The organism is Labrys sp. E2SS-1L (assembly GCF_057073705.1).
Genome location: NZ_CP172712.1, coordinates 3,334,592 through 3,448,388, shown reverse-complemented (window position 1 = coordinate 3,448,388; position 113,797 = coordinate 3,334,592). Strand labels below are relative to the sequence as shown.

Sequence of the window (113,797 nt, the reverse complement as noted above, 5' to 3'; positions counted from 1 at the left end):
CATAGGCAGCCCAGGCCGCCTCGATGATGCCGTCCTTGGAATTGAAGCCGGCGAAGCCGATCTGGGTGAAGGGAACGCCGAAGCCGGTGAGCGCCAAGGTGCCGATGATCATAGCCCAATAGGTCAGCGGGATCTTCGACTTCAGGCCGCCCATGTGCCGCATGTCCTGCTCATGATGCATGGCATGGATGACCGAGCCGGCACCGAGGAACAGCAGCGCCTTGAAAAAGGCGTGGGTGAACAGGTGGAACACGCCGACATTGTAGGCGCCGACGCCCAGCGCCACGAACATGTAGCCGAGCTGCGAACAGGTCGAGTAGGCGATGACACGCTTGATGTCGTTCTGGACTAGGCCAACCGTGGCGGCGAAGAAGGCCGTGGTGGCACCGATGAAGGTGACGAAGGCCAGCGCATTCGGGGCGTGCTGGAACAGCGGCGACAGGCGCGCCACCATCACGATGCCCGCCGTGACCATGGTAGCGGCATGGATGAGCGCGGAGACCGGCGTCGGGCCTTCCATCGCATCCGGCAGCCAGGTGTGCAGCAGGAACTGCGCAGACTTGCCCATGGCTCCTATGAACAGCAGCACGCAGGCCACCTCAAGCGCCGGCAGCGTATAACCGAGGAAGTGGATGCTGGTCTCGGCCTTGCTGGCGGCTTCCTTGAAGATGCCCTCGAAACCGACCTGACCGAAGATCACGAACACCGCGAAGATGCCGAGCTGGAAACCGAAATCGCCGACGCGGTTGACCACGAAGGCCTTGATCGCCGCCGCATTGGCCGAGGGCTTCTTGTACCAGAATCCGATCAGGAGATACGAGGCCAGGCCCACGCCTTCCCAGCCGAAGAACATCTGCACCAGATTGTCGGAGGTCACCAGCATCAGCATGGCGAAGGTGAACAGCGACAGATAGGCGAAGAATCGCGGCCGTGCAGGATCCTCTTCCATGTAGCCGACGGAATAGAGGTGGACGAGCGAAGACACGGTGGTGACCACCACCAGCATCACGGCCGTCAGCGTATCGACGCGCAGGGCCCAGTCGATCTGCAGCTTGCCGACATGGATCCAGTCGAGCACCGGAACCGAGGCGGTAGCGCCGTTGAAGCCGACATTGATGAAGGCAACCCAGGACAGCAGGCAGGACACGAACAGCAGGCCGGTCGTGACATATTCGGCAAAATGGATCTTGCCGGGCGAATGCGGGGATTCCTCGACGGCGTGATGATCGTCGTGACCATGGGAGTCATGGCCGTGATCGTCATGACCATGCGCGTCGTGCCCGTGGGCACCATGGCCATGGTCGCCGTGGCCATGCCCGGAGGTCTCGGCAGCATCGGCCGGCGCCAGGCGCCAGGTCAGCATGTTGGCGATGCCGGCAATCAGGAAGCCGAGGAGCGGCAGGAAGACAATTGCGTTATACACGCCCTCAGCCCTTCATCACGTTGATATCTTCGACGGCGATCGAACCGCGATTACGGTAGAACGCCACCAGAATGGCCAGACCGATCGCGGCCTCGGCGGCGGCGACCGTCAGGATCAGCAGGGTGAAGACCTGGCCCGTAATGTCGTGCAGCGCCGCGGAGAAGGCGACCATATTGATGTTCACCGCAAGCAGGATGAGTTCCACCGACATCAGGATGACGATGACGTTCTTGCGGTTGATGAAAATCCCGAGCACGCCGATGGTGAAGAGAACGGCGGCGACGGCGAGAAAATGGGAAAGATCGACGGCCATGTGTCAGATCCCCTGCCCTGGCTGAACTTTGATGACCTCGACCGACTGCGCCTTGGTGCGCGCCGACTGCAGGGCCGGATTCTGGCGCTTGACGCCTTCCTTGTGGCGCAGTGTCAGCACGATGGCGCCGATCATAGCCACCAGCAGCACCAGGCCGGCGCCCTGGAAGAAGAAGGCATATTGCGTGTAGAGCACGCGGCCGAGCGCCTCGGTGTTGGTGACGGAAGTATCGATCTGCGTCTGCGGGTTGACGACGATGCCGGGAGAGATCGCCCAGCCGACCACCACCATCAGCAGTTCGATCAGCACGATCAGGCCGACCAGGAAACCGATGGGCAGATATTGCAAGAAGCCCTGGCGCAGCTCGGTGAAATCGACGTCGAGCATCATCACCACGAAGAGGAAGAGCACGGCGACGGCGCCGACATAGACCACGATCAGGATCAACGCGAGGAACTCGGCCCCGGTGAGCATGAACAGGCCGGCCGCATTGACGAAGGCCAGGATCAGATAGAGCACCGAATGCACAGGGTTGCGCGACAGGATGACCATCAAGGCCGATGCCACGCAAACAAAGGCGAACAGGTAGAAGAAGGCTGTCGCCACATTCATGTTCAAACCCCTCTCCGGCCCGTTTCCGTGCCGTCTAGTCTCAAACCGCTTCAGCCTGGCTGAAGCACATACAAACAAACTCGGTCCGTCAGGTCCGCTCGGCGCCTAGCGATAAGGTGCGTCCTTGGCAATGTTCTTGGCGATTTCCCGCTCCCAGCGGTCGCCATTGCTCAGAAGACGGTCCTTGTCGTAGAATAGCTCTTCTCGCGTCTCGACGGCGAACTCGAAGTTCGGCCCCTCGACGATGGCATCCACCGGGCAGGCTTCCTGGCAGAAGCCGCAATAGATGCACTTGACCATGTCGATGTCGTAGCGGGTCGTCCGCCGCGTGCCGTCATTGCCGCGCGGGCCGGCCTCAATGGTGATGGCCTGGGCCGGGCAGATCGCTTCGCACAATTTGCAGGCGATGCAGCGCTCTTCACCGTTGGGATAGCGACGCAAGGCGTGCTCGCCCCGGAAACGCGGCGACAGCCGGCCCTTTTCGAAGGGATAGTTCAACGTTGCCTTCGGCTTGAAGAAATAGCGCATCGACAGGAAGAAGGCCGAAACGAATTCCTTCAGGAACAGCGCCTTGGCGGCCTGATCGAGACCGACGCGCGGCCGGCTGGGATTGGCGGCGGTCATGGTGCCCATCCGGTGATCTGGAGGAAGCCTGCGACGATCACGACCATGGCGATCGACAGCGGCAGGAAAACTTTCCAGCCGAGACGCATCAGCTGGTCATAGCGGTAGCGCGGCACGAAGGCCTTCACCATCGCGAACATGAAGAAGACGAAGGTCACCTTGACCAGGAACCAGATGAACCCCGGGATCCAGGTGAAGGGCGGCAGATCGATCGGCGCGCTCCAGCCTCCCATGAACAGGATGGTGGTCAGGGCGCACATGGTCATGATCGCCACATACTCGCCCAGCATGAATAGCAGGTAGGGCGTGGAGGCGTATTCGACCATGAAGCCGGCCACGAGCTCGGACTCGGCTTCGGCCAGATCGAAGGGCGGCCGGTTCGTCTCGGCCAGGGCCGAGATGAAGAAGATGATGAACATCGGGAAGAGCGGCAGCCAGTACCAGTTCAGGAAGGTCAGCCAGGGCAGACCGATCAGGCTGGCAAGACCGCGGCTGTGCTGAGCGTCGACGATGGCCGTCAGGTTCAGCGAGCCGGCGCAGAGCAGCACGGTGATGATGACGAAGCCGATCGAGACTTCATAGGACACCATCTGGGCCGCGGCGCGCAGGGCCGACAGGAAGGGATATTTCGAGTTCGAGGCCCAGCCCGCCATGATGGTGCCGTAGACACCAAGAGAGGAGATGGCGAAGACATAGAGGATGCCGACATTGATGTCGGCGATCATCGTGCCGGCCGCCACCGGCAGCACGGCCCAACCGGCCAGCGCCAGCACACAGGTGACGAAGGGAGCGAGCAGGAAGACGCCCTTGTTCGCGCCCGCCGGGATCACCGGCTCCTTGAGCACGAACTTGAGCAGGTCGGCGAAGGACTGGAACAGCCCGAACGGCCCGACGACGTTGGGACCGCGGCGCAGCTGTACGGCTGCCCAGACCTTGCGGTCGGCCAGCAGGTAATAGGCGATGAAGACAAGCAGGCAGACCAGCAGAACCACGCTTTGCAGCGCCGGCAGGCCTACCTTCCACAGGAGTGTTTCCCAGATCGTCATGGCCCGTCCTTACTCCGCCGCCAGCGGCAGCGCGCCCGAGGCGAGCTGCGAACACTGCGCCATCACGGCCGAAGCGCGCGCGATGGGGTTGGTCAAATAGAAATCGCTGATCGCAGCCGCGAAAGCCGCCCTGTCGAAGTCGCCACCGACATTCGCCAGAACCGAGATGCCGGCGACATCGGCCGCGGCAACCTGGCCGATCTGGCCGAGATGGGGAATGGCGGCAAACAGGGCCTTGCGCAAGGCAGCGAGCGAGTCATAGCCGAGCTTGGCTCCGACGGCTTCCGACAGGGCTCGCAGGATCGCCCAATCCTCACGTGCCTCGCCGGGCGGGAACGCGGCGCGGTTGGCGAGCTGGACCCGGCCTTCGGTGTTGACGAACAGGCCCGAACGCTCGGGATAGGCGGCGGCCGGCAGGATGACGTCGGCACGATGCGCGCCGCGGTCGCCATGGCTGCCCTGATAGACCACGAAGGCACCCGGCTCGATGGTGATCTCGTCGGCGCCCAGCAGGAAGAGCACGTCGAGCGCGCCGGCCTTGGCCATGCCGGCGGCATCGAGGCCGCCCTCGCCCGGCACGAAACCGACATCGAGCGCACCGACACGCGAGGCCGCATTGTGCAGCACGCCGAAGCCGTTCCAGCCCTCCTTGACCACGCCGAGGGCCTGGGCGGCCTTGGCGGCCAGCGACAGCAGGGCTGCGCCGTCCGGACGAGCATAGACACCGCCACCCACGATGATGACGGGCTTGGCCGCCCCCTTCAGCAGATCGGCGAAGGCGCCCTTGCCGGCGGCGAGATCGGCCAGGGTATCGGGTCCGGCGCCGAGATAATCATAGGTGTAGGTCAGATCGGCCTGCTCGCCGATCAGGCCGACCTTGGCGCCGCGCAACCAACGCTTGCGGATGCGGGCATTGAGCACCGAGGCTTCCTTGCGCGGATTGGTGCCGACCAGCAGGATCGCATCCGCCTCTTCGAGGCCGGCGATGGTCGGGTTGAACAGGTAGCCGGCGCGGCCCAGGGCAGGATCGATCTTGGCGCCGTCCTGCCGGGCGTCGAGGTTCTTGGAGCCGAGCTTGCCGATGAGATCCTTCAGCGCGAACAGTTCCTCCACCGCCGCGAGATCGCCGGCGATGGCGCCGATGCGTTCCGGCTTGGCAGCCTTCACCTTGGTCGCGATGGCGGCAAAAGCCTCCTGCCAGGTGACCGGCTTGAGGCGGCCATCGACACGCAGATAGGGTCGGTCGAGACGCTGGGTCCGCAGGCCGTCCCAGATGAAGCGGGTCTTGTCGGAGATCCACTCCTCGTTCACCAGCTCATTGGTGCGCGGCACGATGCGCAGCACTTCCCGGCCGCGCGCATCGATGCGGATGGCTGAGCCCACCGCATCCATCACGTCGACGGATTCAGTCTTGGAGAGCTCCCAGGGACGGGCATGGAATTCGTAGGGCTTGGAGGTCAGGGCGCCGACCGGGCAGAGGTCGATGACATTGCCCTGCAGTTCGGAGCTCATCGCCTTTTCGAGATAGGTGGTGATCTCCATGTCCTCGCCACGCCCGATGGCGCCGAGCTCGGAGACGCCGGCGACTTCCGTGGTGAAGCGGACGCAGCGCGTGCAATGGATGCAGCGGTTCATCACCGTCTTGACCAGCGGACCGATATATTTGTCTTCGACCGCGCGCTTGTTCTCGGCATAGCGGTTCTTGTCGACGCCGTAGGCCATGGCCTGGTCCTGCAGGTCGCACTCGCCGCCCTGGTCGCAGATCGGGCAGTCCAGCGGATGGTTGATGAGCAGGAACTCCATCACCCCTTCACGCGCCTTCTTGACCATCGGGCTCTTGGTGAGCACCACCGGCGGCTCGCCGTTCGGGCCTGGACGCAGGTCGCGTACCGCCATGGCGCAGGAAGCCGTGGGCTTGGGCGGACCGCCCTTCACCTCGACCAGACACATGCGGCAATTGCCGGCAATCGACAGGCGCTCGTGGAAGCAGAAACGCGGGATCTCAGCACCCGCGACCTCACAGGCCTGGAGGAGTGTGTACTCCGCCGGGACCTCGATTTCCTGTCCGTCGACGATCAACTTGGCCATGGATAACCTTGACGATCAGGCCTGGACTGCAAGACGCAATCCAGACTCTTTCCAAACTCGACTTCGCAAAATTCCGTGCCGCGATCAACATCGCGAAGCGAAAATTCAGCGCTCTGAAAGGCCGGAAACGGGAGGCGATCCCGGCCCTGATAAGTTGCAACCGGCGGGAGCCGGCCTGCTATTCCGCCGCCTGCAGGACAGGGGTGGAATGGGGGTTGGCGGCATATTGATCGATGCGCGCTTCGATCTCATGACGGAAATGGGTGATCAGGCCCTGGATCGGCCAGGCCGCTGCGTCACCCAGAGCACAGATCGTATGCCCTTCGACCTGCTTGGTGACGTCGAGCAGCATGTCGATCTCGCGCTTCTGGGCACGTCCTTCCGCCATGCGGGTGAGCACGCGCCACATCCAGCCCGTACCTTCGCGGCAGGGCGTGCACTGGCCGCAGCTCTCATGCTTGTAGAAATAGGCAAGCCGGGCGATGGTGCGCACCACGTCGGTGGACTTGTCCATCACGATGACGGCGGCAGTGCCCAGGCCCGAGCGCAGCTTCGACAGCGAGTCGAAATCCATCGGCGTGTCGATGATCTGCTCGGCCGGCACCATGCGAACTGAGGAGCCGCCGGGGATCACGGCCTTCAGATTGTCCCAGCCGCCGCGGATGCCGCCGCAATGGCGCTCGATCAGTTCGCGGAAGGGAATGCCCATCGCCTCTTCGACGTTGCAGGGCTTGTTCACATGCCCCGACACGCAGAAGAGCTTGGTGCCGACATTATTGGGATTGCCGATGCCGGCGAACCAGCCGGCCCCGCGCCGCAGAATGGTGGGGGCAACGGCGATCGACTCGACATTGTTGACCGTGGTCGGGCAGCCATACAGACCCATATTCGCCGGGAAGGGCGGCTTCATGCGCGGCATGCCCTTCTTGCCCTCGAGGCTTTCGAGCAGCGCGGTCTCCTCGCCGCAGATATAGGCACCGGCGCCATGGTGGACGTAGAGATCGAAATCCCAGCCGTGCTTATTGTTCTTGCCGATCAGGCCGGCTTCGTAGGCCTCGTCGACGGCGCGCTGCAGGGCCTCGCGCTCACGGATATATTCGCCGCGGATATAGATATAGCAGGCATGCGCATTCATGGCGAAGGAGGCGATCAGGCAGCCTTCGACCAGATGCTGCGGATCATGCCGCATGATCTCGCGATCCTTGCAGGTGCCCGGCTCGGACTCGTCGGCATTGACGACGAGATAACTCGGCCGGCCATCCGATTTCTTCGGCATGAAGGACCATTTCAGGCCGGTGGGGAAGCCGGCGCCGCCGCGTCCCCGCAGGCCCGAAGCCTTCATCTCGTTGATGATCCAGTCCTGGCCCATCTCGAGGATCTGCTTGGTACCGTCCCACGAGCCACGCTTGATGGCCGCCTGCAGTCCGGGTGACTGGAGGCCGTAGAGATTGGTGAAGATGCGGTCGCGATCAGCAAGCATGGCGAACCTGTCAATAATGAAACTTCTTAAAACGCTCAGGTGGGAAGGATGGCGTCATGCCCCTTCCCGCCCACTTCAATCCAACTTCTCGCCGGCCGGGTTTTCGGGACGCCAGCCGGTAGCCAGTTTCTTGGCCTGCTCGATCCAGCCGTCCCGCAGGGCCCTACCCTTGAAAGCCCCGAGATTCTGGTCGACCCAGGCAAGGTTGCTGTCGTTCCAGGCGGCGATCTGATCGAAGTGATAGACACCCATCTGGTGCAGCATTTCCTCGAGCTTGGGACCAACGCCGTGGATCAGCTTGAGATCGTCAGGCCCGCCCTCGCGAGCGGCCTTCAGCAGGACCGGCTTGTGATCATCGGAAACAGGAGCGGGCACCGGTGCGGCGGGGGCTGGCGCTGCCGCCGGAGCTGCAGCTACAGGTGCCGCCGTCGTAGCGGGAGCAGGAGGAGGAGGTGTACCGGCAGCCTTTGCAGCTTCCGCCTTGGCTGCCTCGGCCTTCGCGGCTTCCAGCTTGGCCTTTTCTTCCTCGAAGCGCTTTTTCCAGGAGCCGATGACCGAGCCGTCATAGAGCGCCGGGTCGTTCAGGGTCTGGGCGCCTCCTTCCGGCTCGGACGAGAAGCGGCCGTTCTGTGGCCCCGGCTTCACTTCCTTGCCGGCAGCGAGATCGTCGATGATGCGTTCCATGATCTCGGGCGTGAGATCTTCATAGAAATCGGCGTTGATCTGCACCATCGGCGCATTGCAGCAAGCCCCGAGGCACTCGACCTCCAGCCATGAGAAATTGCCATCGGCGGTCACATGACGTTCCGGACCGACGCGTTTCTTGACCACGTCGCGGATCGCCTCGGCGCCGCGCAGCTGGCAGGGCGTGGTACCGCAGAGCTGTATGAAATATTTGCCCACCGGCTCCAGGTTGAACATGGTGTAGAAGGTCGCGATCTCCAGAACGCGGATCTTCGCCATGCCCAGACGCGCCGCGATCACCTCGATCGCTGCCTGGGACACCCAGCCACCGGCCTGTTCCTGCGCCTTCCACAACAGCGGTATCACCGCCGAGGCCTGGCGGCCGGGCGGGTATTTGGCAATCTGCTTTTCCACCCACGCCTCGTTTTCGGACGTGAAGGCAAAGCTTGCCGGCTGGAGTTCCTGGGGCGCGAGCCTGCGGACGGACATGCGCATTCCTCTTTAACTGCTAGAGCAAAGTGCGTCTTGGCAAACGCACTGTTGCTCTCACTCCTGGTTTCGACGCGTCTTTGCGATTCGTGGTGATCCCCTCAAATCGCAAGACGCTTTTGCAACCGGTTCAACGCCGGCTGCGACCCAAATCAACGATCGACTTCGCCGAACACGATGTCGAGAGAACCGAGAATGGCGGAAACGTCGGCCAGCATGTAGCCGCGGCACAGCCAATCCATCGACTGCAGATGTGCAAAACCCGGCGCGCGGATCTTGCAGCGATAGGGCTTGTTGCCGCCATCCGAGACCAGATAGACGCCGAATTCGCCCTTTGGCGCCTCGACCGCCGCATAGACCTCGCCGGCGGGCACATGATAGCCCTCGGTGTAGAGCTTGAAATGGTGGATGAGCGCTTCCATCGAACGCTTCATCTCGCCGCGCTTGGGTGGCACGACCTTGTTGTCGGCGGCCGAAACCGGCCCACTCGTTGCACGCAGCAGCGCGCAGCACTGCTTCATGATGCGGATCGACTGGCGCATCTCTTCCATGCGGATGCAGTAGCGGTCGTAATTGTCACCGTTCTTGCCGATCGGAATGTCGAAATCGAGCTCGGCATAGCATTCATAGGGCTGCGACTTGCGCAGGTCCCAGGCGGCCCCCGAGCCACGCACCATCACGCCCGAATAGCCCCAGGCCCAGGCATCGTCGAGCGACACGATGCCGATATCGACATTGCGCTGCTTGAAGATGCGGTTGTCGGTGAGCAGGCCTTCCAGATCGTCGCAGACCTTGAGGAAGGGATCGCAGAAGGCTTCGATATCGTCGATCAGTTCAGGCGGCAGGTCCTGGTGAACACCGCCGGTGCGGAAATAGGCGGCATGCATGCGGCTGCCCGAAGCACGCTCGTAGAAGATCATCAGCTTCTCGCGCTCTTCGAAGCCCCACAGCGGCGGGGTCAGCGCGCCGACGTCCATGGCCTGGGTGGTGACGTTGAGCAGATGCGAAAGCAGGCGTCCGATCTCGGAATAGAGCACGCGGATGAGCTGCCCGCGCTTGGGTACCTCGATACCGAGCAGACGCTCGATGGCCAGGCAATAGGCATGCTCCTGGTTCATCGGCGCGACGTAATCGAGCCGATCGAAATAGGGAATGGCCTGCATGAAGGTCTTGGCTTCGATCAGCTTCTCGGTACCGCGATGCAGCAAGCCGATATGGGGATCGACACGCTCGACCACTTCGCCGTCGAGCTCCATGACCAGACGCAACACGCCGTGGGCCGCCGGATGCTGCGGGCCGAAATTGATCGCAAAATTGCGTAGATGCGGTTGGTCGTTCATGTCGTTTCCAAACTTTCCGAGTTGGCCAGCTGGTTCGGAGCCATTTCGAGAGTCTTGCTAGTCCTGATCCGGCGCGCGGGAGCGCGTCAGCTCGCCTTCGCCTTCTCGTCGCCGGGCAGGACATAATCCGTCCCTTCCCATGGCGACAGGAAATCGAAGTTGCGGAATTCCTGATTGAGCCTGACAGGTTCGTAGACCACGCGCTTGGCCTCGTCGTCCCAGCGCACCTCGACGAACCCGGTCATCGGGAAGTCCTTGCGCAAGGGATGGCCGTCGAAGCCGTAGTCGGTCAGCAACCGGCGCAGGTCCGGATGGCCGGTGAACAGGATGCCGTAGAGATCGTAGGCTTCGCGCTCGAACCAGAGCACGCCGGGGAACAGTGCGACAGCCGAGGGAACCGGGGTCGCCTCGTCGGTTTCCACCTTCACGCGGATGCGCGCGTTCTTGGTCGGCGACAGCAGGTGATAGACCACGTCGAAGCGCTTTTCACGCGCCGGATAATCGGCCCCGCAGACATCGATGATCGAAACGAAGCGCGTGCCGGCATCGTCCCTGAGGTGCTTGAGCACCGCCAGGATATTGTCGGGATCGGTGGTGACGGTCAGTTCGCCAAAAGCATGCACGACATTGGAGACGGCCTGCGGAAAGGCAGCCTGAAGCGCCTCGCCGATCCCCTGCAGAGTTTCAGAGTTTGCCATGTCAGCTCCGCTCAACGCTCGATGGTGCCGGTACGGCGAATCTTCTTCTGCAGCAGCAGCACGCCATAGAGCAGCGCTTCGGCCGTGGGCGGGCAGCCGGGCACGTAGATGTCGACCGGCACGATGCGGTCGCAGCCACGCACGACCGCATAGGAATAGTGGTAATAGCCGCCGCCATTGGCGCAGGAGCCCATCGAGATGACGTAGCGCGGCTCGGGCATCTGGTCGTAGACCTTGCGCAGGGCCGGCGCCATCTTGTTGGTCAGCGTGCCCGCGACGATCATCACGTCCGATTGACGCGGGGAAGCGCGCGGGGCGAAGCCGAAGCGCTCGACGTCGTAGCGCGGCATCGAGACCTGCATCATCTCGACCGCACAGCAGGCGAGGCCGAAGGTCATCCACATCAGCGAGCCAGTGCGAGCCCAGTTGATCAGATTGTCGGCGGAAGTGACGAGGAAGCCGCGATCAGCCAGCTCGGCATTGATGTCGACGAAAAACGGATCGGTCGACCCGACCGGCTTGCCGGTATTCGGATCGATGATGCCCTTGGGTGCCGGCGCCACCAGCGTGCCGCCTGATGTCTCCAGGTTCAATCCCATTCGAGCGCGCCCTTCTTCCACTCATAAACGAAGCCGATGGTCAGCACGGCCAGGAAAATCATCATCGAGGTGAAGCCGAACAGGCCGACTTCCTTGAACGTGATCGCCCAGGGGAACAGGAATGCCACTTCGAGATCGAAGATGATGAACAGGATCGACACCAGATAGAAGCGCACGTCGAACTTCATGCGCGCGTCGTCGAAGGCGTTGAACCCGCATTCATAGGCGGAGAGTTTTTCCGGATCCGGGCGCTGATACGCCACGAGGAAGGGCGCCACCAGAAGCGCCAGGCCGATGACGGCCGAGACCCCGATGAAGATGATAAGCGGCAGATAGCCGGCGAGAAGGTTGTCCATCAGCACGAACCCTATAGCGTTTTGCGATCCGGTGGGCTCACCGAGAATCGCAAAGACGCGTCGAGACAAAGAGTTGGAACATTGCGGCGTTGTCGCTGAAACGCGCTTTGCTCCAGCTGTGATCGACCGGGAGCGCTTGAACTCGGGGTCGCCACGTTTGGACGATACGGGCATGGGCGCGCTTCGACAGCGGCGCTCACGCCGGTCATCCCTCTACAGCGCTTTGGAAAACCACCTTCACGCTGCGTCGTGGACGACCTGCAGCGAGCCTTAAACCACGGCTATGGGAGGCGCAAGCTTGGAAGCGTTCCAGCCAAGAGATTCCTACCGCACTGCGGCAGAATATCGGGCGATTCTGGCATGATCTTGGCGCATAGCCGTTATGAGTTGCAAGACACTGCCTGCTTGCAACCGAACGCATCGGCAAATGATCGGGCTGAAAATGCAAAAGCCAGCCCGAAGGCTGGCTTTTTGTCACAAAATGGCGAGAGTGACGGGACTTGAACCCGCGACCTTCGGCGTGACAGGCCGACGCTCTAACCAACTGAGCTACACCCCCGTCTCTCGCCAGCGGCGGCGAACCGTGCTGGCGTGGCGCGGTGATTAGAGGGCCTCCCGCACAGTGTCAAGCGTCAATTCGCAACGCACTCGAAATTCAGTTCGCGATGCGGGCCAGCCGAAAGCGTTTGATGTCCTCGGGCGTCAGAATTCGGATGCTTCCGACCCCATATTGCTCGGCTAGATCGATCAAAGCGGGGTTCACGCCCATCTTTTTCGAATAGGTGCGCAGCATTTGGGTCACTTCGGGGAATCGCCGCGTGCTGCGCAGAACCGAGAGCGGATCACTGCCGGAACTGTTGGGCAGATATTCGCGATGAACGCCGACTCGCGATCCCGCGGGGACGAATCGCTTGTTGCCCCCCATCAGCGCATAGACGCAGGCCGACATGCAGGAGCCGTTGACGGCAACCGGCTGCCCGCCCAGCGTGATAACCCGCCCGACGAAGACGCTCGTGCGCAATTTGCGCAGCACATGGCCCAGATTGACCCCCTCGACCAGATGGCCACCGGGCGAATCAATGATCAGCACATTGCTGGTGCCGAGTTTCGAGGCCTGCTGAGCGAAGGCAATGAAACGTTCCACCGTGCCGCTCGTCATCTCGCCATTGGCAACCATCAGGCTGGGGCAGCGCTTGCCGCATCTGGTGCCGAGGGACAGGCTCACCACCTTGAAATCCATGGCGGCAGCTAGGGCTTGCTGCGGCAAGGCGCTCCAGCACAACCCTACCGCAAGCGCCCCCAGCCCGATGGCACGCAACAAAGAACTCACCATTATGTCTGCTTTTCCTTCGAGCAAAGCGCGTTTGGCGTTTGCCTACTCTCACTCTTTGGTTCCACGGGGCATTGCGTTCCTGGCGATCGCACCAAATCGCAAAAGGCTGTTGCCCGGCGGACCGGGCATCATTCGATATCGGCAACCGGTGCCCGCACCACTCCCGCCGTTTCCAGCGCCCAGGCGGCCCGCAAGGCCAGATCCTCCCGCCAGGCGGGGGCGATGATCTGTACGCCGATGGGGAGCCTCTCGCCCTCGTTCCAGAGCGGTACCGTGACCACAGGCAGTCCAATAAAGGAAATCGGCTGGGTGAACAGCCCCAGATTCGCGCGAACAGGCACGGCCTGACCGCCGACCTCGATGGTGGTCGCGTCGATTCCGGGGGCACGACAAGGTGTCGCCGGCGCCAGAATCAGATCGATTCGCTCGAAGATGCGATGCATCTCCGCCTGGAACCAATGACGAAAGCGATGCGCCGCGCTTACCCAGGTCGCCGGCACCATGTTGCCCGCTATCAACCGGTCCCGGACACCTGGCGCGAAATCCTTGGCACGGGCGCGCAACCGGTCGCGGTGCAGCGCCCCAGCTTCGGTTATGGTGATCAGGAAGGCCGCTGCCCGGGCGACGGCCGCCTGGGGGATCTCCACGACCTCGCTGGCGTCGAGCGCCTTGGCGCAGCGCCGTACGGCCTCCAAAGCGTCGCGATTGCCCTCCGGGCGGAAGTAACCATCCGCCACGGCGATGCGCAGCCCCTCGATGCCACGGCCGAGTTCGAACAGAGCCGGCTGCACCGGTCGCTGAGCACAACTCGGATCGTCGGGATCGGGCCCCTGCATGGCATCATAGGCGAAAGCCAGGTCACGCGCCGAACGGGCCAGCGGCCCCATGTGATCGAGACTGGCGACGAATGGAAAACTTCGTGCGCGGCTGAGCCGCCCGAAGGTCGGCTTCAAGCCGAACAATCCGCACAGCGAGGCTGGCACGCGGATGGCGCCATTGGTGTCGCTGCCGAGGGCCAGGGGCACGAAGCCCGCTGCCACCGCACTTGCCGGACCGCTGGAAGATCCTCCCGCCAGGTGGTCGAGGGCATGGGGGTTTCGCGAGGGAGCCTCGTGCGGATTCTGCCCGGTGAAATCATAGGCGTATTCGCTCATATTGAGCGCCCCCACGCAGATCGCCCCCTGCCCTTCCAGGCGCTCGATCAACGTCGCGTCCCGCGTGGCGGGCGGATTGTCCCGATTGATCCGGGAGCCGGCAAGGGTGACGAGACCGGCGATATCGTAGAGGTTCTTCACGGCGAAGGGCACGCCGGCCAGGGCCCCGACCGGTTTGCCGGCGGCATGGCGGGCATCGATGGCGTCGGCCCGTGCCAGTGCGCGCTCGGTGAGCAGCGCCGTAAAGGCCCCGACTTTGCCGTCCAGCCGCTCGATGCGCGCAAGCGTGTGCTCGATCGCCGCGCGGGCCGTGAAGCGGCCGCTGCGGATGCCGGTGGAGATTTCCAGAATGCCCAGTTGCGGCGAGCAGCCCTGATCGAGCAGGCTGGTCATGCTTCGAAGACCGCAGCGGGCTGATTGCCATCCTCGATCGGGAAGGACAGCACCAGCTGTGCCAGATCGGCGGTCAGTTTCAGATTGGCGGCGACGCCCTCGCGAAAATCGGGATCCACTTCGATTCCGATCATCGGTGCCATCGCATCGATGACCGCCTGCGCATCGAATTCGGGTTTGCCGCTCATCGCATCGCCCCTCGAGAATGATGTAGGCGGACTGTCCCTCCTTCGCCTCCCGAAGACAAGCCAAATGATATGGCATCACCGAAGTTTGCGCAGGCGACGTCGCTCCATATGCTTGGCCAGGCGAAGAAAACGGAAATAGGCATAGTTCGTCGCCGTCGCGATGCCGTAGAGGCCGCGTACGAAATGACGACGCCCAATATAGGCCTTCAGGAAGTTGAGGGGGAATTCGGTCAGAATTCGCCAGCTGCTGAGTGTCTTGCCTCTCTTGTCGAGATCTTCGGCCTGCTGCTCGGTATAGGCGTTCAACTTGGCAATTTCATCGCCGAGCGAACGGATTGAATAATGATGAATGCGTCCCTTCAGCCGTGCGATCCGCGGTTGAGCGTTGAAATGCACCCGGTCATGCACGGTCGAATCGGCATAACGGCCGCGATCGAATCGATAGAGCCGCACCGGTGCCAGCGTGTATCCCCAGGGATGGGGCTCCCTTTCCCCCGGAAAGATCTCGGCGATGTCGATCTCGTAGCCATCGGCCTGAGGCCCGTCTCCCGAGAACAGGCCGCGGATCTCGGCCGCCAGCTGCGGCGATATCACCTCGTCGGCATCGATATTGAGAATCCAGTTGTGCCGGCACTGCGTCTCGGCAAAGCGCTTTTGCGGACCATAACCGGGCCAGGGATTGTGGATCACCCTGGCGCCGAGCTTTTCGGCGATCGCCTGCGTGCCGTCGGTGGAGCCTGAATCGACCACGATCAGGTCATCCGTCAGGCCACGTGCGGCCTCGATCGTCGCACCGATGCGATCGGCCTCGTTGAAGGCGATGATGAAGACGGACAAGGGCTGCGGGCCGGGTTGTCCGGATGCTGGTACGGGTGGCGACATGCCGGTGATCTAATCGAAGCCTCGAAAAATGGCCAGCCCATCGGCCGCAAGCCGGAGATTTTGTCCGTCACGACGCTGCGGCATCCGCCTAAAGGCCAAGAGCAGTGCCCATCCTGCTGTGGTAGTATTCGCTGTGCACAAATCAGGGTTGTAACGAAAGATCCAGCAAGGACGAAGATGTCATCGTTGCCGGCATGGGTTCCCGGCGCGGGCGTCATGCAAGCCTTCCGCTTTCGTCTCGTGATCGAGCCAGTTCAAGCGTCGTCAATTTTCACGGTTCAAGTTGCGGATCGCTGTCATCAGACAGCGTTACCTCACGCGTGTCTCGAAACGAAGGACGCAAGGATCGCATCGCCAAGGGAGTCCGGTGCCGGCGGCGGCAGGCCGCATTCGACGACAGGAGAACAGCGATGGCCTTACAGAATGCAACGATAGACCCGGACAAACTCAACGCCTTCATGGGCAAGATGCTCAGCGATGTCGGGGCCGCGATGAACGCATCGCTGCTCCTCATCGGGGACAAGCTCGGCCTCTACAAGGCCCTCGCCGAGGCCGGGCCGATGACCTCCCAGCAACTCGCCGAGAAGACCGGGACATCCGAGCGCTACATCCGCGAATGGCTCGCCGCGCAGGCAGCATCGGACTATGTGGTCTATGATCCGGGGACGGGTCACTTTTCCATGCAACCGGAACAGGCGGCGGTCTTCGCCGACGAGGACAGCCCGGTCTTCCTGGGCGCCGTGGGCGATCTCGTCGCCGCGACCCTGCGAGACGAACCCGCCATCTCCGATGCGTTCCGCACCGGCAAGGGGGTCGGTTGGGACAAGCGCGACAAATGCCTGTTCTGCGGTACGGCCCGTTTCTTCCGCACCGCCTATCGCCATCATCTCGTGCAGGAATGGCTGCCTGCCCTCGAGGGCGTGATGGAGAAATTGGAGCAAGGCACAACCGTTGCCGATATCGGCTGTGGGCATGGCGTCTCGACCATGATCATGGCCCGGGCGTTCCCCAATTCGCGCTTCTACGGCTTCGACTATCACCCGGGTTCGATCGACGACGCCAGAAGCGCCGCCGAGGCCGCGGGAATGGCCGGCCGCGTCACCTTCGAGGTCAGCACCGCCAAGACGGTGCCGGCGCGCGGCTACGATCTCGTCTGCTTCTTCGATTGCCTGCACGATATGGGCGACCCCGTCGGGGCCATGCGCCATGTCAGGTCCACGATGGCGCCCGAAGGAACCTGCATGCTGGTCGAGCCCTTCGCCAATGACCGGCTCGAGGATAATTTCAACCCGGTCGGACGCGTCTATTACGCCGCCTCGACCGTGATCTGCACGCCAGCCTCGCTCGATCAGGAGGTCGGTCTGGCCCTCGGCGCACAGGCCGGAGAGGCCCGCCTGCGCAAGGTGGCCAATGAAGCGGGTTTCACCCGGTTCCGCCGTGCGACAGAGACACCGTTCAATCTCATCCTCGAAGCGAGGCCGTGACGAGACGACGTCCCTGCCGGCCGTTCAGGCCGGCAGCATCTTGCGATATTGGATGAAGCCCGAACGGGATGCCACCTGGTCGTAGACGGCCTGGGCCTCGACATTGCTCTCGTGGGTCAGCCAGTAGATGCGGCTGGCTCCCCAGCGCGTGGCCTCCTGATAGGACCATTCGATCAGGGCGCGGGCGACACCTCGGCGGCGGGCCCATTCGGCGGTGAACAGGTCCTGCAGATAACAATAAGGGCCCGGCGTCCAGGTCGAGCGATGCAGGATCAGGTGCACGATGCCGGCAAGCCGGCCATCGATGAAGGCGCCATAGGCGGACATCGGCTCGGCAGGATCGTGGAACCGCGCCCAGGTCAGCGCCGTCGTCTCCTCCGGCACCGATGCCTTGTAAAAAGTGAGGTAGCCCTGCCAGAGCGGTTCCCAGGCAGGGCGATCCTCGGCCGTGAGCGCACGGATCTCCATCAGTCGAGATTGAACTTCGACATCTGGCGATGCTCGCCGTGGATACGGCGCACCGTGCCGTTGAGCGAACGATAGATCACCGTCTCGGTGGTGATCACGGGCCCGCGGAACTTCACGCCCTGGAGCAAAGCCCCGTCGGTGACACCGGTCGCCGCGACGATCACGTCGCCGGAAGCGAGCTCTTCCATCTTGTATTTGCGGGTCGGATCGGTGACGCCCATCTTCAGCGCGCGTTCGCGCTTGGCCTCGGTGTCGAGGATGAGGCGTCCCTGCATCTGGCCGCCGACGCAGCGCAGAGCCGCAGCCGCCAGCACGCCCTCCGGAGCGCCGCCAATGCCCAGATAGATGTCGATGCCGGTCTCATGGGCATTGGTGGTGAAGATCACGCCCGCGACGTCGCCGTCGGTGATGACGCGGATCGAAGCGCCGACCTTGCGGATCGCCTCGATGATCGGGGCGTGGCGTGGACGATCGAGCACCAGGGCGGTCAGTTCGCGCGGCTTGACGCCCTTGGCCCTGGCCAGGGCATGCAGGTTGTCTTCGACACTGGCGTCGAGATCCACGACCCCCTCGGCGTAACCAGGTCCGATGGCAATCTTGTCCATGTAGACGTCCGGGGCGTTGAGGAGCGAGCCGGCCGAAGCCATCGCCATCACGGCGATCGAACCCGGCATGTCCTTGGCACAGAGCGTGGTGCCTTCCAGCGGGTCAACGGCGATGTCGACCTTGGGACCCAGGCCGTTGCCGACCTTCTCACCGATGAACAGCATCGGCGCCTCGTCGCGCTCGCCCTCGCCGATCACCACGGTGCCGTCGATCGGCATCTTGTTGAGCTCGCGCCGCATGGCGTCGACCGCCGCCTTGTCGGCGGCCTTTTCATCCCCTCGTCCACGCAGCAATGCCGAGGCAACGGCGGCGCGTTCGGTCACACGGACCAGTTCAAGGGAAAGGATGCGCTCGATGACATCCGTCGGCTTGACCTGAATAATCTCCGACATGGCTTCCTCCGTTGTTAGAGTGTGTCGTCAGTTACGGCTTGGCGTTCGAGGCAGCAAACCTGCCCCGCGACACGCCCTGAGATGCTGCTTACTCGCGCTCGATGCGGATCAATTGCGGCGTTTCCACGATGTAGCCATCGGCAACCATGGCATCGACGGCCCCTCGAATATCGGCCTCGGTGGTGGCATAGGTGATGAGGATGACGGGCACGGCGCCGGCGACCTTGCTCGGATCGTCGCCGCCATAGACCTTGCCGCCCCGATGCTTCTGCACGATCGATTCCAGCGAGATCCCCCGCTCGGCCATACGCGTGGCGATGCCTGCTGCGGCGCCCGGCCTGTCCGCCACCGAAAGGCGGACATAATACCCGCCCTTATGGGCCTGCATGGCGGCGGCCGGCAGGGGCTCGAGATCGCCGGTCTTGCGCCCGAACGGCGCTCCGGCCTGGCCGCGCGCGATATCGGCGATATCGCCGATCACGGCGGAGGCCGTAGCTTCTCCACCGGCGCCCGGGCCGACCAGGGTCAGTTCCGGCACGGCATCGGCATCGACCGCCACCGCGTTGGTGACGCCGTTGACCTGAGCGATCGGGGTCGATTTCGGCACCATGGTCGGGTGGACGCGCTGCTCCACGCCGGCTTCGGAGCGCGTAGCGACGCCCAGAAGCTTGACGCGGTAGCCGAGCTCGTCGGCGGCCAGCAGATCCTCGGTGGTGATGCGCTCGATGCCCTCGACGTGGATGGCATCCGCGTTCACCTGCGTGCCGAAGGCGAGGCTGGTAAGCAAAGCAAGCTTATGGGCGGTATCGAAGCCGCCAATGTCGAAAGTGGGATCGGCTTCGGCATAACCCAGGCGCTGCGCCTCCTTCAGGCAGGCATCGAAGGACAGGCCCTCGGCCTCCATCTTGGTCAGGATGTAGTTGCAGGTACCGTTCAGGATGCCATAGACGCGATCGATATTGTTGCCGATCAGAGCTTCGCGCAGCGTCTTGATGATCGGCACGCCGCCGGCGACGGCCGCCTCGAAATTGAGCGCGACGCCGGCCTTCTCGGCCCGCCTGGCGAGATCGACGCCGTGGCGCGCCAGCAGAGCCTTGTTGGCGGTGACCACCGGCTTGCCGGCATCGAGGGCCGCCTTCACCGCCTCGTGCGCCGCCCCCTCCTCACCGCCCATCAATTCGACGAAGACGTCGATCCCGGGATCACGGGCCAGTTCGACGGGGTCATCGAACCAGCGGAAACGCTCCATCGGCAGGCCGCGGTCGCGCGTTCGCGAGCGGGCGGAAACGGCGGTCACCGTCACGGCCCGGCTGCAACTGGCGGCAAGCGCATTGGCACGACGATCGAGAAGGCGAATGGTGGAGGCACCGACGGTGCCAAGGCCGGCAATACCGATTTTAAGAGGATCAGCCATCATCAGTCCGAACTTGAGATTGCGCACTTGTGCAATGGCGCGCTGCCGGGATCAAGTCATCCGGACAGGGATTTCTCGCGATGAACTTTCCAACTTTGGTGGATAGAGCGCGTTTCCAGGGCGCCGCAAGGCATCCCGCCTGCTCCCGGAAGCGGTGCGAAGAGAAGCGAAAAAGGCGGGCCGGATGCCCGCACTTGCGGGAATCGAGCTTCAATCGGCGGAATCGGTTTCCTTCCGGCCCCGGAATCCCGTGGCAAGCACATACATTTCGCTGGAACCTGCGCGGCTCGCCGCCGGCTTCAAGTGCTTCACCACAGCGAAGTCACGCTTGAGCAAGGTGAGGACATCGCCTTCGGTGCCCCCCTGGAAGACCTTGGCGAGAAAGGCTCCGCCCGGAGCCAGCACTTCCACAGCGAAATAGGCCGCGGCCTCGACCAGCGCGATGATGCGCAGATGGTCAGTGGCACGATGGCCCACCGTGTTGGCGGCCATGTCGGACAGCACGAGATCGGCGGGGCCGCCGAGCATCGCCTTCAACCGGTCGGGCGCCGCATCGTCCATGAAGTCCATCTGCTCGAAATCGACACCGGGAATGGGATCGATGGGCAGGAGGTCGATTGCCACCACCTTGCCGCGGCCGTTGACGGAATCGGTGATCTCAGCCGCCAATTGCGACCAGCCACCGGGGGCCGCGCCGAGGTCGAGCACGCGCTGGCCGGGCTTGAGCAGCTTGGCCTTGTCGTTGATCTCGATCAGCTTGTAGATCGCGCGCGAACGCCGTCCCTCGCGCTTGGCGCGGGCGACATAGGGATCGTTGAGCTGGCGCTCGAGCCAGAGCTGCGAGGAATGGGTCCGCCCCCGCGCCGTCTTCAGCCGCACACCCAGTTCGCGCGCACCGCTGCCCCGGCCCGAACTGTTCTTGCCCTTGCCTGAACCACCCTTGCCTGCTCCGCCACTCACGGGTTGCGCCCCGCACCATTGTGACGCCAGACGCGATCCTCCTGCATCATCTGCACCAATAATCCTTCGCGCAGGCCCCTATCGGCCACGCGCAATCGTTCACAGGGAAAAGCCCGCCGTATGGCTTCGAAAATGGCACATCCGGCCATCACCAGATCAGCCCGCTCCGGGCCGATACAGGCATTGGCGACGCGTTCCTCATAGGTCATGTCCAGCAAGCGTTCGAGCACGTTGTCGATCTCGCCGCGCGACATCCACAAGCCGTCCACCCGGCGCCGGTCATAGCGGGGAAGATCGAGATGAATACCGGCCATGGTGGTCACCGTGCCGGAAGTGCCCAGCAGATGCAGGCGCTTGACACGCTTGGCGATCGCTTCGCGGTGCGCGAACGAGGCCAGCATGCCCGATACATCGTCCACCATGCGCTCGAAACTCTCGCGCGTCACCCTGACGCCGCCATGGCGTTCGGAGAGTGTCACCACCCCGACGGGAAGCGACGTCCAGCCGCGCACCCTGGGCTGTCGGTTCCGGTCGGCCGGATCGATGTCGAGCCAGACGATCTCCGAAGACCCACCGCCGATGTCGAAAAGCACCACGCCGTCGAGATTGCGGTCGATCAGCGGGATGCAGCCGGCAGCGGCTAGCCGGGCCTCTGTCTCGCGGTCGACGATCTCGAGATCGAGCCCGGTTTCCTTCAGCACGCGCTCGACGAAGAGCAATCCGTTATCGGCCGCGCGGCAGGCCTCCGTGGCGATCAGCCGCGCCCGATCGACGCGCCGGTCCCGCATCTTCTGCGCACAGACAGCCAGGGCGTCGACAGCCCGCCCCATGGCATTGATATGCAGGCTGCCGCTGGCACCCAGTCCCTCGCCGAGCCGAACGATGCGCGAAAAGGCGTCGATGACGCGAAATCCCTCTCCCGTCGGGCGCGCAACCAGAAGGCGGCAATTATTCGTGCCGAGATCAAGCGCCGCATAGGTGTGGTGACGGCGCGCCTGCTCTCCTTGCCGTAATTGCGGCACGGATAGATGTGCACCATCACTCGACCGAGGCGCTTGTGCCTCCAAACTTCGATCCACCAAAATACTACCTTGACCGTGCCCGGTCGCAATTTTCCTGCGCCACAGGCATTTCGCCACTTCGTCTGCGAGTGTAACAAGTTCCGCGCCGGTGGCGAGAAAGAATTCCATCTATGTTCGTGTTATCAAGATCATGAAGGCTCCAGCCAAATTGCGTGTGGCGGCGCTGATCGTCGCGGCGGGACGCGGATCGCGGGTCGGTGGCGCCGTTCCCAAGCAGTATCGACTTCTGGGAGGGCAAAGCGTCCTCGCCCGCACCCTCGCCCTTTTCGAGCAGCATCCCGCCATCGACAGCATCGTCACGGTGATCGGCGCGGGAGACGAGGACCTGTTTGCCGCATGCTCGGCGGGAATCAGCAAGCAGGCGGGCTCCGTTCCCGGCGGCAGCACCCGGCAGGCGTCCTGCCTCGCCGGGCTGAAGGCGCTGAATGGCGACAGGCCCGATATCGTGCTGCTGCATGACGCCGCACGCCCCTTCGCGAGCCCCGCTTTGATCGACCGGGCGATCGAGGCGGCGCGTGCGCACGGGGCGGCCGTGCCAGGGTTGGCGGTTACCGATACCATCAAGCAGATCGACATGGACGGCCGGGTCAAGGCGACCCCGGAACGCAGCCTCCTGCGCGCCGTCCAGACGCCGCAGGCCTTCGGCTTCGACCTGATCCTGTCCTCCCATCTCGCGGCAGCCGAAGCCGGCATCGAGACCCTGACCGACGATGGCGCCGTCGCCGAATGGGCCGGCCATCCTCTCCACATCTTCGAAGGCGAAGCGACCAACATGAAACTGACGACGGAAAGCGACTTCCAGCGGGCGGAACAGGCGGCCAACGACCTGGCGGCCCTCGGCGACATCCGAACCGGAACCGGCTTCGACGTCCATGCCTTCGACGAAGGCGACCATGTCTGGCTCAACGGCGTGAAGATCCCGCATGAGCGCGCGCTGAAGGGACATTCGGATGCCGATGTCGGTCTTCATGCCCTGACGGACGCCATTCTCGGTGCGATCGGCGACGGTGACATCGGTTCGCATTTTCCGCCTTCCGACCCGCAATGGAAGGGCGCCTCGTCCGATCGCTTCCTGGCGCACGCCGTCGGCCTGGTGCGAGCGCGAGGCGGCGCGATCGCCCATCTCGACGTCACGCTGCTGTGCGAAGCGCCCAAGGTCGGCCCGCATCGGGACGCCATGCGGGCGCGCATCGCCGAGATCGCCGGAATTGCCGTCGACCGGGTGGGCGTCAAAGCGACCACCACCGAAGGCCTGGGCTTTACCGGCCGGCGCGAAGGCATCGCCGCCATGGCATCGGCGACCGTAAGGCTGCCCTGGGGCTGATCGGAGCGCGGACATCTCAGCGACATGGAGGCATGTCGCGATCTCCGCCTCTTTGCCTCCAACTTTATGCTTTCAAGAGCGGACAGGATGTCCGCGCTCCGAGTGAGGATACCGGCCATGAATGACGAGATCTTCTTCGAACAAGCCACCAAGGTGCTCGCGGCTTGCCGAGCCAAGGGCCTCATGGCCGCAACGGCGGAATCATGCACCGGCGGGCTGGTCGCCGGCGCCCTCACCGCTATTCCGGGCTCGTCCGACGTGGTCGATCGCGGCTTCGTCACCTATTCCAACGAGGCGAAAGCGCAGATGCTCGGCGTCTCGCCGGACCTGATCGAACGCGACGGCGCGGTGAGCGAAAGCGTCGCCTTCGCCATGGCGGAAGGAGCGGTGCTCCATTCGCGCGCCGGTCTGGCCGTGGCGATCACGGGCGTTGCCGGCCCTGGCGGCGGCACGGCCGCCAAGCCCGTCGGCCTCGTGCATTTTGCGGCCTGGAGCCGTCAAGGGCCGCGCCTGCATGTCGAGCGCCGCTTTGGCGACCTGTCGCGCTCACAGATCCGCAGGCACGCGGTCGAGCAGGCTCTCGACCTCCTGCTGAGACTTGCCGGCGAGATCAGGGTGACCGTCTAACATTACAGTTGTGTTTTCATGCGAAGGGGACCCGGAGTGTCGGCCTCCCGGCTGACGTCGTGAAAGGAAGCGCTTGCCGGCAAGCGGGCTGTCAGCCGGGAGGTTGACACTCCCCTCAACCGATGCTCCTGCTCCCTCACGCGAACGCAACCATAGCGCTAAGACGCCGCGATCGCCTTGCGGCCATAGACGACATCCGCCCTTTTCTCGAAGGCCTCGGCGAAACGACGGAAGGCGGCCTCGAACATCGCCCCCATCAGCATGCCGAGCGTGCGGGAGCGGAAACTATAGTCGATGAAGAACTCGACGACGCAGCCCCCTGCCCCGTCATCCTTGAAGGACCAACGATTCTCCAGATGGCTGAAGGGGCCATCGAGATATTCGACCAGGATCTGCAGCTTGTCCCTGTCTATGGTCACGCGGCTGGCAAAGGTTTCTCGGATCAGCTTGTAGGCCACGGTCATGTTGGCGACCATGACCAGCCGTCCATCGTCCTGCGGCTGGCGGCTGCGCACCCGCAGCGCCGAGCAGAGCGGCACGAAGAGCGGGTATTTTTCGACATCGGCCACCAGATCGAACATGTCGGCAGGCGAATGCTTCACGCGGCGCGTGGTACGGAAAGAAGGCATGATCAAACTCCGATGCCTTCATATAGGGATCGGCCAGCAGGCAAAACAGTTTAATCGCCGGGTCCGGACGGCAAAGAGCGGAGTCGGCCCACGATTTCGTTTGACAAATCGACACTTGATTCAAATGTTGACTAAGTCAACATTCAATGGCTCCTCCCATGTCCGTCATCGACGATATCCGTGACTTCAACCGCTTCTACACCCATAAACTGCGCCTGCTCGATCGGCACATGCCTGCCAGCCCCTTCCCTTTGCCGGAAGCGCGCGTGCTCTACGAGCTCGCCACTGCCGGGGAACAGACGGCCGCCGACATCGGCCGGCGCCTCGACATGGACAAGGCACATCTCAGCCGGATCGTCGCGCGCCTGAAGGCCCACCGGCTGGTGGAAAGCCGCACCGACCCTGCTCATGCCCGCCGCGATCTGCTGTCGCTGTCGCCTGCGGGACGCCATGCCTTTGCCGAGCTCGAAGCCGGTACCACCGCGCAGCTCGACACCCTGCTCTCCCCTCTCGGGGACGGAGATCGCGGCCAACTCGTCGGCGCGATGCAGGAGATCAAGAAGCTGCTCGACGTAAAGGAGCCTTCGCCACAGCCTATCATTCTCCGCAAGCCCCGGCCCGGGGATCTTGGCTGGGTCATCCATCGCCAGGCCCAGCTCTACCACCAGGAATATGATTGGGACTGGACCTATGAAGGGCTGGTCGCCACCATCCTGGGTGATTTTGCCGCCAACTTCGATCCGGCGCGCGAGGATGCCTGGATTGCCGAACTCGACGGACGTATCGTCGGCTCGATCTTCCTGATGAAGAGCGATGCCCCCTCCATTGCCAAGCTGCGCCTGCTGTATGTCGATCCCAGCGCCCGCGGACATGGACTGGGCAAGAGGTTGGTGCGCGCCTGCATCGAGCGCGCCCGAGCCCTCGGCTATGCCTCCCTCACGCTATGGACCAACGACGTCCTGGCGGCGGCAAGGAAGATCTATCAGGCCGAAGGCTTCCAGCTGGTGGCGGAAAACCGCCACCATTCCTTCGGCAAGGACCTCGTTGGCCAGACCTGGACGCTGGATCTCGAACGAGCTTGCTAGAGCATCGTGCCGAAAAATAGACACCGGTTTTCGGCAAAAGCGATGACAACAACAACCTACAGCATCGGACTCGAGTCCGATGCTGCCCTCGCCGGAAGGCAGAGCCAGGTTTGGCAAAGCGACGGCAGCAGGAGGATTGCTCCTCCGGCTGCACTTGCAGGGGACGACTGTCGCCAGCCTCGTTATTGCTGGCTCTTGGCCTTCAGCCTTTCGCCGATCTTCGAGGCGAAGTTCATGACGTGGAAGGTGTAGTTCTCTTCCACCGTGCCCTGGAACAGGTGCGCCCAGGGCCCGATGGCATAGATGCCCAGATCTTCGCCGCCATGGGTTTCGCTCGACAGCGGCACCAGCGAGTGCTGCACGAAGTCGGGCTTGGTGGCTTCCTCCGTTGTCAGCATCGGCCGTTCCTTGGGCTGCTTGTAGCCGCCTGGACCGTTGGCGAAGCCGATGGTGGTATAGGTCTTGCCGTCGGTGCCGTAGATCGGTTCGTCGTCGACCCCGACGGAAATGCCGAGGATCGGGTTGCCGCGCTTGGCATAGCCGGCCATCGTCAGGGTATGGCTGTGGTCGCCGGTGACCACGATCAGGGTCTCGTCGAGGTTGACCTTGCGCAGAACCGCCTTGACGGCTTCGTTCATCGCCGCGGCATCGGAGAGCGTGCGATAGGCATTGGACTCATGGCTGGCATGGTCGATCCGCCCGCCCTCGACCAGGAGGACATAGCCTTCGGGATTGCGCGAGAGGATATCGATGCTCTTTTCCGCCATCTCCGCGAGGGAAGGTTCGCCTGCCTTGTCCTTGGGGCGGTCATGCTCGTACTGCATGTGCGAAGGCTCGAACAGGCCGAGCAGATGATCGGTCTTGGCCGGATCGATGGCCGCGAACTGCTCCTTGTTCCAGACATAGGCCCCCTTCTCGCCATAGCGATCGAGCCAGGCCTTGGTGAGGTCCTTGCCGTCCTTGCGTCGGCCCTGTTTCTTGGCGGCGTCGCCATATTCGAAATCGGGTGTTCCGATCGGCATGAAATTGGCGCGGCCGCCGCCCATGGCGACTTCCAGCCCGTCGCCATACCGCATTTCCACCAATTGGCGCGCAATGTCGGCGCAGCCGGCCGCCACCGCCTCGGCCGGCATCAGGCCATCATCCTCCCAATCGCGATTGGCGATATGCGCATAGGTCGCCCCGGGGGTGGCGTGAGTCAGGCGCGCCGTGGTGACGGCGCCGGTCGACATGCCCAGCGTCTCCGCCATTTCCCACAGGGTCGTGACCTGCTTGGTCTTCTGGTCCTCGCAGGAATCGAGCTTGGCGGTGTGGTTGAGGCCCATCACGTCGTTGATGGTCTTGACGCCCGCGGTCATCGCCACCGCGCTCGGGGCGGAATCGGTGATCTGGGCGTCGGACGAATAGGTCTTGGAGGCCGCGAGATAAGGAAAGCCTTCCCAGGCAAGCACATTGGATTCGCCATCGACCCCGCGCTGCTGCCCTTCGAAGATGCGCGCGGCCGTCACGGTCGAAAAGCCCATGCCGTCGCCGACGAAGAGGATGACGTTCTTGGCCCGGTTGGTGTTCTTCTGCAGCTTGAGGATGGTTTGGAGCGTGGCGTCCGCCTGCTTGAAATAGGGATCGTCCGCCTGGACCACCTTGGCATCCTCGGCCCAGGCGCTCGTCGTTGCCATGAACAGCAAGGCAGCGCCAAGCGAAGCACCGGAAGTCATTCTTCGTTTCAGTGATGTCTTCATTTTTCCTCCCCCAGCATTGGCAACGCGCCTGTGAAGCCGGCGCGCCAGGGGAAAGACTAAGGCATTTCCAAGGGAACGTGACAGATTTTTGACAGACAAAATCCATCAAAAACAATACATTACATAAAATACACAATTCGCCAGTGCGCACATCAACGAAGCGCGCGCTCCGCATGACGGCCTGTAGACCAACCAATAGGCTGAAGGACCGGCCTCGGCATAGCCCGAAGCCGCAAGGCCGGATCCCCTTGCTGACGACCTAGGCCCGGCCGAGCTTGGCTGCCCGATTGGCTTTCAGCCGGGCAAAGTCGTCGCCAGCATGGTGAGACGAGCGTGTCAGCGGCGAGGAGGAAACCATCAGGAAGCCCTTGGTGTAGGCCACCGTCTCATAGCTCTTGAACTCGTCCGGCGTGATGTAGGCGACCACCGGATGGTGCTTGCGCGAGGGCGCCAGATACTGGCCGATGGTGATGAAATCGACATTGGCCGAGCGCAGATCGTCCATCAGCTGCAGGACCTCGTTCCGCTTCTCGCCGAGCCCGACCATGATGCCGGACTTGGTGAAGATGGAGGGGTCGAGCTCCTTCACCCGCTGCAGCAGCCGCATCGAATGGAAGTAACGCGCGCCGGGGCGGACGGTGAGGTAATTGGAAGCAACCGTTTCCATATTGTGATTGAACACGTCCGGCTTGGCCGCCACCACGATCTCGAGGGCGCCTTCCTTGCGCAAGAAGTCCGGCGTCAGGATCTCGATGGTGGTGCCGGGCGAATGGTGGCGGATCGCCTTGATCACTTCGGCGAAATGCTGGGCGCCGCCATCCTTGAGGTCGTCGCGGTCGACCGAGGTGATCACCACATGGCTGAGGCCGAGCTTGGCCACGGCGATGCCGGTGTGCTCGGGCTCCTTGGGATCGAGCGGGCCGGGCATGCCGGTCTTGACGTTGCAGAAGGCGCAGGCCCGCGTGCAGGTGTCGCCCATGATCATGAAGGTGGCGTGCTTCTTGTCCCAGCACTCACCGATATTGGGGCAACCCGCCTCCTCGCAGACGGTGACGAGCTTGTTCTCCTTGACGATCGCCTGGGTGTCACGCCAGCCCGGCGAGCCCGGCGCCTTCACGCGGATCCAGTCCGGCTTGCGCAGCATGGGCTGATCCGGCCGGTGCGCCTTCTCGGGATGGCGCGGCCGATTGTCGTTGTTGAGGAGATCGAGGACGACAGCCATGACAAGCCTTTCGCTTCATTGAGGCCGATATATCAGGAAAGCCTGCGCTTCACCATTGCCGGGCAAGCCCGGCTAGCCTCTCCCACACGCATGCCTGTTTTTCGCCGGCATGCGTGCAGGTCGTGCGCTCAATTTACATATGGATGGCGCGACCATAGGCGTCCAGGACGCTCTCATGCATCATTTCCGACAGGGTCGGATGCGGGAACACCGCATGCATCAGATCTTCCTCGGTGGTCTCCAGGTTCATGGCGATCACGAAGCCCTGGATCAGTTCGGTCACCTCGGCACCGACCATATGGGCGCCCAGCAGCCGGCCGGTCTTGGCGTCGAACACCGTCTTGACCAGGCCTTCGGGTTCGCCGAGAGCGATGGCCTTGCCATTGCCGATGAAGGGGAAGCGGCCGACCTTGACGGTATAGCCCGCCTCCTTGGCCTTCTTCTCGGTCAGGCCGACGCTGGCGATCTGCGGCGTGCAATAGGTGCAGCCGGGGATCTTGTCCTTCTCGAAGGCGTGCGGGTTCTTGCCGGCGATCGCCTCGACGCAGACCACGCCCTCATGCTCGGCCTTGTGCGCCAGCATCGGCGGGCCGGCAACGTCGCCGATGGCGAAGATACCGGGCACATTGGTCTTGCCGAAACCGTCGACCACCACGCAGCCGCGATCGGTCTTCACGCCGAGCTTCTCCAGGCCGAGATTCTCGATATTGCCGACCACGCCGACAGCCGAGATCATGCGGTCGGCCTCGATCACCTGGGACTTGCCGTCGGCCGTCTCCACCGTCGCCTTGACCGAATTGGCGGTCTTTTCGACCTTGGTCACTTTGGCGTTGGAGAGGATCTTCATGCCGGCCTTCTCGAAGCGCTTGCGCGCATGGGCGGCGATTTCCTCGTCCTCGACCGGCAGGATCTGCGGCAGCACCTCGACCACCGTGACTTCGGCGCCGAGGGTGCGATAGAAGGAAGCGAACTCGATGCCGATGGCGCCCGAGCCGACCACGATCAGCGACTTGGGCATGTCCGGCGGCACCATGGCATCGAAATAGGTCCAGATCAGCTTCTTGTCCGGTTCGAGGCCCGGCAGAACACGCGGACGCGCCCCGGTGGCCACGATGATGTTCTTGGCTTGATAGGTTCCCGGTCCCTGAGCGCCCTTGGGCGCCGGGATCGCTGGCCCTTGCACCGACTTGGTCGAGGCCTTGACCACGATCTCACCGGGCTTGGTGATCTCGGCTTCGCCCCAGATCACGTCGACCTTGTTCTTCTTCAACAGGAAGCCGACGCCGGTGGCCAGCTGGGCAGAAACGCCGCGCGAGCGCTTGACCACCGCGCCGACATCGGCGCTGATCGAGCCGCTGAGCACCAGGCCGAAATCCTTGGCGTGCTGGGAATTGTGCAGCACCTCGGCCGAGCGCAGCAGCGCCTTGGTTGGGATGCAGCCCCAATTGAGACAGATACCGCCCAGATGCTCGCGCTCGATCACGGCCGTCTTCAGGCCGAGCTGCGCGGAACGAATGGCGGTGACGTAACCGCCGGGGCCTGAGCCGATCACGATGACGTCGTAGGAACTCATTTGGGGTCTCCTCTTGGGCCTGGCGCCGGAAACGCTCGTCGTCTCGGCACCGGGTCGGAAATCAGGTCTCAGATCGTCCGATTGCTAGCCTGCATTGGCGGCAGGCGCCGCCGTTGGGGTCGTCGCGGCCGGGGCTGCCCCCGCCGGCGAGGTCCGGGGCTGGGTCTTCCAATCGCGGGCGAAGGCGCATTTGTAATACCCCGTCGCGATATTGAGGGTCCGCGGCAGCTCCACGCAGATCACGGGCTTGCCCGTCCCCTGCTGGGGGAGCGGCTGTCCGGTGGCCGGATCGATCGCCGGCGCGGCGGCAGGCTGGCCGGGAGCCGACGGGCGATCAAGCGTGGTCTTGCTCGAATCCAGCACGCTCCAGGCCACCGGGACCACGCCGGGAACCCCGTCCCGCCAAGCCCGGCCCGAGCCGTCCGCGTCAAGCGTGACGCGATAGCCCTCACCGATGGAAGCGATGCCGGACATGGCGATTTCGCGTGCCTGATCCATGGTTGGTTCAGGCTTGGGCGGGGCTGCAACGATGGGCTTGCCGGCAAGGCCGGGGGTATTGCAGCCCCCGAGGCCTGCCGCCAGCACCAGGATTGCGATACCTGGCGCCCAAGCTCGTCCTGCGGTCCTGCCGTTCAAACCAGCATCCCCATGGGCTTTTCGATATAGCCCTTGAAGGCTTGCATCAGTTCGGCGCCCAGTGCGCCGTCGACGGCGCGATGATCGGTGGAAAGCGTCAGCGACATGATGGTCGCCACCTTGACCTCACCGCCCTGCACCACCGGCTGCTTGATGCCAGCGCCAACCGCCAGGATGGTGGCGTGCGGCGGATTGACGATGGCCGCAAACGACTTCACCCCGAACATGCCGAGATTGGAGACCGAGCCGGTGCCGCCCTGATATTCCTCGGGCTTGAGCTTGCGGCTCTTGGCCCGCGCTGCAAGGTCCTTCATCTCGTTGGAGATGGCCGACAGCGTCTTGCTTTCCGCCGCGCGGATGATCGGCGTGATCAGGCCGCCCGGGATGGAGACGGCGACGCCGACATCGGCATGCTTGTGCTTGAGCATGGCGCCGTCGGTCCAGGAGACATTGGCATCCGGCACGGCCTTGAGCGCCAGCGCATAGGCCTTGATCACCATGTCGTTGACCGAGACCTTGAAGGCGGGCTTGCCTTCCTTGGTCAGCGGCGCACCGTGGTTGATCTGTTCGCGCAGGGCCAGCAGGGCATCGATCTCGACTTCCACCGTCAGGTAGAAATGCGGGATGGTCGACTTGGCCTCGGTCAGGCGGCGCGCAATGGTCTTGCGCATGCCGTCATGCGGAATTTCTTCGAAGGAACCGGGAGCGAACAGCTTCTTGGTGGTCTCGTCGGAGGTGCCGGCCGGCGCAGCCGGAGCAGGCGCGGCCTGGGGAGCCGCCGCGGCCTGGGCCGGTGCCGCAGCGGGAGCCGCCTTGGCGCCGCCGCCGGCGATGGCCGCCTTCACGTCCTTCTCGACGATGCGGCCATGCGGCCCGGAGCCCTGGATGGCACCGAGGTCGAGGCCGGCCTCCTTGGCGAGGCGCTTGGCCAGAGGCGAAGCGAAGATCCGCGCACCGGCCTGGGCCGGAGCCGTTACAGGCGCCGAAGCAGGAGCGGCGGCTGGCGCAGGAGCACTCGAAGCGGCAGGAACCGGAGCAGCAGATGCCTCAGCAGCAGGAGCCTGAGCAGTCGCCTTGGGAGCCGGGGCACCGCCGGCGGCAGCAACCGCCTTGGCGTCCTCGCCCTCGCCGGCAATCACCGCGATGAGTTCGTTGACCGGCACGTCGGCGGTACCCTCCGGCACCACGATCTTGGCCAGCACGCCCTCGTCGACGGCCTCGACTTCCATCGTCGCCTTATCGGTCTCGATTTCGGCCAGCACGTCACCGGACTTGATGGTGTCGCCTTCCTTCTTCAACCATTTGGCCAGGTTGCCCTTCTCCATCGTGGGAGACAGAGCCGGCATCAATACATTCACGGGCATCGGCAACTCCTCAGCGATAGAGAACGGCTTTGGCCGCTCCGACGACTTCGGCCACGCTCGGCAGAGCCAGCTTTTCGAGGTTGGCGGCATAAGGCATCGGCACGTCCTTGCCCGAGACGCGCAGGACCGGCGCGTCGAGATAGTCGAAGGCCTGCTCGTTGACGCGGGCCGCGATCTCCGACCCCACGCCCGACTGCTGCCAGCCCTCCTCGACCACCACGCAGCGGCCCGTCTTCTGCACCGAGGCGATCACCGTGGCGGTGTCGAGCGGGCGCAGCGAGCGCATGTCGATGATCTCGGCATCGATCCCCTCGCCTGCCAGCGCCTCGGCCGCCTTCAGCACATAGGTCATGCCGATCGACCAGGCGACCAGGGTGATGTCCTTGCCCGGCTTGACCACCTTGGCCTTGCCGATCGGCAGGACGAAGTCGTCGAGCTTGGGCACGGGATGGCTGTGGCCGTAGAGGATCTCGTTCTCGAGGAAGATCACCGGATTGGGATCGCGGATGGCGGCCTTGAGCAGGCCCTTGGCATCGGCGGCCGAATAGGGCGCCACCACCTTCAGGCCGGGCACATGCGAATACCACGAACCGTAGTCCTGGCTGTGCTGGGCACCCACGCGCGCCGCGGCGCCGTTGGGGCCGCGGAACACGATCGGGCAGCCCATCTGGCCGCCGGACATATAGAGCGTCTTGGCGGCGGAATTGATGAGGTGGTCGATCGCCTGCATGGCGAAGTTGAAGGTCATGAACTCCACGATCGGCCGCAGGCCCGTCATGGCCGCGCCGACGGCAATGCCGGCGAAGCCATGTTCGGTGATCGGCGTATCGACCACGCGGCGGGCGCTGAACTCCTGCAGCAACCCTTGCGTGATCTTGTAGGCGCCCTGATATTCGGCGACTTCCTCGCCGATCACGAACACGTTCTCGTCGCGACGCATTTCCTCGGCCATCGCGTCGCGCAACGCTTCGCGCACGGTCTGGGTGACGAATTCGGTGCCGGCCGGAACCTCCCCGGAAGCGTCGTGGGCATCCACCGGTGCCGGAGCCGACTGCGCCACGGCGGGTGCAGCGACGGCGGGAGCCGCCACGGGCGCGGCGGCCGGCTGGGCCGGTGCCGAGGCTGCCGGGGCGGCGGCTTCGCCTTCACCCTGGATGAAGGCGATCTTGGTGTTCACGGCGACATTGTCGGTGCCTTCGGGCACCAGGATCTGGGTGAGCACGCCCTCATCGACGGCTTCGACTTCCATCGTCGCCTTGTCCGTCTCGATCTCGGCGATCACGTCGCCGGACTTGATGGTATCGCCTTCCTTTTTGAGCCATTTGGAGAGCTTGCCCTGCTCCATGGTGGGAGAGAGGGCCGGCATCAGGATATCAGGCATGGGTGCCTCGAAGTCTGGAGAATGGGATTTACGCGAGCAGGCCGGGACGGCCGACCGTCACTTCAGGACGTCGGTCCACAGCTCCGAGGGATCGGGCTCGGGATCGTTGGTGGCGAAATCGGCGGAATCGTTGACGATGTCGCGGATCTCGGAATCGATCTTCTTCAATTCTTCCTCGCTGATGCCATGCTCGCCGAGCAGGCGTGCGCGGCTCTGCTCGATCGGATCATGCTCGGTCCGCATCTTCTGGACTTCGTCCTTCGTGCGGTACTTCGCCGGGTCCGACATCGAGTGGCCGCGATAGCGGTAGGTCAGCATCTCCAGGATATAGGGGCCCTTGCCGGAGCGGGCATATTCGATCGCCTTCTGGCCCGCCGCATAGATGGCGCGCACATCCATGCCGTCGACCTGCTCGCCGGGGATGTTGAAGGACAGGCCGCGACGGGAGAAATCGGTCTGGGCCGAGGCGCGGTTGACCGAGGTGCCCATGGCATATTTGTTGTTCTCGATCACATAGACGACCGGCAGCTTCCACAGGGCCGCCATGTTGAAGCTCTCATAGACCTGGCCCTGATTGGCGGCGCCGTCGCCGAAATAGGTCAGGCTCACCTTGCCGTCGGAGCGATAGGCATTGGCAAAGGCCAGGCCCGTGCCAAGCGACACCTGGCCGCCGACGATGCCATGCCCGCCATAGAAGGCCTTCTCCACCGAGAACATGTGCATGGAGCCGCCCTTGCCGTGCGAATAGCCGCCCCGGCGTCCCGTCAGCTCGGCCATGACGCCGCGGGGAGCCATGCCGGCCGCGATCATGTGCCCATGGTCACGATAGCCGGTAATGACCTGGTCGCCTTCGCGCGAAGCCATCTGCAGCCCGACCACGACGGCCTCCTGCCCGATATAGAGATGGCAGAAACCACCGATCAGGCCCATGCCGTACATCTGCCCCGCCTTCTCCTCGAAGCGGCGGATCAGCAGCATCTCGCGATAAGCGTTGAGCTCCTGTTCGCGGGAGAACGACGATGCCGTCTTGGTTGCCCCCGCTGCCTTGCCCGAGCGGGCGGCAGTCTTCGAAGCCTTGCTAGCGGTAGCAGCGGCCTTTGCGGCTGTAGCGGCCATGAACCCTCCGATTATTGGTGGCTAAGCTGAGGAAGTGCTAGCGCATCCAATATCAAAAAGCGAGAGCCACACCCAAATGCTGCAGTGCAACATATTGAACATGCAACACAATTATGAATTAACTTAAATTCAGTTCATTCAATAATGAACTCAATTCCTGTTATTCTTTTACACATTTTCGTCAAACTTCGGGACGGGCAAACAGCCGCCGCGAAACAGAAATCGATTTAGCGGCGGGAGGCCGCAACAAGTGGAAAGCCGCCCCTACTTGGTCAGCAAGACTACTTCGTCATTGGGGTGAACGAGGCCCAGCACGTCACGCGCTTTCTCGTCCAGCATGTCCGGATCGATCGCCTGCGACCTGAGCAGGTTCACACGCCGATCGAGAGCAGCATGTTCCTTCTGCAACAGAACCAGTTCGTTGCCCAGATCCTGCTTCTGCTGGTCGAATTGGTGCTGTGCCTGGATGCCATGCTCGCCATTGAAGGCCTGATAGGAGAAATAAGCGATAGCTGCGGCCGCTCCCGCCAGGAGCGCGAGCTGGTTCAGGATGGCGCGGATGCGTGTGCGAATGACCATGAGGGCATGGTTAAGTCCGGATGGTTGATATTCCGTTGACGCCGCTTGCTGCAGCGCAAAATCTACGGTGTTTCGTCCCCTTCCGCATGCTGGGCCGGCAGGACCGCCATGCAAAAATGCGGCCCAAATAAAAAGCCGGGGAGCAGAAGCCCCCCGGCTTTCGTTTTTACATCGCGTGAATCGGCCTCAGGCGAGTGCCTTCAGGGCAGCGCGGCCGCCATAGAGCGCCTGGGTGCCAAGGGCCTCTTCGATGCGCAGGAGCTGGTTGTACTTGGCCGTACGATCCGAGCGGGCCAGCGAGCCCGTCTTGATCTGCCCGCAATTGGTGGCGACGGCGAGGTCGGCGATGGTGGAATCCTCGGTCTCGCCGGAGCGGTGGGACATCACGGCGCGATAGCCGGCCTTGTGGGCCATTTCCACGGCGGCGAGCGTCTCGGTCAGGGTGCCGATCTGGTTGACCTTGACCAGGATCGCATTGCCCAGGCCCTTCTTGATGCCCATGGACAGGCGCTCGGTGTTGGTCACGAACAAGTCGTCGCCGACGAGCTGCACCTTGGAGCCTACCTTGTCGGTGAGCAGCTTCCAGCCCTCGAAATCGTCCTCGGACAGCCCGTCTTCGATCGACACGATCGGATAGTCCGCCGTCAGCTGGGCGAGATAGTCCGCCTGTTCTGCGATGGAGCGCTTCACGCCCTCGCCGCTGTAATCATAGACGCCGTCCTTGAAGAACTCGGTGGCGGCGCAGTCGAGGGCGAGCATCACGTCCTCGCCCGGCTTGTAGCCGGCCTTCTCGATGGCGCTCATCACGAAATCGAGCGCAGCCTTGGCCGACGGCAGGTTGGGGGCGAAACCGCCCTCATCGCCGACATTGGTGTTGTGGCCGGCATCCTTCAGGCCCTTCTTCAGGGTGTGGAAGATCTCGGCACCCATGCGCAGGCCTTCGGCGAAGGTCGGAGCACCGACCGGCATCACCATGAATTCCTGGAAGTCGATGGGATTGTCGGCATGCACGCCGCCATTGACGATGTTCATCATCGGCACCGGCAGGACGCGCGCGGCGGGACCGCCGACATAGCGCCACAGCGGCAGGCCAGCCGACTGGGCCGCCGCCTTGGCGACGGCGAGGGAGACGCCGAGAATGGCGTTAGCGCCGAGACGCGACTTGTTCGGCGTGCCGTCGAGATCGATCATGGCCTGGTCGATCTGGATCTGGTCTTCGGCGTCCAGACCGCCGAGCGCCTCATAGATTTCGCCATTCACGGCTTCGACCGCCTTTTCGACGCCCTTGCCGCCATAGCGCTTGCCGCCATCGCGCAACTCGACCGCCTCATGTGCACCGGTCGAGGCACCGGAAGGCACGGCCGCACGGCCCGTCGAACCGTCCTCCAGCAAGACATCGACCTCGACCGTCGGATTGCCACGGCTGTCCAGAATTTCGCGGGCGATGATGTCGCTGATGGCGGTCATGGGGCTGCTCCTGTTTGCGATGACGGATTGTTCGTCGCGCTCATAGCGGATGAACGGCCATGGCGAAAGAGCAAAACAACGTCACCAAACTGCCATCTCAGACACGCGCGGCCTTGGACGGCAATAGACGGGCCTGTACTTCGTCGAGCATTTCCTGCCGCGTCGGTGTCATACCGCCTGCAGCTTCGGCTACCTTATGCATGAGATCGATCAGATCCTTGCGCTCGTCTGCCGCAAGCTGTTTGTCGAAGAGCGGCGCCAATTCACGGAACAGCACCGAGAAGCTCGGGGTGTTGCGGGCGACATATTCCGCAAAGGTGCGATGTTCGACCAGCTTATCGCCATAACCGAACACAGTGCGGGCGGCTTCGTCGATCAGCTTTTCCGCAGCTGGCAGCACAGCGTGATCGACGCTGCCCAGCTTGATCAGCAGGGCGAGAGCGCCATCGCGCGCTTCCGTTACGGAGCGCACCGCCGCCTTTGCTTCCGCATCCCGAGCCCGCTGCAAGCGTCGCTGGCGCGCCGCCGCGCTGAAATAGGAGGCGATGACTTCATGCCCGTCAAAGCGGATCAGCCAAAAGACGAACCAGCCCATGAAGGCACTCAGGATCAAAGCAATGACCGGCATAGTATTCCCCAGCGTTAGTATGAAGGTCTTGCCACGAAATAGTCACATTGTCACGACAGCCGACATTGAGCCGCGCAAAGCATGTTCGCGCAGGAACACCTGTTTGCGCTCACAGCCTGTTTCGGCCTGCCTTCATGATCCTTGTCGATGACGGCAAATCGCAAAATGCCCTGGGAAACAGCTTGCATGGCTGTTGAAAATCGCCGATTGGCGAGCCGATTATCCGCGCATGGGAGACAGACATGCCCAGTTTCGACCCTTCCACGCTGCAGCTTGGCAGCGAAAGCAAGATCCCCGCCTCGCCCGAGGAAGCCCGGCTCGACAGAGTTCCCAATCCGCAGGCCGATACGCTCTATCTCGCCCGCTTCACTTGTCCTGAATTCACCTCGTTGTGCCCGGTGACGGGGCAGCCCGATTTCGCCCATCTCGTCATCGACTATGCGCCGAAGGACTGGCTGGTCGAGTCCAAGTCGCTCAAGCTCTATCTCACCAGCTTCCGCAATCACGGAGCCTTCCACGAGGATTGCACCGTGGCCGTCGGCCGCCGCCTCGTCGAACTGTTGGAGCCGCGCTGGCTGCGCATAGGCGGTTATTGGTATCCGCGCGGCGGCATTCCCATCGACGTGTTCTGGCAGACCGGCAAGCCGCCCGAAGAACTCTGGCTGCCCGACCAGGGCGTACCGACCTATCGCGGCCGGGGCTGAATCCGGGGCCGCCGGCCCGTCGGCCGGCTCTTCCTCGCAGGCAAGCGCCGCGTTTCCAAGAGCCGACCGGGAGGCCGGAGGCCCGGCCCCTCAGCCCTTGGCGATCGCGTCGAACTGCTTCAGGCGTGCCAGCAGCGCCTCGAGCTGGTCGAGCGGCACCATGTTGGGACCGTCGGACGGCGCGTGATCGGGATCCTGGTGGGTCTCGATGAAGACAGCGGCCACACCGACTGCCACGGCGGCGCGGGCGAGCACCGGCACGAATTCGCGCTGGCCACCGGTCGAGGTCCCCTGCCCGCCCGGCTGCTGCACCGAATGGGTGGCATCAAACACCACCGGCGCACCGATCTGCTCGGCCATGATCGGCAGCGCGCGCATGTCGGTCACCAGCGTATTGTAGCCAAAGGAGGCGCCGCGCTCGGTCACCAGCACGTTGGGATTGCCGGCCTCGGTGATCTTGGCGACGACGTTCTTCATGTCCCACGGCGCCAGGAACTGCCCCTTCTTGACGTTGACGACCCGGCCGGTACGGGCGGCCGCCACCAGGAGATCGGTCTGGCGCGAGAGGAAGGCTGGAATCTGCAGCACGTCGACGACCTCGGCGACCTTGGCGCATTGGTCGTTCTCATGGACGTCGGTAATGACGGGCACGCCGAACTTCTCGCGGATCTCAGCAAAGATCGGCAACGCCTTGTCCAGGCCGACGCCGCGAGCCCCCTTGGCCGAGGTGCGGTTGGCCTTGTCGAAAGAGCTCTTGTAGATCAGGCCCATGCCGAGCCTGTCGGTGATCGCCTTGATGCCGGTCGCCATTTCCATGGCGTGGTCGCGGCTCTCCATCTGGCAGGGGCCTGCGATCACGGTGAGCGGCAGCGCGTTACCGATGCGGAGCTTGCCAAGGGAAACGACGGAGTGGGCGACGGTCATGGGCGATCCTGGAACTGAGAGGTCATGCCGGAGATAAGGCTGCAGGCGCGCGAAGGCAAGTTCGACTCCCCTCGTGGAGCGGTTCTCTCTCCGCTCAGGCCCTGAGCTCTTCGAAAATCAGGGCTGTGCCGAAATTGTCGGCGGCCGCTACTGCCAGGTGCTTGCGATGGCGGACGAAGGGGATGCCTGCCTGATCGAGGCGGGCAGCCATGCCATCGAGGGGCGCCGTCACCTTGAAAGCGGCAAGGCGCGGACCATCGGCCAGCGATAGCGTCGGCTCAAGGCCGAGCACGTCACGGTAGCAGTCGGGCGACATTGCCTCCACCGTCCCGCGGGGCGTGACGATCGCCATGTTCCGGGCGCTGGCGCAGACCGCCCTCGATCCGGTGAAGGCTTCGAAGAAGGGCACGGTTGCCGCCGGCTCGGCGGCCAGCATGACGATGCCGCCAAGCTTGACGGCCCCGTTTGCATGGCGCTGGAAGTCGGGATTCCAGAAATTCTGCGGCTCGTGCTGCTGCGTGGCAAAAAAGCCTGACGCCGGCATGGCTGCGTCGGCGGCGAAGGCGAGCGTGAAGGCGACGCGGACCTCCGAACCATCGGGCCGCCTCGCCTGGCGTTCGAAAAAGAACGGCTCGAAACCACCGATACCGGCCTCGTCGAAGGCCAGCCTGTCGGCAGCGGCATCCTGCGCCTCGACCACCAGCATGGCGAAGCCGTCGCCATAGCGATCAAGATAATCTCGGGAGAAGGTGGCAAAACGCGAGCGATCGGCCCAGACGGCATCGGTGATGCCTTCGCTGCCGACCGTGATCAGTTCCAGGAAGGTGCCCGGGAACTGCACCACATGGTTCTCGGTGCCCCAGGGGTGGCGGTTGCGGGCGCCGACCGTGAAGCCAAGCGCCCGGTAATGCGAGGCAGCGGCCTCGAGGTCGCGAACGGCAAGAACGAGATGGTCGAGACCGCGTGACATGACGCAACTCCGGATGGGGAGCGGGTCTTCAGACCCGCTTGGAAACGAACCGGCCCATCAGGCGGGTCTGAAGACCCGCCCCCCCGATCACACCAGGCGGCTCTGTTCGACGGCGGCCGCGATGAAGCTCGAGAACAAGGGATGCGGCTCGAAGGGACGTGACTTCAGTTCGGGATGGTACTGCACGCCGATGAACCAGGGGTGGTCGGCATATTCGATCGTCTCCGGCAGCAGGCCGTCCGGCGAGGTGCCGCAGAATACCATGCCCTTGTCTTCCAGGCGCTCGCGATAGCTCATATTCACTTCGTAGCGATGGCGATGGCGCTCGGAGATCGAGACATTGTCATAGATACCGGCGATCTTGGAGCCCGGCTTCAGCGTCGCCTGATAGGCGCCGAGCCGCATGGTGCCGCCGAGATCGCCGCCCTGAGCGCGCTGCTCGAGTTCGTTGCCCTTCATCCACTCGGTCATCAGGCCGACGACCGGCTCCTTCGTTGCGCCGAACTCGGTCGAATTGGCATTCTTGATGCCGGCGAGCGAACGGGCGCCCTCGATCACCGCCATCTGCATGCCGAAGCAGATGCCGAAATAAGGCACCTTGCGCTCGCGGGCGAAGGTCACCGCCTTGATCTTGCCCTCGGCGCCGCGCTGGCCGAAGCCACCGGGCACCAGGATGCCATGGACGTGTTCCAGATGCGGAGCCGGATCATCCTGCTCGAAGATCTCGCTCTCGATCCAGTCCAGCTTGACCTTGACGCCATTGGCGATGCCGCCATGGGTCAGCGCCTCGGTAAGCGACTTATAGGCATCCTTCAGGCCGGTATATTTGCCGACGATGGCGATGGTAACCTCGCCCTCGGGATTGTGGATGGTCTGGGAGATCTTGCGCCAGCGCGACAGGTCCGGCTTGGGCGCATCCTCGATGCCAAAGGCGGCCAGCACCTCGGTGTCCAGCCCCTGCTCGTGATAGGCGATCGGCACGTCATAGATCGACGCGACGTCGCGCGCCTCGATCACCGCGGTCTCGCGCACATTGCAAAACAGAGCAAGCTTGCGGCGCTCTTCCTTGGGGATCTCCCGGTCGGAACGGCAGAGCAGGATATCGGGCTGGATGCCGATCGAGCGCAGTTCGGCCACCGAATGCTGCGTCGGCTTGGTCTTGAGCTCGCCGGCCGAGGGAATGAAGGGCAGCAGCGTCAGATGGGTGTAGATGCAGGCGCCGCGCGGCAAGTCGGACTTGATCTGACGGATCGCCTCGAAGAAGGGCAGGCCCTCGATGTCGCCGACGGTGCCGCCGATCTCGACCAGCACGAAATCCACGCCGTCATTGCCCTTGAGGACGAAGTCCTTGATGGCATTGGTCACATGCGGGATGACCTGGATGGTGGCGCCGAGATAGTCGCCGCGCCGTTCCTTGGTGATGATGTCGAGATAGATCCGGCCTGTGGTGATGTTGTCGTCCTTGGAGGCCGGACGCCCGGTGAAGCGCTCGTAATGGCCAAGGTCGAGGTCGGTTTCGGCCCCGTCGTCGGTGACGAAGACCTCGCCATGCTCATACGGGCTCATCGTGCCCGGATCGACATTGAGATAGGGATCGAGTTTGCGAAGGCGGACTTTGTAGCCGCGCGCCTGCAAGAGGGCGCCGAGGGCGGCTGAAGCCAACCCTTTTCCAAGCGAGGAGACCACGCCGCCGGTGATGAAAATGTACCGCGTCATGGACCCCCACTTAGACAAAAACACAATGATTCGACGAGCGGGCAATCGCTGCCCGCAGGATTATTTTCAAGTGACGCAAAGCGTTTTGCGATTTGGTGGAATCACCAAGAATCGCAAAGACGCGTCGGAACAATGAGTTAGAGCAAATAAGCGTTCGAGCTTGAACGCGCTTTACTCTAGGACGCTACAGTCCCAAGCCCGACAATCACGCTGCCGGGCTGTTCATTACGGCTTGGCCGGTGCAGCCGGTTCGCCACCGCCCTGCAGCTGGTCGAACACCGATCCGCCATTGGACGGGGCCGGAGCCGCCGGTGCGGGCTGGGCAGGCGTGGCCGGCTGGCTGGTCGGCGCGGCCGGACGATATTGGTCGAGCAGCGAACCACCCGGACGGCTCTGCTGATTGGCAAGAATCGTCAAGAGCAGGCTGGTGATGAAGAAGGCAGCCGCGAGGCCCGCCGTCGTCCGCGTCAGCAGATTCGCCTGGCCGCGTCCGGTCATGAAACCGCCCGAGCCGCCGCCGATGCCGAGCCCCCCGCCTTCGGAGCGCTGCAACAGCACCACAACAACAAGGGCCAGGACCACCATCAGGTGGATCGAGATGAGAACGGTTTGCATGGACTGATCCGGAAAGAATTCGGGCGCGTTCCTACACGAAGCGAGGGCCGCTGACTACCCCTGTCATATGGGAAGCTGGCATGAGTTGCGCCAGCCCCCCGTTCTTGAAGCTCAGGCGGGCTACCTGGCGGCGACAAACGCCTCGTGCTCGCGCACGAGTTCGCCCGACAGCGCCTTGGCAATCAGGGTCCGTGTCTCCGGGATACCGTAGATCGCCGCAAAGGAGCCGAAGCGCGGACCGCGCTGCTCGCCCAGGAGAATGCGATAGAGCGTGTTGAACCACTCCAGCGAGACGCCGGGGCGCTCGGGCGTGGCGCCCTTGGCCTTGAAGTCCTGATAGGGCGGCAAGCTGCGGCCGACATCATAGACCTTGTCCTGTATCATCGCCGCATCGGCATCGGCCGGCAGCTCGCCGAGGGCGTCGGACAGCGCCATGAGGGCGGCGCGCTCGGCGTCATCAGGCACCGAATACTGCTTGGCCGGCTTCACGAAGTCCCGGAAATAGCGGATCGCGTACTCGACCAGCCTGTCGAGCTGCGGGTGGGTCTGCGGCGATGCGTCCGGCGCATGGCGGCGCAGGAAGCCCCACAGCACGTCCTTGTTCTCCGCATTGGCGACGGCAACCAGATTGAGCAGCAGCGCGAAATTGATCGTAGTCCGCGCGCCTTCCTGGCCGATCGTCTCTGGGGCCGGTGGATTTCCGCCGTGAATATGCCAGACCGGGTTGCCGAGCTGGTTCTTGGCATCCTGTCGCCCGAATCCGCCCAGAAACTGCAGATACTCGTCGACGGCTCGCGGAATGACGTCGAAATGCAGCTTCTTGGCCGAGCGTGGCGACTGGTACATGTACAATGCCAGGCTCTCCGGCGTGGCATAGGTCAGCCATTCGTCGATGGTCAGGCCGTTGCCCTTCGACTTCGAGATCTTCTGGCCGTGCTGGTCGAGGAAGAGCTCGTAGACATAGTGCTCCGGGGCGGTACCGCCGAGGATCTCGCAAATGGCGTCATAAACAGGCGCGTTGGTCTGGTGGTCCTTGCCGAACATCTCGAAGTCGACATCGAGCGCCGCCCAGCGCGCGCCGAAATCCGGCTTCCATTGCAGCTTCACCTTGCCGCCGGTGACCGGCAGCGTCTTGTCGACACCGTCCTCATCGGTGAAGGTAATGGTACCCGCCTTGGCATTCACATCCTTGAGCGGCACATAGAGCACCCGCCCGCTGCTCGGAGAGATCGGCAGGAACGGCGAATAGGTCGCCTGCCGCTCCTCGCCGAGGGTCGGCAGCATGACGGCCATGATCTCGTCGTACTTTTCGGCAGCCTTCAGCAGCACGGCATCGAGCTTGCCGGATGCGTAATATTCCGTCGCGCTGGCGAATTCGTAGTCGAACCCGAACGTATCGAGGAAGCGGCGGAGCATGGCGTTGTTGTGATCGCCGAAGCTCTTGTAGTCGCCGCCAAACGGGTTGGGAACACGGGTCAGCGGCATCTGCAAATAGGGCTTGAGCGCTTCGGGATCCGGCACATTGTCCGGGATCTTGCGCATGCCGTCCATATCGTCGGAGAAGCAGAGCAGCCGGGTCGGGACGCGATCTTCCGTCAGCAGGCGAAACGCATTGCGCACCATGGTGGTCCGCGCGACCTCGCCGAAGGTGCCGATATGCGGCAGGCCCGAGGGACCATAGCCGGTCTCGAACAGGACCTCTTTCTTGTCGCCGGACCGCTTCTGCAGACGGGCGACGAGCTTCCTCGCCTCCTCGAATGGCCAGGCGGCGGAGACATTGGCGGCCGCGACGAGCTCGGCCGGATAGAGATTTGACATGTTCGATCCGATTTTTTCTGCTGCTTGTGGAGGGGAAGCCAGGCGGCGTGCGAGACGGCTTGATTTCCCTCGACCGCAAGCGGAAGGCACAGCCATATTCAGGCTGGGCCGCAGCGTCAATCTTGGCGCGAGCAAATGATCGATCGAGGGGCTTCATGACGCCGCTTCTGGACTATCTGACAGCCGCTCTCGTCACCCTGCTCGTGGTGGTCGATCCGCCCGGCCTCGGCCCGATCTTCCTGGGTGTCACGCGCGGCATGAACAAGGAGCAGCAGCATTCGGTCGGCTGGCGCGCCAGCGTGATCGGCTTCGGCGTGCTCGCCTTCTTCGCCATTGCCGGCGAACCCTTCCTCAGGCTGCTCGGCATCACCACCCCGGCCTTCCGCATCGCCGGTGGCCTCCTGCTGTTCGCCATCGCCTATGAAATGGTGTTCGACCGCTCCAACGTTCGCAAAAACGAAACCGCGGAGACCGCCATCACCAAGGATTTCATCTCCAATGTCGCCGCCTTTCCGCTGGCGATCCCGCTGATCGCCGGCCCCGGCGCCATCACGGCTGTGATGCTGCTCTCCGCCCAGGCCCATGGCGAGCCCGCCAAATTCGCCTCGCTGTTTCTCGTCATCGCCTTCGTCACGGCCTGCTGCTACGTCTCGTTCCGGCTGGCAGGGGTGATCAACAAGCTGCTCGGGATCACCGGCAATGTCGTGCTGACACGGCTTCTCGGCATCGTGCTGTCGGCCCTGGCGGTACAGTTCATCGTCGACGGGGTCAGGGCGATCGTGGCCGGATAGCGGGCCCGCAGCGCGTTCGGCTTCTTTTCCGTCACCGGGGCGGCGTGATGATCGCGCTTCATGACGCGCCCGACAGCAAAACGCCGGCCACAGGACGTGACCGGCGCTTCGGATAGCCTGTCGATGGGCCTCGTCCGATTTCAGAACGGGATGTCGTCATCCATGTCGGCCGAGGAGAACTTGCTCGAGCCGGCCGGTGCCGGGCGACGTTCCATCGGGCTCGACGAGCCGAAATCGTTGCCCTGATAGTCCCGGCCGCCATCGCCCTGCCCGCCGCCACGCGAATCCAGGAGGGTCATCTCGCCGCGATAGCGCTGCAGCACGATCTCGGTGGAATATTTCTCCACGCCCGAGGCATCGTTGTATTTGCGGGTCTGGAGCTGGCCCTCGAGATAAACCTTGGAACCCTTCTTCAGATATTGCTCTGCGATGCGCGCCAGCCCTTCATTGAAGATGACCACGCTGTGCCACTCGGTCTTCTCCTTGCGCTCGCCGGTGGCCTTGTCACGCCAGCTCTCCGTCGTGGCGATACGCAGGTTGACGACCGGTTCGCCCGAATTGAGCCGCCGCACTTCCGGATCGCGGCCGAGATTACCGACCAGAATGACCTTGTTCACCGAGCCCGACATCGAGGCTTCCTTCCTTCGCTTCACAGCCTGCCGGCCTAACCGGCCCGCACGCCCCATGGCGCCCCGAGGGGCGCCTCCATCATTCCTGCTCTAGCATGCTCCCGGCGCCGCACCCGCAAGGGATTTGGCTTCATGCACAATTAGTTTGTTCCATATTTGTTCGCACAATGCAAGCGCCTGACCTTAACTATCCGCTTACCAAACCGCGCCAAAGGCCCTGCCATGTCGAACTTGGCCATTTCGCCTCGAATCATGTGGGAATCTGCAGTATCCGGCCAAGAAAACCTTGCCTTTGCCCGATAACTTGCCCAACAAGCAGGTCGAAAATCCGAGCCGCGCTTTCCGTCATCGCTCTTTCGCCACATTGGGCGTGCAGGGGAGCCGCACACTTCAATTCTTAGTTCCATACGAGGGCAGCAACATGGCAGGACCAGGACAACAGCGCGAAGCGAGCGACGGGGCCAACACGGTAGCGGCTCTGGGTTTGCGGCGCGCCGCTTTGCGCGGCATGCTCGCTTCCCCGATCATCGATGCCGACGACCAGAAGGGCCTGCGCGACGAACTCGTCGCCGAACTGCGCTCCATCGCCAATTCGATCTCCCGCGCTCCCGCCAAGAACGCGGTCGAGCTCTGCGCCAAGCTCGACGTGCTCGGTGAGGAATATCGTCCCGACGGCGACAGCGGTTCCATTCGCGAGCTGATCGCCTCGATCCGCCGCGACGTCGTCAGCCTGACCGGCCGCCCTGCGGCCCAGGAGCGCGCCTCCTTCCAGACGATCCGCCCGCTGCACAATGCGCGCGCCGCCGAAACGACCCAGCAGCCGGCTGCGGCCGAAGCAGCTGGCGAAGCCAAGGCTGACTAAGCCTTTCTTCGTCGCCGGAAACATCACCCCCGCGGAGCGATCCGCGGGGGTTTTTCTTTGACTTCCGCCCTCCCCCTCTGGAACTGCCGGGAGCAAGGCGCGTCCGGTCGATTTCGCCTCGTGGCGCAACGCCTCGCCCCAAACGAAAGGGGCAGGCTCGCGCCTGCCCCTTCAACACACCGGCATCCGGACCGACAAGCGCCCTTATTGAGCGTTGTCGCCCTCGCCTTCGTCGTCGCTGCTGCCGCCTTCGTCGCCACCACCGGCACCGCCGCCGCTGCCAGCGCTGAGCACCTGGCCGTTGACGCTCACCGCCTTGGTCGCCGCGTCGAAATCGACATCCCAGACAGCCTTGCCGTCAGCACCGGTCTTGGCCAGTCCCTTGATCAGGGCGATGCCCATCAGGGCCGATTCCTTGTTGGGAACCTGCGCTGCGTTCACGGCCGCGATGATCTGGTCGAGATTGGTGGCAGAAATCGTCACCTTGCCCTTCTGGCTCGGCATGACGCTCATCTTGCCTTCAGCGCTCACGGCGCCGGCCGGGGCGGTGAAGGTGCTGGGCGCCAGGGTCACATGCGGCTGTCCGGCCATGAAGAGGGCCAGGAATTGCGGCGTCAGCTCGTTGGGGATCGGCGGATCCTTGCTCGCATCGAAATTCTCGATCGCCAGCTTGGTGATGGCCTCGAGATCGACGCCCTCGAACTTCACATCGATATTGCCCTGGCCCGGAACCAGCGGAGCCACCCAGCCTGGGATGACCGGAGACTGCGGCAGCACCAGCCCATCATATTTGATGTCGATGCCGTAGGAGGCATCCTTGACCGCACCGGTCATGCCGACGCCGTAGCTGAGGCTGCCAAGCTTGACCGGACCGACAGGCGTGTCGATGGTGACTTCATTCAGCTTGGTGGTGCCGGACAGGTTGTTCCACAGCGGCAGGGCTGCAGTCAGCTTCTGCTTGATCTCGGCCTGCTTGGCGATCAGTTCCTTGGGATCCTTGGAATTGGCGGCCATGCCAATGAATTCCAGCACCGTGGAAAGCTGGAAATTGTCGATCTTGCCATCGGTGGTCAGCGACTTGGCCGCGACCTTGATGGTCAGGGGCTTGGTCTTGCCGACGATGTTCTCGACGAAATCGGTGGCCGAACCGGTGGTGCTGACGTCGACGCCCCCACTGCTGCCGGCGGCTCCGGTCAGCTTGGAGGTGATCGCGCCCATGCTCGCGGTCACGGTGCTCTCCGCATCGTCCATGTCCATCGACATCGAGGCGCAGGTCGCTTCATAGCTCGAGAAGGTCGAGATCTTGGGATCGAACACGCCCGTCGACTTGCAAGGCGCCGTAACCTTCATCGCGAAAGGCTTGTCACCCTGGGTGCCGCTGAAATTGTAGTTGATCGGCGAATCGCTGGTCACCGCATAGGTGCCGTCCGAATTGGGCGTGGCCAGATAGGTGATCGGATCGAAGCTCGCAGTGACGCCGGCTCCCTTGAGCTGGGCCAGGGTGGAGCTGAGGTCGAGCTTCACGGCATAGGCACTGCCCTGCGGGGTGATCGACAGGATGCCCTTCTCGAAAAGGCCGCTGCCGAGCGTCTTGGCGAGGCTGTCCTGCAGTTGCTTGGCGCCATCCGCCGATACGCCCTGCGCAAAGGCGGGAGCGCTCAGCAGCGTCGCGGCCAGCAGCGTGCTCCGAAAAGCCAGCCTGGCGGCGGGACTGCGGCGTTTCATGCGAAGAAGTTGCATGGAGTTTCCTTCAGTGGGTGGTAAGCCGTTTCGCGGCGCACTCTTAACGCATAATCATGAGGTGCGCACGCCTGGGTCGATGAAAGAGCGGTGGACGTTCAGAACCGGCTTTGAACCGGTACAGCAGCACTAGGCCCCGTCGCGATCGGAAACGAGGTGCCGAAACGCACATGACACATTCGATAGTCTCCGTGACGGGAGCGTTTATCACGCTGCAGGTGGATCATCCTGAGGCTGTTATGGATTATGGATGAGGCAACGGACAGTTCCGCACGTCACAAACCTTCCTCGATACAGACAACGACGCGCGAGCGCCGCCGAGTAGCCATGCGGCGGTCACCACCCAGGGTAGCATCCTAGCACCAGCCCTCAATCGATACATGACAAGAGGTCAAAAAAACGGCGAGAACCGCGATTGCCAGCATGAAACGTTTACGGTTTCGCAGCATTATGCGATGAAAACAAAAGTGCCCTCGGTAATGGTTCGGTGTTAGACCTACATCGCTGCCGTCCGAAAAAATGGAAGCGACAATGACAATTCTGAAGATCCTCACCGCCGTTTTCGTCCTGGCCGGCCTGGCAGCCTGCGCCAGCGACTATGGTCAAGCCGACCGCCGTCCGGCTTACGTCGTCGGTCCGGATACGCCGTTCCCGCGCTGAGCCCTGCGGCCGTAACAAACGCCTTGCCGGTCATTCGTACGGGTCGAGGTTGTTCATCTATGGCGCTGTAAAATTCGGGCTACAGCCCCTATCAGGTTTTTCAGCCTGCACGAACGCCCTGCCGATCCGGTAGGGTTTTCTTTTGGTAGAAGCATCAGCCCGGCACGTTTTTCCCCAACACAGTGAAGCTCATCAGCAACCGCGCCCCTTCTGATCAAGACATGGGGGTGGTGCAGCACCATGGGTACGTCCGGTGCTTGAGAGAGGCCCCCGACGGGAAGGATCCTGAGCCAAACTTGGCGCAGCCACGGCGAGGAGCTGCCCGCCAGCCTCTCAAAAGAAAAAACCCGGCGCGCATCGACGGCCGGGTATTCAGTTACATGACAATGAGTACGCCGCTCAGAAGGGGGACTGCCGACCGTCGCACTGAATTATCGGACGAGCCGGCAGGAAGCTGCAACCGGTGGACACGGGCGGCACAGGGATTGTGGAAAGACAACAAAGGACTGGCAGCACGCGATCGCCTGGCGCCCCCATACCAAGGTATGGATTGTTGGGAACCGAGCCGGTCTCTACGATCCAAGGGCTTCTTTGGAAATGGAAGCTGGAGGCCCGGGTCTTTAATCAGACAGCCCCCCAGCCCTAAGCCGGGCCTCCTATTTTACCTCCCCCTCATCAAGCCGATCCGGTCAAGCCAGCGTGCCAATTCAGCGGCGCTCGCTGCTCCGGCAGGCTGTCTAGGTCCCACGAACCAAAGGCGATCTCACCGAGCCCAACCTTGTTCCCGGTGAAGCGAATCCTTTTCGTCGGCCAAAGAAAACCCGACGCTGTCGGACGCCGGGCCAAGGTGGTTGCCTGCGGCACCTTATTGCACCGCAAGGTGAATTGTGGAGGTTCGGCATAATTCGAACGTGATATTGCACCGCACGGACAGTGGCGCCCTCGCCCCTCCGGGACCCGAGGTACCTTGGGCACCATATACCTTCGGTTGAGTGGGCGGCAAATGCCACAATCTGAACAAGAAGTGATAGCACCTGACTTCGAGGGAGGAATTGGGGGGCGCCATGGAGAACCACATGCGCTTCATTCGCAATACCTCAACCCTGACAAAGGCCCTGTCCGCCGCCCTCCTTGGGGTTTCCCTGTTCGCGACTCCCGTTCTCGCCAACAATGGCAAGGGAGGTGGTGACGGTGGTGGCAATGGCGGTGGCCACGGTAATGGGAATGGTTCGGCTCATTCCTCCAGCGCCTCTGCTGGAGACAGCGACCAGGGAAGCACATCAGACCTTTCGGCAAGCCAGCTTGGTAAGTTGAACGGCTTTCTTCATGCTTCGCCATCTGCTCTCAAGCATGCGTCGCCGAAGTCGGCTATCGGGAAGGTCGTGGCCTATGGCGGCTTGCTGGAGGGCTATCTTTCTCCCCAGCAGGGCACGACGGCTCCGACCCTCGCTCAACTGGCGGCAGCCCTTGCGGCAGCGACCAACAAGCCTCTCACTCCGGCTGTGATCGAAGCTATAAACGCCAAACTGGCCGCGACCAGTCCGACGTTGGCCACGGCAATTTCCGGATATAGCGGCGGCGCATCCGGCCTGGCCAAGGATATTTCCAGTGCGGCGTAGCACACGCCGCACTGGATAAGTCAGCGTGCCAATTCACCATCGGTCGCTGGCTCCAGCCCGGTCGGGCGCCATTCAAACACCCGATCGGGCTACCCAAAGAAAAACCGCAGCGATGACAAGCAGGCAAATTGGGCTGTCGCGCAAGGCAGTCTGAGGGGCTTCTGAAACAAAGGCCGGTTGCCAGGCCAATACAGACATGAATGCCGGGATCTTCCGTTCTTGCCCGCCAGAGGCAGCCTTCCACAATGCGGGCCGCCCATTCAACCCATCCGGGAAGATGGCGCAATATCGACGTCGATGAGGGAAGTGGCGGAGACGCAGGGATTCGAACCCTGGATACCCTTGTGGGGTATGCTCATTTAGCAAACGAGTGCCTTCAGCCTCTCGGCCACGTCTCCATTGCCACCCGGATAGACAATCCCGGTCTGGCAATCAAGGTAAAATCGCAACCACCCCCAAGCTTTGTGACGGACACCGTCACGGACGCGGCCCAGCGTCCCGCACGGCAGGGCATGGCGGGAGAACAAGCCGACCTTGGATGTCGCAGGCGATCTTGCGATGGGCGAGTTCGCGAGATTGCAAATCGGCTCGATGAAGCGCCTGGGACGAGCCAGCATTTCCACTGACACGCAGTTTGTTCTAGGAAGCGTCAAGGAGAGACAGCATGAACAGCACTGCCAAGTCCCAAGCCGCCATTCCCAGCTCCGCGATCACGCCCAGCCGAGATATCGAGCGCCTGCTCGAGATCATGGCGGCCTTGAGAACTCCCCGCACCGGCTGCCCCTGGGACCTCGAGCAGGATTTTGCCAGCATCGCCCCCTATACGATCGAAGAGGCCTATGAGGTGGCCGATGCCATCCAGCGTGGCGACATGGCCGATCTCACCGACGAGCTCGGCGACCTCCTGCTGCAGGTGGTTTTTCATGCCCAGATGGCGCGCGAAGAAGGTCTGTTCGATTTCGGCAGTGTCGTCGAGGCGATCACCACCAAGCTGATCCGCCGCCACCCGCATGTCTTCGGCGAGGCCAGGAACCTGCCGCCGGCTGAGGTGAAGAAACTCTGGGCTGAGATCAAGGCGCAGGAAAAAGCCGAACGCGCCCGCCGTCATCCCCCAGCCGGCCCGGAAAGCGCCCTCGAAGGCGTGCCTGCCGCCATGCCGGCGCTGACGCGAGCCGTCAAGCTTCAAGAGAAAGCGGGCAAGGTGGGCTTCGACTGGAACGACATCCGCATGGTGCTTGCCAAGGTACGCGAAGAAGCGGACGAGATCGAAGCCGCACTCGATGAAGGGGCCGACAAGGACGCACTGACGGCGGAAATCGGCGATCTGCTTTTCGCCGTCGCCAACATCGCCCGCCATGCCCATGTCGATGCGGAAGGCGCCCTGCGTGGTGCCAATGCCAAGTTCGAGAGGCGCTTTCACTTCATCGAAGCCCGCTTGAGCGAGAAGGGCACGACACCGGCCCAGTCGAGCCTGGACGAGATGGATGGCTTGTGGAACGAGGCCAAGCGAGCCGGGCTGTAACCCCCTCTCCTTCTCCCGTGAGCATCGCTTTCCCAGCGAGTTCGATGGCACTTCCAGCCGTCGCACAGCCTCGCTGGCCGTGCGCGGCATTCCGTGCGACAACCCCGGACGCACCCGCATTCCTCGTCCCGCGTGATCCGCCATGTCGTCCAGCCTCCCCCCTGCCGATGCATCCGCCGCCCTCAGCGTGGAGGAACGGCGCGAGGCCATCGTCAATCTGGTGCGTCAGCACGGCTTCGTCGGCGTCGAAATGCTGGCCAGTCGATTCGGCGTTACCGTCCAGACCATCCGGCGTGATCTCAACGATCTGAGCGGCGAAGGACGGCTGGCCCGCTATCGCGGCGGCGGCGGCCTGCCTTCGAGCGTCGCCAATATCGACTACAGCGCTCGCCAGATCATGAACCAGGCGGAAAAGGAGCAGATCGCCAAGCTGGTGGCGCGTCACGTCCCCGATCACGCTTCCATCTTCATGAATATCGGCACCACCACGGAGGCCGTGGCCGCCGCGTTGATCCACCATCAGGATCTGCGGGTGATCACCAACAATCTCAACGTGGCGACGATTCTCTCGCGGCACACCGATTTCGAGATCACCATCACCGGCGGCTCCGTGCGCAACCGGGATGGCGGCGTGCTCGGCCCGGCCTGCGTGGACATGATCAGCCAGTTCCGAGTCGATATCGGCATCATCGGCATCAGCGGCATCGACAGCGACGGCACACTGCTCGATTTCGACTATGACGAGATTCGCGCCGCCCAGACCATCCTGCGCAACGCCCGCAAGACCTATCTCGTCACCGACCACACCAAGTTCCAGCGCAGACCCCTGCTGCGCATGGCGTCGATCACCGAAGTGAGCGCCGTCTTCGTCGACCAGACTCCCCCTCAGGCACTTGCCGAATTGCTGGCGAGCAGCGGCACGGAGCTTCACATCGCCAACCTCTGATTGCGCAACACCGCCTCGACGAGAATTGTGACACTGTTTGTCACCTAAAATTCGCCGCCACGTCATTTTCGAATCCCTGCATTCCGAAAATGACGCATTGAAGCGCAAGCGACATTCTACATCTATGCTCGGCTCATCTTTCTCGCCGCCCCGCAAAATCGCGTTACCATGGTACCGCGATTTATAAAACCACCAAATAACCCCAGTGTTTTCGACGAACCGACGACTGGTTCATTCATGTTGCAGCGCAACCTGGGTGCCTGCAATGTCGTTTCTGAATAAATCAACCTCGACCAAAAATGTTCGTTTCTATGAAAACGAAAGAAAAAACTTTCTGTTGCGAAAACAAGAAAGCGCGACAACATTGCCGCCGAAACAAGCGCCTTCATCAATGAAGGATCGAAATACAGGGAGACGGAACGCCATGGTCCACGCCACCTCGCCATGCTCGACCGCCGTCCCCGCCACTGCCCTGCCGCGGAGTGACACCCCATGAATCAACAGGCTTCCGCAAATGAGATTTTCGACGTCTTCGTGATCGGCGGGGGCGTCAATGGATGCGGCATTGCCAGGGACGCCGTTGGTCGTGGCTATTCTGTGTATCTGGCCGAGATGAACGATCTGGCCAGCGGCACGTCGTCCAAGGCTACCAAGCTGATCCATGGCGGCCTGCGCTATCTCGAATATTACGAGTTCCGCCTGGTGCGGGAAGCCCTCACCGAACGTGAGATCGTCTGGCACAACGCACCCCATCTCGTCCACCCGCTGCGTTTCGTGCTGCCCTATTTCAAGGGCCTGCGGCCAGCCTGGATGCTGCGGATCGGCCTGTTCCTCTACGATTATATCGGCGGCCGCAAGAAGTTGCCGCCCACCCGGACGCTCGATCTGCGGCGCGACGAAGCCGGCAAATCGCTGAAGCCGATCTTCTCGAAAGCTTTCGAATATTCCGACTGCTGGGTGAACGATGCCCGCTTCGTGGCCCTCAATGCCCGCGATGCCGCCGACCGCGGCGCCATCGTCCGCACTCGCTGCAAGGTCGTCTCGGCGCGCCGCGACGCCGGCCTGTGGCACATCCGGCTGCGGGACCAGATCAATGGCACGGAAAACGAGGTCACGGCCCGTCTCCTCGTCAACGCCGCCGGTCCCTGGGTCGACACCGTGCTGGCGGATGTCGTCGCGCACAAGGAGCCGAACCAGGTGCGCCTGGTCCAGGGCAGCCACATCATCGTGCCCAAGCTCTTCGACCACGACCGCTGCTACATCTTCCAGAACCCGGACGGGCGCATCATCTTCGCCATTCCCTATGAAGATGAATTCACCCTGATCGGCACGACCGACCAGGACTACAAGGATGATCCGGCCAAGGTCGCGATCACGTCCGGCGAGACGGAGTATCTGTGCAAGGCGGCAAGCGAGTATTTCGCCAAGGAAATCAAGCCAGCCGACATCGTCTGGACCTATTCCGGCGTGCGGCCTCTCTATGACGATCACGCCACCGCCGCCCAGGCAGCCACCCGCGACTATGTCATCAAGGAAGAGTTGATCGACGGCGCGCCGCTGATCAACATCTTCGGCGGCAAGATCACCACCTATCGCCGCCTGTCGGAATCGATCCTCGAGCATATCGAGAAGACCTTGGGTGCCAAGGGCAAGCCCTGGACCGCCGATGCCCCCCTGCCGGGCGGTGACATGCCCAATGCCGATCTCGATGCCTTCATCCGCTCGCTGATGGCGCGCAAACCCTTCCTGTCCCCCGCCCTCGCCCGGCGCCTGGCCAAGGCTTACGGTACGCGCGCCTTCAAGTTCCTGGACAGCGCCAACGGCATGGCCGATCTCGGCCGGGATTTCGGCATGGGCCTCACCGCTGCCGAGATCGACTATCTCGTCGACCAGGAATGGGCCGTGACCGCCGAGGACATCCTCTGGCGCCGCTCCAAGCTTGGCCTGCATCTGCCGCCCGAGGCGGCCGGTGACATCTCCGCCTATCTCGCCGCCAGGCAGAAGGCGCCCGTTCCCCACTGAACTCGTTCCCAGATCCAACCGGACTGCAAGAACATATCGAGGAGGAAAGCATGACCAAATATGTCGGGTCCATCGACCAAGGCACGACCAGTACCCGCTTCATCATCTTCGACCGGCGCGGTGAAATCATCTCCGTCGACCAGAAGGAACACGAGCAGATCTATCCCAAGCCCGGCTGGGTCGAGCATGATCCCGCCGAGATCTGGCGCAACACCCAGAGCGTGATCGCCGGTGCCCTGAAGAAGAAGGGACTGACCACGGCCAACCTGGTCTCCGTGGGCATCACCAACCAGCGCGAGACGGCAGTCCTGTGGAACCGCAAGACCGGCGCAGCCGTGCACAACGCTCTGGTCTGGATGGACACCCGTACCGACAAGCTCGTGGCCAAATTCGCCAAGGAGGGCGGCCAGGATCGCCTGCGCGCCAAGACCGGCCTGCCGCTTGCCACCTATTTCTCCGGCCTGAAGCTGCGCTGGCTGCTCGACAACGTTCCCGGCGCCCAGAAGGCGGCCGAGGCCGGTGACCTTCTCTTCGGCAATCTCGACACCTGGCTGGTGTGGAACCTGACCGGCGGCACCAAGGGCGGCCTGCACCTGACCGACGTCACCAACGCCTCGCGTACCCAGATGATGGACCTGGAGACGCTGGACTGGGATGCCGACATTCTCAACCTGTTCGATATTCCGCGCGCCTGCCTGCCGCAGATCCGCTCTTCCAGCGAAGTCTATGGCACCTGCACGGGCGTGCTGGCTGACGTTCCGGTGGCCGGCATTCTCGGCGACCAGCAGGCAGCCCTGTTCGGCCAGGCCTGCCTGCAGCCGGGCGAAGCCAAGAACACCTACGGCACCGGTTGCTTCATGCTGATGAACACCGGCGACAAGCCCTTCCACTCCACGGCCGGCCTGCTGACCACGCTCGGCTACAAGCTCGGCGACAACAAGCCCATCTACGCCCTGGAAGGCTCGATCGCCATCGCCGGTGCGCTGGTGCAATGGCTGCGCGACAACCTCAATCTGGTGAAGACCGCGCCGGAGATCGAGGCCCTCGCCAATACCGTGAAGGACAATGGCGACGTCTATTTCGTGCCGGCCTTCTCCGGCCTCTACGCGCCGCACTGGAAGGAAAGCGCCCGCGGCGTGATCGCCGGCCTGACGCGCTTCGCCAACAAGGGCCATATCGCGCGTGCCGCCCTGGAGGCGACCGCCTATCAGACCCGCGAAGTGCTCGATGCCATGACCAAGGATTCGGGCGTGCAGATCAAGGAATTGCGGACCGACGGCGGCATGGTCGTCAACGAGCTGCTGATGCAGTTCCAGTCCGACATCCTCAACGTTCCCGTGGTGCGCCCCAAGGTCATCGAGACGACCGCCCTCGGCTCGGCCTACGCGGCCGGCCTGGCGACGGGGTACTGGAACTCCACCAAGGACATCTCGGAAAACTGGGGCGTCGACAAGCGCTGGCACCCGATGATGAAGGAAGAGCAGCGCAGCAAGCTCTTCAGCGCCTGGAACAAGGCCGTCAGCCGCTCGCTCGACTGGGCCGTCTGACCATCACGAACCAAGCAGGGCCGCACCCGGGGGGTGACGGCCCCACAACACAGGGAAGAAAAACATGGCAGTTGGGTTTGTTGGTGAGCTGATGGGCACGGCCACGCTCATCCTGTTCGGGGACGGTGTCGTGGCCAACGTATTGCTGGCCAAGAACAAGGGCCAGAATTCGGGCTGGATCGTCATCACCGCCGGCTGGGCTTTCGCGGTGCTCTGCGGCGTGCTCGTCGCCGTCGCGGCGGGTGCCCCGGGTCATCTCAATCCGGCGGTGACCCTGGCCTTCGCGACCGCGACCGGCGATTGGAGCAATGTCGTCCCGTTCATCGCGGCCCAGTTCATCGGCGCCTTCATCGGAGCCATCCTGGTGTGGCTCGCGCATCTGCTGCACTGGGGTGAGACCGAAGACCAGGGCCTCAAGCTCGCGGTGTTCTGCACCGGCCCCGCCATCCGCAACTACGGCGCCAATCTGGTGACGGAAATCATCGGCGGCTTCGCCCTGCTCTTCGTCGTCGCCGCCATCGGTTCGAAGGGCGTGGCGACGCCGGGCTATCTCGCGCCTTTCATCGTCGGCATGGTGGTCTGGGGCATCGGCGTCTCGCTCGGTGGTCCCACCGGCTATGCCATCAATCCTGCCCGTGACCTCGGCCCGCGCATTGCTCACGCCGTGCTGCCGATCGCCGGCAAGGGCGGTTCGGACTGGGGCTATTCCTGGGTGCCGGTCGTCGGCCCGGTGATCGGCGGCATCGTCGCCCTCATGCTGGCGAAGGCGACGGGCATGATGTAACGGGCATGCCCGCAAGAGACCAAGATGCCCCACTCTTGAAAATGGCCGGCTCGTCCGGCCATTTTTATTGCTGTTACCGCCGTTGTCGCGTCGAGCCCGACGTGACAGTTATACCAATGGTCATGAGCCGGCCCGTCGGATTGTTTTCGGAGCAAGACAGCGATGAAACGCATCCTGATCACCGGCATGTCCGGAACCGGCAAGACGTCCGTGATCCGCGAATTGCTCGCCCGTGGCCACCAAGCCCATGACCTCGATACGCCGGAATGGTCGCATTGGGTTCCGGCCGCCCCGGGAGATAACCTGACACCCGGCCAGGGCGAGGACTGGGTCTGGCAACTCGACAAGGTCGAGGGCCTGCTGTCGCGATCACCCCCCGGGCCTTTCTTCGTCAGCGGCTGTGCCGAGAATATGGCTGAGGTCTTTCCCTTGATCGATGCCATCGTCCTGCTCTCGGCTCCCCTTCCCACCATCATGGCGCGGCTCGCCGCCCGAACGGGTTGGGGCTATGGCCATGCCGAGGAAGAGCGTCGCAAGGTCGCCGAACTGATCATGGCGGTCGAGCCGCTCCTGCGCCGTTCGGCCGATTTCGAGATCGACACCCGTCAATCGGTGCAAGCAACCGTCGACGCGCTATTTCGGTTTATCGGATCTCGCTGACGTCTGTGCTGCCATCCGCGATAACGGCGCCATCACGCCCATCCCCGTACCGTGGAGAAACGATCGCATGCGGGGGGCTGCCATGTCACGTATGGGCGTTGTCAGGACGGAGCGATCAGGCGCGCGGCATGCCGGGAGCCGAGCAAGCCTGTGCGCCGTCGTTTTCGGCCTTGCAATGGCTGCAGGAGCGGCCGAAGCCGCACCGGCCATCCAGTGGGAAGTTGCCAATCGCTTTCCCCTGTTTCGCAATGAGGACCATTTCCGTGCCCTCGCCGGCCTCTATGCCGGCCTGCCCTTGGCCGATCGCCAGAACCAGCCCGTGATGGCGCTCGAGGTCGAACTGGAAAAGCGCGCCGATGCCAGGCAACTCGGCAAGGCTTTCGGCGATCCCGCGACGATCTGGCGTTTCGGCTGGGCCTCGGCCCTTGCCCGCAGCACTTGCTTCAGCGCCACCAATCGCGGGCATTGGGGCTGCAAGCTGGCCAATGGCGAGGACTATGTCGGCGCCCGCAAGAGCGACATCCTCGCAAGCATCACCGAAGCCCCTGCGGGTCGCCAGTGCCAATGGCTGGTCAATGGCTCGGTGGCCGCTACGGCAGCTTGCGACACTGCGCAGATACGCCTGACCGACATCCCCATCGGCACCGCCTTCACCCTGGCCGTCAAGGCCGACGGCTCGGCCCTGGCCGAAGCGCCGGACCAGACGATCCGACCGATCACCATCCTCGGCATGGGTGATTCCTTCGCCTCCGGCGAGGGGAACCCCGACAAGGCCGCGGTGCTCGGCACCGACGTCAACAATTTCCAGGAATCGTCGCATCTGCCGGGTGAATCGGGATGGCGTGGCAGGCTGCGCCTCTACCCCCTCCGCTACAAGCACAATTTCGACAAGAGCTTCGGGATCGGTGCCCTGTGGATCAACCAGCAATGCCATCGCTCGCTCTATTCGCACCAGCTCAAGGCGGCCCTGGCGCTCGCACTGGAAGCGCCACATGCGAGCGTGACCTATCTGGGCTATGGCTGCACCGGCGCCGAAGTCTTCGAGGGCCTGCTCGGCTACTGGGTCGCCCGCGACGACGTCCCCAAGGACAGGCCGGGCAAAGCCGGGCAGTACGATGCCTCGCCGCAGGTCATGCGGGCCTTGCGTGACCTCTGTCCCCTGCCCCTCACGGGCTATAATCGCTTCTCGCCGCCGGCGCATTTTTCCTGGGACATAGATCTCAAGCGCTGCGCTGCCTTCAAGCGCAAACCCGACATCCTCCTGCTCAGCATCGGCGGGAACGATATCGGCTTTTCCCGGGTCATAGCCGGCGAGGCCCTGGCCGCCAGCAGCAATTTCCTGTCGCTTCGACGAACCGCCGAAAGGCTTTGGATCAAGGGGGCTGGTCCCATCACCTTTCAGGATGCCACGGCAGCGGAGAGTTCGCTGGCCGAGCGCTATCGCGCCCTGGCCCAGGCCTTCGAACGGCTCCTGGGCCTGACGGCCTCCCAGGTCATCCAGACCGGCTACCCGCAAATGCTGCACACGGGTAGCGGCACCTGTCCGCATGCCCCCAGCGGCGAAGCCGGAACGGCCGGAATGGATCTTCACGAGATCTTCCGGATCAGCAAGCCGACCACGGGCCCGGAATCGGTCACCTTCGTCGACGGTCTCAATGCCAAGATCCCAACCCTGGTCGGATGGCAGGTGGTCAGCGACTTCGCTGCAGCCTTCAAGGGCCACGCCTTGTGCCAGCCTGGCATGGCGGACGGCAGCAATGCCCCGGACGGGCTTCGCTTTCCGATCAGCAATCCAACCGGACAACGCTGGACGCCGTTTTCGCCGCCGGCCTGGCAGGCCTATCGCCCGCGGCAACGCTGGTTTGTCACACCGAACGATGCCTTTCTCGCCGCCAATAGCATGCGTACACTGGCGGGCAGTGGCGGCGATCCGCACATGAACGGTCGCGCCCAGCCGGTGCTGGCCGCCACCCTCAGCGGCTCCTTCCATCCCAATGCGCTTGGTCAGGCGGCCATGGGGGACGGGGTACTGAAGGCTCTGCGCCAGAAGCTGGGATTGCCCGCACCCACCGCCCCGGCGCCGTAGCGACCGCCCGTGCCGAAAGGGCAATCTCGAACGGGCCCCAAGATTAACCATGTCGCGAGAATACCGGCCGCCTGGTGATCTCCCCGAAGATCAGGAAAAACGCTCGTTTTCCCCTCTATCGACGTCATTTCAGCCAGTAAAACGACCTTGAACACTATCAGAGCGAATCGCAATTAATATATTGGGCCAAATCTTGTCTGACTGGGCCTTGCTTCCGTCCGATTCAAGACCAAAAGTTAATTTTCAGTAAATGAGCCATTCATCGTAGCGTAGCGTAAGGATGCTCAACCATGAAGAGACTTCCGGGTCTGATCCTGATCACCGGCCTTGCCGTCAGCACGGCCTCCTGCAGTTCGAGCCCGGCCGGGCGAGCCTTCAACGGCGCCCTGATCGGCGGCACCAGCGGCGCCATCGTCGGCAGTCTCGTCGCTCGCCAGCCGACCACCGGCGCGCTGGTCGGTGGTGCCATCGGAGCAACCACGGGCGCTGTCGTCGGTCTCGTCACGACGCCGGAGCCCGCCCGAACCAGTTGGTTCTGAAGCCCAGCGCTCCAAGCCCCAAGGAAGCAGGGTCCGTTGCGCCAGGCGGACAGCCAGGGCAACGCCGACTGGCACCAGTTCGCCTCTCCATTTGACGCTCGACACCGCCAAGCGCCATAGTCGTGCTGTCGTCGCACGCCGTGTGTGGAGGGCCTTCGATGTCGAGACCGGTCACGGGTTCGGCGGGAGCCATCATTCTGACGATCTGCCTGGCTCTACCGGCGCTCTCGTCGGAGCTGGCGCCGTGGCCCCCTCGCGATCCCGGACAGCCCGAAGCGAAGGTCGCCATGACGAGGGGCTGGATCACCACCTTGCGAGAAATCCGTGACTTCGCCAGCCTGCAGAAGGCGGCCGGCTCCGGCGGCAAGCTTCTTGCCGTCGAAACCGATCTGGAAACACCCCGGGCAATCTATGGCTGGAAGGGACTGGACGGCCGTGGGCAGATGAAGGTCTTTCTCTATCGCACCGGAGATTTCGGTATCACCGCCACGCCTGCAGACGGGGCGGGTGACATCACCATGAACAACTCGGGGGCCTTCGTCTGCCCTTCCTGCTCGCCGCCGGTCGATGCCTGCGGGCGGCGTCCCTCATGGGTGTCGCACAGTGTGCATTGGGATGGATCCGATTGCCATTGCACTATCACCGGTCCGCAGACATTGCGGCCTGGCCCGTGTTGAAGGCAGGTTCGGACTAGGCAAAACCCGCAACCAGGATGAGCTCCCGGCTACCCGCCTCTACGGGCTGACGATCCCAATCGCCGTACCAGATCTGGCGAGAAAATCCGGCCTTCTCGGCAAGGGCAGAAATCGTCGCCTGGGACGCGAAGCGCAAGGTGCTGCGGCTGGAGACCTCCGTTCCATCCTCGAAGCGATAGATGGAACGAAAAGATACCAGCTCGCCCTGTTTCTCGATATCGACATGCGCCGTTTCGGTGGCCCCCGCCACGGAACTCCCCACCAGCGGCTTCGCCCATTCTTCCCAGATCCGCGCGTCGGGATTGCGCGTCTCGAACGCGAAGCGCCCGCCCGGCGACAGCCTTTGTTTCACGGCCCGCAGGAAGGCCAGCGTGGTCTCGTCGTCGAGCAAAACCTGGAACGCGTGCCCGGTCATCACGGCGAGGTCGAAACTTCCCTGGACCTCTCCCACCAGTCCGTGAACCCACCGCACCAGTTGCCCCTGCGGACGCGACCGTGCCACGTCCAGCATGGCTGCGGCCGGGTCGACAGCGGTGACTGCATGCCCCTGCCGGGCAAAGGCTGTCGCCATCATCCCGGTTCCGCATCCGATATCGAGGATGGCGAGCGCCGGTCTGCCTGCCAAGGCGAGGTAGAAGTCGCTGTCCGGTCCCCACGGGTTCTGCATGTCGTAGAGATCCGCCAGGCGCGGATCGGTGTAATGCGCACTCAGCTCATTCAACGGCTGCGATCCCGAACCGCCGCCTGACCTGGTCGGCGCGTTCCGGGGCCACGCGCACGGAGACATGGGTGACGCCATCCTCGTCGGTCTCGCGGGCCAGCACGTCGGTGTTGGCATGCAGCCAGGCAAGGCCTGCGCCATCCGCGGGAGGGATGTCGATGGCGAGTGTCAGCCGTCCGGCGGCAACCACCGCCTCGACCCGGTCGAGCAGTGCCGGCAGCCCTTCCCCGGTCACGGCCGAGACCACCACGGGCCGATTCCCGCCTTCGCGCCGGGAGGCCGTCAGCAACGCCTCGCGCCCCGGCTCTTCGAGGAGATCGACCTTGTTCCAGACCTCGATCACCGTCTGCCTCGTCCCCTCCTCGATGCCGAGGCTGTGCAGGATGGAGCGCACGTCGCCCGCCTGGGCTTCGGTGTCGCCATGGGAGATGTCGCGCACATGCAGGATGACATCCGCCTCCAACACCTCTTCCAGCGTAGCGCGGAAGGCCGCCACCAGCATGGTCGGCAATTCGGAGATGAACCCCACCGTATCGGACAGGATCGCCTTGGTGCCATGCGGCAGCTTGAGTGCCCGTAGCGTCGGATCCAGCGTGGCGAACAGCATGTCCTCGGCCAGCACCTCGGCGCGGGTCAGCCGGTTGAACAGGGTCGACTTGCCGGCATTGGTATAGCCGACGAGCGCCACGATCGGATAAGGCACCTTGCGCCGGCTGATGCGATGCAGGGAACGGGTGCGTTTCACCTGCTCGAGCTCGCGCTCCAGCTTCACGATGCGATCCTGCAGCAGGCGCCTGTCGGATTCGATCTGGGTTTCACCCGGACCGCCGAGGAAGCCGCCGCCGCCGCGCTGGCGTTCGAGATGGGTCCAGGATCGGACCAGGCGACCCTTCTGATAGTTGAGATGGGCGAGCTCGACCTGCAGCGTACCTTCCTTGGTGCGCGCGCGCCGGCCGAAGATTTCGAGGATGAGGCCGGTGCGGTCGATCACCTTGGCGCCCCAGGCCTTTTCCAGATTGCGCTGTTGCACGGGCGACAGGGCGCAATCCATCAGCACGAGGGTGATATCCTCAGCCTCGACGACCGCCTTGATCTCCTCGACCTTGCCTTTGCCGATATAGGTCGAGGGCCTGATTTCGCCGAGCGCGACCACGACGGCACCGACCACATTCAGATCGATGGCGCCAGCAAGGCCGACGGCCTCTTCGAGCTTGGCTTCGGGTGATCGCACCAAGTCGTTCTCGCTCCGGCGCGACAGCACCGGGGCGACGACATAAGTTCTTGTGCCGGAAGCAACTTCCAGCTCATGCGCATCGATGCGGTGCGCCGGATCCTTGAGAGTATTTGCTGTCAAACGTCAACTTTCGGGCGGGGTTGCCCCCGCCACCGCCGGTACGGCAAGAATCAAAGCTTGTCCGCGCCCTCGATCTCACCGCCTTCGAAGAGTTGGACGGGATGGCCCGGCATGATCGTCGAAATCGCGTGCTTGTAGACCAGCTGGGAATGACCGTCGCGGCGCAAAAGCACGCAAAAATTGTCAAACCAGGTCACAACGCCTTGCAACTTCACACCATTCACCAGGAAGATCGTGAGCGGGATCTTGTTCTTGCGGACATTGTTGAGAAACGTGTCCTGTAGATTTTGGGTGCGCTCCGCCGCCATAATACCCCCGAAACTCCTTGACCGCGGTTGGTCCGCGGACATTCACAAGCAAAATCAGCCAACGCTGACGCGCCTGCCTTTCATGCAATCATCCTACATAGTCGACGGGGATGCTGCGTCGCGCAAGCAAAAGTTTGCAATCGCCACGCGTCATTCCGCCCAATCTGTCGGAATGATCGCAGATGGGCCCCAAGCCATCATCTGTCAAGCAACAATGGTATACCATAAACTAAAGTGAACGCTCGGCCACCTCATGGAACCGTGCGCGCAAACGCGTGGTGAGAGCCCCCGGCTTACCGTCACCGATCACCGTATCGTCAATACGCACGACTGGCATGATCAATGCCGTCGCCGCGGTCACGAAGGCTTCCTTCGCGGCCTTGGCTTCCGCCAGCGTGAAGGACCGTTCGCTGATCAGCAGATTATCGCGCCGGGCGAGGTCCAACAGCGTGGTTCGGGTCACGCCCCGCAGAATGCCGCTCTCGGCCGGGCGGGTCAGCAGCGTATTTTCGCGGGTGATGATCCAGGCATTGCTGGCCGCCCCCTCGGTGACATAGCCGTCCTTGTCGACGAACCAGGCCTCCTTGGCGCCGCGCTCCTTGGCCCTTTGCCGTGCCAGCGCATTGGGCAAAAGGCCCGTGGACTTGATGTCGACCCGTTCCCAGCGATTATCCGGCAGGCTGATTACCGAAATGCCGTTGGTAGCACCCGCCTCGGCCTTGCTGCGGTCGACGGAGCGGGCGGTCACCACCAAAGTAGGCGGCGTATCAGCTGCCGGAAACACGAAATCGCGTCTGGCCGCTCCGCGCGTGACCTGGAGATAGACCAAGCCATCGCGGACACGGTTGCGCCGGACGGTCTCGCGCAGGATCACCTTGAGCGCCCCCTCCCCGACAGGCATGCCGATGCCCAGCTCCGAGAGGGACCGCTTGAGCCGGGCAAGATGCCGGGTCTCGTCGATGAGCCGGCCGCCGAAAACCTCGCAGACCTCATAGACCCCGTCGGCAAACTGGAAGCCACGATCCTCGACATGCACGCAGGCGTCGCGCAGCGGCACATAGACCCCGTTCACATAGGCGGTGCGGCTCATGATGGCCTCAGGCAAGCTTCGACCGGGATTGGGCGGCAAGGGCTGCCGCCAAGACTCGGCCAAGATTTGGCAACCCAGACGGTGTGCCGCAGATTGAGGCCAGTGACAACCCGCGATCAGCCGTCACGCCAGCCAGAAGGGCGCGCCCTGGGCAAAACGCTTCCAGAGCTTGTGCAGCGAACCGGCAGCGACTTCCTTGTCGCGAGCCTGCCAGCCGGTGACCAGGCCGGCGCCACGATGCAGGGCGGCATCCTGCGTTTCGTCCGTGAGCACGGCCAGCAGACCGCCCGTCGTCGCCGCATCATTGGCCAGACCGAGCCCTTCCTGGAGATCAGCCAGCCGGGCAAGATAACGCTGCGCCTCTTCCTTGGTGTCAAAGACGCCCCGGAAGAACTCGGCACCGTAACGCAGCTTCTTGAGCACGAGCCGCAACTCATGCTGAGCCACCGGCTCAAGCCGCCTGAAATGCTTTCCCCCTTTCAGGGCACGGCGATGCAGCCGTTCCAGCGCCTGGCGAGCGAATTGCTCGGCGGTCTCCGCCAGGATGCCAAGCGAGCCGCTGGCGATATCATTGCGCCAGACGCGCCTTTCGACGGTGCGCCCGAGCGTCAGCAGGAAACGGTTGTAGCGGGCACCGGCGAACAGTTCGCGCAGATGCTGATAGCCATGCAGCCGCCTCGGCTCGACATGAGCCCGCATCGCCGCAAAGGCCTTCTCGTCGGGGCAATGTGTCTCGATGCCGGGAATGGTATCCACCACCAGCACGTCCCAATTGCGCACGGGCCCGAGCGTCGACGCCAGCCACTTGGCCTCCACCGCCAGCAGCGCGAGCGTCGGTGAGCCGATCTGGCGTTGGAGAATCGAAATGGCGGTGCGCATGCGCCGCAACGCCACCCGCATCTGGTGCACACCTTCCGGCGTCCTGCCCTCCTCCACCACGGCCTGATTGGCGACCATGTGGCGCTGGCAGTCACCGAGCAGCTTAGCGACGATCTCGTCGACATTGTCGGCGGCGCCGATGCTGCCCTTGGCAGCCCGCACGCCCTCGGCCGGCGGATCATAGGCGAGCTTATAGCCACGATCGGCCTTGGCCAGCGTACCTACGCGAAGGGGCGCGACATCGAGCAGGGCCAGGGCGACGTCATAGAGGGCACCCGCGTCTCCGCCCTTGAGCTCCAGTTCGAGCTCGCTGATGGCCTCGCGGCGCTCACCGGCCCGAATCTCACCCTGATCGAAGGCAAGTTCCAGTTTGGCGGCCGGCAGGTCGAGCGCCTGGATACGCCGGCGGAACTTGGTGACGAAGACGGCCTCGAGCACGCCGTTGCCGACGCCGTCCATGCCGATCTCCAGGGCTTCGGGCGGCAAGAGGGCCAGATCCGGCTCCAGGCTCGGTACGGGCACTTCCCATTCATGGCGCGCCAGGGGATTGGTGCCGTCGGCCGGGCGTTTGAGCGTCTGGATAAAGCTCTTGCCGCTCTTGCGTACCCTGAGGGCGATCTTGTTGCGATAGAGCTGGCGATCGGGCGTATCGTAATAGGCGTTCTCGAAATTGCGAAAGACGCCGCGATTGCGGGCATGCTGGGCAATGACGGGAACCGCAGCGAGAGAATCGAAGCTGTCGGCGGGGGCCAGCAGCTTGAGTTCGATTTCCCGATTGGCAGCCGGGGCCGGCAAGGTCGGTGCGGGCACTGCCGGTGCGGGTCTACTGCCTGTTTCCACGTCTTTACTCCGAGCAATGTCGTCACCGGACCGACGCACCCGTTTTGATGACGATTTGATGACGAAGTGGAGCTATGGCAGATCAAATTGTCACATACTACCGCCCGGCAAGCCCTGAAACACGCATCACCGTGGACAAATGTGGTTCAAATCATTTCCCGCGCCAGCGATGTGAATGACCAGAGCCTGCAATGCGGGGGCTGCCGTTCGCATTCGACGGGGTACCAGGCCCCGCCCGTCAACCGGTCCAGCCGCCGTCGATGATGTGGATCTGTCCCGTCGTATAGGTAGCACCGGCGAGGTAGACGACGAGATCGGCAATCTCCTCGGGCTGACCGATTCGGCCGATCGGCTGGCGCGCGACGAAAGCGGCACGCGCCGCCTCATAGTCGCCGGTTGCCTCCAGCCTTTCGCGCAGGGAGGGGCTTTCGACTGTCCCGGGGGCGATGGCGTTGCAGCGTATGCCCTTGCTCACATAGTCCGCCGCCACCGATTTGGTGATGCCGACCACTGCGGACTTCGAGGCCTGGTAGGCAAAACGGTTGGGGATTCCCTTCACCGACGAAGCCACCGAAGACATGTTGATGATGCTGCCGTCGCCGCGCTGCAGCATATGCGGCAGGAAGGCCTTGATCATGCGGAACATCGCGGTGACGTTGAGATCGAAAGCGAAATTCCAGTCCTTCTCCGTGCAATCGAGAATGGTGCCGGCGTGGACGACGCCGGCGCAGTTGAAGAGAATGTCGGCCTGGGGTCCATGACGTTCGGCAAAGGCGGCGATCGCCTCCGGTGACAGCACGTCCATCCGTTCGACGGCGATGCCTTCAACCCCGGCGAGATCGGCCAGCTTGTCTTCGGCAATGTCGGTGGCCACCACCTGTGCGCCGGCGCGGGCCAGCGCTATCGCCGAGGCGCGGCCGATCCCCTGGGCGGCCGCGGTGACAAGGGCTGTCTTGCCCTGTAGGGGTAGCGACATTTCACTCTCCGTCGTCGATCGCCGGCGAACCGGCTCTTTTGCATGTGCTCGGCTTTGCTTGGGGACGCGCCTGCCTGAATGGACCGGCGCCCCTTCCCGATTGATAGCTGCATTTGTATGAATTATTCAAATCGAAGGTCGTCGCAAATCGTCGCGCATCGCCTTGGGAGTATAATCTGACCGGGCCCGGTTGCCCGGGCCATCCCTGTCCCATATGGTCGGCGCCGCATCGAGTTTCTGAGTCTGACAAGGCGGGATTATGTCCGGACAGCGCACTTTTCTTTATGTCGGCGGCCCCACGCGCCCAACGCCATATTACCCAACCCACAACGCCAAGGGCATTTCCGCTTTCTCCTTCGACCAGGCAACCGGTGCCATCACACCTGTCGGACTGATCGAGGGTATCGACAACCCAACCTGGATCGGCGTCGACGCCAAACGCAAGGTGCTGCATGTCAACAGCGAGGTGTTCGGCTGGAACGAGGGCACGGTTTCGGCCTATGCCATCGACCCCGCGGACGGCACGCTGAGCTATATCAACAAACAGCCGACCCTGGGCAGCATCGCCGCCTTTAACAGCCATGACCGCAACGCCAATTTCCTGCTCGTCGCCAATTACAGCCTGACCGCGGAAGGCGAACTGCCCAACAAGGCCATCGCGGTGTTGCCGATCCGCGAGGATGGCGGGCTGAAAGCAGCCGTCAGCGACGCCACCCATGCCGGCACGGGACCGGATCCGGAGCGCCAAGAGCGCCCTCACCCCCATTGCGTCCGCGTCACGCCCGATAACCGCTATATCGTGGTTGCCGATCTCGGGCTCGACCTGCTGGTGGTCTATCGCTTCGATGCCCAGACCGGTGCGATCACCCGCGCCGGAGCCGCCTCCGTCCCAGCCGGGGCCGGTCCGCGCCATTTCGTCTTCCATCCGCGCGGCAATCTGCTCTATGTCGCCAACGAGCTCGACTCCACCGTATCCTCCTTCGCCTTCGAGGCGGACCAGGCCAAGCTCACCTTGGTCAGCACGATTTCGGCACTGCCCGAATCAGCCGGATCGGGCAGCTTCTGCTCGGAAATCGCGATTTCGGCCGATGGCGCCTATCTCTATGTCGGCAATCGCGGCCACGACACGATCGGCGTCATCGCCCTCGACAGCGAAGGCGGCATGGTGCTGGAGCACAACGTACCCTGCGGCGGGCAGTTTCCCCGCCATTTCGCCATCGACCCTTCGGGCAATTTCCTGGTGGCGGCCAGCCAGAACAGCGACAAGCTCGTCGTCTTCGCCGTCAACAAGGAGAGTGGCGAGTTGACCCCGACCGGCACCGAGATCCAGACCGGCACGCCGACCTGCGTGGCCTTCCTCCAGATCGACGAAGCCTGAGGCATTTCCCAAAAGCCGGCATTACGGAGCGCATCGCCCTTTGCGATGCCTCCGCAGCCCCTGGAAGCAAGACGTGGGCGACAAGCTTCTCATTCTCGATGTGGGCTCCACCGCGCTCAAGGCGGTACTGTACGACCGCACCGGCACGGCCGTGGCCTCGGCGACACGGCCTCTGACCACGCAGACCCTCTCGGACGGGTCCGTCGAGCAGGATGCGCGCCAATGGTGGACCGCCGCTCAGGCGGCGGTGAGCGAGCTGCCTTTCCGGTCCGATGTCTGTGCGATCGGCCTGGCCGGTTCGATGCAGAACCTCATCGCCCTTTCCCCGACGGGCGAGCCCATTGGCCCGGCGATACTCTATTCCGATCGCCGGCTCGACCAGCATGAAGTGGCGGCCCTGCGCGACCGGCTTCCCGGAGATTACGGCCAGCGCACCGGCAATCATCTTGATCCTGCCCATCCTATCCTCAAGCTGATGCGGCTCGAGCGCTTCCTTCCAGGCTCGCCGCTCGACGCCGTCACCGGTTTTCTCTTCGGGGCCAAGGATGCCGTGATCAAGCGTCTCACCGGGCGTAGCGTCATCGATCCCACCACTGCGACGACGACCGGGCTCTACAACATCGTCTGCGGCGCCTGGGATGAAACCCTGCTGGCGGCAGCCGGCGTCAAAGCCGCGCAAATGCCGAAAATCCTGGCTGCAGACGCAATCGTCGGCCCGCTTGCCGCTGAAAGCGCCGTCGCCCTCGGCCTGCCACGTGACATCCCAGTCTACAATGGCGCCGGCGATGGCGCGGCCGCAACCTGGGGTGCCTTCGCCGATGCACCCAACACGGCCTATGCCTATATCGGCACGACCGGCTGGGTCGCCGGCACCATGGATATTGCCGATGCCCGCCCGCCGCGCGACAGCTATACTCTGGCCGACCCCGTCGAGGGCAGCCGCGCGATCGTCATCACGCCCTTCCTGTGCGCGGGCGCGGCGCTCGATTGGCTGAGCGAGATCACATCCCTGCCGGTGGAGACGCTGCTCGATCACGCCTCGGCTGGTGGCGCCGCCTCCCATCCGCTGTTCCTGCCTTATCTCTTCGGCGAGCGTTCGCCCTTCGAGGATCGCGCGGTTCGCGGTGCTTTCCTCGGCCTTGATCGCGGTCACGGGCCGGGTGCTCTGTGCCGGGCCGTGCTCGAAGGTATCGCCTTTGCCATCCGCCACAATCTGGAAGCCGCCGGCCTGCCGCGCCAGCCGTTGACGGTGATCGGCGGTGGCGCCCGCAGCCCGTTGCAGCAACGCTTCCTCGCCGAAGTGCTGAACCGGCCCGTGATTGCGCCGGCTGCCAGCCAGGAGATGCCGGCGCTCGGCATTTATCGCATGCTCGCCCCCAGGCTTGGCTTCGAGCCGGTGCAGCAATTGACGGGCAGTGTCACGGTCGAGCCTCATCCTTCTCGCGCGGAAGCCGCGGAACGGCGCTATCACAGCTATCGTGCCGCATCGGATTTCGCGCGCGAACTGCCGCGGACTATGCCATAGCAACGCAAAGAAACTGCCCGGGAGATCCGACCCGGGTCGAAGCTATCGGGGGATCCACGTGAAGATCGGTGTTTCAATCTTGGCCATGACCTTGGCCAGCGTCGTCGCGAACGCGGCCCAGGCCGAGGATATCGCCGTATTGACGCCCTATATCAGCTCGGTCGCGACCAACGAGATCGTCGAAACCTTCAAGAAGGATGCCGCCGGCAAGGGCTGGAACGTCAATGTCGTCGATACCCGCGGTGACCTTCAGCAGCTGGCAAGCCGGGTCGAGGACGTCACCAATGCCGGCGTGAAAGCCGTCGTCCTGGTCAGCGTCGATCCCAAGCAGATCGCCGACCAGGTCGCCGCCGCGGCGGCCAAGAAGATTCCCGTCTTCGCCCTCGACGGCGCCCTGGCGCCCGGTGTGACCGCCAGCATCGCCACCGACAATTTCGCCCTCGGCACCATCCTGTCGGACAAGCTGTTCAAGCAGCTGGGCGGCAAGGGCAATATCGTCAAGTTCTACTATTCGGCCCATCCCGGCGTGCATCAGCGCGAACTCGCCCTCGACAAGGCGCTGGCCGCCAATCCGGGCATCAAGGTGATCGCCGAGCATTATGTGAAGGTCCCCGGACCGATCGACGATTCACGCCTGGCCATGGAAACCTTCATCCGCCAGCACGGCACCAAGATCGATGGCGTCTGGGCCGCCTGGGACGAGCCGGCGATCGGGGCTCTCCTCGCCCAGCAGAGCGATGCGCCCGATTCCAGGATGGTGATCGCCGGCATCGACGGCAATCCGCAGGCCGTCGACCTGATCAAGCAATGCACCGACCTGGTCGCGACCGTGCGCCAGGACTTTCCGGGGATCGCCCATAGCGCCGTGACCGAAATCGCCAATGTGCTGGAGGGCAAGCCCATCAGCAAACAGGAAATCCAGGTCGAGGCCAAGGTCGTCGACCGGGCAAGCCTGGGCGTGACGTGTCCGCAATGAGCCAGCCCTCCGGCCGCGCTGTTCCGCGGCTCGAGATCACCGGCCTGAAGAAACATTTCGGCGGCGTACATGCCCTCGATGGCGTCGACTTCAACGTCAAGCCGGGACGCATCCATGCCCTGCTGGGCGAGAACGGCGCCGGCAAGTCGAGCCTGCTCAAATGCCTGTCGGGCGTGTATCAGCCCGATGGTGGTACGATGCAGCTCGACGGCGCGCTCCATGCTCCGCGCGATCCCAGGGCGGCGGAGGCCGCGGGTCTGCGCTTCGTGCATCAGGAACTCAACCTGGTACCGGGTTTCACCGCGGCCGAGAACGCCTTTGTCGGCCGGCGCTACCCGCGCCGTTTCGGCCTGATCGACCGGCAGGCCATGCAACGCCGCCTGGCGGCTGTCCGCGACAGGCTCGGCATCGCCCTGCCGCTGGACGTCCCGGTACGCCATTTCTCGGTGGGCCAGTGCCAGCTGGTCGAGATCTTGCGGGCCCTGATGGACGATGCGCGCATCCTGGTGCTGGACGAACCCACGGCCTCCCTGAGCGAAAGCGAAGCCGCGATCCTGAGAAAGGTGGTCGTCACTCTCGCGCAGGCGGGATGCGCCGTGATCTTCGTCTCCCATCGCATGGAGGAGGTCTTCGAGCTCGCGCAGGACTATACGGTATTGCGCAACGGCGTCACCGTCGGCCAAGGCCTGATCGCCGAAACCACGCCCGACGCCGTCGTGGCGATGATGGCCGGTGACGCCCAACTCCGCGACGCCCTTCCGCCTGCGGCCAGGCGAGCCGAAAAGCTGCTCGAGCTCGACGGCTTTTCCCCCTCGCCCCGGCACGGCTCCCTGCAATTGAGCGCCCATGGCGGCGAAATCATCGGCTTGTACGGCATCGTCGGCAGCGGGCGCTCCAGCCTGTTGAAGGCGCTCTGGGGCGCGATGCCGCGGGCGAGCGGCAGGCTATCTCTGGCCGGGCGGCCCTTGCCGCCGGCCGGCATCCCCTCCCGGCTTCGGGCAAGAGTCGCGTTTGCGCCGGAGGACCGCCGCGGCAGCGGCCTGGTGATCAACCACTCCATCCTGGACAATGCCACCCTCCCCCGTCTTTCCGATGGTCGGGCCGTGGCCGGCCTGCCCCTCCTGTCCTGGCCGACCTTGCGACGCAAGGCCCGCGCGATGCTGGATCGGCTTGCCGTCCGCTATGGCCGCCTCGCCGACCGCATCGCCACTCTCTCCGGCGGCAATCAGCAAAAGATCTTGATCGGACGATGGTTCAGGCCGGGTCTGCGCCTCTTCCTGCTGGACGAACCGACGCGGGGCGTCGACGTCCGTTCCAAGGCCGAGATCCACGCCCTTTGCCGCGAGCTCGCCGGCGACGGCACGCTGATCCTGTTCGCCACCAGCGACATCGAGGAACTGTTCGCGCTGGCCGGGCGCATCGTGGTGATGGCCAAGGGCGAGATCGCACTGGACGCTCCGGCCGCCGGCTTGACCCGCCAGCAGGTGCTCGCGGCGACCTTTCGCACGGCAAGACCGCATCGGGACTCCCGGAGGACAGCTTGAACTTTACCGCCCGCTACGGCACGCTTCTCGGCCTTTTCGTCATCGTCGGGGTTTTCTCGGCCCTTTCGCCGGGTTCCTTCGCCCAGGCCTCCAATCTGATCAACATCACCCAGCAATCCTCGCTGCTCGCCATCGTGGCTCTCGGCGCGACCTGCGTGATGGTGCTGTCGGAATTCGACCTCTCGGTCGGGGCAGTGGTGTCCTGGGCCGGAATCCTGGCCGTCAGCCTGTTCGCGCAAGGCTGGGGCATTCCGGCCACCATTCTTGCCACGCTGGTGTCGTCGGCGGTCGTCGGCTGCGTCAGCGGCTATCTCGTCTCGCGCCTGAGGGTGCCGAGCTTCATCGCCACCCTCGCCATCGGCACGGTGGTCGGCGGCTTCACCTTCTGGATCAGCGACGGCGCCACGCTGTTCGGCAATATTCCACCGACCTTCCGCGATCTCGGGCGCGGCACGCTGGCAGGCGTGCCGGTACTAACGCTGTGGGCCATCGCCATGACGGCCATCTGCGTCATCCTGCTGGATTTCACCGAGCCCGGCCGGCGCATGGCGGCCATTGGCGGCAACCGTGAAGCGGCTCGCCTCACCGGCGTTCCGATCGTGCGCAGCACGGTGCTCGGCTTTGCGATCTGCACGCTGTTCGCCGGGCTTGTCGGCCTCCTATTGGTGGCGAGGCTGGGCAGCGCCCATCCGACCGGCGGCAATGGCTTCCTGCTCCAGGCCTATGCCGCCGCCTTTCTCGGCATGACGGCTTTTCGTGGCGGCGACGCCAACGCCCTCGGCACTCTGCTGGGTGCTGTGATCATCGCCGTGGTGGCGAATGGCCTCACCATCCTCGGCGTGCCCAACTACATGCAGGATATCCTGACCGGCCTGATCATTCTGGCGGCCGTGCTGGTGCGCAATGTCGGGCGGCTGCGAGATTAGAAATAATGCAGTTCCCTGAATGGGTAACGCCCGATTTGTCATAGCCGGGCTTGACCCGGCTATCCAGAAACCGCGGCAAAAAGAAGCTGGATTGCCAGGTCAAGCCCGGCAATGACAAACCTCACCTGCGCTTGGCTGACGCTGCCGCGTTCAGGCTCCCGCATCTGCCTTGAAATGGGGGCTTTCGAAGCCGAGCTTACGCAGACCGGCCTGGATCTCCGGAACGCGCATGAACAGGTTCCAGATCAGGCCGGTGCGATAGTTCTCGATCATCACGATGATCGGGCCCTGGTCGATCGACAGGAAGGTGTCGGCGAACCAGTCCCGTTCCTCGCTGAAGGCATCGACGAAGCCGAAGCGCCCCCAGACCTTGTCGCCATATTTGGCGAGGAAGTGGCGCAGCGCCGCCATGGCTTCCCTGGGCGCATAGGGAAAGCTCGACAAGGCGGCCGTCGGGCTGATCACGCCATTGTCTTCGCTCGGCTGATGGGCGGCATAGCCGTCAGGATCATCGCTCGCCGTCAGCCCCCAGCAATCGGGGCCATAGCCCTTGTGGCCATGCGGATTGAGTACGCAATGGCGATGGTTGATCATCGTATGGGCCACGTTCTGCTGCCAGTAATCGGCGTAGCGGTCTTTCAGGCCGCGAGGATCGAGTCCCAGGAAGGAATAATGCGCCCAGAACAGCGGCCCGCCGCGATCAGGGCCCAGCGGCAGTTCGATGTCGTAATAGCTGCGCGGCGCCCCGAAATCCTTGCTGGCCGCGAAGCCGCGATGATAGGCGGCGGGATCGATGGGATAGCGCGGCGCCGATACCGCCATCACATAGGCGATCAGGCACTCGTTCCAGCCATGGATGTCATGGTCGAGCACGAAGCCGTTATTGGGGCTCCAGTGCCAATAGAGCGCGTGGCGCCCCTGCGTATACCAGTTCCATTCGATCTCGCCCCATAGCCCGGTGATGCGCTGGCGCAATCTGGCCTCGGTGGGGGTGTCGGCATCGAAATATTCGCGGGCGCAGAGCAGGCCTTGGAACAGGAAAGCGGTTTCGACCAGGTCGCCGCCATCATCCTTGCGGCTGAAGGGCCAGACCTTGCCGGTCTCGCCATGCATGAAATGCGAATAGGCGCCATGGAAACAGGTGGTCGGCTCGATGACGTCGATGATCCTGGTCAGCCGTTCCAGGCCCTCGGCGCGGGTGATCCAGCCTCGTTCCATCGCCACGATCATGGCCATGATGCCGAAACCCGTCCCGCCGATCGCCACCAGGTCGTTGGGCGTATCCATCGTGCGGGTGGTACGGTCGCGGGCCATGCCGCTCACCGGCTCCGCTCCCTCCCAGAAGAAACGGAAGGTCTGGCGCTGCACGGCTTCCAGCAGTTCCTCGTTGGGCAGGTTGACGAGATCGGCGGCCTTGTAGAGCCCAGCCGGTTCAGTCTTGGCCATGCCCTTATCCACCTTCTCCGCCGCGATCTTCTTGTCGCCCTTGGAGAGCTTCTTCTTGCCGGCCTTGTCCTTTGCCATCGTCCCGACTTTCACCCGTTGCAAGCCATGAGGGCTGCCTGATCGATCTTTAGATAGACGCTTCAACAGAAGCGAACATTTATTTGAAAAGTATGGTCTTTTTATACACTGCCTTTGGATTCGTCCGCCTCATCCCGATCCGGTTTCTCTGATGCGCGGTCCGCTTGTGTCCTGTCGTTGAGAAGCCGAAGAGTACGTGGAAAGAAGCTGGCCTTGGAGCCGGGCCGGCCGATATGGACGATGGTGGATTTGCCAAGATCCTTTTCGAAAATGGCGAAAACCTTGTCGCGTGTTCCCTCATCCAGACCTTCCAGGGCTTCGTCGATGACGATCCAGGTCGGCTGCTGCAGAGCGAGGCGGGCAAAAGCCACCGTCTGCTGTTCCTCGTCGGCGAGGTCCTTGTCCCAGCGCACATTGCGGTCGAGGTCATCGGCCAGATGACCAAGCCCCACGGCGGACAGAGCGTGTTCGAAATCGGCCTGCTCGAACTTGGCCACCGGCTGCGGATAGGACAGGATCTGCCGCAACGTGCCCTGGGGCAGATAGGGACGACGCGGCATGAAGGTGACCTGCCCTCCCTTGGGAATGCTGACCTGACCTGAGCCGAAAGGCCACAGCCCGGCCAGAGTACGAAAGAGCAGAGTCTTGTTCGCCCCGGCCTCGCTGACGATCAAGACCCGCTCGCCGGGTTGGATCTGGACATGGTCTTCGTTGAGGCGGCTGTGCCCGCTCGAAGCCTCGATCACCAGATCATCGAGGCGGATGCCGTCATTGTCGGTCTCAGCGAACTTGATATGGCTGGCTTCCGTCTGTTGCGCGTCGATAGTGGTAACGGCCGAGCGGAAATTGGCGACACGCAGCAGCGTCGCCCGCCAATCGGCGATGTTGTTGAAGTTGTCGACCGGCCAACGCAATTGGGCCTGCACGAGATTGAACGCGGCCACCGCGGCCATCAGCCCGCCAAAGGTCAGATTGCCGGCGAGATAGATCGGTGCGGCCACCAGGATCGGTGCCAGATTGGTGAACCAGCCGTAGCCGGCAGTCACCCAGGTCAGCCTCGTGGTAGTGGTGACCAGGCGGCGCATCGCCAGCAAGACCGCACGTAAATCGAGATTGAGCTGGCGTTCTTCGTCTTTCTCACCGTTGTTGAGAGAGATCGCATCGACATGTTCGCTTACCCGAACCAACGAAAAGCGGAACTCGGCTTCGCGGGCATAGCGGTCGGCATTGAGTCCTACCAAGGAAGCACCGACGTGCCACGACATCAGCGACCCTGTCGCCGAGAACAAGATTGCCGCCCAGACCAAGTAACCCGGTATGGAGAAGGTATAGCCTTGGAATTGGAAGTTAAAGCCATCGGATACGATCCATAGGGCCGGAATGAAGATTGCCAGATAGATCAATGCCGAGAACAGGCCAATAGCCAGATCGGTCGACAATTCCGTAAGGTGGCGTGCATCCTCATGCAAACGCTGGTCTGGGTTGACGCCGATCTTACTAGAGTTGGACAAACGGAATGCCCTGCGCGGCAGCATCCATTGGCCGATGAGATCTTCGACCAATCCCTGTCTCAATTTCAGCTTGATCATCATGCCGAGCCAAGTCTGGCTGACATTGAGGACCAAAAGGCCGCCGGCAATGGCAATGAAGACCAGGATCTGCTGAACGAATTGGGCGATGTCCTTACGCGTTAGCGCGTCGTAAAAAGGCTGATTCCAGGCAATCAACAGTCGCTGGAAATAGGCCGAGGTGATGAGCACGGTGAAGACACCAACACCCAGCATGAACAGCTGGTTGCGATGGGGCGAGGAAACGAAGGCGCGGGCCATCATGTTGAGCTGCAACAGCAGCCCGCCCATCGACTGCTCAGACTGCCCAGGCTTGTCCGGCTCGTTGCTCGGCGCTTCGGCAGGCTTCCCGCCGGATTGTGCAACCATGAATCACTCTCCGTCTCGACTATAGCCGGTCATCTGGCAGAGTCATCCTCAAGGGTAAGCGAGTAACGCGTACGACAGCCGGCACGATGCGTGAGTGCGCATGTTTATGCGCCTTTGTGCGTTTCCACCCTTGCATTCCCCCCGCTCAAGGGACATAAGCGGCCTGTTCATCGGATCCAGCCTGCCATGGAAACTTCCATCCTTCTCGATGCCGGCCTCATCCCTGCCGAGCGGCAGCGTCTTCTCCTGCAGCGCATCGAACAGGACGGCCGCATCGCCTCTGTCCAGGCGGCACTGGATTTCGCGGTGTCGGAGGACACCATTCGCCGTGACCTCAAGGAACTTGCCGATGCCGGCCTGATCGAGCGCGTGCATGGCGGCGCCCTGCGCAAGTCTCGCGCCTCACACCGATTTGATCGGCGCCTGATCAGCAACGAGGCGCAGAAGAAGCAATTGGCGGCCTATGCCCTGCGTTTCGTCGAACCGGGGATGGTCGTCCTGCTCGACCAGAGCACCAGCAATCTGATGCTGGCGCGCCAGCTTCCGGTCGAGGCCGGCCTCACCGTGATTACCCCCTCGCCCGACATCGCCGTCGCCGCGCTCGATCGCGGCATCGGCAAGCTGGTGCTGATCGGCGGGCAGGTCGACACCCAGTCGCGCAGCGCCAGCGGCGCCGGCGCGCTGGAGCAGGTCGCCTATCTCAAGCCCGATCTGTGTTTCCTGGGCGCCTGCGCCGTCGACCTGATCGAGGGCGTGACCGTGGTCGATCATGACGACGCCCATCTCAAGCGCGCCATGGTCGCCGCCTCACGCTCGACGATGGCTTTGGTCACTGCCGAGAAGCTCGACACACGCTCGGCCTATCAGGTCATGCCCTTCGCTCGCCTCGATCGCATGGTCACCGAGAATGCGAGCTCGAACACCATCCTGCAGCGCTACAGCGAAAGTGGCGTGGAGATCCATCTTGTCTGAAACATCCTCTTATCGGCCCGGCTGGCGGGTCTGGCACCCGACGGCGTCGACCTTCTACGTCAATGGCGCTCTCTATGGTGTCTGGGCTACGCAGATCCCTCTCGCCAAGGAGCGGCTGGGGCTCGATCCCATCGTGCTGAGCATCGTCCTGCTGATGCTCGGGGCCGGGGCCGTGCTCGCCATGGCCGGCAGCGGCTGGATCATCCAGCGCCTCGGCACCGCGGCTCTCATCCGGCTGAGCGGCGTGATTTTCCTGGCCCTGCTGCCCGCCATCCCCCTCATGCCGGACGTCTGGCTGCTCTCCGGCATCGTTTTCCTGTTCGGCGCCAGCGGCGGCTGCATGGATGTGGCGATGAATGCCGATGCCGCCAGGATCGAGAAGCAGGTCGGCCGCCCCTATATGTCTTCGTTCCACGGCATGTGGAGCCTGGGCGGATTGACCGGGGCTGGCATCGCCACCCTGATGCTCCGCTGGACCGACGGCGCTTCCCAGGCGCTCATCGTGACGGTGGCACTGGCCGTCATCTTTGCCTGGGGGCAGAGAGGCCTCGCTCCCGGCAAGGTCGCTGCAACTGCCGACGCTGGCACCGGCAAATCACCTTCCCTGCGCCCGGCTTTCCTCGCGGTCGTGGTCGGCCTGATGGCCGCGCTCGCCTTCAGCGGAGAGGGCGTGGTGCTGGATTGGGCCGCCGTCTTCCTGCGCGAACAATTGGGAGCCGGCCAGGAATTGGCCAATGTCGGCTATGCCGTCTTCGCCGGGGCGATGGCAAGCGTGCGCTTCCTGGGCGATCCCATCCGCCGTCACGTCGATGGCGTTCATCTGGTGCGAGGCGGCTGTCTGCTCGCCTTGATCGGGCTCCTGATGGGACCGCTTTCGGGCAATGTCTATGTCGCCATCCTCGGCTACGGCCTGACCGGCATCGGCTTTGCGAATGTGGTGCCGGTCCTGTTCAGCACCGCCGGGGCCATGCCGCGCCCGGAAGTGCAGATCGCAACGGTGTCGACCATGGGTTATGCCGGCCTGCTGGCGGCGCCGCCCTTGCTCGGAACCGTTGCCCATGTGTCGACGCTTGCCGGCATCTTCTACGTCGCAGCGGTGTTCACCGTGATCATTGCGTTGCTGGCGCCGGTCTGTGCCCCACGCGGTGCTTCGGGACGCGCGGCTACAGAAGCGGGCTGACCAGCCGCGCCAGATTTTCGGCGACCTTGCGGATCCAGGGGCGCCGGCGCCATCTGTCCAGTTCCATCCGGTCGCTGCCCGCGATGTAGTCATCCTGCATGCGTCGCAATTGCAGCGTGACCTCGCGGTCGTAGATCACCACCGTGACCTCCGAGTTCAGCACGAAGGAACGCATATCCATGTTGCTCGAGCCGATCAGGGCGACGTCGGTGTCCACTGAGACATTCTTGGCATGCAGGAACTTGTCGCGGAAAAGGTGGATGCTCACGCCAGCAGCCAGCAATCCGCCATAATAGGACTGCTGGGCGAAACGCACGAGGCGGTGATCCGAAATCTTGGGAACGACCAGATGCACGGCGACGCCGCGCAGCACGGCGATCTGCATCGCCTTGTGAACGGCCTCGCTGGGAATGAAATAGGGCGTGACGATCACCACCCGCTGCAGGGCCGAATGGATGGCGGTGACGATCAGGCTTTCGATCCCTCCCACCCGATAGTCCGGCCCGCTCGGCAGGACCTGCATCGCCAGGGTACCGCAGGCCGGCGTCGGTGACATCACGCTGTCGAGCGGCAGCGCTTCCTCCGTCTCCAGGAACCAGTCGGCGATGAAGACGGCCTGCAATTCCAGCACCACCGGCCCTTCCAGGCGCAGCATCAGTTCCTGGTTCGAGATGTCGAGCACCGTGCGGGCCGCAATGATGTTCTGAGACCCTGCATAGCCCACCCGCCCGTCCATCACCGCAATCTTGCGGTGGTTGCGCAGGTCCGCCCGCGCCGACTTGCGCCGAAAGAAAGTGACCGGAAGGATGGGATGGGCCTCGACACCATAATCGGCAAGCGTCGTCAGCACGCTGCGTGCCCATGGCCGAGAGCCGATCGCATCGATGAGCACGCGGCATTTCACGCCACGCGCCTGGGCACGACCGAGGGCTTGCATCACCTTCTGCCCCACTTCGTCGTCCGCGAAGATGTAGAACAGCAAGTGGACATGATGCTGGGCAGCGTCGATATCGGAGACCAGCCGATCGATCATCCGCGAATAATCGCCGAGGAAATCCACTCTCGCGCCATCGACGACCGGCAGCTTGCCCACTCTTTCGATCAGCACCGCTGCACGGGTGAAGCGCCGCGGCAGCCGCTCGCGTGAAACGTCGGTCAGTTCGCGAACCTTTTCGGCGGACAGGCTCAGGATGTCAGGAAGGCGCTCGAAACGCTTGCGCCGCCAGCGCGGATAGGTGGCCCGCCCGATCAGGAGGTAGAGCAGCAGGGCCGGCCAGGGCAGGAACATCACCAGCAGCAGCCAGCTGCGCGCCGCATCCGAATTGCGCCGGAACGGCACCACCACGATCATGACGAGGCGGACCGCCCATTCGGAATAGAAATAGGCCCACGCCAACACGCTCAAACCCGGCAAGGTCAGATCGGAGAACGACAAGGCGGGCCTTTCCATGAAAAAAACCCACGCAGCGGGCTGCGTGGGTGTGACTTGCGTCAGATGGCGATCCTCAAAGCGTTCTTCGATCTGACGAAATCGTCAAGCATCGCAAAGACGCGTCCAAACGAGGAGCTAGAGAAAAGTACGTCTTCGTGAAAACGCGCTTTCCTCTATGGGATCTCACCCCTTACGGGCACTGCACGCGGCGATACCGCACGTTGCCGTAGTAATCATAGTAACGACGGGTGCAAGCACGCGGCGTGGTTTCGGCACCGACGATGGCACCGGCAGCACCGCCGAGCACGCCGCCGACGATGGCGCCGCCGGCCGAACGGGTGGCCAGGCCACCGATCAGCGCACCGCCGCCGGCACCGATGGCAGCGCCACCGAGCGCGCGGTCACCGCGCGAATATTCCGAGCAGCCCGCGAGCAAAAGCCCTGCAGCTGCTACGATCAAAAGCTTCTTCATGGGAGATCCTCCGTGGATGCCGATCCGTATCGATCATATACAGATACAACCGAGAGCAAAGCCCGATTCTTACATCATGCACACCATGAACCGGAGATGAATGACTACGTAAGGACAGCTCGTGCTTCAGATGCCATCGCTTTCTGCCAAAGCCGGAGCATTTCACTGCCGACTCAACCGAAATGACGCATGTCACCGACATACAAACTTCTACGGCGAAGACAAGTTCCCTTCCGTGTACCGGTGCCTTTCCGAAGGGATCGCGCGGGCGATGAACAATCCTTCTCTCGCAGGTGCGAAAAGGCCGCTTGCGCCGGGGCGCCATGACGATTAAGCGGGATATCCTGAAGCAAAGCGCGTTTGAGCGGAAACGCTCTTTGCTCTAGAGGCAGTTACCCAGGCGCGTCTTTGCGATTCTTGGCGCCCCGCAAATCGCAAAACGCTGTAGGATCTAGTTTGTTTGGAGCGACAAGCGATGGAAGCGCTCTTCATCGGCCATGCCTATATCGACGTGACCTTCGTTGCGGATGACATGCCGCGCGGCGATGAAAAGTCGGTTGCCAAGGACTATGCCGTGGCTTTCGGCGGCAACGCCACGACGGCCGCTTTCTGCTGCGCCAAGCTTGGCGTGATCCCCGACCTGATCACCACCAATTCGAACGACTGGCTCGGCCGCATGTTCATGGACATGGCGGCGAAATACGGCATCTCCGTCCATCCTCGCAAGGTCAAGCGCTCATCGCTCTCCTTCATCATGCCCAAGGATGGCAAGCGCGCCATCGTGCGTGCGCGTGACGACGACTACCTGCATCCCTATCCGCATCTCAATCTGGGCAATTGCCGCGCCCTGCATCTCGACGGGCATCTGGCCGATGCCGCGCTCTACTATGCCAAGGAATTCCGCAAGCTCGGGCGCCTGGTTTCGCTCGATGGCGGCGGCCTGCGCTCCAACACCGACGAATTGCTCAACTATGTCGATGTCGCCGTGGTGGCCGAGCGCCTGTGCGAGCAGATGAACCTGACCGAGACCGAGATGCTCGACTATCTCAAGGGCAAGGGCTGCAAGATCGCCGGGGTGACCGCCGGCGAGCGCGGCATGCTGTGGTATGACGAGAGCGGCAAGGTCCAGCGCCTGCCGGCCCTCAACGTGCCGAAGGCCTCGGTGGTGGATACCAACGGCGCCGGCGACATCTTCCACGGCGCCTATATGTACTCCTATCTCAGCCGCCCGCTGTCGCGCTGGGAGGAACATTTCCGCTTCGCGCGCGGCGCCTCCACCCACGCGATCCAGTTTCTCGGCAACGAAGCCAAGCTGCCCACCCGGGCGGACGTGGAGTCCATCGAAACGCGCTTCCAGCCCGTCGCCGCATCCTGATTGCCTTTGTGAGCCGGCGGGTCGTCATGGCCCACACCGGCCCATCCCGACGAGCCCTTCGCCATGGCCGGCTATGTCGCCCTCCTCTACAGCATCGTACTGACGCCACAGCGGCGGGTCGTGATGGAGGAATTGCGCGCGATCGCCACCGGATGCGGCTTTGATCGTGCACGCACTCTGGCCTCGACCGGCAATCTCGTCTTCGAGGCGCCTGAACAGGACATCGCCGTCCTCGAAGCCCGGCTGGAGGCCGGCTTCCTCGGCCATTACGGCAAACATGTCGACATCATCGTGCGCAGCGCCGAGAACTGGCGGAGCACCGTTGCCGGCAACCCATTCCCGGCCGAGGCCGAACGCGACGGCGGCCTTGTCATCGCCCGCCTGATGCGAGCCCCGCTCGGCGAGGACATCCTGGTCAAGCTGGAACGCTATTGCGATAGGGGCGAACGCCTTGCCCTGGTCGGCGGCGATCTCTGGATCGCCTTCGCCGGGCGCCCGAGCGAAAGTCGCCTTGCCGGCGCCCTTTCCACCAAGCGGCTCGGCATCGGCACTGCGCGCAACTGGAACACCATACGCGGCCTCGGCCAGATGCTGGCCTGAAGCGGGACGCCGGGAGCTGTTTCGATCCCGGCGCTTCGGTTTCAGCCTTGTGCGGCCTGCGCCTCTGCCACGGCCACCGCCGTCATGTTGACCACGCCGCGCACGGTCACGGCACGGTTGAGGATATGGGCCGGCTTGGCGGCGCCGATCAGGATCGGACCGACGGGCAGGGCATCCGCCAGCATGCGAGTAAGCTGGAAGGCGATGTTGGCCGCATCCAGATTGGGCATCACCAGCACATTAGCCTCGCCCCGAAGCCGCGAGGAACTCAGCTTGAGGTCACGCAGGCTTTCCGACAGCGCCGTGTCCGCCTGCATCTCGCCGTCTGCCTCCAGATCGGGACGCTGCTCGACCAGGAGTTCCAGGGCCCTGCGCATCTTGCGGGCCGCGCCGGTGTCGTAAGAACCGAAATCGGAATGCGACAGCAGGGCGATCTTCGGGTCGATGCCGAAGCGGCGGACATGCTCGGCGGCCAGGATGGCCATTTCGGCGATCTCTTCCGCGCAGGGATCGGGCTTGACCTGTGTGTCGCAGATGAAGAAGGCGCCCTTGGCGGTCAGCACCAGGGAAAGAGCCGAATAGTCGCGCACACCGGGCGCCAGGCCGATGATCTGCCGGACATAGCGCAGATGGCGCATATAGGCCCCTTCGAGCCCGCAGATCATCGCATCGGCATCGCCGCGATGCAGGGCCAGGGCGGCGATCACCGATGTATTCGAGCGCACGATGGTGCGCGCCGTATCCTGGGTGACGCCGCCGCGCCCGGCCAGGTGGTGGTAGAGCGACCAGTAATCCTTGTAGCGCGGATCGTCGGCCGGATCGATCACCTCGAAATCATGCCCCGGCTTGATCGTCAGGCCGAAACGCTGGATACGGGTCTCGATCACGGAGGGACGCCCGATCAGGATGGGCCGGGCGAGCCCCTCTTCCAGTACCACCTGGGCGGCACGCAGCACGCGCTCGTCCTCGCCTTCGGCATAGACCACGCGTTTGGGATCGGCCTTGGCGGCAGCGAACAGCGGCTTCATCACGAAGCCGGAGCGGAAGACGAAGCGAGTCAGGCTCTCGGCATAGGCTTCCAGGTCGGTGATCGGGCGGGTCGCGACGCCGGTTTCCTGGGCGGCCCGCGCGACGGCAGGAGCGATGCGCAGGATCAGGCGCGGATCGAAGGGCGAAGGAATGAGGGAATCGGCGCCGAAGCGGCGGCTTTCGCCACCATAGGCACGGGCGACCACATCCGACGGCGTCTCACGGGCGAGCGCCGCAATCGCCTCGACGGCCGCGTGCTTCATCTCCTCGTTGATGGTGGTGGCCCCGCAATCCAGGGCGCCACGGAAGATGTAGGGAAAGCACAGGACGTTGTTGACCTGGTTCGGGAAGTCCGAGCGGCCGGTACAGATCATGGCATCCGGGCGGGTCGCCTTGGCCAGTTCCGGCATGATCTCCGGAAATGGATTGGCGAGCGCCATGATCAGCGGATTATGCGCCATGCGCGCGATCATCTCCGGCTTGAGCACGCCGCCCGCGGACAGGCCGAGGAAGATATCGGCTCCCTCGATGATGTCGTTGAGGGTGCGCGCTTCGGTCTCCTGGGCGTAGACGTCCTTCCAGGGGTCCATCAGTTCGGTGCGGCCCTTATAGACCACGCCCTTGATGTCGGAGATGAAGATGTTCTCGCGCTTGGCGCCCAGCGAGACCAGGAGGTTGAGGCAGGCAAGTGCCGCCGCGCCGGCCCCCGACGCCACGATCTTGACGTCGGCTATCGACTTGCCGGCCAATTCGAGGCCGTTGCGGACGGCGGCGCCGACGATGATGGCCGTGCCATGCTGGTCGTCGTGGAAGACCGGGATCTCCATGCGCTCGCGCAGCAGGCGCTCGACCTCGAAGCACTCGGGCGCCTTGATGTCTTCCAGGTTGATGCCTCCGAAAGTCGGCTCGAGCGCCGCGACCACGGTGACGATCTCCTCGATCGACTTGGAGGCGATCTCGATGTCGAAGACGTCGATGCCCGCGAACTTCTTGAACAGGACGGCCTTGCCTTCCATTACCGGCTTGGAGGCGAGCGGGCCGATATCGCCGAGGCCGAGCACGGCGGTGCCGTTGGAGACGACGGCCACGAGATTGGAGCGGGCCGTCAGGTTGGCGGCCTCGAGCGGATCGGCGTGGATGGCCTCGCAGGCCGCCGCCACGCCGGGAGAATAGGCCAGGGCGAGGTCGCGCTGGTTGCCGAGCGGCTTGGTCGCCTGGATCTCCAGTTTTCCCGGCTTGGGATAGCGGTGGTAGATCAGTGCCCCGGTCCGCAGATCCTCGGACATGGTCGAGGAGTTCGTAGGGGCTGCCGAGCCGGCCTGGACATCTGACATTGCGTTTCCCGTCCTGTTGGCTAGGGCAAGGCGCATTCGTCGAACGCTGCTTTGCTCTAACGCCTTGTTTCAATGCGTCGTTGCGATTCTCGGTAGTCCCCTCAAATCGTAAAACGCTCTGGTCCGGGGCCTTGCGCGGCCCCGGCTTTCTCCGTTTTAGCGCATGCCATTACGGCCGCCAGCCCCGAGACTGTTATTTTTCCTGGACGTTCAGACGAATATGAAGTTCGCGCAACTGCTTGGGCGTCGCTTCCGAGGGGGCACCCATCAGGATGTCTTCGGCGCGCTGGTTCATCGGGAATAGCGAGATCTCGCGCAGATTCTGTTCACCCGCCAGCAACATGACGATGCGATCGACGCCGGCCGCCATGCCGCCATGCGGCGGAGCGCCATACTGGAAAGCCCGGTACATGCCGCCGAAGCGCTCGATCACCGTCTCCTCGCCATAGCCGGCAATCTCGAAGGCCTTCACCATCGCTTCCGGCTTGTGGTTGCGGATGCCGCCGGAGGCAATTTCAAAGCCGTTGCAGGCGATATCGTACTGATAGGCCTTCAGCGTCAGCGGGTCCTGGGTGTTGAGCGCATCGAGGCCGCCCTGCGGCATGGAGAAGGGGTTGTGCGAGAAATCGACCTTTTTCTCGTCCTCGTTCCATTCGAACATCGGGAAGTCGACGATCCAGGCGAGCTCGAAACGGCTCTCGTCCACCAGCTTGAGGTCGGTGCCCACCTTGGTGCGGGCGGCGCCGGCAAACTTGTAGAACTTGTTCGGATCGCCCGCGACGAAGAAGGCGGCATCGCCGGCCTTCAGGCCGAGCTGCAGCCGGATCGCCTCGGCCCGTTCCGGGCCGATATTGTTGGCGATCGGTCCGCGCGCGCCGATGCCTTCGGCATTGGGATCGGCCTGCTTCGTCGTCTCGTCGGTCGCCTTGTCGAAGAACAGGATGTAGCCCAGGCCCGGCTGCCCTTCGCTCTGCGCCCAGGAATTCATGCGGTCGGCGAAGGTGCGCTGGCCACCGCCCGGTCCGGGGATGGCCCAGACCTGGTTGGCCGGGTCTTCGAGCATGCGCGCGAAGACCTTGAAGTTCGAGCCGCGGAAATGCTCGGAAACCTCCTGCATGATCAGCGGGTTGCGCAGGTCCGGCTTGTCGGAACCATATTTGCGCAGCGCCTCCGCATAGGGAATGCGCGGCCAGCCCTTGGTGACGCTCTTGCCCTTGCCGAACTCCTCGAAGATGCCGGTGATCACCGGCTCGACGGCAGCGAAGACGTCTTCCTGGGTGACGAAACTCATTTCGAGGTCGAGCTGGTAGAATTCGCCCGGCAGGCGGTCGGCGCGCGGGTCCTCGTCGCGGAAGCAGGGAGCGATCTGGAAGTAGCGGTCGAAGCCCGCCATCATCAACAGCTGCTTATATTGCTGAGGCGCCTGCGGCAGAGCGTAGAACTTGCCGGGATGGATACGCGAGGGCACCAGGAAGTCGCGCGCGCCTTCCGGCGAGGAGGCCGTCAGGATCGGCGTCTGGAACTCGTTGAAGCCAGCCGCCTTCATGCGCGTACGCATGCCATCCACCACCTTGCCGCGCAGCATGATGTTGTTGTGGATGCGCTCGCGCCTCAGATCCAGGAAGCGGTATTTCAGGCGCGTCTCTTCCGGATAGTCCTGGTCACCGAACACGGGCAGCGGCAGTTCGGCCGCCTGTCCCAGCACCTCGATCTCGGTGACGTAGACTTCCACCAGGCCCGTGGGCATCTCGTGGTTCTCGGTGCCTTCGGGGCGCTTGCGCAGCTTGCCGTCCACGCGCACGACCCATTCCGAGCGCAGGGTCTCCGCCACCTTGAAGGCCGGCGAATCCGGATCGACCACGCACTGGGTCAGGCCGTAATGGTCGCGCAGGTCGATGAACAGCAGGCCACCATGGTCGCGGATGCGGTGGCACCAGCCGGAAAGCCGCACGTCCTGCCCGACATGGTCGAGGCGAAGATCAGCACAGGTGTGAGAGCGATAACGGTGCATAGGCGTGTCTTTCCGGACAAAGTGTTTTGCGATCGGACGGTATCACCGAGAATCGCAAAGACGCGTCAAACCAAGGTGCCAGAGTATAAGTGCGTTTTCGCCGAAACGCGCCTTGCTCTGGAGTTTGAGGTCATAGACCCCAACGCCACCGCCGCCGTCAAGGAGCAGCTTGACTTGTCCGGGCCAAACAAGGCCCTGAACATGCATTTAAGGCCGAAATCCTTGCCTTGTGGCGCCGTGTGCCCGATAAGCATATTCATGCCACAATCCTCCAGTTCCCCAGTCGCCATCATCACCACAACCCCGGACCTCGCCGCAGCCTGCTCTCGCCTCGCCGCACATGAGTTCGTTACCGTCGATACCGAGTTCCTGCGTGAGACCACCTTTTGGCCCAAGCTCTGCGTCGTGCAGGTTGCCAGCCGCGAGGAGGCTGTGGTCATCGACGCCCTGGCCGAGGGGCTAGACCTTGCTCCCCTGTTCGAGCTGCTGCGCAACGAGAAGGTGCTGAAGGTCTTCCACGCCGCCCGGCAGGACATCGAGATCGTCTGGCATCTCGCCGGCTTCATTCCCGCGCCGCTGTTCGACACGCAGGTCGCCGCCATGGTGCTGGGCTATGGCGACTCCATTGCCTATGACCAATTGGTCCAGCGCATCACCAACGCCCATATCGACAAGTCGTCCCGTTTCACGGACTGGTCGAAGCGCCCCCTCACCCAGGCCCAGATCAATTACGCCGTCTCGGACGTCACCCATTTGCGCGACGTCTACCTCAAGCTTGCGGCGTCGCTCGAGAAAAGAAAGAGGAGCCATTGGGTCGGCGACGAAATGTCTGTCCTGACTTCGCCGGATACCTATCGGCAGGCCCCGGAGGACGCCTGGCGGCGGGTAAGCGGACGCGTGCGCAAGCCGCGCGATCTTGCCGTGCTGGTCGAGGTGGCAGCTTGGCGCGAGCGCGAGGCCCAGTCGAAGAACGTGCCGCGTTCGCGCGTGCTCAAGGACGACGCCATCACCGAAGTCGCTCTGCAGGCCCCGGACACGCCGGAGAAGCTGGCCGGTATCCGCATGATTCCGAAGGGATGGGAACGCTCCCGCCCCGGCCTCGACCTGATCGAAGCGGTGAAGGCCGGTCTGGCTCGAGACCCAGCGAGCCTGCCACGCCAGGCACCGCCGCGGATCGCCAGCAATGGCGCCGGCGCGACGGTGGAACTGCTCAAGGTGCTGCTGAAGATGGTGGCTGAAAGCCAGGGCGTCGCCGCCAAGGTGATCGCCACCACCGACGATCTCGACATGATCGCAGACAGCGACACAGCCGATGTCCCGGCCCTGCATGGCTGGCGCCGCGAACTGTTCGGCGAGAAGGCGCTCGCCCTCAAGCACGGCAAGCTGGCGCTGGCGATCGAACGCGGCAAGGTCGCGGCAATTAGCCGATAGCTGGCTGTAATTGACTTGCGCTATGAGCCGGGTGAAGGCTGGGCGAATCGTTCGATGCGCCGGGCCTTTGGACGCATCGCAAGCAGGAGTATGAGCATAAAATGAAGGTCGCGGTTCTCGGCAGCGGCGTGATCGGAGTGACCTCCGCCTATTATCTGGCGAAGGCCGGACATGAAGTCGTCGTGCTGGATCGCCAGCCCGGCCCAGCTCTCGAGACCAGTTTCGCCAATGCCGGCGAGGTTTCCCCCGGCTATGCCTCGCCTTGGGCGGCTCCCGGCATTCCGCAAAAGGCGATCAAGTGGCTGTTGATGAAGCATGCCCCGCTGATCCTGCGCCCCCGTCCCGATCCGGCGATGGTCGCCTGGGTCTGGCGCATGCTGCTCAACTGCACCTCCGAGCGCTATGCCATCAACAAGAGCCGCATGGTTCGCCTGGCCGAATATAGCCGAGACAAGCTGATCGAACTGAGGGCCGCCACCGGCATCCGCTATGACGAGCGCATGCAGGGTACCCTGCAGCTCTTCCGTACCCAGAAGCAGCTCGACGGCATCGGCAAGGATGTCGAGGTGCTCAAGCGCGATGGTGTCCCCTTCGAGGTCCTCGATGCGGATGGCTGCATCGGCGCCGAACCGGCTCTTGCCCATGTCCGTTCCCTGATCCGCGGCGGCTTGCGCCTGCCCAATGACGAGACCGGCGACTGCTACAAGTTCACCGGCGCGTTGGCTCAGCTCGCCGAAACGCTCGGCGTGCGCTTTCGCTATGGCGTCGAGATCAAGCGGCTCGTCTTCGCCGGCGACAAGATCGAAGGCGTCGAGACCAGCACAGGCGTCGAGAAAGCCGACGCCTACATTGCGGCTTTCGGCAGCTACACACCCGGTTTCGTCGCGCCGCTCGGCCTCAAGGTGCCGGTCTACCCGGTCAAGGGCTATTCGCTCACCATTCCGATCGTCGACGAGAGCCGGGCGCCGGTCTCCACCATCATGGACGAGACCTACAAGATCGCGATCACCCGGCTCGGTGATCGCATCCGTGTCGGTGGCATGGCCGAAATTTCGGGCTTCAGCAAGGACCTGCCGCCGGCCCGCCGTGACACGCTGGCCCAGTCGGTAAGCGACCTCTTCGGCGGTTCGGGCAATCTGGCCGCCGCGAGCTTCTGGTCGGGCCTGCGTCCGATGACGCCGGACGGCACGCCGGTGATCGGCCGCACGCGTTACAAGAACCTGCTGCTCAACACCGGCCATGGCACATTGGGCTGGACCATGGCCTGCGGCTCCGGCCGTGTGATGGCCGATATCGTCAGCGGCAAGAAGCCGGAGATCGACGTCTCGGACCTCGGGTTGAACCGCTACGGGGCCTGAACGTTCCGGTCCTTCATCCCGGCAGAGGCCACACCCCACTGGCTGCAGACAGCGGGGTGTGGCCTTTGCCAACCTGTCTCCCCTATTCCGCCGCGACCGTGACAGTCTCCGCCGGATCGAGGATCCGGATCACGGCCTCGCGACCGATCAGGCGCCCGAGCGCCTTCATGCGGGCGTTGAGGCGTTCGCCCACCAGCCCCTCCAGGTCGCGGGGCACATCGAGCAGCAGTTTGCCATGACTGACATAGAGCGGCGCGCGCGGTAGCACGCCCGGCATCGAGGCGGACAGGATGTAGCCTACCCGCATCAGCCCCCCGAGGATGCGCGCCCGGTCGAGGATGCGCGCGGTGGCGATCTCACGGATGCGGGGAGACAGTTCCTCCTCGTTCAGGCCGACATGGCGGAAATAGTTCGCTACCGCCATATAGGCGCGACCACGATGATCGACGCCGACAAAGGCGGCGTGGGCAATGATGTTGAGGCTCTGCTCGCCACGATAATCGGGGTGGGCGCGCCAGCCGATATCGGCCACCAGGCAGGCCGCATGGCGCTGGCGTTTCTCGTCGGCCGTCTCGTCGAGGTGGGTCGATGCCATGAAGCGGTCGCCCCAGCGCACCAGTTCCTCGCCGTGCCGCGGCGAGCGCGAACGCAGGATGTTGAGTTCGCTGGCTGCGGTGATCAGGGGATCGAGCTTGCGGCTCTCCTCGTCGAGCAGCGAATAGAGCAGGCCTTCACGCACGCCCTGGGCCGAGATCACCACATCGCGCGGCTTGCCGGCCTTGATGACCTCGCTCATCACCGCCGCGCCATAGGCGAGCAGCGGCAGGCGCCCGGTCGAAACCGTGTCCTTGCCGATCAAAGTGGTGTTGTCGACCCGCATGATCAGCTTGCAGAAATCGAGCATCTCCCGCGCCGGCACGCTGTAGCCATGCATGATGTGCAGGGGATAGCCGAGCTGCATCATGTGCAGCTTGGCAAGCGAACGCCAGGTACCGCCGACCGCATAGAAGGTGCGGTCCTTCAGATGTTTCAGCGGGTCCGCCTTGGCGAGCTTTTCCTGGGCGATCTTCGACGCCTTGCGCACCGACTGGCCGGAGGTGTCCTGCAAGGCAAGCCCGCCGAGCGGTGTCGTCATGCCCGCGCCGGCGCGATGGCCGTGCACCTCGATCAGTTCGAGCGAACCACCGCCCATGTCGCCGACCACGCCGTCCGGCATGTGGAAACCCGAGATCACGCCATAGGCCGACAGGCGCGCCTCGCGCTTGCCGGACAGCACTTCGATCTCCGCACGGCAGATCGCCGTGGCGCGGGCGATGAACTCCTCGCCGTCCTCGGCATCGCGCGCCGCCGCCGTCGCCAGGACGTAGAGGTCCTTCACGCCCATGGTGTCGCATAGGGCGCGGAAGCGGATGAGCGCCGCATAGGCCTTGGCGACGGCTGCGGGATCGAGGCGCTTGGTGGTCATCACGCCACGGCCGAGGCCGCACAGCACCTTCTCGTTGAAGACGGCCGTCGGCGCGCGCGTCAGCCCCTCATAGACCACCAGACGAACCGAGTTTGAGCCAATGTCGATCGTCGCGATCGGCGGCCCCTGGCAGATGCGCCCCTGCGCGAAACCGGGCTGTCCCGGGCTCGGCCCCGCCAGGTCGGCGGCCTGGACATGGGGCAGCGTGTCAGCGTCTGCGGCTGAGGAGCGTTCGGGGAGAGTTGTGTTCAAGAGATTTGCCTCGTCCCGATAGGCTGGGATTGGTCATGAAATATTTGTGGGCGTTGAAGGGCTCTTCGTCAGGCTGCGGGACTATGCGTTCCGCAGTTCCGTCGGGCAAGATGCTCCAGCTCTGTTGATTGTCGATAAGATTGGCGATCATGATCTGATCGAGCACCTGCTCGTGCACCGTCGGGTTGAGGATAGGGCAGAGCGCTTCGACGCGGCGGTCGAGATTGCGTTCCATCAGATCGGCCGAGGAGATGTAGACGGCCGCCTTCTGGTGCGGCAGGCCATGGCCATTGCCGAACGCATAGATGCGGCCATGCTCGAGGAAGCGGCCGACGATCGACTTGACGCGGATGTTCTCCGACAGGCCGGGAACGCCCGGCCTGAGGCAGCAGATGCCGCGCACCACCAGATCGACCTGCACACCCGCCTGGCTGGCTGCATAGAGCGCATCGATGATCATGGTGTCGACCAGCGAGTTGCATTTGCACCAGATGGCGCCCGGCCGGCCAGCCTTGGCGTGCTCGATCTCGGCATTGATGTGGTCGAGGATGCGCTGCTTGAGCGAGACGGGCGAAACCGCCATGCGCTCCAGCGCCGCCGGCTCGGCATAGCCTGTGATGAAGTTGAAGATGCGCGAGACGTCTCGCGCGATCACAGGATCGGCGGTGAAGAAGGACAGATCCGTGTAGATCCGCGCGGTGATGGGATGGTAGTTGCCAGTGCCGACATGGCAATAGGACACGAGCTGGCCCATCTCGCGCCGCACCACCAGCGAGAGCTTGGCGTGGGTCTTCAGCTCGATGAAGCCGAACACCACCTGCACGCCGGCGCGTTCGAGATCGCGGGCCCAGCGTATGTTGGCTTCCTCGTCGAAGCGTGCCTTCAGTTCCACCAGCGCCGTGACCGATTTTCCGGCCTCGGCGGCCTCGGCCAACGCCTTGACGATCGGACTGTTGGAGGAGGTTCTGTACAGCGTCTGCTTGATGGCGACCACGTTCGGGTCGCGCGCTGCCTGGTTGAGGAACTGCACCACGACATCGAAAGATTCGTAGGGGTGGTGCACCAGGATGTCCTTCTGCCGGATGGCGGCGAAGGCATCGGCCCCATGATCGCGGATACGCTCAGGCGAGCGTGGCGAATAGGGCTTGAATTTGAGGTCCGGACGATCGAGCCCGACGAGTTGCGACAATTCGTTGAGGGCGAGCATGCCCTCGACGCGAAATACCGCGTCGTCGGCGACGTCGAGTTCCTCTGTCACGAATTGGCGGATGCTGTCGGGCATGCCGGCCTCGATCTCGAGGCGGATCACCACGCCGCGCCGGCGCTGCTTGAGCGCCGTCTCGAACAGCAGCACCAGGTCTTCCGCCTCTTCCTCGACTTCGAGATCGGAATCGCGGATGACCCGGAAGGAGCCCTGCCCCTTCACGGTATAGCCGGGGAACAGTTTGGCGATGAACAGCACCGCCAGATTTTCCAGCGTGATGTAGCGGGCCGCCCCGGTTTCGGCGAAGTCCGGCAGGCGGATGAAGCGCTCGACCTTGTGGGGCGCACGGATCAGGGCGTTCAGCATGCGCCCGTCGCTCATGCGCTTGAGCTGCAGGGCGATGGTGAAGCCGAGATTGGGAATGAACGGGAACGGGTGGGCCGGATCGACGGCGAGCGGGGTGAGGATCGGGAAGATGTAGCTGAGGAAATAATCGTCCAGCCACGCGCGCTCGGCCTTGGAAAGGTCGCGCGGCTCGGTGATCACGATGCCCTCGAGCAGCAGGTCGTCGCGCAATTCGGTCCAGCGTTTCTGCTGGTCGGTGGCGAGCTTGGACACGGCCTCGCCGATCTTGACGAGCTGTTCGGCCGGCGACAGGCCGTCTGGACTGCGCGCCGTGACGTCTTCGCGCACCTGGCCGATCAGGCCGGCGACGCGCACCATGAAGAACTCGTCGAGATTGCTGGCCGAGATCGACAGGAATCGCAACTGCTCGAGCAGGGGATGGCTCTTGTTGGACGCCTCTTCCAGCACGCGGCGATTGAATTGCAGCCAGGAAATCTCGCGATTGATGAAGCGATCCGGGCTGACGCGCAGCGCGATCGAGTCTTGAGAGGGAGCCACGTCATGTGCCGCCTCCCGCATCTCATCGCCTTGCATCGCGCTCTCCACCGTCTGTGCCGTGCTGGTCATGGTCGTCAATGCCGCTCGCTATGTCCCGCGCTGCTGTTCCCATCCCGCCGGTCGGAATCGCCGTCCGCCATGGGGAAGCCTGCTTAGGCCGCCTATATGACAATGCTGTCACATAAAATGGCCGCGCTGGGGAAAATTCGCAAAACTTCGCCCCGTCGCCTGTGGAACCGTCGCTGGCTGCTCAATGAACTGGACCCGGGCGGAGGAGCGTAAGCGCGACCTGATCGCGATCACTCCTCGTCGAATGGCGACGCCAGCACTTCCTTCAGAAGTTCGGCCGCGAGTGCCCGCGTGATCCGGCGGCCGCGTGACAGGCCTTCGCGATCGAGCACGGCAACCACCTGGCGCGCTGCGGCGAAGGAGCGCTCGATGCGCCGAACGAGGAAGTCGACCAGGCTGGAATCGACGATGAGCTGCCGGTCGAGGAAGAGCTTCACCAGCAGCATGCGGAAGAGATCGTCGTCCGGCGTGGCGATGGTCAGGGCCGGCATGGCCCGCAGGCGCGAGATGAGGTCGGGAAGCACAAGACCCCAGCGCTCGGGGGGTTCGTGAGCGGTGATCAGCAGGGAGGCGCCCGCCTCGCCGGCGAGGTTGAGCAGATGGAAAAGCGCCGTCTCGTCGATGCCACGCCCGGCATCTTCGATCACCACCGCCTTGTGTGAGACCAGCACGGGGACATTGTCGTCCCGCAGCGCCTCGCCCGTCAGCGTGACCGCGCCTGCGGCTTCGGACCAGATCGCCGCCAGATGGCTCTTGCCCGAGCCGCTCGGGCCGATCAGCAGGGCACGACGGGACGGCCAGTCCGGCCAACGTTCGATGAAGGCATAGGCGGCCTCATTGGACGGCGAGACCAGGAAATCCTCGCGGGCGAACGAGGCCCGCAGCGGCAGATCGAGCGCCAATTGGCGGGGAAGGGTCACGACGAAGGGTCCGATGGCAGCACCTCGGCCTGAGCCTGGCCGACATGGCCGGTATAATACTGGCTGGCGAGGTAGCGCGACAGGGCAAAGCGCACCAGGACGCCGATCGCCGCCGCCACCGGCACGGCAACCAGCAGGCCGATGAAGCCGAACAGGCTGCCGGCGGCCAGCAGGGCGAACATCAGCCAGACCGGATGCAGCCCGACCGAACCGCCGACCAAGCGTGGCGAGAGCACATAGCCTTCGAGAATCTGCCCTGCCACGAAGACCAGGGCGGCATAGACCGGCAAATGCCAATCTGGCCAGACCTGGACCAGTGCCACGCTGACGCTGACCACGAAACCAAGGATGGAACCGACATAAGGGATAAAGGAGGCCAGACCGGTGCACAGCCCGATGAGGAAGCCGAAGCTGACACCGAGAAAGGTCAGGCAGGAGCCGTAGAACAGACCGAGCAGGAAGCAGACCGTCGCCTGGCCGCGCACGAAGCCGGCGATGGCGGCATCGATGTCGCGGAAGATGCCGCGGATGGCGTCGGCGTGGTCACGCGGCAGCCAGCTGTCGACACGCGCCACCATATGATCCCAGTCGAGCAGGATGTAGAAAGCCACCACCGGCGTGACGATCAGGATGCTGACCACCCCGATGACAGCCTGGCTGCCCGACCAGAGCGAGGAGACGAAGGTGGCAAGGACCTGGGCCCCCTGCCCGACATAGTCGCCGAGCGACTTCTGGATGTCCTGCAGCCGTTCGGTAAGCAAGCCCCCGAGCCAGCTCTGGTTGAGTTCGCCCAGAATGCGCTGCATGGAGGCCACGATGCTCGGCAGCCTCTCGCGCAAGCCGTTGAACTGCTCGCCCAGCATCGGCACCAGCAGAAGGATCGCCAGCACGATGAGGAAGATGAAGCCGAGCAGAATCAGGGAGGCGGCTGCCCAACGGGGCAGTCCCAGCCTCTCAAGCCTGTCGGCGACGGGATCGAGGAAATACGCGATCGCCAGGCCGGCGACAAAGGGCCATACCATGCCCTGGAGTAGCCAGATCAGCGCGATGAACAGGGCCAACGCACCGAGCCAGAAGAATACCTGCCGTTGGAGGCTCATCCATTCGCTCCTGAAGCTCGATCCACACCGTTCTCCCCGGCCAAGCAAGCCTCGTCCGGGACGGCTGAGATGGCGGATGGCCTTCCGCGGCCGGAATATTCATCCGGCCATATGGTTGAGCCACTGGCGCAGATAGGCGGCAGCCGAGGCAATGGTCAAGAGCGTGACCAGGATGGAACCCACTTCGATCAGGAAAGGAAAAGGCCATCCCGTGCCCTTGGCGAACAGCACGAGCGCCACAAAAGCGATCTGTACCGCGGTGTTGAGCTTGGAAAGCATCAGCGGCGCGATCTGTACCGGCTGGCTCATGACCCAGGACACCAGCACGGCGCCGATGATCATGAAATCGCGGAAGACGGCGAGGATAACCAGCCAGGCAGGCACCACACCGACGATCCCCAGCGTGACGAAGATCGAAACCAGCAGGGCCTTGTCCGCCAGCGGGTCGAGCACGGCCCCCAATTCACTGCGCATGTCGAAGCGCTTGGCGATGAAGCCATCGACGCCATCGGAAACGCCGGCAACCAGGAAGGTGACGAACGCCCAGCCCCATGCCCCCGAGGTGATGCACAGCACCGCCAGCGGCACCAGGCAAAAACGCAGGATGGTGATCAGATTCGGTATCGTCATGATCGGATCGTAGCAAACCACGAGAGGGCAGGCACGTCGGGGCGGATTCGCCGGCATCCTCTGCGGTTGTCTGGCAGGTCGGGCGACCCGACGGTGACGTCGGGCATCGCCGTGACACGTCCAAACAAGGCGTCAGAGCACCACCACCGTGGTGCCGACCCCCACCCGCTGGTAGAGGTCCATTACATCCGGGTTGGCCATGCGAATGCAACCGGAGGACACCGCCCGGCCGATGGTATTCGGCTCATTGGTGCCGTGAATGCGATAGAGCGTGGACCCCAGATAGAGCGCACGCGCCCCCAGCGGATTGTTGAGGCCGCCCTCCATATGATCGGGCAGTTCGGGACGGCGGGCGATCATTTCCTTGGGCGGCGTCCAGCTCGGCCATTCAGCCTTGCGGCTGATGGTTTCGGTACCTTTCCAGGTGAAGCCCTGTTTGCCGACGCCGATGCCATACCGGAGCGCCGTGCCGTCCTCCTGCACGAGATAGAGCCGCTTCTCCTTGGTCGAGATCACGATGGTGCCGGGGCTGTAGCCCGAGAACGGCACCACCGTGCGCGGGATCGGGGACTGCGCCAGCATGGCCTGGCCATCGTCCTTGGTACCGGAATCGAGATTGGGCGAGATGCTGTTCGGATCGATCGAGGCCTGGCGCTGCGGGCGCCGGCCTGGCGTCACATCGCCATCCTGGTCGCCATAATAGCCATAGGGATCCTCTTGATAGTCGTAAGGCTCCTCGAAGTTCCGATCCGCCCGGTAGGTCGGCTGGGGATCCCGCCACTGGCGCGGACGGGAGACGCCATCGTCCTGATAATAGCCGTCGTCCGGAGGATAGCCCCACTCCTGGGCCTGGGCCGTCCCCCCGATCACCAGGAGGGCAAGGACGGGTAAAAGTGCTTTTCTTGCAATCGTCATGTCGAGAACCACACGTCCCGGAAGAACGCCCGGGGTTGCGCCCTGCAGGGCAATGCAAGGCAAGATGGCTGCGACAATCCCGGAAACGGCGGGCGTAATTGTGGCAATGGCAGCGGCAGAAAGTCGCTATTTTTTAACCCTTTGTTCAGCATGCATTCAGATCGGGTTGACTGTCCTTGCGGAAAGGGATCCCATGTCCTCCGCCGTGAGTTCCTCATTCAAAGCCACTTCCTTGCCGTGAGGGCAGCGCATCATGAGCCTTGCCACGGTTCCGATATCCGCCCTGGCCGTTTCGCTTCCCGACGAGGCAGCCGCGCAGGCATGGAACGGCTTTCTCGAATTTCGCTCTTCCCAGGAAGCGGCGGCGGCCCGTCCCGCGCATATGCTGGGCGAAGGCGGCAAGGACGATTGGGTCCACGCTCTGCATTGGAAAAAGCCGCGGGCTACGGTCGACCCGATCGGTTGCTTCCTGCTGCGCGACGTCGAGGTCTGGCGTCCCGGCATCCTCGTCCATGGCGGCCAGGTCATCGACGATGCCAATCTGTCGACCAACATCGCCTTGTCCATGGCCCGCACCGACACGAATTTTGCCTCGCGTTTCAGCGAGACGGCGGCCAGACCCATAGACCGTCCCGCTCTCGTCGTAGCCGGCCCGGGATATACCATCTGGGGCCATTGGCTGGTCGAATTCCTGCCGCGGATACCCATTGCCAGCCAGTTCCTGGCATCGCTGCGTGAAGAATGGGTCATCCCGCTGCCCCATGACACGCCGTCCTGGGTCGAGGATTTGCTGCTGTCGGCCTGCAACGTGCCTCGGGAAGCAATCCTGCGTTACACACCGGGACGGGAGCGCCTGCTCTTCGCACGCGCGGTGGTACCGACATTCTGCTTCTCCGGCGAATATACTTTCCACCCCTATCTGCGTGAATTCTACCGGTCGCTGGTACCGGCTTCGGCGCCGGCCCACCGGCGCCTCTGCCTTTCGCGAGGCGGTCCCGGCCCCTCGGCCAATCGGCCTTTCAGGCAGCGTGACTTCTTTGAGCAGCAGGCCAGGCGACGCGGTTTCGACGTCATCCGTCCCGAGGAACTGAACCTGTCCGACCAGATTGCAACGTTGTCGCAGGCCAGCGCCCTCATCGGCGAATATGGCTCGGCCCTGCATGGCTCGGTCTTTGCCGGGCCGGGCACCGTCGTCGGCTGTATCGGGCATTGGAACGCCGTCCAGATGCGCTTGAGCGACGTGCTGGAGCAACAAGGGGTCTACCTGACTCGCGGATGCCTTTGGCCCAGCGCCGACAGGCCGATGTCCATCGACACGAGCCCGGACGACATCGAGAGCTTTCTCGATCGCGTGACATCGCTGCTGGACTGAGTGTCCGGCGCTCGAATGTCCGTCCTGGCGACGTGACGTGATCCCGTCAAATCGCAAAGCGCCCCAGAAACAGCCGCCCCACTGCTACTTGCCCGTGAACCGATTGTTCTTGGGAAAGCCCTTGGGTGGCAGGCGCCCGGCGTCGGCTCGATTGCCAGTCCATTCGACCAGGTCGGTGACGGTCCAGGTCCGGTCCGAGGAATCACTCCAGGTCAGTCCCTGCGCCTTGTCGAACACACGCACGTCGGAAAGTCCGCCGTCCTTGTATTTCTGTAGCCTGACGCCCCTGCCCCGCGACATCTCGGTGATCTGGTGCAACGGGAAGACCAGCATCTTGCGATTCTCGCCGATCACGGCGACCGTGTCGCCGATGGCGGGCACGATCAGCTTGGCTTCCGCCGGCGCATCGACATTCAGCACCGACTTGCCCTTGCGGGTATTGGCCAGGATATCGTCCTCGGGCACCAGGAAGCCGCGTCCGTCGGTCGCCGCAATCAGCAACCGTCGCCCGCCCTGATAGGCGAACACGTCGACCACGTCGGCCCCCTCGTCGATATCGACCATCAGGCGGATCGGCTCGCCCATGCTGCGGCCCCCCGGGAGCTTGGAAGCCTCCAGCGTGTAGACCTTGCCATTGGTGGCGAGGATGAGGAGCCGGGCCGTCGTCTCGGACTGGAAGCCGAGCTTGAGCCGGTCGTCGGCCTTGAAGCTGAGGCCCGAGAGATCGCTGAGATGACCCTTCTGGGCCCGGATCCAGCCTTTTTCGGAAACGATCACGGTGATCGGCTCGCGCTCGACCATCGCCTCGGCCACCGCCGACAGATCGATGGTGCCTGCCTTCGAGGCATCGATGTCGGTACGGCGCTTGCCGAGCGGCGTGTCCGGGCCGAACTTCTTGGCGACTTCGCTGACCTGCCAGCCCACCGTCTTCCATTGCAGCGCCTCGGAGGCGAGCAGCTTCTCGATGCCGGCCTTCTCCTTGGCGAGATCGTCGTGTTCGCGCTTGAGTTCCATCTCCTCGAGCTTGCGCAGATTGCGCAGGCGCATGTTGAGGATCGCCTCGGCCTGCACGTCGGTCAGGTCGAAGGCCTTGATCAATTCGTCCTTCGGCTCATCCTCGTAGCGGATGATGCGGATCACCTCGTCGAGATTGAGGTAGGCGATGATATAGCCGGCCAGGACCTCCATGCGCCTTTCCACGGCGGCGAGGCGGAACTTGGAGCGCCGGATCAGCACGTTACGGCGATGGCTCAGCCATTGCTGCAGCGCTTCGCCCAGCGAGAGCACGCGCGGCACCTGGCCATCGACCAGCACGTTCATGTTGAGGGAAATCCGGCTTTCGAGCTCGGAGAGCTTGAACAGCGATTCCATCAGCACGGCTTCGTCGACATTGCGCGACTTCGGCTCGATGACGATGCGCACATCCTCGGCCGATTCATCGCGTACGTCGCCGACCAGCGGCAGCTTGCGCTCCTCGAGGAGCTCGGCAAGCTTTTCGATCAGGCGGCCCTTCTGCACCAGCCAGGGAATCTCGGTGATCACGATCACCCAGGTTCCCCGCCCCAGATCCTCCTTGTGCCAGCGTGCCCGCACGCGAAAGCCGCCGCGGCCAGTGCGGTAGCTTTCCTGCATCGAGCCGGCGCTTTCGACGCAGATGCCGCCGGTGGGAAAATCCGGCCCCTTGACGAATTGCAGGAGGTCGGCGGTCGAAGCCTGGGGATTGTCGATCAGATGCAGCGCCGCCTGGCAGAGCTCATAGGCATTATGCGGGGGAATCGAGGTGGCCATGCCCACCGCGATGCCCTGTACGCCATTGGCGAGCAGATTGGGGAAGGCGCCGGGCATCACCACCGGCTCCTCGTCCTCGCCATTATAGGTGGCGCGGAAGTCCACCGCGTCCTCGTTGATCCCTTCCAGGATCAGGGTGGCGACCTCGGTCAGGCGCGCTTCGGTGTAACGGTAGGCGGCGGCATTGTCGCCGTCGATATTGCCGAAATTGCCCTGCCCGTCCACCAGCGGATAACGCTGGGCGAAATCCTGCGCCAGGCGCACCAGCGCGTCGTAGACGGCCTGGTCGCCATGCGGGTGGAACTTACCGATGACATCGCCCACCACGCGAGCGCATTTCTTGAAGGCCTGGTCGGGATCGAGGCGCAGCAGGCGCATGGCATGCAGGATGCGCCGATGCACCGGCTTCAGGCCGTCGCGCGCATCCGGCAGGGCTCGTTGCGTGATTGTCGAGAGTGCATAGGCAAGGTAGCGCTGCTCGAGCTCGGCGCGCAGATTGACCGTCCTGACTCCATCGCCTTCCGGCGGATCGTCCATCTCATCCATGCGGTTGACTTACCGAAAATGCCTGATTCGGAGCAAGTCGTAGACCTTATGATACAGGGCCAATCCCCCGATCACGTGCTATTGTAGTGTCATTCAGGACTCCATCCTGTTCGGTCTCGCTGGAGTCCCCATATCCTTATTGGTTCCAGTGGCGTATTTCTTGGGTCAGGAATGCATCATGTTTCAGAGTTTGCCGTGGCGAGGTCAGGGTAACGTGGCGGAATTGTCTCCGCCTCCGCAGAACGAAATCGTCAAGCCGCCGCGCCCCGTTCTGGGGCTTGCGCTCGGTGGCGGTGCCGCACGAGGGTTCGCCCATATCGGCGTGATCCGCGTGCTGGTGGAAGCGGGCTACGACATCGACGTGATCGCGGGTACGTCGATCGGAGCGGTGGTCGGTGGCTGCTACATTGCCGGCAGGCTCGACGATATCGAGGACTGGGCCCGCAGTCTCACCAAGCGCCGGGTCCTCAATTTTCTCGATCTGAATTTCGGCGGCAGCGGCCTGATGTCCGGCACCAAGCTGGCCCTGCTCCTGCAGAATGGCCTGGACGGCGTGCAGATCGAAAGTCTGCGCATTCCCTTCGTCGCGATCGCCACCGAAATCGGGCCGGGCCATGAGATCTGGCTGACGCGCGGCAATCTGGTCACCGCCATGCGCGCCTCCTATGCCCTGCCCGGCATTTTCGAGCCTGTCCGCATCGGCGGGCGCTGGCTGATGGACGGTGCCTTGGTTAATCCCGTGCCCGTCTCCGCCGCGCGCGCCCTCGGCGCCCGGGCGGTAATCGCCGTCAATCTCAATGGCGAACTGACAGGCCGCGGCGGCGTCATCCATACATTCGGGGCCACCTCGATGGAAATGGACGACCCACCCGTGCCCAAGCGCAATGGTTTCGGTGCCGCCACCTCGATGGTCCGGCGTCGCTTCGGTTTCGCCAGATCGCGCGAAACGCGCCAACGCCGCAACTCGCCCGGCATCCACACGGTGATGATGGAGGCCTTCAACATCACCCAGGACCGCATCTCCCGCTCGCGGCTGGCCGGCGACCCGCCCGATGTCTCGATCGGGCCGCGCCTCGGCCGCATCTCGCCCTTCGACTTCCATCGCGCCGCCGAGGCCATCGACATGGGTGCCGAAGCCGCCTTGAAGTCCCTAGACGACATCAAGGAGACCATGGAAGCGCTGGCATAGCGCCCTCCATCCCGCACAAGCTTCTGGATCTCAACGCGACGCCTGGAGGACGGTCGTCGTCATCAGGGTGCGATCAACCCGTTGACGCCGGGACGGGACAGATGCAGCAGTTGATAGATGGTTCCTGCCTCTTCAGGCGGCTCGCACGCCCACAGTTGAAAGACCACCAGCGTCCAATCCGTGGGGTCGACCGCGAGGGTCGACAGGCAGCTCCCATCCCTGGCCGCTTCGAGAGCCAAGCGCTCGCGCGCTTGCGCAATGTCGCCGGCCGGATCGATCTCGGCCTCCATCCCCTGCTCTCGAAGCGTCGCAAAACGTGCCTCTGACAGGGATTCCGGGCCGGACAGACACGAGACCCCGGCCCAGCGCCGTACCGACGGACGGCCGAAGGCGGAGACGAGGCCGGCAAAGCCCCCGCCTTCCCAGAGGAAGCGGCCCATGCCTTCAGGCGCGGCCCACAGATAGAAGGGGGCATATTGGTTGACGGCCGCGCCGTGAACACCTTTTTCCCGGATCAGATAGGCCTTGAGTCCCAGCCCCGGAAAATTGTCGAGCAGCGAGCCCTTGCTGGCCACCCGGGTGCGGATGATCGCCATGTCGTAATCGGCCGGCAAGGTGATGGCATAATGCATCGCTTCCATTTGAAACTCCTCACACCGGTTCGTGCCACTGCACGGCGCGGCCATCCTGCACGGCCTGGACGCTGACATAGACGAAGGCATCGGCTTCGCCCGCGCCATGCCAATGCAACTCGCCGGGCGCGAACCAGACCGCATCGCCGGGGTCGAGTTCGATGATCGGGCCATTGCGCTGCTGCGCAAGGCCACTGCCGCTCACCGCGAGCAGCAATTGTCCACGGGGATGGCTGTGCCAATGGGTGCGCACACCCGGATCCAGCGTGGCGCGCATGGCCGTGGGCTCGCCATCCCGCACACCCGCGATCAGATGCTGCACCCGGAAGGGCGCGGACGCGATACCCGCCGGTGCAGTCTCTATCGCCTCGCCGGCCCGGATCACGGTCATCTCGTCGGGAAGGCCCGGCCCGCTCATGCCGGCACCTCTTCCACCATCTGGGTGAGGCCATTGCTGAAGGACCAGCCGTCGCGCTCGGTGGTGGTGACGACGATCATGATGTCGTCGGGCCGAAGTCCCGGCGCCTGTGTGAGCAGTTCCACCACGCGCCGGTAGAATTGCTGCTTCACCGTCGTGCTGCGCGGGCGCCCGGCCGTGATGGCGATCAGCACGAAATCGTCGGAACGCTCACCGCTGAAATAGCCGCGATCGTAGACCAGCGCCTCCGGATCGAGCTGTTCGATGATCTGGAAACGGTCGGCCAGTGGAACCTCGAAGGCTTCGACCAGGGCGCGATGCAGATTATCCGACAGGGCGCGGAGATAATCAGGGGATTTCCCCTTGCGGAGTGAAATACGGGCGAAAGGCATGACGGATGTCCTCAACGCCAAGGCCTGCTGCCTTGACCCCTCCATCATGTCACTGCATATTCATCCTGAAAATCAGGAAATATTTGATGATACATCCTGAAAATCGGGACAATTTTCATGCGGCTGGTCAATTTCGACATCGATGTCCTGCGCAGCTTCGTTACAGGCATCGAACTGGGCAGCTATGCCCGCGCCGCGGAGCATCTCAGCCGGTCCACTTCCGCGGTCAGCGCCCAGCTCAAGAAGCTGGAAGAACAAGCGGGCACCGCCTTGTTCCGCCGGGCCGGCCGCGGCCTGGCGCTCACCGAGGCGGGTGAAACGCTGCTGACCTATGCGCGCCGCCTGCTCGCCCTCAATGACGAGGCGGTCTCGGCCCTGAGCGGAGCAGATCTTGCCGGCCATGTGCGCTTCGGCGTGCAGGAAGATCTGGGAGAGACGCTGCTACCGCAAATCCTCGGCCGTTTCGCGCGGGCCCATCCGAGGACGCGCATCGAAACCCGCCTTGCCCGCAATGCCGATCTGCTGAAACGCATCGCCAGTGCCGAGCTCGACCTCGCCATCGCCTGGGGAGACCAGACGAGGCAGGCTCCAGCCGCCATGGCCGGCGAGCATCTCGCCGATATCGCCATGCGTTGGATCGGCCTTCGTGATGGCCTGTCCGGGCAGCGCTTCGGCGACCGGCTGACGAAGCGGGATGAACCTTTGCCGCTGGTGATGTTCGAGGCCCCTTGCCTGTTCCGCAGCGTCGCAACCGAGGTGCTCGACCGCGCCGGCATTGCCTGGCGCATCGCGGTGACCAGCACCAGTCTCGCCGGTCTCTGGGCGGCGATCTCAAGCGGACTGGGCGTGACCCTGCGCACCGAGATCGGCCTGCCGAGCCATCTTGCCGTGCTTGGCGAGGAAAGCGGCCTGCCGGCGCGATTGCCGACACTGCCGCTGCTGCTGCATCGCACGCAGGCTCAGCACAATGCGGCCACGGACCGGCTGAGCGAGATCATGCGGGAGAGCCTGACCCAGCCTCTCCTGCCCAAAAAGATCGCCTGACGCTTTCGGAGCAAAGCGCGTCCACACCGAACGCTCTTTGACCGGACTTTTCGTTCCATCGTGCCGCGCAATCAGCCACGGCGTCCGCTCATAAACTACTTTAAGATCAGGCCGTAATATATTCACGCATCGCCTTGGCTTCCGCCTCCATTTCGGCCAGGCGGAACTTCACCACGTCACCGATCGAGACGATGCCGACCGGCAGGCCATTTTCGACCACCGGCATGTGACGGAACTTGCCGGCCGTCATCCTTTCCATGATGTGGGGAATGGTATCCTGCTCATGAACGGTCTCGACCTTGGCCGTCATATGCTTGGATACGGGATGGTCGAACCCCTCGGCCGAGGCCTTGGCGAGCGCGCGCACGATATCGCGCTCGGACAGGATGCCGGCGATGCTGCCGTTCTTGTTGGTGATCAACACCGCGCCGATGCGCTTTTCGGCGAGCGTCCGGGAAGCGTCGGCAATGGTTGCGTCCGGCGACAGAGTGACGATGTCGCGGCCCTTGCCCTTCAGGATCTGTGCAACGGTCATGGGTACTCTCCTCAGACTGAACGTGCGCCTGCAGCGTCTTGATCTTGGGGGAGAATCCCGACAAGGGACGACCAGCCCCGCCTATGATGATGGCGTCTGCACGCCCATCGCGCAAGGGGCTGGTTCAAATGCAACCATTTGGTGAATCGATTTACGGATTGGCCCCTCAGGAGCCCGAGCCGGCTTTCAGAATGAACTCGACCAGAGCCCTGCGCCGATCGGCATCGTCCATTCCGGCATAGATCATCCGGGTGCCCGGCACCACCGCCTGCGGTGCCGCGATGAAGCCATCGAGGGTGGCGGCGTCCCAGGTCAACCCGCTCGCCTGCATGGCCGGCGAGAAGGGATAGCCCGGCAGCGTGCCGGCCTTGCGGCCCGCGAGCCCCTGCAGGATCGGTCCGGTCGCCGAACGGGCCCCGCGGCCGATCTGGTGGCAGTGGGCGCAGGGTTCGAACACCGGGGCGAAGGTCGCTTCCGGCGGGCGGATATCGGCAATCGCCTGGGCAGGCGACGGGGGCGGAGCAACCTCGCCGACCGAGCGCAAGGCAATGAAAGTCCCGACCGCGACACCACCGAGTGCCGCGGCCAGGCCGAACCAGACAATCCTGCTCACGAGGCGAGCGCGCGGCGCATCTTGTCCAGCGCCTCCTCACGGGGCGCCTGATAGTCGATCAGCGTCACCAGTTCGCCCTTGGCGTTCATCATGTAGACGGCCGTCGAATGATCGAAGGTATAGCCGTCCCCTTCCCCCACCTTCTTGGCGTAGACGCGGAACTTCTTGATGATGTCGGCCACCTGCTCGGGCGTGCCGGTGGCGGCGGTGATGCGCGGATCGAAGCTCTCCAGATAGGTCTTGAGCAGTTGCGGCGTATCGCGGGCCGGGTCCACGGAAACGAAGACGACGTTGAACTTGTCCCCATCCGGCCCCAGCGCCTTCAATCTGTCCGTCATGTCAGTCAAGGTCGTCGGACAGGCATCGGGACAATTGGTGTAGCCGAAGAAATAAGCGGTGGGCTTGCCCAGGAAAGTGGCCTGTGTCACCGGCTTGCCGTCCTGATTGGTCAGGCTGAAATCACCACCGATGAAGCTGGACTGGGCCGTCGGTTTGCCGCCCATGCTTTGCAGGGCCAGCACGCCCGCGGCCGCCAGCACGGCGAGCAGCGCCACGAGAACCACCAGTTGGAGACGACTGGATTTGAGGGTCATGAACACCTCCCGCCTCAATGGTTGCTGTGGTCGGCTTCGGCCGGCTGCTTGGCGCCAATGGCTTCGACCTTGAACTTCACCGGCACCGTGCCGGCCTTCTCGAACACGAGCGTGCCGTCGATGGACTGGTTGGGCTTGAGCTGCTGCTTGAGCCCGGTGAACATCAGATGGAAGGCTGACGGGCTGAGTTCAACCTTGCCATGGGCCGGAATTTCCAGCCCGCCTTCGACGGGCGACATCTTCATGACGCCGTCCTTGTTCGACATCTGATGGATCGAGAAGCCGGCTGCGGCCGAGAAGCTGCCGCCGACCAGCTTGTCGGGTTGGTCACCGGTGTTCTCGATGATGGTGTAGCCGCCGGCGACCGGCGCTCCCTGCGGGGTGGCACGGGTCCAGGGATGGGCGATCTGGAGCGTGCCGGCCTTGTAGTCATGGGCCAGGGCCCCGGAGGCGAGCGTGGAGGCGAGCGCCAGAACACCGAAAATCCGGGTGCCGAAGAACGGAACGAGTTTCATGGGAAAACCTGAACGGAATCGAGCAGCCTTGCACAGGCTGCGGAGGAGGAAGGGTGAAGGCGGTGAACCGTTCAGCCTATCGGCGGTCCGCGCGGCCAGACGGGCCTGCGATCCTGCCTGGTCGCCGCGAAAAAGCCCTGCGAGGGGCGGAACCTGACGACCTGCGGAAAGCGGATGACGCTGGCGACCGCCTGGACCTGCGGCAGAGCCGGCGCTAGGCGAAGTGCACACTGGTCACAGGAATGGCCAGCATGGGCCTTGCCGCCGGCATCCGCATCGCCGAACTGGCAGATGGTGACCACCGTCCCGGCGATGACGACGGTTGCCGCGCCTCCCCGGCCCTCCTCGCTGGCGAGCGAACCGCCCATGCCGTTGAGCAGCAGCCCAAGGGCAAGCAAGGCAGCCAGACATTGCCGCAGCAATGGGAAGTGGCGGGATAGGATCATGGCCGCATATGCAGCCGAGCCGCTGCCGAAAGTCAAGGCGGCGCCATGGCGCATGAAAACGCCCAGGGCCATACGTTCGAACATGAGCGCGTCTTGCACTGACGCCCTGTTTCGCTGCGTCTCCGCGAGACCCGATGATTCCGCCAAATCGCAAAACGCTCTGGGGAGCGCCGATCCGCGGCACCCGCCGAAAACAAAAATGCCGGCCTTCTCAACTCCATCTCCTGATGGGGCTGAGAAGGCCGGCAGTCGTCAAAAATCTCCGGAGCCTGGCGCATTCTTTAAAAACGCTTCCCTGCTCCACCTCCTCGCTCCGACAAGCCTCTGCGTATCCCGGTGGGCTTCACCAGGCCGCAAATGCTCTAGTCGTCGCGATAGACGCGCTCACGGCGCTCGTGCCGCTCCTGGGCTTCCAGCGACAAGGTCGCGATCGGCCTGGCGTCGAGACGCTTGAGAGAGATCGGTTCGCCCGTTTCTTCGCAATAACCGTAGGAGCCGTCATCGATGCGGGCAAGGGCCGCGTCGATCTTCGAGATCAGCTTACGCTGGCGATCCCGGGCTCGCAGTTCGATGGCACGATCCGTTTCCGAAGAGGCACGATCGGCTAGATCGGGGTGGTTCTCGTTCTCGGCCTGCAGATTGGCGATGGTATCCTGCGCTTCGCGCAGGATGTCGAGCTTCCAGGCATTGAGCTTGCGCCGGAAATAGTCCCGCTGACGCTCGTTCATGAAAGGCTCGTCGTCAGTCGGCCGATAATTGGTATCTACACTCAATGAAGTCATGTAAGAATCCCAACACTCCGCTACTGGGCGAGAGGTCTATAGTCGCAGTGACGCGTCACGACAATGCTCTTCGTTGTCACCGATTCGTTGAAAACGATAAAGTTGTGCACATGGCTTAGCCGGCCGTGTCCTCCTTGCTCTTTAGAATGAGGCCTCCGGCGACGTCCGTCACGCCCGGCCTGGGCAAGGCATCGAAGGGCATCGGCCTGCTCGCCATCATGGCCGCAAGTCCAAGGCGGGCCGTCAGGATGCCGTTCAGGACGCCTTCCCCCAATTTGGCCGATATACGCGAAGCCAGGCCGTGGCCGAGCGCCTGGCTGATCAGGGAATCACCGGCGGCCATGCCACCGGTGATGGCGAGATTGCCGAGGGCATGGCGCAGCAGGCGCATCATGCCGAGGCCGCCCGGCCGGCCGCCATAAAGGGTCGCGAGCCGTCGGATCACCCGCAACGTCTCAGCACCCACGAAAAACATGTCGACCAAAGCACGAGGGCTGACGGCGGTGACCAGCGACACCCGCTTGGCCGCATCAGCGATGATCCGCTGGGCTTCGGCATCGAGCGGTCCCATCAGTTCGCGCTCGGTGACCCTGATCAGATCGGCGCCGTCGACGATATCGCCGGCGGCCGCCTCCACCGCCGCGCGGGCCCTGGCCATGCGCGGGTTGGCGGCATAGAGCTTGACGAGATCGCGCGACAGACCGCGCGCTGCATCGCGGTCATCCTTGGCAATGGCCAGCAACGCCCTGTCGTGCAGATGCTCGATGCGCGACAGCCGCATCAGGCCGATGACTTCCCGGATGGCAATGACAGCGAAAGCCAGAACCGCCAACCCCGTCAGGGCGGCGCCGAGCCAGCCGAGCCAGCCGGCATAGGAAAAGAGGTCGTCGATCAGCTTGGTCAGCGACAGGCCGACGGCGAGAGAGACCAGTCCGCCCACGGCCGACCAGAACAAGGTGCCCCAGCGCGAACGGCGCGGCCGCTGCGGCGCGACTTCGGCAGCCTCTTGCTCGAAGGCCTCCGGTTCAGGCGTCACCACCACATGGCCGCGCCGCATCGCCGCCGCCACCGGCGTATCGGCCATCACCACATTGGGATCGTTGAGGCGGAAGGCACGCGGCTTGCGGGGTTCCGTATTCATTCGCTCACGCCAGTTTGTCGCCGATCAGGAATTCGAGCGCCCGGTCCAGGCGAATATGGGGAAAGATCTGCCCGTCTTCCAGTCTGGGCGGACGGAAGCGGATGAAACGGTAATCGACCCCGCCTTCCCGGAGGTTTTCGAGGCCGTTGAAGCCGGAACCCGAGAACACGGCATTGGGATCTTCGGGCAGTTCGCCCGGGAACACGGCGATCTCGGCCTCACCATCGAAGACCTCGTCCCCCGAGCGCTCGCCGGCCATGGGCGTACCGATGATGCAAGGCAGGTTCTCGCGCCCCTGCTTGACACTGGCCTCCCTGGTGGCGCGGATGGAGGCGAGCGCCACCACATCCACGCTGGCGCCCGAAAAGGCCGCGCGCCCGATCGCCCCATCCGCCATCTTGCGTAGGATCGCCTCGAGACGGTCATGGCTGGCGTGATGCAGATGATCGGCCTTGGTCGCGGCGAACAGGATCTTCTGGATGCGCGGCCGGAAGATCGCCGACCACCAGCTGTTCGCGCCCACGCGAAAGGCCGACAGCACCGAAGTCAGCGCGGTTTCTAGATCATGCACAGCCTGGGGGCCGGCATTGAGGGCGGACAGTGCGTCGACCAGCACGATCTGGCGGTCGAGCCGGGCAAAGTGATGCGTGAAGAAGGGACGCACGATCTTGTGCTTATAAGCCTCGAAGCGCCGCTCCATCATGGCATGCAAGGAGCCGGACCTGATATCCCCCGCCTTGGAGAGATCGAGCGGCGCGAAGGTCAGGGCCGGCGACCCTTCCAGATCGCCCGGCAGCAGGAAGCGTCCCGGCGGCAGGGTCGAGAGGGCGAAACGCTCGTCGCGTCCGGCCTTGAGATAGGCGGTGAACAGCGCGGCAGCCTCGCGCGCCAGGGCCTCGTTTTCGGGAGCCGCCGGATCGAGCCTGGCCAGCATTTCGTGCCAGGGGCCGGCAATGGCCAGGCGCGATCCCTCGCGGCTGGCGGCGATCGTCTGCGCCGACCACTCGGCATAGCTCATGTTGAGCAGAGGCAGGTCGAGCAGCCATTCGCCGGGATAGTCGACGATATCGAGGGTCAGGCGCGACATGCCGGCGGCAAAGCGCCGGTTCGACTGGAAATCGATGACCAGGCGCAGTTCCGAGATCTGGCGCGTCGAATCGGGCCAGCGCCGGGCCGGGCCGGCCAGATCGGCCAGATGAACCTCGTAGTCGAAGCGCGGCACGGTGTCGTCAGGCTGCGGCGACAGCGAGGAGCCGGCAATGCGGCCCTCGGCCTGGGCACGGAAGACCGGCAGGCGCCCTCCCTCGACCAGGGCCTGCACCAGGGCGGTGATGAATACAGTCTTGCCGGCGCGCGAAAGGCCAGTGACGCCGAGGCGGACCGTCGGATTGAAGCTCGACGCGGCAAAACCCGCCAAACTCTTGGCCGCGATCAGCGCTTCGTCGAACACGGACATCCAGGAGGAGGCTTGTGGCGGCATGGTCCGCATCACTTAAGGGCAAGCGCGGCAAAATTCCAGCATGTCGGCGAAAACGCTGCATGCGTGACGGTAAAGGGGCGGACGTCTCGCCCGCACCTTGGGTACATCGTGTCACGACACCACGTTGCGCACGAAGCGCACGATGCCCTGCCCGGCATTGACGTAGCTATAGGATTGCGAACTGTCGAAGATCAGGAAATCACCGGCCGCGACGACCTCACCGCCGCCGGCCGTCTCGACGATCAGCACGCCCTCGACGACATAGAGCATTTCGCGCCAGCCCTCGGCATCCGGCAGCGCGTCATAGCGATCGCCGGGCCCCAGGCTCCAGGTCCAGAGTTCGGCCGCTCGCCGCGCCGGTGCCGCTCCCAGAAAGGTGGCACGGCTGTCGGGATGCATCCCACGCCAGCCAAGCTGATCGACACGCTGGTTGCCGGCCTGGCCTGGATCGCGGACGATCGCCCCGAAGTCCACCCCCAACACACCGGCCAGCCGGTCGAGATTGGCCAGGGAGATGTTGGCGTCTCCCGCCTCCACTGCCACGATCAGCCTCCGACTGAGGCCGCTGGCCTCCGCCAGCGCCGCCTGGCTCATGCCTGCCTCGGCGCGCAGACGCCTGACATTGGCCCCGACATGGACGAGTACATCCGCCATTCCACTCTCATCCCTTGACTGCGCAATATAATGCACATATGGATGAGCAATATAATGCGCAACAGGCAAGGCGGCAATCGGTCATGAAGATTCGCAATTTCGGCGTCGAGATCTGGATGAACGGGTATGAGAACCATTGTTCGCACAATCTGGCGGAGACCTGCGTCGAATCGCTGACGATCGCGCAATTGCTCGAGATTGCCGGCAAGCCCCAGAGCGCGCTCGATGATCTGCTGGCGATGAAGATGACCTATGGTGCCATCGAGGGCAGCGACCGCCTGCGGGCTGCCATCGCGGCGACCTATGCCCGCCAGAAAATCGAGAACATCGTGGTGGCCCATGGCGCGATCGGTGCCAATGCCCTCGTGCACGAAACCCTGGTCGAGCCGGGTGACCGCGTGATCTCGGTGCTGCCGACCTACCAGCAGCATTACTCCATTCCCGCCAGCTACGGCGCCGACGTGCAGATCCTCAAACTGCGCGAGGAGAACGGCTTCCTACCCGATCTCGAAGAACTGCGCCGCCTCGCTTTGCCCGGCACCAAGCTGATCGCCATCAACAATCCCAACAATCCGACGGGTGCGCTGATGGACGAAGCCTTCCTCGGCGAGATCGCTGCCATCGCCCGCGCCTGCGGCGCCTATGTGCTGTGCGACGAGGTCTATCGCGGCATAGACCAGGAAGGCGACGGCTTCACTGCTTCCATGGCGGATCTCTATGAGAAGGGCATCAGCACCGCCAGTATGTCCAAGGCCTATTCGCTCGCGGGCCTGCGCCTTGGCTGGATCGCGGGTCCCGTGGATCTGATCCACGCCGTCTCCATCCATCGCGACTACAACACCATCAGCGTCGGCATGATCGACGATCATTTCGCCACCATGGCGCTGGAGAACCGCGACAAGGTCCTGGCGCGCAGCCGTTCGATCGTGCGCGGCAACCTCGCCATCCTCGATGCCTGGGTCAAGGACGAGCCACGGATCAGCTATATCAAGCCCCGCTCCGGCACCACGGCCCTCTTGAAATACGACCTTCCCATCGCTTCGGAAGCGTTCTGCATCCGCCTGCTGGAGCGCACCGGCGTGCTGTTCACGCCCGGCAGTGCCATGGAAATGGAGGGATATCTGCGTATCGGCTATGCCAATGGCAGCACTGTCCTGCGCGAGGGCCTGGCCCGCGTAAGCCAATTCCTGAAAGAGTTCGACTAACGCCCTGTTATACAGGGCACTATCGGCATTTTTTCTACCGGCGCCGCAGCGTCTCGACCCGTGCCTGCGCGCTACTGCGCCGGGCAGCCTCAGCCACCTCCCTGGAGACGATGGTCTGCCCGATTGGCGCTATGGCGATGCCGGCGAGCTTGAGGTGCTGGATGCCGAAGGGAATGCCGATAATGGTGACGAAGCAGAACAGCGCCGAGCAGACATGGCCGATCGCCAGCCACAGGCCGGCGAAGACGAACCAGATCACATTCCCGATCAGGCCGAGGCCGCCGGTACCGATATCGTCTCTCTGATAGAGTTCGCGCCGGCTGATCGCCTCGCGCCCGAACGGAAAGAAGCAGAAATTCGAGATCGTCAGGCAGGCCCGCCCCCAGGGGATGCCGACGATGGTGATGAAGGCCAGCAGGCCGAGCAGAAACCAGGCGATCCCCAGGAAGATGCCGCCGAAGACGAACCAGATCAGGTTTCCGATCAATCGCATCA

The 113,797-nt window shown here is 63.6% G+C and carries 104 protein-coding genes and 2 tRNA genes (1 of these 106 only partly in view); 33 read left to right on the top strand and 73 right to left on the bottom strand.

Translation table 11 applies throughout. The features are described 5' to 3' along the window. The 17 genes from nuoL to ACIGJE_RS15835 all read right to left on the bottom strand — a co-directional run. Nucleotides 1-1,423, bottom strand: partial view of an NADH-quinone oxidoreductase subunit L gene (gene nuoL, locus ACIGJE_RS15915; RefSeq protein ID WP_483677917.1) — the 5' portion only. It extends 707 nt beyond the left edge of the window; only the first 1,423 of its 2,130 coding nucleotides appear in the window; it begins with the start codon at nt 1,421-1,423; the stop codon falls past the left edge of the window. 4 nt (nt 1,424-1,427) lie between these two features. Further along, entirely contained in the window at nt 1,428-1,736 is a 309-nt protein-coding gene (gene nuoK, locus ACIGJE_RS15910) for an NADH-quinone oxidoreductase subunit NuoK (RefSeq protein ID WP_068282543.1), read from the bottom strand. Between the two features lie 3 nt (nt 1,737-1,739). Continuing rightward, entirely contained in the window at nt 1,740-2,348 is a 609-nt protein-coding gene (locus tag ACIGJE_RS15905) for an NADH-quinone oxidoreductase subunit J (RefSeq protein ID WP_068282540.1), read from the bottom strand. A 105-nt stretch (nt 2,349-2,453) separates the two neighbouring features. Then, nucleotides 2,454-2,972 (bottom strand): NADH-quinone oxidoreductase subunit NuoI, encoded by a 519-nt coding sequence (nuoI, locus tag ACIGJE_RS15900; protein WP_311938196.1) that lies wholly within the window; start codon nt 2,970-2,972, stop codon nt 2,454-2,456. Continuing rightward, nucleotides 2,969-4,018 carry an NADH-quinone oxidoreductase subunit NuoH gene (nuoH, locus tag ACIGJE_RS15895; protein ID WP_068282537.1) on the bottom strand — a complete coding sequence of 350 codons (1,050 nt, stop codon included), beginning with the start codon at nt 4,016-4,018 and terminating at the stop codon, nt 2,969-2,971. The genes nuoI and nuoH overlap by 4 nt, the downstream gene beginning before the upstream one ends. Before the next feature lie 9 nt (nt 4,019-4,027). After that, nucleotides 4,028-6,106: an NADH-quinone oxidoreductase subunit NuoG gene (nuoG, locus tag ACIGJE_RS15890; RefSeq protein WP_483677914.1), complete on the bottom strand. Its 2,079-nt coding sequence runs from the start codon at nt 6,104-6,106 to the stop codon at nt 4,028-4,030. Nucleotides 6,107-6,284: 178 nt separating this feature from the next. Next, entirely contained in the window at nt 6,285-7,586 is a 1,302-nt protein-coding gene (gene nuoF, locus ACIGJE_RS15885) for an NADH-quinone oxidoreductase subunit NuoF (protein WP_311938192.1), read from the bottom strand. A 75-nt stretch (nt 7,587-7,661) separates the two neighbouring features. After that, the gene (gene nuoE, locus ACIGJE_RS15880; protein ID WP_311938190.1) at nt 7,662-8,759 is read right to left on the bottom strand and encodes an NADH-quinone oxidoreductase subunit NuoE; all 1,098 of its coding nucleotides are present in this window, start codon (nt 8,757-8,759) and stop codon (nt 7,662-7,664) included. Nucleotides 8,760-8,911: 152 nt separating this feature from the next. Further along, nucleotides 8,912-10,099, bottom strand: coding sequence for an NADH-quinone oxidoreductase subunit D (locus ACIGJE_RS15875; RefSeq protein WP_311938189.1), 1,188 nt, complete (start codon nt 10,097-10,099; stop codon nt 8,912-8,914). Between the two features lie 86 nt (nt 10,100-10,185). Next, entirely contained in the window at nt 10,186-10,797 is a 612-nt protein-coding gene (locus ACIGJE_RS15870; protein WP_311938188.1) for an NADH-quinone oxidoreductase subunit C, read from the bottom strand. Nucleotides 10,798-10,808: 11 nt separating this feature from the next. Then, on the bottom strand, nt 10,809-11,396 hold the full coding sequence (locus tag ACIGJE_RS15865; protein WP_068282522.1) for a NuoB/complex I 20 kDa subunit family protein: 588 nt from the start codon (nt 11,394-11,396) through the stop codon (nt 10,809-10,811). Next, nucleotides 11,387-11,752: an NADH-quinone oxidoreductase subunit A gene (locus ACIGJE_RS15860; RefSeq protein WP_068282520.1), complete on the bottom strand. Its 366-nt coding sequence runs from the start codon at nt 11,750-11,752 to the stop codon at nt 11,387-11,389. The genes ACIGJE_RS15865 and ACIGJE_RS15860 overlap by 10 nt, the downstream gene beginning before the upstream one ends. Before the next feature lie 482 nt (nt 11,753-12,234). Next, nucleotides 12,235-12,311: transfer RNA gene (locus ACIGJE_RS15855), tRNA-Asp, on the bottom strand. A 96-nt stretch (nt 12,312-12,407) separates the two neighbouring features. Continuing rightward, complete coding sequence (locus tag ACIGJE_RS15850) at nt 12,408-13,109, bottom strand: COG3904 family protein (RefSeq protein ID WP_311938186.1); 702 nt, start codon at nt 13,107-13,109, stop codon at nt 12,408-12,410. A 104-nt stretch (nt 13,110-13,213) separates the two neighbouring features. After that, nucleotides 13,214-14,632, bottom strand: coding sequence for an AtzE family amidohydrolase (locus tag ACIGJE_RS15845; RefSeq protein WP_311938185.1), 1,419 nt, complete (start codon nt 14,630-14,632; stop codon nt 13,214-13,216). Then, nucleotides 14,629-14,820, bottom strand: a complete 192-nt coding sequence (locus ACIGJE_RS15840; RefSeq protein WP_311938184.1) for a DUF4089 domain-containing protein — start codon at nt 14,818-14,820, stop codon at nt 14,629-14,631. The genes ACIGJE_RS15845 and ACIGJE_RS15840 overlap by 4 nt, the downstream gene beginning before the upstream one ends. Before the next feature lie 75 nt (nt 14,821-14,895). Further along, complete coding sequence (locus tag ACIGJE_RS15835) at nt 14,896-15,702, bottom strand: glycosyltransferase family 2 protein (protein ID WP_483677909.1); 807 nt, start codon at nt 15,700-15,702, stop codon at nt 14,896-14,898. 410 nt (nt 15,703-16,112) lie between these two features. Between ACIGJE_RS15835 and ACIGJE_RS15830 the strand changes: the two genes are divergently transcribed. Further along, the gene (locus tag ACIGJE_RS15830; protein ID WP_483677907.1) at nt 16,113-17,186 is read left to right on the top strand and encodes a class I SAM-dependent methyltransferase; all 1,074 of its coding nucleotides are present in this window, start codon (nt 16,113-16,115) and stop codon (nt 17,184-17,186) included. A 24-nt stretch (nt 17,187-17,210) separates the two neighbouring features. Here the strand turns inward: ACIGJE_RS15830 and ACIGJE_RS15825 are convergent, their stop codons facing one another. The 5 genes from ACIGJE_RS15825 to ACIGJE_RS15805 all read right to left on the bottom strand — a co-directional run bounded on the left by ACIGJE_RS15825 (nt 17,211) and on the right by ACIGJE_RS15805 (nt 22,216). Continuing rightward, on the bottom strand, nt 17,211-17,654 hold the full coding sequence (locus ACIGJE_RS15825) for a GNAT family N-acetyltransferase (protein ID WP_311938180.1): 444 nt from the start codon (nt 17,652-17,654) through the stop codon (nt 17,211-17,213). Further along, nucleotides 17,654-18,652 carry a class II fructose-bisphosphatase gene (glpX, locus tag ACIGJE_RS15820; RefSeq protein ID WP_367622600.1) on the bottom strand — a complete coding sequence of 333 codons (999 nt, stop codon included), beginning with the start codon at nt 18,650-18,652 and terminating at the stop codon, nt 17,654-17,656. Before glpX ends, ACIGJE_RS15825 begins: the two co-directional genes overlap by 1 nt. Nucleotides 18,653-18,740: 88 nt before the next feature. Next, entirely contained in the window at nt 18,741-20,066 is a 1,326-nt protein-coding gene (locus ACIGJE_RS15815; protein WP_483680262.1) for a homoserine dehydrogenase, read from the bottom strand. 210 nt (nt 20,067-20,276) lie between these two features. Beyond that, nucleotides 20,277-21,026, bottom strand: a complete 750-nt coding sequence (locus tag ACIGJE_RS15810) for an RlmE family RNA methyltransferase (protein ID WP_311938175.1) — start codon at nt 21,024-21,026, stop codon at nt 20,277-20,279. Then, nucleotides 21,023-22,216 (bottom strand): Ppx/GppA phosphatase family protein, encoded by a 1,194-nt coding sequence (locus ACIGJE_RS15805; RefSeq protein WP_394309220.1) that lies wholly within the window; start codon nt 22,214-22,216, stop codon nt 21,023-21,025. The genes ACIGJE_RS15810 and ACIGJE_RS15805 overlap by 4 nt, the downstream gene beginning before the upstream one ends. 22 nt (nt 22,217-22,238) lie before the next feature. Between ACIGJE_RS15805 and ACIGJE_RS15800 the strand changes: the two genes are divergently transcribed. Beyond that, complete coding sequence (locus tag ACIGJE_RS15800; RefSeq protein WP_415087251.1) at nt 22,239-23,432, top strand: bifunctional 2-C-methyl-D-erythritol 4-phosphate cytidylyltransferase/2-C-methyl-D-erythritol 2,4-cyclodiphosphate synthase; 1,194 nt, start codon at nt 22,239-22,241, stop codon at nt 23,430-23,432. Nucleotides 23,433-23,549: 117 nt separating this feature from the next. Then, nucleotides 23,550-24,059, top strand: a complete 510-nt coding sequence (locus tag ACIGJE_RS15795; protein WP_415087252.1) for a CinA family protein — start codon at nt 23,550-23,552, stop codon at nt 24,057-24,059. A 158-nt stretch (nt 24,060-24,217) separates the two neighbouring features. Here the strand turns inward: ACIGJE_RS15795 and ACIGJE_RS15790 are convergent, their stop codons facing one another. Next, the gene (locus ACIGJE_RS15790; protein WP_415087253.1) at nt 24,218-24,688 is read right to left on the bottom strand and encodes a type II toxin-antitoxin system RatA family toxin; all 471 of its coding nucleotides are present in this window, start codon (nt 24,686-24,688) and stop codon (nt 24,218-24,220) included. Nucleotides 24,689-24,846: 158 nt separating this feature from the next. On the opposite strand from ACIGJE_RS15790, the gene ACIGJE_RS15785 reads away from it, so the two are divergent. Continuing rightward, nucleotides 24,847-25,773, top strand: coding sequence for a bifunctional helix-turn-helix transcriptional regulator/GNAT family N-acetyltransferase (locus ACIGJE_RS15785; protein WP_415087254.1), 927 nt, complete (start codon nt 24,847-24,849; stop codon nt 25,771-25,773). Between the two features lie 182 nt (nt 25,774-25,955). Here ACIGJE_RS15785 and ACIGJE_RS15780 read toward each other — a convergent pair whose 3' ends face one another. The 10 genes from ACIGJE_RS15780 to ACIGJE_RS15735 form a co-directional block, all read right to left on the bottom strand. Next, nucleotides 25,956-27,488 carry an alkaline phosphatase family protein gene (locus ACIGJE_RS15780; protein ID WP_483677905.1) on the bottom strand — a complete coding sequence of 511 codons (1,533 nt, stop codon included), beginning with the start codon at nt 27,486-27,488 and terminating at the stop codon, nt 25,956-25,958. Nucleotides 27,489-27,771: 283 nt separating this feature from the next. Beyond that, entirely contained in the window at nt 27,772-28,734 is a 963-nt protein-coding gene (gene lipA / locus ACIGJE_RS15775; protein ID WP_483677903.1) for a lipoyl synthase, read from the bottom strand. 133 nt (nt 28,735-28,867) lie between these two features. Next, nucleotides 28,868-30,307, bottom strand: a complete 1,440-nt coding sequence (lpdA, locus tag ACIGJE_RS15770; protein WP_311938153.1) for a dihydrolipoyl dehydrogenase — start codon at nt 30,305-30,307, stop codon at nt 28,868-28,870. Between the two features lie 84 nt (nt 30,308-30,391). Continuing rightward, nucleotides 30,392-30,943 (bottom strand): hypothetical protein, encoded by a 552-nt coding sequence (locus ACIGJE_RS15765; protein ID WP_311938151.1) that lies wholly within the window; start codon nt 30,941-30,943, stop codon nt 30,392-30,394. After that, on the bottom strand, nt 30,940-32,307 hold the full coding sequence (locus ACIGJE_RS15760; RefSeq protein WP_483677901.1) for a pyruvate dehydrogenase complex dihydrolipoamide acetyltransferase: 1,368 nt from the start codon (nt 32,305-32,307) through the stop codon (nt 30,940-30,942). Before ACIGJE_RS15760 ends, ACIGJE_RS15765 begins: the two co-directional genes overlap by 4 nt. Nucleotides 32,308-32,317: 10 nt before the next feature. Further along, nucleotides 32,318-33,688, bottom strand: a complete 1,371-nt coding sequence (locus ACIGJE_RS15755) for a pyruvate dehydrogenase complex E1 component subunit beta (protein ID WP_394309235.1) — start codon at nt 33,686-33,688, stop codon at nt 32,318-32,320. 57 nt (nt 33,689-33,745) lie between these two features. After that, nucleotides 33,746-34,804: a pyruvate dehydrogenase (acetyl-transferring) E1 component subunit alpha gene (pdhA, locus tag ACIGJE_RS15750; protein WP_311938146.1), complete on the bottom strand. Its 1,059-nt coding sequence runs from the start codon at nt 34,802-34,804 to the stop codon at nt 33,746-33,748. Nucleotides 34,805-35,068: 264 nt separating this feature from the next. Then, entirely contained in the window at nt 35,069-35,383 is a 315-nt protein-coding gene (locus tag ACIGJE_RS15745; RefSeq protein WP_068290812.1) for an FtsB family cell division protein, read from the bottom strand. 186 nt (nt 35,384-35,569) lie between these two features. Further along, nucleotides 35,570-36,850, bottom strand: coding sequence for a phosphopyruvate hydratase (gene eno, locus ACIGJE_RS15740; protein ID WP_311938143.1), 1,281 nt, complete (start codon nt 36,848-36,850; stop codon nt 35,570-35,572). 97 nt (nt 36,851-36,947) lie between these two features. Then, nucleotides 36,948-37,445, bottom strand: a complete 498-nt coding sequence (locus ACIGJE_RS15735; RefSeq protein ID WP_311938141.1) for a tellurite resistance TerB family protein — start codon at nt 37,443-37,445, stop codon at nt 36,948-36,950. A 275-nt stretch (nt 37,446-37,720) separates the two neighbouring features. On the opposite strand from ACIGJE_RS15735, the gene queF reads away from it, so the two are divergent. Further along, a complete protein-coding gene (queF, locus tag ACIGJE_RS15730) occupies nt 37,721-38,182 on the top strand; it encodes a preQ(1) synthase (protein ID WP_068290819.1) in 462 nt (153 codons plus the stop codon). A gap of 90 nt (nt 38,183-38,272) precedes the next feature. On the opposite strand, the gene kdsA is transcribed toward queF, so the two are convergent. From kdsA to ACIGJE_RS15705, 5 genes are all read right to left on the bottom strand, one after another. Beyond that, nucleotides 38,273-39,106 (bottom strand): 3-deoxy-8-phosphooctulonate synthase, encoded by an 834-nt coding sequence (gene kdsA / locus ACIGJE_RS15725; protein ID WP_311938139.1) that lies wholly within the window; start codon nt 39,104-39,106, stop codon nt 38,273-38,275. Nucleotides 39,107-39,200: 94 nt separating this feature from the next. Further along, nucleotides 39,201-40,076, bottom strand: coding sequence for a VOC family protein (locus ACIGJE_RS15720; RefSeq protein WP_483677897.1), 876 nt, complete (start codon nt 40,074-40,076; stop codon nt 39,201-39,203). A gap of 87 nt (nt 40,077-40,163) precedes the next feature. Then, nucleotides 40,164-41,792 carry a CTP synthase gene (locus ACIGJE_RS15715; protein WP_311938135.1) on the bottom strand — a complete coding sequence of 543 codons (1,629 nt, stop codon included), beginning with the start codon at nt 41,790-41,792 and terminating at the stop codon, nt 40,164-40,166. A 225-nt stretch (nt 41,793-42,017) separates the two neighbouring features. Beyond that, on the bottom strand, nt 42,018-42,407 hold the full coding sequence (gene secG, locus ACIGJE_RS15710) for a preprotein translocase subunit SecG (RefSeq protein WP_483677895.1): 390 nt from the start codon (nt 42,405-42,407) through the stop codon (nt 42,018-42,020). Nucleotides 42,408-42,527: 120 nt separating this feature from the next. Further along, nucleotides 42,528-44,225, bottom strand: coding sequence for a lysine--tRNA ligase (locus tag ACIGJE_RS15705; protein ID WP_415085299.1), 1,698 nt, complete (start codon nt 44,223-44,225; stop codon nt 42,528-42,530). 155 nt (nt 44,226-44,380) lie between these two features. Here ACIGJE_RS15705 and ACIGJE_RS15700 point away from each other — a divergent pair, with 155 nt between their 5' ends. Next, complete coding sequence (locus tag ACIGJE_RS15700) at nt 44,381-45,016, top strand: MarC family protein (RefSeq protein WP_068290829.1); 636 nt, start codon at nt 44,381-44,383, stop codon at nt 45,014-45,016. A gap of 140 nt (nt 45,017-45,156) precedes the next feature. On the opposite strand, the gene ssb is transcribed toward ACIGJE_RS15700, so the two are convergent. Then, on the bottom strand, nt 45,157-45,645 hold the full coding sequence (gene ssb, locus ACIGJE_RS15695; protein WP_068290831.1) for a single-stranded DNA-binding protein: 489 nt from the start codon (nt 45,643-45,645) through the stop codon (nt 45,157-45,159). A 421-nt stretch (nt 45,646-46,066) separates the two neighbouring features. On the opposite strand from ssb, the gene ACIGJE_RS15690 reads away from it, so the two are divergent. After that, nucleotides 46,067-46,507, top strand: a complete 441-nt coding sequence (locus ACIGJE_RS15690) for a hypothetical protein (RefSeq protein ID WP_311938128.1) — start codon at nt 46,067-46,069, stop codon at nt 46,505-46,507. A 204-nt stretch (nt 46,508-46,711) separates the two neighbouring features. Here ACIGJE_RS15690 and ACIGJE_RS15685 read toward each other — a convergent pair whose 3' ends face one another. Then, nucleotides 46,712-48,247, bottom strand: coding sequence for a hypothetical protein (locus tag ACIGJE_RS15685; RefSeq protein WP_367622585.1), 1,536 nt, complete (start codon nt 48,245-48,247; stop codon nt 46,712-46,714). Nucleotides 48,248-48,778: 531 nt separating this feature from the next. Between ACIGJE_RS15685 and ACIGJE_RS15680 the strand changes: the two genes are divergently transcribed. Together ACIGJE_RS15680 and ACIGJE_RS15675 are read left to right on the top strand one after the other, a co-directional pair. Then, nucleotides 48,779-48,907 (top strand): YgdI/YgdR family lipoprotein, encoded by a 129-nt coding sequence (locus ACIGJE_RS15680; protein WP_245197435.1) that lies wholly within the window; start codon nt 48,779-48,781, stop codon nt 48,905-48,907. 1,076 nt (nt 48,908-49,983) lie between these two features. Further along, a complete protein-coding gene (locus ACIGJE_RS15675; protein ID WP_367622584.1) occupies nt 49,984-50,526 on the top strand; it encodes a hypothetical protein in 543 nt (180 codons plus the stop codon). A gap of 307 nt (nt 50,527-50,833) precedes the next feature. Here ACIGJE_RS15675 and ACIGJE_RS15670 read toward each other — a convergent pair. Next, nucleotides 50,834-50,924: transfer RNA gene (locus ACIGJE_RS15670), tRNA-Ser, on the bottom strand. A gap of 311 nt (nt 50,925-51,235) precedes the next feature. Here ACIGJE_RS15670 and mazG point away from each other — a divergent pair. The 9 genes from mazG to ACIGJE_RS15625 all read left to right on the top strand — a co-directional run bounded on the left by mazG (nt 51,236) and on the right by ACIGJE_RS15625 (nt 61,309). Next, the gene (gene mazG / locus ACIGJE_RS15665; protein ID WP_367623414.1) at nt 51,236-52,048 is read left to right on the top strand and encodes a nucleoside triphosphate pyrophosphohydrolase; all 813 of its coding nucleotides are present in this window, start codon (nt 51,236-51,238) and stop codon (nt 52,046-52,048) included. Between the two features lie 142 nt (nt 52,049-52,190). Then, nucleotides 52,191-52,994 (top strand): DeoR/GlpR family DNA-binding transcription regulator, encoded by an 804-nt coding sequence (locus tag ACIGJE_RS15660; protein ID WP_311938122.1) that lies wholly within the window; start codon nt 52,191-52,193, stop codon nt 52,992-52,994. Nucleotides 52,995-53,486: 492 nt separating this feature from the next. Next, nucleotides 53,487-55,016: a glycerol-3-phosphate dehydrogenase gene (gene glpD / locus ACIGJE_RS15655; protein WP_415085295.1), complete on the top strand. Its 1,530-nt coding sequence runs from the start codon at nt 53,487-53,489 to the stop codon at nt 55,014-55,016. A gap of 50 nt (nt 55,017-55,066) precedes the next feature. Continuing rightward, the gene (gene glpK / locus ACIGJE_RS15650; RefSeq protein ID WP_367622581.1) at nt 55,067-56,563 is read left to right on the top strand and encodes a glycerol kinase GlpK; all 1,497 of its coding nucleotides are present in this window, start codon (nt 55,067-55,069) and stop codon (nt 56,561-56,563) included. Nucleotides 56,564-56,627: 64 nt separating this feature from the next. Continuing rightward, the gene (locus tag ACIGJE_RS15645) at nt 56,628-57,347 is read left to right on the top strand and encodes an MIP/aquaporin family protein (protein ID WP_311938115.1); all 720 of its coding nucleotides are present in this window, start codon (nt 56,628-56,630) and stop codon (nt 57,345-57,347) included. Nucleotides 57,348-57,509: 162 nt separating this feature from the next. Next, nucleotides 57,510-58,007, top strand: coding sequence for an AAA family ATPase (locus tag ACIGJE_RS15640; protein WP_415085294.1), 498 nt, complete (start codon nt 57,510-57,512; stop codon nt 58,005-58,007). 82 nt (nt 58,008-58,089) lie between these two features. Beyond that, nucleotides 58,090-60,093 carry an SGNH/GDSL hydrolase family protein gene (locus ACIGJE_RS15635; protein ID WP_483677890.1) on the top strand — a complete coding sequence of 668 codons (2,004 nt, stop codon included), beginning with the start codon at nt 58,090-58,092 and terminating at the stop codon, nt 60,091-60,093. A 290-nt stretch (nt 60,094-60,383) separates the two neighbouring features. Beyond that, on the top strand, nt 60,384-60,632 hold the full coding sequence (locus ACIGJE_RS15630; protein WP_105862915.1) for a YMGG-like glycine zipper-containing protein: 249 nt from the start codon (nt 60,384-60,386) through the stop codon (nt 60,630-60,632). A 158-nt stretch (nt 60,633-60,790) separates the two neighbouring features. After that, the gene (locus ACIGJE_RS15625) at nt 60,791-61,309 is read left to right on the top strand and encodes a hypothetical protein (protein WP_483677888.1); all 519 of its coding nucleotides are present in this window, start codon (nt 60,791-60,793) and stop codon (nt 61,307-61,309) included. 13 nt (nt 61,310-61,322) lie between these two features. On the opposite strand, the gene ACIGJE_RS15620 is transcribed toward ACIGJE_RS15625, so the two are convergent. The 6 genes from ACIGJE_RS15620 to ACIGJE_RS15595 form a co-directional block, all read right to left on the bottom strand. Beyond that, entirely contained in the window at nt 61,323-62,048 is a 726-nt protein-coding gene (locus tag ACIGJE_RS15620; RefSeq protein ID WP_483677886.1) for a class I SAM-dependent methyltransferase, read from the bottom strand. Then, nucleotides 62,041-63,402 carry a GTPase HflX gene (gene hflX, locus ACIGJE_RS15615; protein ID WP_394309253.1) on the bottom strand — a complete coding sequence of 454 codons (1,362 nt, stop codon included), beginning with the start codon at nt 63,400-63,402 and terminating at the stop codon, nt 62,041-62,043. Before hflX ends, ACIGJE_RS15620 begins: the two co-directional genes overlap by 8 nt. 50 nt (nt 63,403-63,452) lie before the next feature. Further along, nucleotides 63,453-63,710: an RNA chaperone Hfq gene (gene hfq / locus ACIGJE_RS15610; RefSeq protein WP_068290859.1), complete on the bottom strand. Its 258-nt coding sequence runs from the start codon at nt 63,708-63,710 to the stop codon at nt 63,453-63,455. A 229-nt stretch (nt 63,711-63,939) separates the two neighbouring features. Further along, entirely contained in the window at nt 63,940-64,800 is an 861-nt protein-coding gene (locus ACIGJE_RS15605) for a D-amino-acid transaminase (RefSeq protein WP_483677883.1), read from the bottom strand. 123 nt (nt 64,801-64,923) lie between these two features. Next, nucleotides 64,924-66,519: a CYTH and CHAD domain-containing protein gene (locus ACIGJE_RS15600; RefSeq protein ID WP_367622576.1), complete on the bottom strand. Its 1,596-nt coding sequence runs from the start codon at nt 66,517-66,519 to the stop codon at nt 64,924-64,926. 238 nt (nt 66,520-66,757) lie between these two features. After that, complete coding sequence (locus ACIGJE_RS15595; RefSeq protein WP_415085282.1) at nt 66,758-67,495, bottom strand: SDR family oxidoreductase; 738 nt, start codon at nt 67,493-67,495, stop codon at nt 66,758-66,760. Between the two features lie 259 nt (nt 67,496-67,754). On the opposite strand from ACIGJE_RS15595, the gene ACIGJE_RS15590 reads away from it, so the two are divergent. From ACIGJE_RS15590 to ACIGJE_RS15570, 5 genes are all read left to right on the top strand, one after another. After that, nucleotides 67,755-68,873: a lactonase family protein gene (locus ACIGJE_RS15590; RefSeq protein ID WP_311938097.1), complete on the top strand. Its 1,119-nt coding sequence runs from the start codon at nt 67,755-67,757 to the stop codon at nt 68,871-68,873. A gap of 73 nt (nt 68,874-68,946) precedes the next feature. After that, the gene (locus ACIGJE_RS15585) at nt 68,947-70,398 is read left to right on the top strand and encodes a xylulokinase (RefSeq protein ID WP_483677880.1); all 1,452 of its coding nucleotides are present in this window, start codon (nt 68,947-68,949) and stop codon (nt 70,396-70,398) included. Nucleotides 70,399-70,483: 85 nt separating this feature from the next. Then, nucleotides 70,484-71,374 carry a sugar ABC transporter substrate-binding protein gene (locus ACIGJE_RS15580; RefSeq protein WP_415085314.1) on the top strand — a complete coding sequence of 297 codons (891 nt, stop codon included), beginning with the start codon at nt 70,484-70,486 and terminating at the stop codon, nt 71,372-71,374. Beyond that, nucleotides 71,371-72,918 (top strand): sugar ABC transporter ATP-binding protein, encoded by a 1,548-nt coding sequence (locus tag ACIGJE_RS15575; protein ID WP_483677878.1) that lies wholly within the window; start codon nt 71,371-71,373, stop codon nt 72,916-72,918. Before ACIGJE_RS15580 ends, ACIGJE_RS15575 begins: the two co-directional genes overlap by 4 nt. Beyond that, complete coding sequence (locus ACIGJE_RS15570; RefSeq protein ID WP_483677876.1) at nt 72,915-73,844, top strand: ABC transporter permease; 930 nt, start codon at nt 72,915-72,917, stop codon at nt 73,842-73,844. The genes ACIGJE_RS15575 and ACIGJE_RS15570 overlap by 4 nt, the downstream gene beginning before the upstream one ends. 150 nt (nt 73,845-73,994) lie before the next feature. Here the strand turns inward: ACIGJE_RS15570 and ACIGJE_RS15565 are convergent, their stop codons facing one another. Further along, a complete protein-coding gene (locus ACIGJE_RS15565) occupies nt 73,995-75,368 on the bottom strand; it encodes a glucoamylase family protein (RefSeq protein WP_415085274.1) in 1,374 nt (457 codons plus the stop codon). Nucleotides 75,369-75,469: 101 nt separating this feature from the next. Beyond that, complete coding sequence (locus tag ACIGJE_RS15560; protein WP_483680261.1) at nt 75,470-77,227, bottom strand: ABC transporter ATP-binding protein/permease; 1,758 nt, start codon at nt 77,225-77,227, stop codon at nt 75,470-75,472. Nucleotides 77,228-77,491: 264 nt separating this feature from the next. On the opposite strand from ACIGJE_RS15560, the gene ACIGJE_RS15555 reads away from it, so the two are divergent. Both ACIGJE_RS15555 and ACIGJE_RS15550 read left to right on the top strand, forming a co-directional pair. Continuing rightward, a complete protein-coding gene (locus tag ACIGJE_RS15555; RefSeq protein ID WP_415085270.1) occupies nt 77,492-78,277 on the top strand; it encodes a DeoR/GlpR family DNA-binding transcription regulator in 786 nt (261 codons plus the stop codon). Further along, entirely contained in the window at nt 78,270-79,457 is a 1,188-nt protein-coding gene (locus ACIGJE_RS15550; RefSeq protein WP_311938081.1) for an MFS transporter, read from the top strand. The genes ACIGJE_RS15555 and ACIGJE_RS15550 overlap by 8 nt, the downstream gene beginning before the upstream one ends. On the opposite strand, the gene cls is transcribed toward ACIGJE_RS15550, so the two are convergent. Both cls and ACIGJE_RS15540 read right to left on the bottom strand, forming a co-directional pair. Beyond that, a complete protein-coding gene (gene cls, locus ACIGJE_RS15545) occupies nt 79,441-80,892 on the bottom strand; it encodes a cardiolipin synthase (protein WP_415085267.1) in 1,452 nt (483 codons plus the stop codon). The genes ACIGJE_RS15550 and cls overlap by 17 nt on opposite strands. A 187-nt stretch (nt 80,893-81,079) precedes the next feature. Then, nucleotides 81,080-81,361 carry a bacteriocin gene (locus tag ACIGJE_RS15540; protein ID WP_105862901.1) on the bottom strand — a complete coding sequence of 94 codons (282 nt, stop codon included), beginning with the start codon at nt 81,359-81,361 and terminating at the stop codon, nt 81,080-81,082. A gap of 475 nt (nt 81,362-81,836) precedes the next feature. On the opposite strand from ACIGJE_RS15540, the gene ACIGJE_RS15535 reads away from it, so the two are divergent. Continuing rightward, nucleotides 81,837-82,736, top strand: a complete 900-nt coding sequence (locus ACIGJE_RS15535; RefSeq protein WP_311938077.1) for a sugar kinase — start codon at nt 81,837-81,839, stop codon at nt 82,734-82,736. 63 nt (nt 82,737-82,799) lie between these two features. After that, the gene (locus tag ACIGJE_RS15530) at nt 82,800-83,336 is read left to right on the top strand and encodes a DUF1697 domain-containing protein (RefSeq protein ID WP_415085265.1); all 537 of its coding nucleotides are present in this window, start codon (nt 82,800-82,802) and stop codon (nt 83,334-83,336) included. Nucleotides 83,337-83,377: 41 nt separating this feature from the next. Here the strand turns inward: ACIGJE_RS15530 and ACIGJE_RS15525 are convergent, their stop codons facing one another. Both ACIGJE_RS15525 and aspS read right to left on the bottom strand, forming a co-directional pair. Further along, nucleotides 83,378-85,699, bottom strand: a complete 2,322-nt coding sequence (locus tag ACIGJE_RS15525; RefSeq protein WP_415085263.1) for an NADP-dependent malic enzyme — start codon at nt 85,697-85,699, stop codon at nt 83,378-83,380. A gap of 193 nt (nt 85,700-85,892) precedes the next feature. Beyond that, nucleotides 85,893-87,710 (bottom strand): aspartate--tRNA ligase, encoded by a 1,818-nt coding sequence (gene aspS / locus ACIGJE_RS15520; protein ID WP_367622565.1) that lies wholly within the window; start codon nt 87,708-87,710, stop codon nt 85,893-85,895. Between the two features lie 258 nt (nt 87,711-87,968). Here aspS and rnd point away from each other — a divergent pair, with 258 nt between their 5' ends. Both rnd and ACIGJE_RS15510 read left to right on the top strand, forming a co-directional pair. Beyond that, nucleotides 87,969-89,141 (top strand): ribonuclease D, encoded by a 1,173-nt coding sequence (gene rnd / locus ACIGJE_RS15515; RefSeq protein WP_311938068.1) that lies wholly within the window; start codon nt 87,969-87,971, stop codon nt 89,139-89,141. 101 nt (nt 89,142-89,242) lie between these two features. Then, nucleotides 89,243-90,499 (top strand): D-amino acid dehydrogenase, encoded by a 1,257-nt coding sequence (locus ACIGJE_RS15510; protein ID WP_415085260.1) that lies wholly within the window; start codon nt 89,243-89,245, stop codon nt 90,497-90,499. An 82-nt stretch (nt 90,500-90,581) separates the two neighbouring features. Here ACIGJE_RS15510 and ACIGJE_RS15505 read toward each other — a convergent pair whose 3' ends face one another. The 6 genes from ACIGJE_RS15505 to ACIGJE_RS15480 all read right to left on the bottom strand — a co-directional run bounded on the left by ACIGJE_RS15505 (nt 90,582) and on the right by ACIGJE_RS15480 (nt 97,720). Further along, nucleotides 90,582-92,144 (bottom strand): Ppx/GppA family phosphatase, encoded by a 1,563-nt coding sequence (locus tag ACIGJE_RS15505; protein WP_483680259.1) that lies wholly within the window; start codon nt 92,142-92,144, stop codon nt 90,582-90,584. A 28-nt stretch (nt 92,145-92,172) separates the two neighbouring features. Next, on the bottom strand, nt 92,173-94,344 hold the full coding sequence (locus tag ACIGJE_RS15500) for an RNA degradosome polyphosphate kinase (RefSeq protein WP_483680257.1): 2,172 nt from the start codon (nt 94,342-94,344) through the stop codon (nt 92,173-92,175). 278 nt (nt 94,345-94,622) lie between these two features. After that, nucleotides 94,623-95,312: a P-loop NTPase family protein gene (locus ACIGJE_RS15495; RefSeq protein WP_415085258.1), complete on the bottom strand. Its 690-nt coding sequence runs from the start codon at nt 95,310-95,312 to the stop codon at nt 94,623-94,625. Further along, nucleotides 95,309-96,412 (bottom strand): AI-2E family transporter, encoded by a 1,104-nt coding sequence (locus tag ACIGJE_RS15490; protein WP_415085256.1) that lies wholly within the window; start codon nt 96,410-96,412, stop codon nt 95,309-95,311. The genes ACIGJE_RS15495 and ACIGJE_RS15490 overlap by 4 nt, the downstream gene beginning before the upstream one ends. Before the next feature lie 99 nt (nt 96,413-96,511). Beyond that, nucleotides 96,512-97,042, bottom strand: coding sequence for a CDP-alcohol phosphatidyltransferase family protein (locus ACIGJE_RS15485; RefSeq protein WP_311938057.1), 531 nt, complete (start codon nt 97,040-97,042; stop codon nt 96,512-96,514). Between the two features lie 132 nt (nt 97,043-97,174). Beyond that, on the bottom strand, nt 97,175-97,720 hold the full coding sequence (locus ACIGJE_RS15480; protein WP_376717695.1) for a L,D-transpeptidase: 546 nt from the start codon (nt 97,718-97,720) through the stop codon (nt 97,175-97,177). A 490-nt stretch (nt 97,721-98,210) separates the two neighbouring features. On the opposite strand from ACIGJE_RS15480, the gene ACIGJE_RS15475 reads away from it, so the two are divergent. Continuing rightward, complete coding sequence (locus ACIGJE_RS15475; RefSeq protein ID WP_415085253.1) at nt 98,211-99,329, top strand: glycosyltransferase family 61 protein; 1,119 nt, start codon at nt 98,211-98,213, stop codon at nt 99,327-99,329. Nucleotides 99,330-99,413: 84 nt separating this feature from the next. On the opposite strand, the gene parC is transcribed toward ACIGJE_RS15475, so the two are convergent. Further along, on the bottom strand, nt 99,414-101,663 hold the full coding sequence (parC, locus tag ACIGJE_RS15470; RefSeq protein WP_415085251.1) for a DNA topoisomerase IV subunit A: 2,250 nt from the start codon (nt 101,661-101,663) through the stop codon (nt 99,414-99,416). Nucleotides 101,664-101,841: 178 nt separating this feature from the next. Between parC and ACIGJE_RS15465 the strand changes: the two genes are divergently transcribed. Next, a complete protein-coding gene (locus ACIGJE_RS15465) occupies nt 101,842-102,852 on the top strand; it encodes a patatin-like phospholipase family protein (protein ID WP_311938049.1) in 1,011 nt (336 codons plus the stop codon). A gap of 62 nt (nt 102,853-102,914) precedes the next feature. On the opposite strand, the gene ACIGJE_RS15460 is transcribed toward ACIGJE_RS15465, so the two are convergent. The 3 genes from ACIGJE_RS15460 to ACIGJE_RS15450 are packed head-to-tail and all read right to left on the bottom strand — an operon-like array spanning nt 102,915 to nt 104,294. Beyond that, a complete protein-coding gene (locus ACIGJE_RS15460) occupies nt 102,915-103,493 on the bottom strand; it encodes a DUF4865 family protein (RefSeq protein WP_311938048.1) in 579 nt (192 codons plus the stop codon). Between the two features lie 10 nt (nt 103,494-103,503). After that, the gene (locus ACIGJE_RS15455) at nt 103,504-103,902 is read right to left on the bottom strand and encodes a cupin domain-containing protein (RefSeq protein ID WP_311938046.1); all 399 of its coding nucleotides are present in this window, start codon (nt 103,900-103,902) and stop codon (nt 103,504-103,506) included. After that, a complete protein-coding gene (locus ACIGJE_RS15450; RefSeq protein WP_311938045.1) occupies nt 103,899-104,294 on the bottom strand; it encodes a tautomerase family protein in 396 nt (131 codons plus the stop codon). The genes ACIGJE_RS15455 and ACIGJE_RS15450 overlap by 4 nt, the downstream gene beginning before the upstream one ends. Before the next feature lie 117 nt (nt 104,295-104,411). Here ACIGJE_RS15450 and ACIGJE_RS15445 point away from each other — a divergent pair, with 117 nt between their 5' ends. Beyond that, nucleotides 104,412-105,338: a LysR substrate-binding domain-containing protein gene (locus ACIGJE_RS15445; protein ID WP_311938043.1), complete on the top strand. Its 927-nt coding sequence runs from the start codon at nt 104,412-104,414 to the stop codon at nt 105,336-105,338. Nucleotides 105,339-105,444: 106 nt separating this feature from the next. Here the strand turns inward: ACIGJE_RS15445 and ACIGJE_RS15440 are convergent, their stop codons facing one another. The 9 genes from ACIGJE_RS15440 to ACIGJE_RS15400 all read right to left on the bottom strand — a co-directional run bounded on the left by ACIGJE_RS15440 (nt 105,445) and on the right by ACIGJE_RS15400 (nt 112,097). After that, the gene (locus ACIGJE_RS15440; RefSeq protein WP_311938041.1) at nt 105,445-105,873 is read right to left on the bottom strand and encodes a CBS domain-containing protein; all 429 of its coding nucleotides are present in this window, start codon (nt 105,871-105,873) and stop codon (nt 105,445-105,447) included. Nucleotides 105,874-106,039: 166 nt separating this feature from the next. Beyond that, a complete protein-coding gene (locus ACIGJE_RS15435) occupies nt 106,040-106,486 on the bottom strand; it encodes a c-type cytochrome (RefSeq protein ID WP_311938040.1) in 447 nt (148 codons plus the stop codon). Beyond that, the gene (locus ACIGJE_RS15430; RefSeq protein ID WP_311938038.1) at nt 106,483-107,079 is read right to left on the bottom strand and encodes an SCO family protein; all 597 of its coding nucleotides are present in this window, start codon (nt 107,077-107,079) and stop codon (nt 106,483-106,485) included. The genes ACIGJE_RS15435 and ACIGJE_RS15430 overlap by 4 nt, the downstream gene beginning before the upstream one ends. Nucleotides 107,080-107,093: 14 nt before the next feature. Further along, nucleotides 107,094-107,594 (bottom strand): copper chaperone PCu(A)C, encoded by a 501-nt coding sequence (locus ACIGJE_RS15425; RefSeq protein ID WP_367622555.1) that lies wholly within the window; start codon nt 107,592-107,594, stop codon nt 107,094-107,096. A 71-nt stretch (nt 107,595-107,665) separates the two neighbouring features. Then, entirely contained in the window at nt 107,666-108,124 is a 459-nt protein-coding gene (locus ACIGJE_RS15420; protein WP_311938034.1) for a hypothetical protein, read from the bottom strand. Between the two features lie 278 nt (nt 108,125-108,402). Continuing rightward, on the bottom strand, nt 108,403-108,822 hold the full coding sequence (gene dksA / locus ACIGJE_RS15415; protein ID WP_105862881.1) for an RNA polymerase-binding protein DksA: 420 nt from the start codon (nt 108,820-108,822) through the stop codon (nt 108,403-108,405). A gap of 115 nt (nt 108,823-108,937) precedes the next feature. Continuing rightward, a complete protein-coding gene (locus ACIGJE_RS15410) occupies nt 108,938-109,963 on the bottom strand; it encodes a YcjF family protein (protein WP_415085240.1) in 1,026 nt (341 codons plus the stop codon). 4 nt (nt 109,964-109,967) lie between these two features. Then, nucleotides 109,968-111,443: a YcjX family GTP-binding protein gene (locus ACIGJE_RS15405; RefSeq protein WP_415085238.1), complete on the bottom strand. Its 1,476-nt coding sequence runs from the start codon at nt 111,441-111,443 to the stop codon at nt 109,968-109,970. 111 nt (nt 111,444-111,554) lie between these two features. Beyond that, complete coding sequence (locus ACIGJE_RS15400) at nt 111,555-112,097, bottom strand: helix-turn-helix domain-containing protein (protein ID WP_311938026.1); 543 nt, start codon at nt 112,095-112,097, stop codon at nt 111,555-111,557. Nucleotides 112,098-112,180: 83 nt separating this feature from the next. Between ACIGJE_RS15400 and ACIGJE_RS15395 the strand changes: the two genes are divergently transcribed. After that, nucleotides 112,181-113,302, top strand: a complete 1,122-nt coding sequence (locus tag ACIGJE_RS15395) for an aminotransferase (protein WP_367622552.1) — start codon at nt 112,181-112,183, stop codon at nt 113,300-113,302. A 34-nt stretch (nt 113,303-113,336) separates the two neighbouring features. Here ACIGJE_RS15395 and ACIGJE_RS15390 read toward each other — a convergent pair whose 3' ends face one another. Beyond that, nucleotides 113,337-113,795 (bottom strand): YccF domain-containing protein, encoded by a 459-nt coding sequence (locus tag ACIGJE_RS15390; protein WP_394309309.1) that lies wholly within the window; start codon nt 113,793-113,795, stop codon nt 113,337-113,339. Nucleotides 113,796-113,797: the final 2 nt, after the last annotated feature.

What these genes read in the sequence shown, in the direction of transcription:
- ACIGJE_RS15735 (WP_311938141.1), bottom strand. Translation starts at nt 37,445, where the DNA reads ATGGGCTGGTTCGTCTTTTGGCTGATCCGCTTTGACGGGCATGAAGTC.
- dksA (WP_105862881.1), bottom strand. Translation starts at nt 108,822, where the DNA reads ATGACTTCATTGAGTGTAGATACCAATTATCGGCCGACTGACGACGAG.
- glpD (WP_415085295.1), top strand. Translation starts at nt 53,487, where the DNA reads ATGAATCAACAGGCTTCCGCAAATGAGATTTTCGACGTCTTCGTGATC.
- lipA (WP_483677903.1), bottom strand. Translation starts at nt 28,734, where the DNA reads ATGGCTGTCGTCCTCGATCTCCTCAACAACGACAATCGGCCGCGCCAT.
- glpK (WP_367622581.1), top strand. Translation starts at nt 55,067, where the DNA reads ATGACCAAATATGTCGGGTCCATCGACCAAGGCACGACCAGTACCCGC.
- ACIGJE_RS15630 (WP_105862915.1), top strand. Translation starts at nt 60,384, where the DNA reads ATGAAGAGACTTCCGGGTCTGATCCTGATCACCGGCCTTGCCGTCAGC.
- ACIGJE_RS15455 (WP_311938046.1), bottom strand. Translation starts at nt 103,902, where the DNA reads ATGAGCGGGCCGGGCCTTCCCGACGAGATGACCGTGATCCGGGCCGGC.
- ACIGJE_RS15790 (WP_415087253.1), bottom strand. Translation starts at nt 24,688, where the DNA reads ATGCCTTCTTTCCGTACCACGCGCCGCGTGAAGCATTCGCCTGCCGAC.
- nuoI (WP_311938196.1), bottom strand. Translation starts at nt 2,972, where the DNA reads ATGACCGCCGCCAATCCCAGCCGGCCGCGCGTCGGTCTCGATCAGGCC.
- nuoK (WP_068282543.1), bottom strand. Translation starts at nt 1,736, where the DNA reads ATGGCCGTCGATCTTTCCCATTTTCTCGCCGTCGCCGCCGTTCTCTTC.
- ACIGJE_RS15530 (WP_415085265.1), top strand. Translation starts at nt 82,800, where the DNA reads ATGGCCGGCTATGTCGCCCTCCTCTACAGCATCGTACTGACGCCACAG.
- ACIGJE_RS15745 (WP_068290812.1), bottom strand. Translation starts at nt 35,383, where the DNA reads ATGGTCATTCGCACACGCATCCGCGCCATCCTGAACCAGCTCGCGCTC.
- ACIGJE_RS15595 (WP_415085282.1), bottom strand. Translation starts at nt 67,495, where the DNA reads ATGTCGCTACCCCTACAGGGCAAGACAGCCCTTGTCACCGCGGCCGCC.
- ACIGJE_RS15870 (WP_311938188.1), bottom strand. Translation starts at nt 10,797, where the DNA reads ATGGCAAACTCTGAAACTCTGCAGGGGATCGGCGAGGCGCTTCAGGCT.
- ACIGJE_RS15865 (WP_068282522.1), bottom strand. Translation starts at nt 11,396, where the DNA reads ATGGGATTGAACCTGGAGACATCAGGCGGCACGCTGGTGGCGCCGGCA.
- ACIGJE_RS15405 (WP_415085238.1), bottom strand. Translation starts at nt 111,443, where the DNA reads ATGCCGCCACAAGCCTCCTCCTGGATGTCCGTGTTCGACGAAGCGCTG.
- parC (WP_415085251.1), bottom strand. Translation starts at nt 101,663, where the DNA reads ATGGATGAGATGGACGATCCGCCGGAAGGCGATGGAGTCAGGACGGTC.
- ACIGJE_RS15605 (WP_483677883.1), bottom strand. Translation starts at nt 64,800, where the DNA reads ATGAGCCGCACCGCCTATGTGAACGGGGTCTATGTGCCGCTGCGCGAC.
- kdsA (WP_311938139.1), bottom strand. Translation starts at nt 39,106, where the DNA reads ATGACCGTCGCCCACTCCGTCGTTTCCCTTGGCAAGCTCCGCATCGGT.
- ACIGJE_RS15575 (WP_483677878.1), top strand. Translation starts at nt 71,371, where the DNA reads ATGAGCCAGCCCTCCGGCCGCGCTGTTCCGCGGCTCGAGATCACCGGC.
- ACIGJE_RS15875 (WP_311938189.1), bottom strand. Translation starts at nt 10,099, where the DNA reads ATGAACGACCAACCGCATCTACGCAATTTTGCGATCAATTTCGGCCCG.
- ACIGJE_RS15640 (WP_415085294.1), top strand. Translation starts at nt 57,510, where the DNA reads ATGAAACGCATCCTGATCACCGGCATGTCCGGAACCGGCAAGACGTCC.
- ACIGJE_RS15680 (WP_245197435.1), top strand. Translation starts at nt 48,779, where the DNA reads ATGACAATTCTGAAGATCCTCACCGCCGTTTTCGTCCTGGCCGGCCTG.
- ACIGJE_RS15845 (WP_311938185.1), bottom strand. Translation starts at nt 14,632, where the DNA reads ATGACCAGCCTGCTCGATCAGGGCTGCTCGCCGCAACTGGGCATTCTG.
- ACIGJE_RS15720 (WP_483677897.1), bottom strand. Translation starts at nt 40,076, where the DNA reads ATGTCACGCGGTCTCGACCATCTCGTTCTTGCCGTTCGCGACCTCGAG.
- ACIGJE_RS15395 (WP_367622552.1), top strand. Translation starts at nt 112,181, where the DNA reads ATGAAGATTCGCAATTTCGGCGTCGAGATCTGGATGAACGGGTATGAG.
- ACIGJE_RS15500 (WP_483680257.1), bottom strand. Translation starts at nt 94,344, where the DNA reads ATGCGGGAGGCGGCACATGACGTGGCTCCCTCTCAAGACTCGATCGCG.
- ACIGJE_RS15645 (WP_311938115.1), top strand. Translation starts at nt 56,628, where the DNA reads ATGGCAGTTGGGTTTGTTGGTGAGCTGATGGGCACGGCCACGCTCATC.
- ACIGJE_RS15785 (WP_415087254.1), top strand. Translation starts at nt 24,847, where the DNA reads ATGTCCGTCATCGACGATATCCGTGACTTCAACCGCTTCTACACCCAT.
- ACIGJE_RS15565 (WP_415085274.1), bottom strand. Translation starts at nt 75,368, where the DNA reads ATGGCAAAGGACAAGGCCGGCAAGAAGAAGCTCTCCAAGGGCGACAAG.
- ACIGJE_RS15700 (WP_068290829.1), top strand. Translation starts at nt 44,381, where the DNA reads ATGACGCCGCTTCTGGACTATCTGACAGCCGCTCTCGTCACCCTGCTC.
- ACIGJE_RS15400 (WP_311938026.1), bottom strand. Translation starts at nt 112,097, where the DNA reads ATGGCGGATGTACTCGTCCATGTCGGGGCCAATGTCAGGCGTCTGCGC.
- nuoH (WP_068282537.1), bottom strand. Translation starts at nt 4,018, where the DNA reads ATGACGATCTGGGAAACACTCCTGTGGAAGGTAGGCCTGCCGGCGCTG.
- nuoG (WP_483677914.1), bottom strand. Translation starts at nt 6,106, where the DNA reads ATGGCCAAGTTGATCGTCGACGGACAGGAAATCGAGGTCCCGGCGGAG.
- ACIGJE_RS15465 (WP_311938049.1), top strand. Translation starts at nt 101,842, where the DNA reads ATGTTTCAGAGTTTGCCGTGGCGAGGTCAGGGTAACGTGGCGGAATTG.
- ACIGJE_RS15625 (WP_483677888.1), top strand. Translation starts at nt 60,791, where the DNA reads ATGTCGAGACCGGTCACGGGTTCGGCGGGAGCCATCATTCTGACGATC.
- ACIGJE_RS15390 (WP_394309309.1), bottom strand. Translation starts at nt 113,795, where the DNA reads ATGCGATTGATCGGAAACCTGATCTGGTTCGTCTTCGGCGGCATCTTC.
- ACIGJE_RS15755 (WP_394309235.1), bottom strand. Translation starts at nt 33,688, where the DNA reads ATGCCTGATATCCTGATGCCGGCCCTCTCTCCCACCATGGAGCAGGGC.
- hfq (WP_068290859.1), bottom strand. Translation starts at nt 63,710, where the DNA reads ATGGCGGCGGAGCGCACCCAAAATCTACAGGACACGTTTCTCAACAAT.
- ACIGJE_RS15805 (WP_394309220.1), bottom strand. Translation starts at nt 22,216, where the DNA reads ATGGAATTCTTTCTCGCCACCGGCGCGGAACTTGTTACACTCGCAGAC.
- ACIGJE_RS15830 (WP_483677907.1), top strand. Translation starts at nt 16,113, where the DNA reads ATGGCCTTACAGAATGCAACGATAGACCCGGACAAACTCAACGCCTTC.
- ACIGJE_RS15560 (WP_483680261.1), bottom strand. Translation starts at nt 77,227, where the DNA reads ATGGGCGGGCTGCTGTTGCAGCTCAACATGATGGCCCGCGCCTTCGTT.
- eno (WP_311938143.1), bottom strand. Translation starts at nt 36,850, where the DNA reads ATGACCGCCATCAGCGACATCATCGCCCGCGAAATTCTGGACAGCCGT.
- ACIGJE_RS15540 (WP_105862901.1), bottom strand. Translation starts at nt 81,361, where the DNA reads ATGAAGAAGCTTTTGATCGTAGCAGCTGCAGGGCTTTTGCTCGCGGGC.
- ACIGJE_RS15425 (WP_367622555.1), bottom strand. Translation starts at nt 107,594, where the DNA reads ATGAAACTCGTTCCGTTCTTCGGCACCCGGATTTTCGGTGTTCTGGCG.
- ACIGJE_RS15450 (WP_311938045.1), bottom strand. Translation starts at nt 104,294, where the DNA reads ATGCCTTTCGCCCGTATTTCACTCCGCAAGGGGAAATCCCCTGATTAT.
- lpdA (WP_311938153.1), bottom strand. Translation starts at nt 30,307, where the DNA reads ATGAGTTCCTACGACGTCATCGTGATCGGCTCAGGCCCCGGCGGTTAC.
- ACIGJE_RS15555 (WP_415085270.1), top strand. Translation starts at nt 77,492, where the DNA reads ATGGAAACTTCCATCCTTCTCGATGCCGGCCTCATCCCTGCCGAGCGG.
- ACIGJE_RS15905 (WP_068282540.1), bottom strand. Translation starts at nt 2,348, where the DNA reads ATGAATGTGGCGACAGCCTTCTTCTACCTGTTCGCCTTTGTTTGCGTG.
- ACIGJE_RS15490 (WP_415085256.1), bottom strand. Translation starts at nt 96,412, where the DNA reads ATGAGCCTCCAACGGCAGGTATTCTTCTGGCTCGGTGCGTTGGCCCTG.
- secG (WP_483677895.1), bottom strand. Translation starts at nt 42,407, where the DNA reads ATGCAAACCGTTCTCATCTCGATCCACCTGATGGTGGTCCTGGCCCTT.
- ACIGJE_RS15430 (WP_311938038.1), bottom strand. Translation starts at nt 107,079, where the DNA reads ATGACCCTCAAATCCAGTCGTCTCCAACTGGTGGTTCTCGTGGCGCTG.
- ACIGJE_RS15460 (WP_311938048.1), bottom strand. Translation starts at nt 103,493, where the DNA reads ATGGAAGCGATGCATTATGCCATCACCTTGCCGGCCGATTACGACATG.
- ACIGJE_RS15825 (WP_311938180.1), bottom strand. Translation starts at nt 17,654, where the DNA reads ATGGAGATCCGTGCGCTCACGGCCGAGGATCGCCCTGCCTGGGAACCG.
- ACIGJE_RS15795 (WP_415087252.1), top strand. Translation starts at nt 23,550, where the DNA reads ATGAATGACGAGATCTTCTTCGAACAAGCCACCAAGGTGCTCGCGGCT.
- ACIGJE_RS15410 (WP_415085240.1), bottom strand. Translation starts at nt 109,963, where the DNA reads ATGAATACGGAACCCCGCAAGCCGCGTGCCTTCCGCCTCAACGATCCC.
- ACIGJE_RS15660 (WP_311938122.1), top strand. Translation starts at nt 52,191, where the DNA reads ATGTCGTCCAGCCTCCCCCCTGCCGATGCATCCGCCGCCCTCAGCGTG.
- ACIGJE_RS15675 (WP_367622584.1), top strand. Translation starts at nt 49,984, where the DNA reads ATGCGCTTCATTCGCAATACCTCAACCCTGACAAAGGCCCTGTCCGCC.
- nuoE (WP_311938190.1), bottom strand. Translation starts at nt 8,759, where the DNA reads ATGTCCGTCCGCAGGCTCGCGCCCCAGGAACTCCAGCCGGCAAGCTTT.
- queF (WP_068290819.1), top strand. Translation starts at nt 37,721, where the DNA reads ATGCCCAGTTTCGACCCTTCCACGCTGCAGCTTGGCAGCGAAAGCAAG.
- ACIGJE_RS15510 (WP_415085260.1), top strand. Translation starts at nt 89,243, where the DNA reads ATGAAGGTCGCGGTTCTCGGCAGCGGCGTGATCGGAGTGACCTCCGCC.
- ACIGJE_RS15715 (WP_311938135.1), bottom strand. Translation starts at nt 41,792, where the DNA reads ATGACGCGGTACATTTTCATCACCGGCGGCGTGGTCTCCTCGCTTGGA.
- nuoF (WP_311938192.1), bottom strand. Translation starts at nt 7,586, where the DNA reads ATGCTTGCTGATCGCGACCGCATCTTCACCAATCTCTACGGCCTCCAG.
- ACIGJE_RS15800 (WP_415087251.1), top strand. Translation starts at nt 22,239, where the DNA reads ATGAAGGCTCCAGCCAAATTGCGTGTGGCGGCGCTGATCGTCGCGGCG.
- ACIGJE_RS15535 (WP_311938077.1), top strand. Translation starts at nt 81,837, where the DNA reads ATGGAAGCGCTCTTCATCGGCCATGCCTATATCGACGTGACCTTCGTT.
- ACIGJE_RS15705 (WP_415085299.1), bottom strand. Translation starts at nt 44,225, where the DNA reads ATGTCAAATCTCTATCCGGCCGAGCTCGTCGCGGCCGCCAATGTCTCC.
- ACIGJE_RS15685 (WP_367622585.1), bottom strand. Translation starts at nt 48,247, where the DNA reads ATGCAACTTCTTCGCATGAAACGCCGCAGTCCCGCCGCCAGGCTGGCT.
- aspS (WP_367622565.1), bottom strand. Translation starts at nt 87,710, where the DNA reads ATGCACCGTTATCGCTCTCACACCTGTGCTGATCTTCGCCTCGACCAT.
- ACIGJE_RS15445 (WP_311938043.1), top strand. Translation starts at nt 104,412, where the DNA reads ATGCGGCTGGTCAATTTCGACATCGATGTCCTGCGCAGCTTCGTTACA.
- ACIGJE_RS15815 (WP_483680262.1), bottom strand. Translation starts at nt 20,066, where the DNA reads ATGGCTGATCCTCTTAAAATCGGTATTGCCGGCCTTGGCACCGTCGGT.
- ACIGJE_RS15590 (WP_311938097.1), top strand. Translation starts at nt 67,755, where the DNA reads ATGTCCGGACAGCGCACTTTTCTTTATGTCGGCGGCCCCACGCGCCCA.
- ssb (WP_068290831.1), bottom strand. Translation starts at nt 45,645, where the DNA reads ATGTCGGGCTCGGTGAACAAGGTCATTCTGGTCGGTAATCTCGGCCGC.
- ACIGJE_RS15475 (WP_415085253.1), top strand. Translation starts at nt 98,211, where the DNA reads ATGAGCCTTGCCACGGTTCCGATATCCGCCCTGGCCGTTTCGCTTCCC.
- ACIGJE_RS15635 (WP_483677890.1), top strand. Translation starts at nt 58,090, where the DNA reads ATGTCACGTATGGGCGTTGTCAGGACGGAGCGATCAGGCGCGCGGCAT.
- ACIGJE_RS15440 (WP_311938041.1), bottom strand. Translation starts at nt 105,873, where the DNA reads ATGACCGTTGCACAGATCCTGAAGGGCAAGGGCCGCGACATCGTCACT.
- pdhA (WP_311938146.1), bottom strand. Translation starts at nt 34,804, where the DNA reads ATGGCCGCTACAGCCGCAAAGGCCGCTGCTACCGCTAGCAAGGCTTCG.
- ACIGJE_RS15525 (WP_415085263.1), bottom strand. Translation starts at nt 85,699, where the DNA reads ATGTCAGATGTCCAGGCCGGCTCGGCAGCCCCTACGAACTCCTCGACC.
- ACIGJE_RS15580 (WP_415085314.1), top strand. Translation starts at nt 70,484, where the DNA reads ATGACCTTGGCCAGCGTCGTCGCGAACGCGGCCCAGGCCGAGGATATC.
- glpX (WP_367622600.1), bottom strand. Translation starts at nt 18,652, where the DNA reads ATGTCGGAGATTATTCAGGTCAAGCCGACGGATGTCATCGAGCGCATC.
- ACIGJE_RS15485 (WP_311938057.1), bottom strand. Translation starts at nt 97,042, where the DNA reads ATGACGATACCGAATCTGATCACCATCCTGCGTTTTTGCCTGGTGCCG.
- rnd (WP_311938068.1), top strand. Translation starts at nt 87,969, where the DNA reads ATGCCACAATCCTCCAGTTCCCCAGTCGCCATCATCACCACAACCCCG.
- ACIGJE_RS15690 (WP_311938128.1), top strand. Translation starts at nt 46,067, where the DNA reads ATGGCAGGACCAGGACAACAGCGCGAAGCGAGCGACGGGGCCAACACG.
- ACIGJE_RS15840 (WP_311938184.1), bottom strand. Translation starts at nt 14,820, where the DNA reads ATGAGCGGCAAACCCGAATTCGATGCGCAGGCGGTCATCGATGCGATG.
- ACIGJE_RS15860 (WP_068282520.1), bottom strand. Translation starts at nt 11,752, where the DNA reads ATGGACAACCTTCTCGCCGGCTATCTGCCGCTTATCATCTTCATCGGG.
- ACIGJE_RS15835 (WP_483677909.1), bottom strand. Translation starts at nt 15,702, where the DNA reads ATGTCGCCACCCGTACCAGCATCCGGACAACCCGGCCCGCAGCCCTTG.
- ACIGJE_RS15420 (WP_311938034.1), bottom strand. Translation starts at nt 108,124, where the DNA reads ATGTTCGAACGTATGGCCCTGGGCGTTTTCATGCGCCATGGCGCCGCC.
- ACIGJE_RS15760 (WP_483677901.1), bottom strand. Translation starts at nt 32,307, where the DNA reads ATGCCCGTGAATGTATTGATGCCGGCTCTGTCTCCCACGATGGAGAAG.
- ACIGJE_RS15780 (WP_483677905.1), bottom strand. Translation starts at nt 27,488, where the DNA reads ATGACTTCCGGTGCTTCGCTTGGCGCTGCCTTGCTGTTCATGGCAACG.